Source organism: Polymorphospora sp. NPDC050346 (assembly GCF_040655695.1).
GTDB lineage: Bacteria > Actinomycetota > Actinomycetes > Mycobacteriales > Micromonosporaceae > Polymorphospora > Polymorphospora lycopeni.
In genome coordinates, this window is the sequence record NZ_JBFAKM010000007.1 from 1 (window position 1) to 115,343 (window position 115,343).

Below are 115,343 nucleotides of genomic sequence, written 5' to 3' on the forward strand. Positions count from 1 at the left end.
GCCGTCGCCGGCTTCACCGAGTCGCTGCGCTGCGAACTGCTGCACGACCGCAGCAACGTCAAGGTGACGATGGCCGACGAACTGCCCACCTGGCACGTGCACGTGCACGTCAACGACATCGGCGCGGCGATCGAGGCCGGGATCGCCGCCGGCCGGCCCTACCAGATCGCGGTCACCCGCTTCGACGACCAGGTCGACGCCGCCCCGGCGGTGGAACCGACCGGACCGCCGGCCGGCCCGCAGGGCCGGGGCGCCGTCGTGGTCGCGGCCGGTGACGGCCTCGCCGCCCTGTTCGTCGCCGAGGGGGCGGTGGTGGCCGCCGGCCGGCCGTCGACCGGCGAACTGCTCGACGCGATCCGGGCGACCGGCGCGATCCACGTGGTGGTGCTGCCCAACGACCCCAACGCCCAGGCGGTCGCCCGCGCCGCCGCCGAGGAGGCCCAGCACCTCGGGCTGCGGGTCAGTGTGGTGCCGACCCGGTCGCCGGTGCAGGCACTCGCCGCGCTGGCCGTACGCGATCCCGGTCGCCGGTTCGACGACGACGTGATCGAGATGGCCGAGGCGGCCGGCGCGTGCCGGTCGGCGGAGGTCTGCTTCGCCAGCCGGGAGGCGTTGACGATGGCCGGCCGGTGCCAGCCGGGCGACGTGCTGGCGCTGGTCGAGGGTGAGGTGCACGTGATCGGCACCGACCTGCTGGCGACCTGTGAGGCGTTGCTGGACCGGATGCTCGGCGGCGGCGGCGAGCTGGTGACCATGCTGCTCGGCGCCGACGCCCCGACCGGCCTGGACGAGGCGTTGCGCGGCTACGCGGCACGCCGGTGGCCGTTCGTCGAGGTGCAGACCTACGACGGCGGCCAGCCGTTCTATCCGTTGCTGGTGGGGGTGGAATGACCGAGCCGTCGACGGCGGACACGCCGCTGAAGAAGCTGGTGGGCGACAAGACCGCGCGGGCGCTGGCCGACAAGCTCGACCTGCACACCGCCGGTGACCTCGTCTACCACTTCCCGCGCCGCTACGACGAGCGCGGCGAGCACACCGACATCCGGTCGCTGGAGGTCGGTGAGGACGTCACCGTCCTCGGCCAGGTCCGGCAGGCGACCGTACGCCCGATGCGGCAGCGGCGCGGCAACCTGCTGGAGGTGACCGTCGGCGACGGTTCCGGCGGGGTGCTGACGCTGACGTTCTTCGGCAACCAGGCGTGGCGCAGCCGGGAACTGACGCCGGGCCGGTGGGGGCTGTTCGCCGGCAAGGTGACCGAGTTCCGTGGCAAGCGCCAGCTCAACGGGCCGGAATACGTGCTGCTCGGCGACGGGCCGGCGGACGGCGAGGTGGCGGCCGCGGGCGAGATCGAGGAGTTCGCGGGTGCGCTGATCCCGGTCTACCCGGCCGCGGCGGCGGTGCCGACCTGGACCATCGCCCGGTGCGTACGGGTCGTCCTGGACACCTTCACCCCGCCGGACGACCCGCTGCCGGCGACCGTACGCGCCACCCGGAACCTCGTCGGGCTGGGCACCGCACTGCGCGAGATCCACCGGCCGTCCACGAAGGAGGAACTCTTCCGGGCCCGGCGGCGGCTGAAGTGGGACGAGGCGTTCGCCGTGCAGTTGACCCTGGTGCAGCGCAAGCACCGGGCTGCCGACCGGCCGGCCCGGGCCCGGCCCGGGACCGACGGGGGCGTGCTCGCGACCTTCGACGGCCGGCTGCCCTACGAGCTGACCGCCGGGCAGCGCGCCGTCGGCGACGAGATCGCCGCCGACCTGGCGACGGCCCACCCGATGCACCGGCTGCTCCAGGGCGAGGTCGGCTCCGGCAAGACCGTCTGCGCGCTGCGCGCGATGCTCCAGGTGGTCGACGCGGGCGGCCAGGCGGCGCTGCTGGCCCCGACCGAGGTGCTCGCGGCCCAGCACCACCGGGGCATCCTCGGCCTGCTCGGCCCGCTCGGCCGGCCGGGTGAACTGGACGGCGACCCGGCCGGCACCGGCGTCGCGCTGGTCACCGGCTCGCTGGGCGCCGCCGCCCGCCGGCAGGCCCTCAACGAGGTCGCCAGCGGCCGGGCCGGGATCGTGGTCGGCACCCACGCCCTGCTCTACGAGGGCGTCGAGTTCGCCGACCTCGGCCTGGTGGTCGTCGACGAGCAGCACCGGTTCGGGGTGGAGCAGCGTGACGCCCTGCGGGCCAAGGCCGAGCAGCCGCCGCACGTGCTGGTGATGACGGCCACCCCGATCCCGCGCACGGTGGCGATGACCGTCTACGGCGACCTGGAGGTCTCGACACTCTCCCAGCTGCCGCGCGGCCGGTCGCCGATCGCCTCGCACGTCGTACCGGCCAGCGAGAAGCCGGCCTACCTGGAGCGGGCCTGGCGGCGGCTGCGCGAGGAGGTGGCCGCCGGCCACCAGGCGTACGTCGTCTGCCCGCGGATCGGCGAGGACTCGTCGTCGCCGGAGGAGGCGGCCGCCGAGGTCGACGAGTCGGGGCGCCGGCCGCCGCTGGCCGTGCTCGACGTCGCGCCGCTGCTCGCCGACGGGCCGCTGCACGGCCTGCGGATCGGGGTGCTGCACGGCCGGCTGCCGGCCGACGAGAAGGACGCGGTGATGCGGACGTTCGCCGCCGGTGATCTCGACGTGCTGGTCGCGACGACGGTGATCGAGGTCGGGGTCGACGTACCCAACGCGACCGTGATGATCGTGCTGGACGCCGACCGGTTCGGGGTGTCGCAGTTGCACCAGTTGCGCGGCCGGGTCGGCCGGGGCTCGGCCGCCGGGCTCTGCCTGCTGGTCACCGAGATGGCCGAGGGATCGTCGGCCCGGGAGCGGCTCGACGCGGTGGCGTCGACGACCGACGGATTCAAGCTGGCCGAACTCGACCTGGAACAGCGCCGGGAGGGCGACGTGCTGGGGGCGACGCAGTCGGGGCGGCGTTCGCACCTGCGGCTGCTGTCGTTGCTGCGCGACGCGGACCTGATCCGCGACGCGCGGGCGGAGGCGATCGCGCTGGTCGAGGAGGATCCGGAACTGCTGCGGCATCCGGCGCTGGCCGCATCGGTGGCCGCCCTGGTCGACGAGGAACGCGCCGAATACCTGGAGAAGGGCTGACGGACGGCAGGGCCGGTCCGACCTCACGACAAACGGGGCGCGCCGGTCCGGTCGGACCGACGCGCCCCGTGGCACGTCATGCTCAGGCGGTGAAGGTCACCCGACGGCGACGGGCCAGGTAGAACAGGACGCCACCGACGGCGAGCAGCAGCGCGGCACCGGCCGCGATGCCACCGGCCGCGGCACCGGTCAGCGGCAGGTCGCCGCCGCCACCGCCGCCCGGCGCGGGGCAGTCCTCGGGCTTCTCCTCGTCCCAGGCGAAGGTGACCACGTCGTCCTCGTAGCCCTCGATCACGGCGTCGATGGTGAGGCCGGCGGAGCCGGCGAACTTGACGCTCTTGGACTCGCCCGGGGCGACAGTGAGCTTCTGGACGTCACCGGTGCTCGGCGTGAAGACGGCGGTGAACGGCTGGCTGCCGTCCTCGGGGTTGGTCAGGCTGAAGGTCATGTCCTCGCAGCTGACCTCAAGGCCGGCGGTGGGGCAGCCTTCCGCCTCGGGCGCCGAGCCGGTGAACAGCGGCTTCTCCTGGCCGGCCTCGGTGACCGTGATCTCGCCGGCCTGCTCGGCCGGGATCTCCACCGTGTTCTCCTCGCCCGGGGCGACCTCGACGGACTTCTCGAAGCCCTCGGCGGTGACGACCTTGAACTTGGCCGGAGCGGTGGCGTCCTTGCCGTTGGTCAGGGTGACCTCGACCAGGCCGTCACAGTCGGTGACGATCGTGTACGTCGGCGCGGCCGTCGCCGGCGGCGGCTCCTCCTTCTCGCACACCCCGCCGAGGGTGATCGTCTTCTTCTTCCACTTGGTGTCCTCGTGGCCGCTGTCCCAGGCGCCCTTGACCTGCAGCGAGGCCGTCTGGGTGGTGCCCGGCAGGCGCTGGGTGCCGGTCAACGGGGTGTGCGGGTCGAGCGGGTAGCCGTCGCCCTCGGTGACGGCGATGCCGGTCACCGGGGTGGGCTTGGCGAGGACCTCGTAGAGCCGGTAGCCGGTCGACTCGGCGGGAGCGACGCTGGTGACGGTCCAGTCGACGACCCATTCACCGGTGGCGGTGTCGCAGGCGGCCTTGCCGTCGACCACGCTGTGGTGGGCGCTGGCGGGCGAGGCGACCGCGACCGCGGCGGCGAGGCCGAGGAACGCGGCGCCGACGACGGCGAGCGGTCGCCGCAGCGACAGCTTGGAAGAGATCACGCGTACTCCTGGGGTGAAAGCTCTCAGGCACGACGCCGGGGGGTGGTGGTGCGCTCACCGAACGGGCACGACCAGCGGCGGCGACGTGCGCCGGCGGCGAACATGCGCCGGCACAGCGCCAGACCATATCGGCTCGCGGCGCGCACCGGTGGCCCTCATGGACCGCTAAGGATGCTGATGCGTATCCGAGATCTTTGATCTACGGAAAGCTGTCCGCCGCGCACCGAGGGTGGCATGGTCATCGTCCGACCGGCGGCCGGACGACGCTGCTCGTCGCGTAGCGTCGAGGCGGTCCTCGCCCGTGTGGACGGCGACGGGACGGACGGCTGGAGGTGTCATGACGCGGATCGTCGCCGGGACGTTCGGCGGACGGCGGATCGCCGCACCGCCGGGTGGGCAGACCCGGCCGACCTCCGACCGGGTCCGTGAGGCCCTGTTCAGCGCGCTGGACACCCGGGTCGACCTCGACGGGGCGCGGGTCGCCGATCTCTACGCCGGGTCCGGCGCGCTCGGCCTGGAGGCGCTGTCGCGGGGCGCGTCCCACGTGCTGCTCGTCGAGTCCGACCAGCGGGCCGTGCGGACCATCCGGGAGAACGTGGCCGCCCTGCGGGCCGGCCCGGCGGTCCGGGTCGTGACCGGCAAGGTCGGCACCGTGCTGGCCGCCGGGTCGCCGGACGGGGAGCCGTACGACGTGGTCCTGGCCGACCCGCCGTACGCCGTGCCGGACGACGAGGTCACCGCGATGCTGGTCGCCCTCGTCGATGGCGGTTGGCTGGCGGCCGACGCCGTCGTGGTGGTCGAACGGGCCACCCGGGGCGGCGCGGTCACCTGGGTGGAAGGCGTCACCGGCGAGAACGTCCGGCGTTACGGCGAGACCACGCTTTGGTACGGTCGCCGATCATGAGACGTGCGGTGTGCCCAGGCTCGTTCGATCCGGTGACCAACGGACACCTAGACATCGTCGGCCGGAGCAGCCGGCTCTTCGACGAGGTGATCGTCGGAGTGTTGATCAACCAGTCCAAGCAGGGCCTGTTCCCCGTCGACGAGCGGATCGAACTGCTGCGCGAGGTCACCGCCTGCTACGGCAACGTACGGGTCGAGTCGTTCCGCGGCCTGCTGGTCGACTTCTGCCGCGCGCAGGAGGCGAGCGTGGTGGTCAAGGGGCTGCGCGCGGTCAGCGACTTCGACTACGAGTTGCAGATGGCCCAGATGAACATCGGGCTGGCCGGCGTCGAGACCCTTTTCATGCCCACCAACCCGCTCTACTCCTTCGTCTCGTCGAGTCTGGTGAAGGAGGTCGCGAAGTGGGGCGGGGACGTGTCGGCGCATCTGCCGGAACCGGTTCTCGCCCGCCTGGCCGACCGCCTGCGCTCCGCGGGGGCGTGACAGGTCCGACGGGTGGTTTTCCGGCGGAAGGTCCCCGTACGGTCCGGGGTGCTCGCTTCGTCCGGCGACGCGCCGTGTCGGCCCGGGTCGGTCCTCCTGTCGCTCCCGCACCGCATGATTGGTTGAGCAGGGATCTGGGTCGACCCCGCATCATGTAGGTCGGCCGACGAACTACAGGGGTGAGGTGCCGGGTGGACCCGCTCGACCGCATCGACGAGATCATCGCCATCCTGGAGACGGCGCGGTCCGTCCCGATGTCGCGCAACAACTGCATGGTCGATCGTGGGGAGATGATCGGCATCCTCGACGAGTTGCGCGCCGAACTTCCCGGTGACCTGCGCAGGGCGGCGGCCCTGCTGGAGGAGCGCGACAAGATCATGGACGCCGGCAAGCGCGAGGCGGACCGGATCATCAGCGAGGGCGAGGCCGAACACGCCCGCCTCGTCTCGGTCAACGAGATCACCGTCTCGGCCGAACACGAGGGCGCCCGGATCGTCGCCGAGGCCCGCGCCGAGGCGCAGCGGCTGCGTGAGGAGGTCGACGACTACGTCGACACCGCGCTGGCCAACTTCGAGCAGTTCCTCACCCGGGCGCTCGCCTCGATCGAGCGGGGGCGGGACAAGATGCACGCCCTGCGCGAGATCGGTAACTTCGGTGGCGAGGACACCGAACGCCCACTGACGTTCTGACCACCCGTTCGGGGCCGCTGCTACGGTGCCCCGGTTCGACGCTGAGGTCCCTGCTCAGGTAACCTTCAACGTCGGCCTCACACAGGCCGGAGTCTGACTATGCCCAAACATTCGCCGATCCACCTCGACCCCAGGTCGCCGCTGGTCCTCGACACGAGGGAGCTGCCGCGCCGGCCTGGCGCGTTGCGTACGGTCAAGCGGGTGGTGCCGGCGCCGGCAGACCTCGGACTGGAGCTGATCGGTGTGCCGGAAGGCGCCGACCTCGACCTCGACCTGAGACTCGAATCGGTGTCCGAGGGTGTGCTCGTCTCCGGAACCGTCAGCGGTTCCGTCCAGGGCGAGTGCGGGCGGTGCCTGCGCGCGATCGGCGACTCGCTGACCGTCACGGTCCAGGAGCTGTACGCCTACGAGCACAGCACCACGGACGAGACGACCGACGAGGACGAGGTGGGCCGGCTGCAGGGCGACCTGATCGACCTGGAGCCGGCGCTGCGGGATGCGGTGGTGCTCGCACTGCCGACCAACCCGCTGTGCCGAGACGACTGCCCAGGGCTGTGCCCCGAGTGTGGGGTGCAGTGGGACGAGCTGCCGGCTGACCACAGCCACCAGCAGATCGACCCGCGCTGGGCGAGCCTGTCGCAACTGACCCGTAAAGAGGAGTAGGAACCGTGGCCGTCCCCAAGCGCAAGATGTCGCGCAGCAACACCCGGTCCCGCCGGGCGCAGTGGAAGGTCGCGGCGGTCGCGACTGTGGCCTGCCCGCAGTGCCGGTCGCCGAAGCTGCCCCACACCGCCTGCACCGTGTGCGGCACCTACAACGGCCGCCAGGTCATCGAGGTCTGACGCCGGCCAGCGTGACGCCTCCGACTTCCGGTCAGGCGGCGCGCAGGCCCTGGCCATCGCCCGGTGCCCCGGCTCCCGCCGGCCGCGACTCGACGGCCGGGTCCGTGGAGCCGGGGACCGTGCGGATCGCCGTCGACCTCCTCGGCGGGGACAACGCTCCCGCCGTCGTGGTTGACGGCGCTCTGCGGGCATGCGACGCCGATCCTGGACTGCATCTGCTACTCGTCGGGCCGCCCGAAACGGCCGACGAGGTCTTCGCCGTGCTCCCGCCGGCCCAGCGTGACCGGGTCGCCGTACGCCCGGTCAACCACGTGGTCGGCATGGCCGACGCACCCACCCGGGCCAGCCGGACCGACACCACCGTCCGGGCCGCCGTGGCCGCGGTCGCCGAGGGTGCCGCCGACGCCGTCGTGTCGGCCGGTGCCAGCGGGGCGACCGTCACCGCCGCCGTACTCGGCCTGCGCCGGTGGCCCGACGTCCGGCACCCCGCGCTGGTCGCGAGCCTGCCGGCCGTACACGGCCCGGTGGTGCTGCTCGACGTCGGCGGCTCCCTGGAGGCCCGGCCGACGACCCTGGCCAGGCACGCCATCCTGGGTGCCGCCTATGCCGCCGTCGTCCACGACATAGCCCGGCCCCGGGTGGGCCTGCTCTCCGTCGGCGCCGAGCCGGGCAAGGGCGACCGGGTACGCCGGGCCGCCGACCCGCTTCTCGCCGCCGTCGGCCTGCCGGGCGACGCCACCTATGTGGGACTCGTCGAGGGCTACGACCTCGGCATCGGTGACCGTGCCGACGTCGTGGTGACCGACGGGTTCACCGGAAACGTGCTGCTCAAGGGCATCGAGGGGGCGTACGCCATGGCGGGCGGGCCACCCGCGGCCGGCGGCGTGCCCCGCGCCGCCGCCCTGCTCGGCGTGCCCGGCACGGTGGTGGTCTGCCACGGTGCCGCCGACGGCGCCGACGTCGCCTCCGGCATCGCGCTCGCCGCCCACCTGCACCGCCGCGCCGCGACCCGAACCGTCGCCACCCTGCTCGCGGCCTCGGCCGAGGTGACAGCATGACCGAGCGAAGCGAGGGCATCGGTTGGCTCAGTGTCGATGCGTCCACCGAACGAAGCGAGGGGGGCGAGGGGACCGCATGACCTCGACTTTGACGGCACCGGCCACGGTGCACCCGATCCACGGCGACCACAGCGGCGAGGTGAGCACATGAGCAACGACAGGCGCAGACGGCCGTCGATCGGCGACCTGGAGGCGGCCTTCGGGATCTCCCTCGACCCCGAACTCCTGGAGCGGGCCCTGACCCACCGCTCGTTCGCGTACGAGAACGGCGGCCTGCCGACCAACGAGCGGCTGGAGTTCCTCGGCGACTCGGTGCTCGGCGTGGTGATCACGGCGGCGCTGTTCCACAACCACCCGGACCTGCCGGAGGGGCAGCTCGCCAAGCTGCGGGCCAGTGTGGTCAACATGCGGGCCCTGGCCGACGTCGCCCGTGGCCTCGGGCCGCAGGGCCTCGGGCCGTACCTGCTGCTCGGCAAGGGCGAGGAGACCACCGGTGGCCGGGACAAGGCGAGCATCCTCGCCGACACCCTGGAGGCGCTGCTCGGCGCGATCTACCTCCAGTACGGGCTGGACACCGCCTCGATCGTGATCCACCGCCTGTTCGACCCGTTGATGGCGGACTCCGCCGGGCGCGGCGCGGCGCTGGACTGGAAGACCAGCCTCCAGGAGCTGACCGCGGCGCTCGGGGTCGGGGTACCGGAGTACCGGATCGACGACGCCGGCCCGGACCACGCGAAGACGTTCACCGCGTGGGTGGTGGTCGCCGGCGAGCGGTACGGCGGCGCCGACGGCCGCAGCAAGAAGGAGGCCGAGCAGCGGGCCGCCGAGGCGGCCTGGCGGACGCTGTCGGAGCAGGTCGCCGAGCCGACGGAGGTGCCGCCGGACCGGCCGACCACGGCCCCGGACGCGACCGGCCTGGACGCGACCGCCCCGGCAGCCGCCGTCCCGGTGGGGGAGCCCGGTGCGGCGGCCGGCCCCGTCCCGGCGGCCGCCGACGGGGTGTCGATCCCGGATCCCGACCCGTCCGGCAGCCGGCGTGCCTGAGCTGCCCGAGGTCGAGACGGTCCGGCTGGGGCTGGCCCGGTGGGTGACCGGTCGCCGGTTCGCCGCCGTCGACGTACGGCACCCGCGGGCGATCCGCCGGCACCTGCCCGGCGCCGCGCACTTCGCGGCGGTCCTCGCCGGCCAGCGGGTGGTCGACGTCCGCCGCCGGGGCAAGTACCTGTGGCTGCCGCTGGACAGCGGCGACGCGGTGATCGGGCATCTCGGCATGTCGGGGCAGCTGCTGATGCAGCCGGCGGGGACGCCCGACGAGACGCACCTGCGGATCCGGTTCACCTTCGACGACGGCGGACCGGAACTGCGCTTCGTGGACCAGCGCACGTTCGGCGGACTGTCGTACTCCGAGGGCGGCGCCGACCTGCCGACGGAGATCGCGCACATCGCCCGTGACCCGATGGACCCGGAGTTCTCCGACGCGGACTTCGTGACCGCGATGCGACGGCGCCGCACCGAGGTCAAGCGGGCCCTGCTCGACCAGACGCTGATCTCCGGTGTCGGCAACATCTACGCCGACGAGGCACTGTGGCGCGCGCGGCTGCACGGGCTGCGGCCGACCGCCGCGCTGACCGGTCCGGCCGTGACCCGGCTGCTCGGGCACGTACGCGACGTGCTTGGTGCGGCGATCAAGGCCGGCGGCACCAGCTTCGACGCCCTGTACGTCGACGTGAACGGCGAGAGCGGCTACTTCGAGCGGTCGCTCGACGTGTACGGCCGGGAGGAGCTGCCGTGCCACCGGTGCGGGGCCCCGATCCGCCGCGAGCCGTTCATGAACCGCTCCTCCTTCAGCTGCCCGCGCTGCCAGCCCCGCCCGCGCCTCCCGCGCCCCTGACCCGGCGCCGGGCCGGGCCGACCCGGCCGGGCGATCAGCAGAGGCGCGGCGATCAGACCCACCCGGGCGATCAGCAGAGGCATGGCGATCAGAAGAGGCACGGCGCGCGCCAGGCACCCAGTTCGCGGCTCTTGTGTATCGACGCGAAACCCAGCGCGCGCGTCGTCGGGCAGAACTCGGTGGTGTCGGCGTCGTACTCGACGTGGAAGACCGGCTTGTCGGCCGCGACGAACGGCAGCAGCCGGTCGCACTCGGCCGCCACATAGCACTCCTCGTTGACGGCGAAGTCGAAGTCGGGTTCCAGCGCCGCGACCTGGTCGATGTCGTTGACCAGGCCCGGCGAGAGCCCGAGCGAGCGGGCCAGGTCGGCCAGCCGCCGGTTGAAGACGATCTGGTCGTCGAAGGTCAGCGGCAGGCCGGGGGCGTGCGCGTAACCGTCCACGTCGTACGGCGCCACCGCGTGGAAACCCTTGCCCCGGCAGAGCCGGAACCGGTCGGTCAGGATCGGTTCGAGGACCCCCCACTGCCGTATGTCGACCCACCACTCGCCGGGCCGGCCGGTGGGTTCGCCGAGCAGTTGGGGCGGGAAGCGGCCGGCGTCCGGTCGCGACGTCCGCAGCACTCCGGCCTCGACGTGGCAGACGGCCCGCTTGCCCCGGGCGCGTAGCCGGTCGACCTCGTCGGCGGTGGCGGTGAACCCGTCGAGGGCGAACACGTCGGCGTCGACGGTGACGTCCGGTTCGCCGGTGAGCTGCCACTGCCAGGTCAGCGCCGTCTGCGTCGGCCAGGGGCGGGGGACCGGCGGGTCGCGGTCGTCGCCGCAGGCCACCCCGGCCACCAGTACGACCAGCACCACGGCCACCGACCCGGCGGTGCGGGTGCGCGGCGCGCACGCCCCGGGCATGTCAGCGCGCCGGGGTGGGAACGTCCAGGCGGCTGGGGAGCCCGCCGTACGGGTGCGGCAGCCCCCGGTCGGTGACCAGCCCGAACCCGGCGCCCCGCCAGTCCATCAGCCGCCGCGCCGCGGCGAGCTGTGCAGGCGGCACCGAGTGCACCAGGTGGCCGTCGCCGAGTTCGCCGCCGGCACCGGTCCACCGCCGGTAGTCGGGCCAGCCGCCCTCGAAGGTGCAGATGGCGACGCCGAGCCGACGGTAGAGCGGGTCGGTGGGTGCCCCGGGGTTGAGGACGACCTCGGTCAGCCCGGCCCGCCGGGCCGCCCGTACCGCCAGCGCGACCGGGCCGACGGCGGCCGGGCCGGTAGGGGCGCGGTCGAGGAAGACGCCGGCGACGGGGTGGCCGGTCCAGCCGTCGACGTCGGCGAGTACGTCGGCGAGCGGCCGGGCGGCCCGTGCCAGGTCGACGTACCCGAGCACCGGCACGCCGGCCCCGGCCAGCCGGGCGGTGACCCGGCGGTAGGCGGGGGCGTCGTGCCCGTCGACCACGACGGTGGTGCCGCGCAGCCGGTCCGGTTCCCAGGCCGCCGGGTCCACCGCCGGATGGACGTAGAGAGGCAGCAGTACGGTCATCGATGAGCTCCCCCGGGCTCTGGAACGGCGCGGGCCGTGCTGGCCAGGCCGGGGCGGGGTGCCGCCGACGACGCCGCCCCGCCGTCCGGCCGCGGCACACCGCTCCACCCGGGGTCAACGAGCCGGAAGCGTCCGGCGGCACGGCCGCGGGCGGCCCGGCCGGGCGCGCGATCCGGACGGCGTGGGCACCGGGCGCGGGCGGCGCGACCGGGGGATCAGGCCGCCCGGGGGATCAGGCGACGGAGCCGAACATCTGGGTCCAGTAGATGGTGCCGTCGCCCGAGCGGGCGATGCCCATGCCGATCGCCTTGGCGTCGCAGTTCAGGATGTTGGCCCGGTGGCCGGGGCTGTTCATCCACCCCTCCATGACCGCGGCCGGGGTCCGGTAGCCGGCGGCCACGTTCTCGCTGATCGCCCGCTGGTAGCCGGCCTGCTCGGCGCGCTGCCACGGCGAGCTGCCGTTGCTGCCCTCGTGTGACATCCGGTTGTGCGCCGCCTGGTCCTCGCTGTGCAGCCGGGCCGCCTTCGCCAGGTCGGCGTTGGTGCGTACGGCGCCGCAGCCGGCCTCGGCCCGCCGCTGGTTGACGATCGCGACGACCTGTTCCTCCTGGCTGCCGCCGCCGGATTCGGTGCGTGTGGTGGGCGTACGGCTCGGCGTGCGCCGGGGCGTGGCGCTGGTCTTCGACGCCTTCGGGGTGGGGCTGGGGCCGGCCGAGGTCGGGGTGGCACTCGGCGACGGGCTGCCGCTCGGGGTGGCCGGGGTCGACGGCTCCCCGGTCGGGGTGGCCGGGTCGGTCTGCAGCGGCAGTTCGTCCGGGCTGACCAGACCGTTGCCGGCGCCGTCCCCGGTGGTGACCCCGGTCGAGGTCGATTCGGGTCCGCCGGCGAGGTACGACGGCAGCAGGGCCGCGCCGACGCCGAGCCCGACCAGCAGCACGCTGACCACGGCGGCGAGCCCGAAGAGGCCGGGCAGCCGGCGCGGGTCGCGGTGCCGACCCCGTCCGCGCAACGCCGGTCGCCGGTCGGTGTCGTGGCTGTCGCCGTACACGCTGTCGCCTCCGTCTGCTCGGGTCGGCCGGGGTCGGGGCCGGTGCGACCGTACGCAGCCGGCCGTCGCCCGGGCAATCCGGCTAAGGAAGACATAAGGCTGGGAAGAGATCATCGTTAGCGGGCCGGAAACGTCCGGTCGGTAGCATCGGCGGCGTCCGGACAGTGATCTCTGTCTGTACCCGGAGGTGGCCGCCACGGCCGGGCGGGGTGCCGTGAGAGTGATCCGTGCCCCGCGCAGCTTGACGTTGCCCCGACATCGGCGGACTATAGAGGTGTCGCCAGTCGCGCCCGATCCTGTCCCCGTGTGCCCGGGGGCTTCGCCGCGACCACGCTGGGCGGGCGTTTGGCCGGCATTTCCGGCAGCGCATTACAAGGAGTTGATATGGCGAAGGCCCTCTACGGCCACGTTGGCGTGGCGCCCGACCGGCGCCTGCTCGACGAGGTCACCCGACTGCGTGCCAGGGTCGAGGCACTTGAGTTCGAGATCACCCGCCTGCGTGCCGACAACGATCGGCTCGCCGCGGCTGCCGCCGAAGCAGACGAACTGCTGCGGCTGGCAGAGCCGGCAATGGCCTGATCCGAGCTGCGGAGGCCGGTGACCCCGGCGCCGTTGCCCGCACATCTGAATCGCACCACACGAAACGCGCGCCGACCATTCCGTGTCGGCGCGCAGCTTTTTGCCCTCTCCCCGGCCGGCCGGCGCGTGCCGTTCCGTCGACCGTGCCCATGCGGGTTACGCTGCGCAATGGCCGGGACCGTCCGCCCCGGTGACGGGCCGACCGGTGGCCCCCGACGAGCTGAGGAGTGGGCACCGCGGCCGCCCGCCCGGCCAGCGCCTGGGCCGGCAGCCCGGCGGCCACGTCGACGAGGATCGGAAGCGTGCATCTCAAGAGCCTGACGGTGAAGGGCTTCAAGTCCTTCGCCTCCGCCACGACATTGAGGCTGGAACCGGGGATCACCTGCGTGGTCGGTCCCAACGGGTCCGGCAAGTCCAATGTCGTCGACGCGATCGCCTGGGTGCTCGGCGAGCAGGGCGCCAAGGCGCTGCGGGGCGGCAAGATGGAAGACGTGATCTTCGCCGGCACCGCGGGCCGGGCGCCGCTGGGCCGGGCCGAGGTCACCCTCACCATCGACAACACCGACGGTGCGCTGCCGATCGAATACACCGAGGTCTCGATCACCCGCCGGATGTTCCGGTCCGGCGAGAGCGAATACGAGATCAACGGCGACTCCTGCCGGCTGCTCGACATCCAGGAGCTGCTCAGCGACTCCGGCATCGGCCGGGAGATGCACGTCATCGTCGGGCAGGGCCGGCTCGACGCCGTACTGCACGCCAAGCCGGAGGACCGGCGCGCCTTCATCGAGGAGGCCGCCGGCGTACTCAAGCACCGCAAGCGCAAGGAACGCGCGCTGCGCAAGCTCGACGCGATGCAGGTCAACCTCAACCGGCTCACCGACCTGACCGCAGAGCTGCGCCGCCAGCTCAAGCCGCTGGGCCGGCAGGCCGAGGTGGCCCGGCGGGCCGCCGGCATCCAGGCCAACCTGCGCGACGCCCGGCTGCGGCTGCTCGCCGACGACCTGGCGACCCTGCGTTCCACGCTGGACAAGGAGATCGCCGACGAGGCGGCGCTGCGCGAGCGCCGTGAGATCGTCGAGGCCGAGCACGCCGTGGTGCAGGAGCGGCTGGCCGAGGTGGAGGCGGCGCTGGCGCAGGACGCCCCGCTGCTCGCCGCCGCCCAGGACACCTGGTACCGGCTGTCCACCCTCCAGGAGCGGTTCCGCTCCACCCAGCAGCTTGCCGGCGAGCGGCACCGGCACCTCAGCGTCGCGCCCGACGACGAGCGCCCGGGCCGTGACCCGGACCAGCTCGCGGCCGAGGCCGAGCGGGTCCGGGCCCAGGAGGAGGACCTGCGGGCCGCGCTCACCGAGGACCAGGTACGCCTCGCCGAGGCGGTCGAGGGCCGCCAGGAACTGGAACGGCAGCTCGCCGAGGCGGAACGGGCGCTGGTCGTCGCCGCGAAGGCGATCGCCGACCGGCGGGAAGGGCTGGCGAAGCTCACCGGCCAGGTCAACTCGGCGCGGGCCCGCAGCGGCTCGGCCGCCGAGGAGATCGCCCGGCTGGCCGCCGCGCACGCCGACGCGCTGGGCCGGGCCGAGAAGGCGCAGGCCGAGGTCGACGCGGTCGCCGCCAGTTCGTCGGAGGCCGACCGCGACAACGCCGACCTCGACGCCCGGCACGACGAGGCGGTCGCCGCCCACGAGGCGGCCGGCGCGACCGTACGGCAGCTCTCCGACGCCGAGCGGGCCGCCGAGAAGGACGCGGCGACCTGGAAGGCGCGCGAGGAGGCGCTCGCGATGGGCCTGCGCCGCAAGGACGGCGCCGGGGCGCTGCTGGCCCGCGCCGACCAGGTGCCGGGCCTGCTGGGCAACCTCTCCGCGATGCTGACCGTCGAGGCGGGGCACGAGGCGGCGCTGGCCGCCGCGCTCGGCGGGCTCGCCGACGCGGTCGCGGTCAGCGGCGTCGACGAGGCGACCGAGGCGATGCGGCTGCTCAAGATCTCCGACGCCGGGCGGGCCGACCTGCTGGTCGGTGGTCCCGACGGTCCCGGGATGACCGGGTCGGCCGACGCGCTGCGCCCGGCCCTGCCCGAGGGCGCCCGCTGGGCGCCGGACCTGGTCAAATGCCCCGAAGAGGTACGACCGGCCGTGCACCGGGCGCTGCGTGACGTCGTACTCGTCAATGATCTTGAGGCGGCGGCCCGGCTGGCGGCCCGCAACCCGGAGCTGCGCGCCGTCACGCCCGACGGCGACGTGGTCGGCGCCTACGCGGCGGCCGGCGGCTCGGCGAAGGCGCCGAGCTTCATCGAGGTCCAGGCCGCCGTCGAGGAGGCCCGGACCAACCGGGTCGCCGCCGAGGCGACCAGCGCCGAACTCAAGGAGCAACTCGTCGCCGCCCGGGCCGAGGTCGCCGACCGCAAGGAGGCCGTCTCGGTCGCCGCGGCCGCCAAGCGCGAGGCCGAGGGGCAGCGCAACGCCGCCGCCCGCCGGCTCGCCGAACTCGGCGCCGCCGCCCGGTCCGCCAAGGCCGAGACCGAACGGCTCGCGGCGTCGCGCGACCGGGCCGAGCAGGCCCGCGACCGTGACCTCGCCGGCATCGCCGAGCTGGAGGAGCGGCTGCGGCTGGCCGAGGCCACCCCGATCGACGAGGACCCGTCGACCGACGAGCGCGACCAGCTCGCCGCCGCGCTGCCCCGGGCCCGGCAGAACGAGATGGAGGTACGCCTCGCGGTCCGCACCGCCGAGGAGCGGGTCGCCTCGATCGCCGGCCGGGCCGACTCGCTGCTGCGCCAGGCGAACGCCGAACGGGCCGCCCGCGAACGCGCCGCCGCCCGCAAGGCCGCCCGGGTCCGCGGCGCCGGCATCGCCCGTGCCGTCGAACTCGGTGCCCGGGACGCGCTCGCCCGGCTGGCCGGCTCGCTGGCCACCGCCGAACGGACCCGCGACGAGATCGCCCGCGGCCGGGCGCACCGGGAGGCGGAACTCCAGCAGACCCGGGCCACCGCCAAGCGGCTCGGCGCCGACCTGGAACGGCTCACCGGCGAGGTGCACCGCGACGAGGTGGCCCGGGCCGAGCAGCGGATGCGGATCGAGCAGCTGGAGGCCAAGGCCGCCGAGGACTTCGCCCTCGACGTGGCGACCCTGATCGCCGAGTACGGCCCCGCCAACCCGGTGCCGCCGACCCCGGCCGACGTGGCCGCCGCCGAGAAGGACGGCAAGCCGGTCCCCGAACCGGTGCCGTACGACCGGCCGGCGCAGGAGAAGCGGGCGGCGAAGGCGGAACGCGAACTCACCCTGCTCGGCAAGGTCAATCCACTGGCCCTGGAGGAGTTCGCCGCGCTGGAGGAACGGTTCAAGTTCCTCTCCGAGCAGTTGGAGGACCTCAAGGCCACCCGCCGCGACCTGCTTACCGTGGTCAAGGACGTCGACGACCGCATCCTGGAGGTCTTCGCCAGCGCGTACGCCGACACCGCCCGCGAGTTCGAGCAGGTCTTCACCGTGCTCTTCCCCGGCGGCGAGGGCCGGCTGGTGCTGACCGAGCCCGACGACCTGCTCACCACCGGGGTCGAGGTGGAGGCCCGGCCACCGGGCAAGAAGATCAAGCGGCTGTCGCTGCTGTCCGGCGGCGAACGGTCGCTGACCGCGGTCGCGATGCTCGTGGCGATCTTCCGGGCCCGGCCCAGCCCGTTCTACATCATGGACGAGGTGGAGGCGGCGCTCGACGACGTCAACCTCGGCCGCCTGATCACCCTGATGGCCCAGCTACGGGAAAAGAGTCAGCTCATCATCATCACCCACCAGAAGCGCACCATGGAGGTCGCCGACGCGCTCTACGGCGTCACCATGCGCGGCGGCGTCACCCAGGTCATCAGCCAGCGGATCAACACCGGGGGCGAGGAATGAGCCAGCGCAAGCGGGTCACCGCCCTGTTGCTGGACCTCGACGGCGTGCTCCGCCGCTGGGATCCGGCGGTCACCGCCGGCGTCGAACGCGAGTACAGCCTCGCCACGGGCAGCCTGCACGGCGCCGCGATGGCACCGGAGCGGCTGAACCCCGCGGTCACCGGGCAGGTCAGCCACGCCGACTGGATGGCCGGGGTGGCCGAGGCGCTCGCCGGGCAGGCCGGTGGCGTGGCGGCGGCCCGCGCCGCGGTCGGCGCCTGGCAGGCGTACCGGGGCGAGGTCGACCCCGACGTGCTCGCCCTGGTCCGCGAGGTCCGGGCCGCCGGCGTACGGGTCGGGCTGGGCACCAACGCCACCGACCTGCTCGACGCCGACCTGGCCGCGCTCGGGCTCGCCGGTGAGGTCGATCTGGTGGTCAACTCGTCGGTCGTCGGGTCGGCCAAGCCGTCGCGGGAGTACTTCCACGCCGCCGCCACCGCGCTCGCGACCGTGCCCGACCAGGTGCTTCTCGTCGACGACGACGACCGCGCCGTGCGCGGCGCCCGCGCCGCCGGCCTGTCGGCCCTGCGCTGGAGCGGTCCGGCCGACCTCCCGTACGTCCGCGCCGCGCTGGCCGCCTGAGACACGTCGGGCGCCGCCGGCGCCCGGCCGTCAGTCGCCGGTGGCGCCGTCGATGCGTTCGCGGATCAGGTCGGCGTGGCCGTTGTGGCGGGCGTACTCCTCGATCATGTGCAGGTAGATCCAGCGCAGGCTCATCTCGGCCCCGCGGCGCTGGTGGAAGAACGTCTCGTCGAGGTCGTGGCCGGCGGCCGCGGCCCGGGCCAGTTCGATCTCCCGCTGGAACGCCGCGAGGTCGGCCGCGGCGTCGGCGGTCGCCACGTCGTCGAAGTCGCCGTCGGGGTTGGCTTCCGAGCAGTGGACCTCACCGATCGTCTCGCCGGCGAACCGCCTGCGGAACCAGGCCCGCTCGACCTCGGTCATGTGCCGGACGAGGCCGAGCAGGGTCAGGTTGGACGGTTCGGCGCTCGCCGTACGCAACTGGTCGGCGGTGAGCCCGGCGCACTTGGTCAGCAGGGTCTGCCGGTGCCAGTCGAGCCAGCCCTCCAGCATCGGGCGTTCGGGTCCCGTGTACGGCTCGGTGGCGCGTTCGGCGGGTGGGGCGGTCCAGGTCATCCCGGCATCCTTCCACCTGCCGCCAGGGCCTGCTGTGCCACGATCCGCAACTCGCCGTCCTTGCGGGTGCCCTCGACGGTCACCCGCGCCGACCGGCCCTCGTGCAGCAGGGTGCTGATCGCGTTGCCGAAGTAGGGGCCGGCGAGCTTGCGCCAGCCGACGACCGGGCGCCGGAGCCCGGCGGAGCGGGCCAGCGCCCCGGCCGCCGACGCCGGCCCGCGCCACCAGCCCAGCCGCATCACCGGCCGCATCAACGCCGGCACCTGGTTGTGGATCGGCGAGCAGGTCAACTGGTGCACCGGGGTGGTCACCTCGACGGCGAAGTGCGCCCGGGCCACGTACGAGTGGTGCACGTCGCCGCCGAGCACGCTGATCGACGCCGGTGGCGGGTAGGCCGGCCCGGCCCCGACCCGTTGCCCGCCGGCCACGCCGACCCCGGCCTCGGCAGCCTCACCGGCCTCACCGGCCTCACCGGCCCCGCCGGCCCCGCCGGTCCCGGCGGCGGCGTTCCCGGCCCCCGCCCCGGCGCCGACCCGGTCCGGGGCCGCCGCGCGCCCGTCGCTGCCCAGCCGGGCGAACAACTCGGCGAGGTCGTCGAACGAGCGGTGGAAGGCCGCCCAGTGTTCGAGGTCGAAGACCTGGCGGATCTTCTCCGACAGGGCCGCGACCCGGGGCCGCGCCGACCCGGCCAGCCGCTCGTTCCACGCCTCCAGGTGGTGGATGCCGGGCGGCAGCAGCCACGGCAGCGACGCCCCGACGACCAGGTGGTCGTAGTCGCCGTGGGTCTGGTCGACGAACCACGACCACTCGTCCGGCGGCAGCATCGCCCGCGACCCGTTGTCCAGCACCCGGCTGCACCGGTTGTCGAGCACGACGACCCGGGTCCGTCCGACGTCGACCCGGTAGCTCCACCGGTAGCCGCGCGCCGGCGGCGACGAGTCGGACTCGGCGTCGACCCGCGCGCCGAACTCCCGCAGCACCCCGGTCGCGTCGTCGGCGCCGACCACCGCGGCGTAGACCGGGTCGGTGGCGATCTCCTCCGGTTCGAGGTTGCCCAGGTGCTGGTAGACCCAGTAGGAGGCGAGCCCGCTGGCGATCCGTTCGGCCCACCACGGCTCCCGCCGTACGTCGTCGCGCCACGACCGGGAGGTGTTCCAGTCGTCGATCACCTCGTGGTCGTCGAAGATCATCACACTCGGTACGGTCGCGAGCAGCCAGCGGATCTCCGGGTCGCGCCACGACTCCAGGTAGAGCTTGGTGTACTCGTCGTAGCTGACCACCTGGTCGGCGGGGGCGCCCGCCGGCCGGTTCCGCCGCCCGCGCAGCAGCTGGCGGACCTTCGGGGAGGTGTTGTCGGCGTAGACCTGGTCGCCGAGCAGCACCATCAGGTCCGGCCGCTCCGGCGAGTCGGGGCCGCGCGTCATCAGCCGCCGGGCGTAGGCGTCGAGGGCGTCCGGCGGCAGCCGCCGGGTCGTCGAGTGCTGGGTCGTCTCCCGGCAGGAGCCGAAGATCAGCCGTACGGCACCCGCGTCGTCGCCGTCGCGCCGCCGGGTCCGGATCACGCTCGCCGGGTACGGCGAGTCCGGCAGCGGCCACACCCGCTCGTCGTCGATGAAGACCTCGTACGGCGTCACCGCGTCCGGGGCCAGCCCGTCGACCACGACCAGCGCGTAGTGGTGATCGAACGCGGTGAACGTGGCCGCGGAGCCGCCCGCCCCGTCCGGCGTACGCACACTGACCGTGCCGGGGCCGCTGGTCTCCACCCAGACCGTGGCGCGGGTGCCGACCACCCGCCGCAGCAGCGGCCCGATCAGCAGTTCGGCGGTGGCGCTGGGCATGGGCTGGACACCCATGGTGGACCTCCGGGGGTGGGGGCTTGGAAGCCCATCCTTGTTACCCCGGCGCCCCGGCCGCTACCCCTGCCCGACCGTGGGCGTGACGTTTACCGCCCGACGGGTGCGGTGCCCGACACACACCGGGCGCCATCTGACAGGATTTCCCGCATGGATTACGTCGTCCTCGCTCTGATCTTGCTGGGCGTCCTGGTGCTCGGTGGTCTCGGACTGATGGTGCCCCGGCTGCGCCGGCGCCCCGGCCCCCCGCCCGACGGGACCACCACCGGCACCAGCGTCGAGGACCGGCCGGTGCCGCCACCGGTGCTGACCCCGGAGGCCGAGCAGGACGTCCTGGTCGCGCCACCGCCGGTCGAGACGCCGACCGCGCCCGCCCCGCCGGCGCCGCCACCGGTCGCGCCACCGACGGTCGAGAAGCCGGAGCCGACCGCCGGCCGGCTGGTCCGGCTGCGGGCCCGGCTCGCCCGTTCGCAGAACGTCTTCGGCAAGAGCCTGCTCGGCCTGCTCTCCCGCGACCACCTCGACGAGGACGCGTGGGAGGAGATCGAGGACAGCCTGATCACCGCCGACGTCGGGGTGGACGCCACCCGCGAGATCGTCGACCGGCTCCGCGAGCGGACCAAGGTGCTCGGCACCCGGTCGGCGACCGAGTTGCGGGCGCTGCTCGCCGCCGAGCTGGTCAACGCCCTCGACCCGGCGATGGACCGCTCGCTCAAGGTCAACCCGACCGCCGCCGGTGACGGCGTCCGTAACCCGGCCGTCGTGCTGGTCGTCGGGGTCAACGGCGCGGGCAAGACGACGACCTGCGGCAAGATCGCGCGGGTCCTGGTCGCCGACGGCCACAGCGTGTTGCTCGGCGCCGCCGACACGTTCCGGGCCGCCGCCGCCGAGCAGCTCACCACCTGGGCCGGCCGGGTCGGCGCCGAGGTGGTCCGTGGCCCGGAGGGCGCCGATCCGGCGAGCGTCGCGTTCGACGCGGTGCGCCGGGGGATCGACACCGGCGTCGACGCCGTGCTGATCGACACCGCCGGCCGGCTGCAGAACAAGGTCGGCCTGATGGACGAGCTGAGCAAGGTCAAGCGGGTGGTGGAGAAGCACGGCCCGGTCGACGAGACGCTGCTGATCCTCGACGCCACCACCGGGCAGAACGGGCTGAGCCAGGCCCGGGTGTTCACCGAGGTCGTGGACGTGACCGGGGTGGCGCTCACCAAGCTCGACGGCACCGCCAAGGGCGGCATCGTGATCGCCGTACAGCGGCAGTTGGGCATCCCGGTCAAGCTGGTCGGGCTCGGTGAGGGCCCCGACGATCTGGCCCCGTTCGACCCGGCGCAGTTCGTCGACGCGCTCCTGGGTACCGAGCCGCTTGGCACGGACGCGTAACCTCGGGTGACTTACCGCGATCAGGCGCTACGCCACGGGAGACCGCACGTGACTTCGCAGGAGATCCCGCTCCACGGCGGCAACGTGAGCACCGTCGTGCGGGTGGGTGACACCGTCCGGCGCAACGTCGGGCCGTGGACCCAGTCGGTCCACGCCCTGCTGCGCCACCTGGAGTACGTCGGTTTCACCGGCTCGCCCCGCGCCCTGGGCATGGACGAGCGCAACCGCGAGGTGCTGTCGTACCTGGAGGGGGAGTGCGGCGAATACCCGCTGGCGCCGCACTGGGTCACCGACGAGGCGCTGGTGACCGTCGCGACGATGCTGCGGATGTTCCACGACGCCCAGTACGGCTTCCAGCCGCCGCCGAGCGCGGTGTGGCGCTCGTTCGGGCCGCCGCCGCCGGACACCGAGGTGATCTGTCACCACGACGCCGCCCCGCACAACGTGATCTGGCGGCCGGACGGCACCCTCGCCCTGATCGACTTCGACCTCGCCTCGCCCGGCGCCCGGATCTACGACGTGGCGTACGCGGCGTGGACCTGGGTGCCGCTCTTCTCCGACCGGGACTCCTACACGCTGGGCTGGAAGCGCCCCGACCGGCCGCGCCGGCTGCGGCTGTTCGCCGACGCGTACGGGCTGATCCCGCGCGACCGGCACCGGCTGGTCCGTACGATCCGCAAGCGGGTCGTCGACCACGTCGAGGGCATCCGCCGGATGGCGGCGGCCGGTGACCCGGCGTTCGTGCGGATCGTGCACAAGGGGCATCTGCGCCGTCCGATGCGCGACCTGCGGCTGCTCGACTACGAGCGGCACACCCTCGAATACGCACTGCGTTAACAAGCGCGGTACACCTGTCACCTCTTCGACAGCTGGCATGGGCTATTCGGTTGATATGCCCCTGTCCGTTCCCACTGTTGTGAGGTTTTCTTCACACGTGCGAAACAACCCGTGACGTGGTCGAAACCGCGTGGTGACGGCGGGTGAAACAGCGGCGCCGGAAGCTTCCCAGCAACCGGCGTCGGGCGATGCTGCCTCATAGGCCGGTGGTTATCTCACCTGAGAGGAGGCAGCGTGCCGGAGCTAGATTCTGGTGCCACCGCCTGGATTTTGACGTCCGCCGCCCTGGTGTTGCTCATGACACCCGGCCTGGCACTGTTCTACGGCGGCATGACGCGTTCCAAGTCCGTACTCAACATGATGATGATGAGCTTCGGCGCGATCGGACTCGTCAGCCTGCTGTGGGTCTTCTACGGCTACAGCATCGCGTTCGGCGAGGACATCGGCGGGATCACCGGTGACCTGTCCGCCGCCGGCCTGCGCGGAATGCTGGAGTCCGGCACCGAGGGCGGCATCCCCGACCTGCTGTTCGCCGGCTTCCAGCTGATGTTCGCCGTGATCACCGTCGCGCTGATCAGCGGCGCCATCGCCGACCGGGCCAAGTTCGGCCCCTGGCTGATCTTCGCCGGCCTGTGGGCCACCCTGGTCTACTTCCCGGTCGCGCACTGGGTGTGGGGCGGCGGCTGGATCTTCGAGATGGGCGTCCTGGACTTCGCCGGCGGCACCGCCGTCCACATCAACGCCGGTGCGGCGGCCCTGGCCCTCGCCCTGGTGCTCGGCAAGCGGGTCGGCTGGCCGAAGGACAAGTTCAAGCCGCACAACCTGCCGATGGTCCTGCTCGGCGCCGGCCTGCTGTGGTTCGGCTGGTTCGGCTTCAACGCCGGCTCCGCCGGTGCCGCCAACGGCACCGCCGCCATCTCGCTGATCAACACCCAGGTGGCCACCGCCGCCGCGGTGCTCGGCTGGATCGTGGTCGAGTGGCTGCGCGACGGCAAGCCGACCACCCTCGGCGCGGCCTCCGGCGCCGTCGCCGGCCTGGTCGGCATCACCCCGGCGTGTGCCTACCTGGAGCCGCTGGGCGCCATCGCCCTCGGCCTCATCGCCGGTGCCGTCTGCGCCGCCGCGGTCGGCCTGAAGTACAAGCTCAAGTACGACGACTCGCTCGACGTCGTCGCGGTCCACATGGTCGGCGGAATCATCGGCTCGCTGCTCATCGGTTTCCTCGCCGTCGAGGTCATCGCCGGTGAGGGCAACGCCGGACTGCTCTACGGCGGTGGGATCGGCCTCCTCGGCAAGCAGGCACTCGGTGTCGTCGCGGTGATGGTCTACAGCTTCGTCGTCGCCTACGTCATCGGCTTCGCCATCGAGAAGACGATCGGCTTCCGGGCCAGCGCCGAGGCCGAGGTCGAGGGCATCGACAACGCCGAGCACGCCGAGTCCGCGTACGAGTTCACGAGCACCGGTGGCGGCTTCGCCTCCATCCTCGGCAAGCCGACCAGCGCCGCGCCGACCGCGTCGACCGAGCCGGTGGAGCCGGCCGCCCCGGCCACCGAAAAGGTCGCCGGTTAAGTTCCAGCGATGGAGGGACTGGACATGAAGCTGGTGACCGCGGTCATCAAGCCGCACCAACTGGACGCCGTCAAGGAAGCACTGCACGCCCTGGGCGTGGCCGGGCTCACCGTCAGCGAGGTCCAGGGTTACGGCCGGCAGAAGGGGCACACCGAGGTCTACCGGGGTGCCGAGTACACGGTGGAGTTCCTGCCGAAGATCCGGGTCGAGGTACTGACCGACGAGATCGACGTCGACAAGGTCGTCGACGCGGTGGTCGCCGCCGCCCGTACGGGCAAGATCGGCGACGGGAAGGTCTGGGTCACGGCCGTCGAGGACGTGGTCCGGGTCCGCACCGGTGAGCGCGGGCTCGACGCGCTCTGAAAACCCCCGCGATGACGAACGCCATCGGCGCCGCCGCACGTGTCGAACGTGCGGCGGCGCTCGACGTCTGGCTCAACTCACTCCTGCCACGCGGCGTCCCCGGCGTCGCGCTCGTGGCCGTCGGCGGGCTCGGCCGGCTGCAGTGCGCCCCGTACAGCGACCTCGACCTGGTCCTCCTGCACGACGGAGTGCCCGGGACCGACCAGCTCGCCGCCGCCATCTGGTATCCGATCTGGGACGCCCGGGTCGGTCTCGACCACTCCGTACGCACCATTCCCGAGGCGCTGTCCGTCGCCCACGACGACGTCAAGGTCGCCCTCGGCCTGCTCGACGCCCGGCACGTCGCCGGCGACCGGGAACTGACCGGCCGGCTGCTGGCCGCCGCCACCGACCAGTGGCGGCGCACCGCCGTCCGCCAACTGCCCGCCCTGCGCGAGGTCACCGCCGCCCGCTGGAAGGCCCACGGCGAACTGGCCTTCCTGCTCGAGGGCGACCTCAAGGAGGCCGCCGGCGGGCTGCGCGACGTCGGCATCCTGCGCGGCATCGCACTGGCCGGCATCAGCGACGCGATGCGGCCCGCCGTACAGGCCGCCCAACTGCGCCTGCTCGACACCCGCGACGCCCTGCACGCCACCGTCGGCCGGCGCGTCGACCGGCTCCTCGCCCAGGAACGCGACGCCGTCGCCAAGCTCCTCGACCTCGACGACGGCGACGCCCTGCTGCGCCGGGTCGCCGGGGACGCCCGTACGGTCCGCCACGCCCTCGACGACGCCTTCCGCGCCGCCGACCGGCTGCGCACCCGCCGCCGGGGCGCCGACAACCGTCCGGTACGCCGTCCCGTCGCCCGCGACGTCGTCGAACACGACGGCGAACTGGTGCTGGCCCGTACCGCCATCGGCGCCCGGCCCGACCCCAGCCTGTCGCTGCGGGTCGCCGCGGCCGCCGCCGTCGCCGGGCTGCCGATCGCCCGCGCCACCTGCGAATGGCTCGCCGCGTACTGCCCGCCGCTGCCCGCCCCGTGGCCGGACGCCGCCCGCGCCGCCCTGGTCACCCTGCTCGGTGCCGGCGACGGCCTGGTGCCCACCTGGGAGACCTGCGACCGGTACGGCCTGATCGACGGCTGGCTGCCGGAATGGACCCGGATGCGCAGCCTGCCCCAGCACAACCCGGTGCACCGCTACACCCTCGACCGGCACCTCGTGCAGGCCGCCCAGGAGGCGACCGCGCACACCCGCGAGGTCGACCGGCCCGACCTGCTCCTGCTCGGCGCCTTCCTGCACGACGTCGGCAAGGGACTGCCCGGCGACCACAGCGTCGCCGGCGCACCCGTCGCCGGGAAGATCGCCACCCGGATCGGGCTGCCGCCCGCCGACGTGGCCATGATCGAGAAACTGGTCCGGCTGCACCTGCTGCTGCCCGAGGTCGCCACCCGCCGCGACCTCGACGACCCGGTCACCGTCGCCGGCGTCGCCGAAGCCGTCGGCGACACCACCACCCTCAACCTGCTGCACGGCCTCGCCCGCGCCGACGCCCGCGCCACCGGCCCCGCCGCCTGGTCGGACTGGAAGGCCCGGCTCGTCGCCGGCCTCGTCCGTCGCGTCCACACCGCCCTCGACACCGGCGCGCTGCCCGAACCGCCCGTACCCGACCCGGCCCTCGTGGCCGGGCCGCTGCCCGCCGTACACCTCGACGGGGAACGGGTCGCGGTGGCCGCCGCCGACCGGCGCGGCCTGCTCGCCGCGGTCGCCGGCTGCCTCGCCCTGCACCGCCTCGACGTCCTCACCGCCGACGCCTCCACCGTCGACGGGACGGCCCTGGTCGAGTTCCGGGTCCAGCCCCGCTACGGCACCCCGCCCGACTCGATCGCGCTCACCGTCGACCTGCGGCGGGCCGTCACCGGCGACGTGTCGGTGACCCAGCGGCTGCGCGGCCGGGCGATGGCCGCCCGGGCCGGCGGCGCCGCACCGAAGATCGTCTGGCACCGGGCGGCGGCGACGGACGCGGTCGTGCTGGAGTTGCGCGCGGCGGACGCGACCGGGCTGCTCTACCGGGTCACCAGCGCACTCGACGAGGCCGGCGTCCAGGTCCGGGCCGCCCGGATCTCGACGCTCGGCGGCGACGTGGTCGACGCGTTCTACCTCGTCGGCACCTTCGACGACGCCGAACTCACCCGCATCGAGACAGCCGTCCTGGCAGCGATCTGACAACGCCCGGCGGGGCCGGTGCGATCGGCCCCGCCCCGCCGCCCCGCCGCCCCTCCGCCCCTCCCCGCCGCCCCGCCCCGCCGCGCCGCGCCGCCGTGCGTCCCGCCCCGCCGCGCCGCCCCGCCGCGCCGCGTGCGCCCCGCCTCCCGCCGCGCCGATCAAGGTGATACTTGCCGCAGAACGGGCACGAATCACCACGATTTCTCCTCGATCAACGCGATCATGCGGTGCGGTCCGGCCGGCGGCGCCCGCATCGGGCACGCGATGCGTTGATCAAGGGGATGTTCACGGCAAAGCGGGCAGGTTTGGGGACGACTTCTCCTTGATCGGCGCGGCGGAGAGGGGCGGCTCCGACGGCGGCTGATCGGCGCGGGGGAGAGGGGGCAGCCCCGATGGCGGCTGATCGGCGCGGCAGGGGGGCGGCTCGGTGGCAGTGGGGGCGGGCCGGCGGCCCAAGTGGCCCGGCAGCGGGGGCGTGGGGTGGGTGGTCGGGGGTGTCGTGGCGGGGGTGCCGGGGTGGGTGGTGGGTCGGTGGGTGGGGACCGGGTGGGGGGTGGGCGGTTACTCTTGCGACGTCGGTCTCCAACGCGACCCGGCGCCCGGTCTCCGTCGGGACCCGGGAGTCCGGTGCCGTTGCGGCCGGGTGCCGGTCTCCGCCGCGGCGCGGCGCCCGGTTCCCGTCGCGGCCGACGAGGTTCTGCCCGCGGAAATCTGACGAACGGGATGTTGCGTCGTGTTTGACACCTTGAGTGACCGCCTCAACGGGATCTTCGGCAAGCTCCGCGGGAAGGGCCGGCTCAGCGACGCCGACATCGACGCGACCGCCCGCGAGATCCGGCTCGCGCTGCTGGAAGCCGACGTGGCGCTGCCGGTCGTCAAGGGGTTCATCGCCAAGGTCAAGGAGCGGGCGCGGGGCGCCGAGGTCTCCCAGGCGCTCAACCCGGCCCAGCAGGTCGTCAAGATCGTGCACGAGGAGCTGGTCGGCGTACTCGGCGGGGAGGCCCGGCGGCTCCAGTTCGCCAAGCAGCCGCCGACCGTGATCATGCTCGCCGGTCTCCAGGGTTCGGGTAAGACGACGCTGGCCGGCAAGCTGGCCCGCTGGCTCAAGGCGCAGGGGCACCAGCCGTTGCTGGTCGCCGCCGACCTCCAGCGTCCCAACGCCGTCGGCCAGTTGCAGGTGCTCGGCGGCCGGGCCGGTGTCGAGGTCTACGCGCCCGAGCCGGGCAACGGCGTCGGTGACCCGGTGCAGGTCGCCAAGGCGTCGATCGAGCACGCCCGGCGGGCCGCCCGAGACATCGTCATCGTCGACACCGCCGGCCGGCTCGGTATCGACGCGGAGATGATGGCGCAGGCCGCCAACATCCGCGACGCCGTCGACCCGGACGAGGTCATCTTCGTCATCGACGCGATGGTCGGCCAGGACGCGGTGACCACCGCCGAGGCGTTCCGCGACGGGGTCGGCATCACCGGCGTCGTGCTGTCCAAGCTCGATGGTGACGCGCGCGGTGGTGCGGCGCTGTCGGTACGGCAGGTGACCGGGCAGCCGATCCTGTTCGCCTCGACCGGCGAGAAGCTGGAGGACTTCGACGTCTTCCACCCCGACCGGATGGCGAGCCGCATCCTCGGCATGGGCGACGTACTCACTCTGATCGAGCAGGCCGAGCAGGCCTTCGACGCCGATCAGAAGGAGAAGATGACCGCCAAGCTGATGGGCGGCGAGCAGTTCACCCTGGAGGACTTCCTCGACCAGCTCATCGCCGTACGGCGGATGGGGCCGATCGCCAACGTGCTGGCGATGATGCCCGGCATGGGGCAGATGAAGGACCAGTTGGCGGAGGTCGACGACAAGCACTTCGACAGGGTCACCGCGATCATCCGGTCGATGACGCCGGGGGAGCGGACCAACCCGAAGATCATCAACGGCTCGCGCCGGGCCCGGATCGCCAGCGGTTCCGGCGTCACCGTCATGGACGTCAACCAGCTGCTCAACCGCTTCGCCGACGCGCAGAAGATGATGAAGCAGATGGGCGGCATGATGGGGCTGCCCGGTTCGCGGCGTAAGGCGACCAAGTCGCCGAAGAACAAGCGCAAGGGCAACAAGGGCGGCGGGCGGCCCCGCGCGGCCGGTCACGCGGCCGGTGGCGGCTTCCCGGGCGGCATGCCGCAGCTCCCGCCCGGCCTCGACCCGGGCGCGCTGCAGGGCGGCCAGGGCCTGCCGCCCGGCTTCAAGCTGCCGAACCTCGACTTCAGCAAGCTCACGAAGCGCCCCGACGGCAAGTAGCCGGCCGGCCGCCCGCCGGGGCGGCGGGCCGGCGGGCTGCCGTTCCGGACAGCGAGCCGGCGGGCGGGCGGGTGACATCGGGCGAGCGGAACGGCGGGTGGCGATGACGGCTTGGCACGTACGCGGCGTGGTGCTGCCCGACGACGAGGTACGCGACCTGTGGCTGGTCGGCGACCGGGTGACGTACGAGCCGGTCGCCGGGGCCACCACGATCGTCGACGGCGGGTTCGTCCTGCCCGGCCTGGTCGACGCGCACTGCCACATCGGCATCGCCCCGGGTGGCGCCCCGATCGACTCGCTCGACCGGGCCCGGGAACTGGCCGCCGTCGACCGTGACTCCGGGGTCCTGGCGATCCGGGACGCCGGTTCGCCGTACCCGTACCCGGAACTCGACGACGAGCCCGGGCTGCCGCGACTGGCCCGCGCCGGCCGACACGTCGCGCCGCCCCGGCGCTATCTGCGCGACATCGGTGTGGAGGTGGCGGCGGCGGACGTGCCGGCCACGGTCACCGCGCAGGCGCACGCGGGCAACGGGTGGGTGAAGCTGGTCGGCGACTGGATCGAGCGCGACGCCGGTGATCTCGCCCCGGCCTGGGACGATGCGACGTTGGCCGCCGCGGTCGACGCGGCGCACGCCGCCGGGGCCCGGATCGCGGTGCACACCTTTTCCGAGTCGGCCGTCGAGATCATGGTGCGGGCCGGCGTCGACTCGGTGGAGCACGGCACCGGGCTGAGTCTCGACCTGATCGACGTGATGGCCCGGCAGGGGACCGCGCTCGTCCCCACCATGATCAATATCGCGACGTTCGGCAACATCGCCGACCGGGCGCGGGACAAGTTCCCCGGGTACGCCAAGCACATGCTCGCCCTGCGCGACGGCTTCCCGGACGTGGTCCGGGCGGCGTACGAGGCGGGCGTGCCGGTCTACGTCGGCACCGACGCCGGTGGCGGGATCGCGCACGGGCTGGCCGCCCGGGAGATGCTGATGCTGCACGAGCGGGCCGGGATGCCGGCCTCCGACGTGCTGCGGGCCGCGTCGTGGGGCGCCCGGGAGTGGCTGGGATTCCCCGGCCTGGTCGAGGGCGGCCTCGCCGACCTGGTCGCCTACCCGAGCGACCCGCGTCGCGACCTGCGGGTGGTCGAGGCGCCGCAGCGGATCGTGCTGCGCGGCCGGATCGTCCGCTGAACCCGGTGCCGGGCGGGGGCTCACCGGGCCCCGGCGCGGAACATCCGCACCGCGGGACGGGGAGCGTCCGCCCGCCGGTCTAGGATGTGCGGTCATGGCACGCGTGCTCACTCCCCGCGCGGAGGACTTCCCCCGCTGGTACCAGGATCTGATCGCCAAGGCTCAGCTCGCCGACAACGGGCCGGTCCGCGGGACCATGGTCATCCGACCGGCGGGCTACGCCATCTGGGAGCGGATGCAGTCCGAGATGGACGCCCGGATCAAGGCGACCGGCGCGGAGAACGCGTACTTCCCGCTTTTCATCCCGGAGAGCTACCTCAAGCGCGAGGCCCAGCACGTCGAGGGCTTCTCGCCGGAGCTGGCGGTGGTCACCCACGGCGGCGGCAAGCAGCTCGCCGAGCCGGTCGTGGTCCGGCCGACCTCGGAGACCGTGATCGGCGAGTTCATGGCCAAGTGGGTCGACTCCTACCGCGACCTGCCGCTGCTGCTCAACCAGTGGGCCAACGTCGTCCGCTGGGAGCTGCGCCCCCGGATCTTCCTGCGGACCAGCGAGTTCCTCTGGCAGGAGGGGCACACCGCGCACGCCGACGAGGCCGACGCCCGGGCCTACGCGCGGCGGATCCTGCACGAGGCGTACGAGGACTTCATGGTCAACGTGTTGGGCATCCCGGTCGTCGTCGGCCGCAAGACCGCCCGCGAGCGTTTCGCCGGCGCGACCAGCACCTACACCCTCGAAGGCATGATGGGTGACGGCAAGGCGCTCCAGATGGGCACCAGCCACGAGCTGGGGCAGAACTTCGCCAGGGCGTTCGACATCACCTACAGTTCGGCCGACCGGACCGTCGAGCACGCCTGGACCACGTCCTGGGGGACGTCCACCCGGATGCTGGGCGGCCTGATCATGGCGCACGGCGACGACGACGGGCTGCGGGTGCCGCCGCGGATCGCCCCGATCCAGGCATACGTCATGATCGTCAAGGCCGGTGACGGCGTCGGCGAGGCGGCGGGCAAGCTGCGCGACGCGCTGCGCGACGCCGGGGTCCGGGTCGCGCTCGACGACCGGGTCGACACCCCGTTCGGCCGCCGGGCCGTGGACGCCGAGCTGAAGGGCTACCCGGTACGCGTCGAGGTCGGCCCCCGCGACCTCGCCGCCGGCAATGCGGTCGTCGTGCGCCGTACCGACGGCTCGAAGACCCCGGTCCCGGTCGGCGACGTGGTGTCGACGGTGCTCGCCGCGCTCGACGCCGACCAGAAGACGCTGCACGACAGCGCGCTGGCGTTCCGCGAGTCCCGCACCGTCGACGTCAAGACTCTCGACGAGGCGCTGGAGGCGTCGGCGACCGGCTGGGCCCGGCTGCCCTGGGCGGCGGTCGGCACCGAGGGTGAGACCCGCGCCAACGGCCAGGGCGTGACCGTGCGCTGCCTGGTCCGTCCCGACGGCTCGGTTCCGGACAGCGAGGACGAGCCGGACCTCGTCGCCATCCTCGCCCGCGCCTACTGACCGGCCGCCGCGCCGCACGCCCGCCCGGGGCCGCACACCGGCCCGGCGCGGCGGGGTGCGGCCCGGCGGTGCCGGGTCGATAGGGTCGGCGCATGCGTTTCGAGCCGGGCCAGTTGATCGTGCACCGCAACGTACGGCGTGGCCGGATCGGCTGGGTGCGTACGGCGCGGGTGGTCAGCGACGACCCGCGCGGCCTGCTGCTCTGGATCGACCGGGGCTCGGCGGTGGCCAACGAGGTCGCCGACAACGGCCGTGGGATGCGGGCCATGCCGTTCGCCGAGTGGACCCGCCGGTCCTACCGGCTGCTCCCCGGCCGGTGGGGCGGCCCGCCGGTGCTGAAGTTCCTGCCCTCCGGCGCGGCCCATTCGGTCTGGTGGTTCCGCGACGACGCCGGTGTCTTCGCCAACTGGTACGTCAACCTCGAGGAGTCCGGGGTCCGCTGGGACGACGGGCGGCTCGCCGGGATCGACATGGTCGACCAGGATCTCGACGTGGTCGTCCGCCCGGACCTGTCCTGGCAGTGGAAGGACGAGGAGGAGTTCGTCGAGCGGCTCGCGTTTCCGGACCACTACTGGGTGCGTGACGCCGAGGAGGTGCGGGCCGAGGGCAAGCGGGTGATCGCGCTCGCCGAGGCCGGGGCGTTCCCGTTCGACGGCACGTGGTGCGACTTCGTACCCGATCCGGGCTGGCACCCGCCGGCCGCCCTGCCGGACGGTTGGGACCGGCCGCCGGTCGAGCGGTGAGCCGCGGCGGCGGATTCCGGTCGCGGTTCGCGGTCCGGTGTGAGCACGCCGGGGTGGATCTGGCAGAATGGTTTGCTGGTATCCGGCACGCGTGCGGCGCCCTCTAACCCGGGCGCGTTGCCAGTCCATCCGAGCAGTCACCGGCCCAACCCCACTGTGCCGGTCGGCTCTCACCCGTGCACACCGCCCGTCCGGGCAGGTGCGACTCGCAACAGGAGCGAAACACGTGGCCGTAAAGATCCGGCTTCTGCGGATGGGCAAGATCCGCAACCCGCAGTACCGCATCGTCGTCGCCGACGCGCGCACCAAGCGTGACGGTCGTGCGATCGAGTACGTCGGGATCTACCACCCGAAGGAGCACCCTTCGGTGATCGAGGTCAAGTCCGACCGCGTCCAGCACTGGCTGTCCGTCGGCGCCCAGCCGAGCGAGGCCGTCCAGCGCCTGCTCGAGAAGACCGGTGACTGGCAGAAGTTCAAGGGCCTGCCCGCGCCGCCGCCGCTGCTGACCAAGGCGGAGAAGGCCGACCGCAAGGCCACCTACGAGGCCGAGGCCCAGGCCGCCGCCGGTGTCGCCCCGACCCCGGCGAAGTCCACCAAGAAGAAGGCCGACGAGCCGGCGAAGGCCGAGGAGCCGGCCGCCGCGGACTCCGGTGAGCAGGCCTGACGTGGCGTTGCGGCCCGCGCTCGAGCACCTGGTCAAGGGCATCGTCGACCACCCCGACGACGTACGGGTGCGGCTCGTCGACTCCCGGCGGGGCAAGCGCCTCGAGGTCCGTGTGCACCCGGAAGACCTGGGCACCGTGATCGGCCGGGGTGGGCGCACCGCGAAGGCCCTGCGTCAGGTGATCGGCTCGATCGGTGGGCGCGGCGTGCGCGTCGACATCGTCGACTCGTACTGATGCGCCTCATCGTCGGCCGGATCGGCCGGCCGCACGGCATCCGCGGTGAGGTCACCGTCGAGGTGCGGACCGATGAGCCCGAGACGCGTTTCGCCGCCGGGTCGGTGTTGGTCACCGATCCGGCGGCGTCGCCGGTCACCCCGGCGCCGTCCGCTCCCGGTCACCTCGTACGGGTTCCCGACCGGTTGACCGTCGAGTCGATCCGGTGGCACCAGGGCCGGCTGCTGGTCTGCTTCGAAGGGGTCGTCGACCGTGACGTCGCCGAGGTGCTGCGCGACACGATCCTGACGGTCGACAGCGCCGACGTGGCCGCGCCGACCGACCCGGACGAGTTCAACGACCACCAGCTCGTCGGGCTGACCGTGGTCGACCCGGCCGGCGAGACGCTGGGCGAGGTGGCCCGGATCGACCACGCGCCCGCCTCCGACCTGCTGGTCGTGCGCCGCCCCGACGGGCGTACGGCGCTGATCCCCTTCGTCAAGGCCATCGTGCCCGAGGTCGACCTGGCCGGTGGCCGGGTCGTGGTCGACCCTCCCGGCGGGCTGCTCGACCTGTGAGCCCCGGTCATTTCCGGAGGCAGTGATGCGTGTCGACATCATCTCGATCTTTCCCGAATACTTCAGCCCGCTCGACCTGTCGCTGATCGGCAAGGCGCGGGCCACCGGTCTGCTCGACCTGGCAGTGCACGACCTGCGCACCTGGACCCACGACGTGCACCGTACGGTCGACGACACGCCGTACGGCGGTGGCCCGGGCATGGTGATGCGGCCGGAGCCGTGGGGGGAGGCGCTCGACGCCGTCCTGCCGTCCGGCCCGCCGGCCCGGCTGGTGGTGCCGACGCCGGCGGGGGAGCCGTTGCGGCAGTCGCTCGCCCACGAGTTGGCCGCCGAGCCGCACCTGGTGTTCGGCTGCGGCCGCTACGAGGGCATCGACCAGCGGGTGCTCGACGACGCCGCCACCCGGGTCCGGGTGACCGAGGTGTCGCTGGGCGACTACGTGCTCTTCGGCGGCGAGGTGGCGGTTCTGGTGATCCTGGAGGCGGTGACCCGGCTGCTGCCCGGTGTGCTCGGCAACGCCGATTCGCTGGCCGAGGAGTCGCACGCGCACGGGCTGCTGGAGGGGCCGGTCTATACCAAGCCGCCGGTGTGGCGGGAGCGGGAGGTGCCGCAGATCCTGCGGTCGGGTGACCACGGGCGGATCGCCCGCTGGCGACGCGACGAGGCGTTGCTGCGTACCGCGCGGCGCCGGCCCGACATGCTGGCCGCGCTGGCCCCCGACGAACTGGACAAACGGGATGTCGCGGCGCTGACCGGGGCCGGGTTCCCGGCGCCGGCCGAGCGTATGGCAGAGTAGTGAGGTTGCCGTGGTCGGCCGCGCCGCGGTCGGCTACGAGGATCTCCGGGCCCGCCTCCTCCCCGCCAGCAATCCGGGGTGGACCGATGCCGGGGATCAGAATCACCCATCCGCGCACCGACGACCGGTGCGCCGTGATCTTCGAGGATGCAGCGATGAACACCCTGGACGCGTTGGACGCCCAGTCGCAGCGGACCGACATTCCGACTTTCCGGGCCGGTGACACCGTCAAGGTGCACGCCCGGGTCATCGAGGGCAACCGGTCCCGGGTCCAGATCTTCCAGGGCGTCGTGATCCGCCGCCAGGGATCGGGCCTGCGCGAGACCTTCACCGTACGCAAGATCAGCTTTGCGGTCGGGGTGGAGCGGACCTACCCGGTGAACAGCCCGGCCATCGACCGCGTCGAGGTGGTGACCCGGGGCGCCGTCCGCCGGGCCAAGCTCTACTACCTCCGCGAGCTGCGGGGCAAGAAGGCCAAGATCAAGGAGAAGCGGGAGAAGGTCACCGCTCCGGTCGCCTGACGGCGGGGCGAGACTTTCAGCCTTCTCACAGTGCCGTGATCGCTCGATACCTCTACGCTATGGAGAGTGACAGGCGAGACTGTGCTGCGCGGCGCTGACGAAACATCGAACGCCGCCAGTCAGTGAGTGGCGACGAACGCTACGTCCGCGGTGCGAGCCGCGGGAGCGGGACAGAATCGCTCTACCGCCCGTGGCGCCCTGACGGGGCCGCCGCGGGCGGTAGAGCTGTATATCGGGACCGGGGAGATTCGTAGCGTGGACGCGGAAGACGACCTGCGGGACGAGGTCGAGCCCTGGCGTCGCCGGGCCGACCGTCGACGCCAGCGCAAGCCCATGCCGCTCTGGCAGGAGTTGCCGCTCCTCCTCGTCGTCGCGTTCTGCCTCGCGGTGCTGATCCGCACCTTCCTGCTCCAGGCGTTCTACATCCCGTCCGGGTCGATGGAAGACACCCTCCTCGTCGGTGACCGGGTCCTGGTCAACAAGGTCGTCTACGACATGCGGGACCCCGTACGCGGCGAGGTGGTGGTGTTCCGGGGCACCGAGGCGTGGGCGCCGCAGCTGGAGGAGGAGCCGGCGGGCGGCTTTTTCGCCCAGCTCGGCCGTACGCTCGGCGACCTCGTCGGGGTGGGCCGCCCCGGCGAGAAGGACTTCATCAAGCGGGTCATCGGAGTGCCCGGCGACCGCGTTCAGTGCTGTGACGAGCAGGGCCGGCTCACCGTCAACGGCCACCCGCTCGACGAATCCAGCTACGTGTTGCGGAACTCGCCGCTCGAACTGCCGCCCAGCGCCGGCGACTGCGGGCCGCGGCGGTTCGAGGAGGTCGTCGTACCGCCGGGGCAGCTCTTCGTCATGGGCGACCACCGGCTCGTGTCGCAGGACGCCCGCTGTCAGGGGCCGGTGCCGATCGACAACGTGATCGGCCGCGCGTTCGCCGTGGTGTGGCCGTACTCGCAGTGGAGCAGCCTGTCGGTGCCGGAGACGTTCGAGACCGTGCCGCAGCCCATTGCCCTGGGGCCCGACGCGACACCCAGCAAGTCCGAGAATCCGGGAGGTATCGCCGTTGTTGTGCCTATTTTGGGTGGTTTCCTGTTCGCCGCGCGTTCCCGACTCCGGCCGCCGTCCCGTCGTCGTAGGCTCGTCCCGTGATTGACGAGCAGACCGACAAGCCCAAGAAGAACTCGTTCTGGCGCGAGCTGCCCATCCTGCTCGGCGTGGCGATCCTCGTCGCCGTCCTGGTACGGGCGTTCGTCATCCAGACCTTCTACATCCCGTCGCAGTCGATGGAACACACCCTCGACATCAACGACCGGGTGCTGGTCAACAAGCTCGTCTACAACTTCCGGTCGCCGGAACGGGGCGAGATCATCGTCTTCCGGGCACCCGGCGCGTGGCACGGGGGCGAGGAGGGCTCGGACTTCATCAAGCGGGTCATCGCCGTCGGCGGCGACCGGGTGGTCTGCTGCGACCCGCAGGACCGCTTGATGATCAACGGGCACTCGCTCGACGAGCCCTACATCTTCTCCGAGGGCGGCGTCTCCGACCCGGCGGCCAGCCAGGAGTTCGACGTCACCATCCCACCCGGACGGCTGTGGATGATGGGCGACCACCGGTCCGCCTCGGGCGACTCGCTGGAGCACTGGAACCGCTCGCAGGACATCGACAACGCGACGATCCCGGAGGACGCCGTCGTCGGGCGGGCGTTCGTGCTCTTCTGGCCCTTCGGCCGCGCCACCTGGCTGTCGATTCCCAGCACGTTCGACTCGGTGCCCGGCCCGCAGAGCTGACCGGCGCCGGCCCGCGCCGCGCCCCGGCCGGCGCGGGCCGTCCACCGGCCGCCCCGGCTCGGCGTCCCGAGCCGTACGGCCGGCACACCGGGGGTCCGGCCGGCCGCCGGAACCACCACCTAGGCTGGTGCGGTGCCTGACTTCATCCTCCGGCGGGCGGCCCGGGTGCTCCTCGTCGACCGGGCCGGACGGGTGCTGCTCTTCAACGGGTTCGATCCGGCCCGGCCCGACCACCGCTACTGGTTCACGCCGGGTGGCGGGCTGGAGCCGGCCGAGTCGCCGGCCGCCGGTGCGGTGCGCGAGCTGGCGGAGGAGACCGGGCTGCTGCTGACCCCGGCCGAACTCGGTGACCCGGTCCGGCACGAGGAGGTCGAGTTTCCGTTCGACGGCCGGTGGTATCGCCAGGAGCAGGACTTCTTCCTGGCCCGGGTCACGTCCTGGCAGGTCGACACGAGAGGGTTCGACGAGGTGGAACGGCACAGCATCGAGTCGCACCGGTGGTGGTCGGCCGACGAACTGGAACGGACCGCCGAGCGCTTCTATCCCGAGGATCTGCCGGGCCTGCTGCGCCAGTTGACCGCCGTACCGTGGGAGCCGGCGTGCTGACCCCGCCGCGCGCCGTGGTCCGCCGGGAGAGCGGCATCTACGCCCTGGAGCGCGTGCTGCAGCGCCGGGGTTTCCCGAACGTGGCCGGGGCGGACGAGGCCGGGCGCGGCGCCTGCGCGGGCCCGCTGGTCGCCGCCGCCGCGGTGCTGCCCGAGGGGCGGCGCGGCGAGATCGACGGGCTGACCGACTCGAAGCTGCTCACCCCGGCCAGCCGCGAGCGGATCTACACCGAGGTGGTCCGGCGGGCCCTGGCGTACGCGGTGGTGGTGATCCCGGCCGAGGAGGTCGACGCGCTGGGCCTGCACGTCTGCAACCTGGCCGCGATGCGCCGCGCCCTCGCCGCGCTGTCGACCCGGCCGGACTACGTGCTCACCGACGGGTTCGGGGTCGACGGGCTCGGCGTACCCGGCCTCGCGGTCTGGAAGGGCGACCAGGTGGCGGCGTGCGTGGCCGCCGCCAGCGTGCTCGCCAAGGTGACCCGGGACCGGATCATGGTCGAACTCGACGCCCGCTACCCCGGCTACGGGTTCGCCGAACACAAGGGCTACGTCACCGCCGACCACAACGAGGCGTTGCGACGGCAGGGGCCCTGTGCCGAACACCGTTTCTCGTACGTCAACGTCGCCACCGCGTCGGGGCGTGCCGGCAGCCCGCCACGGGCCCGTCGGCCGGAAGGGCTCGGTCGACCGGGCGGCGGGGTCGGCGGCACGGGTGGGGCCGACGGCTTGGACGAAGCTGACGCGGCGGGTGGCGCGGCCGGTTCGGGCGCGGGTGGGCCGGCCGGTTCGGGCGCGGGTGGCGCGGCGGGTTCGGGCGCGGCTCCGGCCGCCCGCGATGGAGGCGAGCCGATGGAGCGCACCGGCCTCGCAGGGAGTACCGTCGGCGTGGCGTTCGGGGAGCACCCTCGGCTGCCGGCGCCGGTGGGGGAAGATGTGGCAATGGAAGGCGGAGTGCGATGAGCGCGGAAGATCTCGAGAAGTACGAAACCGAGATGGAGCTGCAGCTCTACCGGGAGTACCGCGACATCGTCCGTCAGTTCTCCTACGTGGTCGAGACCGAGCGACGCTTCTATCTCGCCAACCAGGTGGACCTGCACGTGCGCAACTCGGAGGGCGAGGTGTACTTCGAGGTCGAGATGCACGACGCCTGGGTGTGGGACATGTACCGCCCTGCGCGGTTCGTCAAGAATGTCCGAGTGATGACTTTCAAGGATGTCAATGTGGAAGAGTTGGAGAAGCCTGATATCTCCCTTCCCGCAGACTCCGGATTCGGTAGCTGACTCCTCGTAACACTGCCATCACTGTCCGGATGGCGCAACGCCCGTCCCACGTTCCGGCACCCTCCACAGTGTACGGATCGGGCGCCGGCGATCCACAGTGGACCCGTCGCTGGTTGCCTGTCGCCGTCCCCCTCCGTGCGGCGTTGCCCCCGCCGTAGCAGATCCACCCGCCGGGCGGCGGTTGTCCACAGTCCGCCCGCCGTCCACAGGGCGTAGCCGGCGTCGTTGCGCCCGCCCCGGCCGCCGGCCAGGCTGCTCAACCATGACCCGGTACGTCTCCCGGCCGCCCCTCTTCCCGTCCCCGTCCCGCGTCGGCCGGCCGCCGGCGGGGTGCGTACCGCCAGCCTCGCGGCGGATGCCCGCATGGCGGCTGCTCCTGGTCGCCGGGCTCGCGGTCGTGATGGGTGTCGCGACACCGGTGCGGCCCGGTGCGGCCGGCCCGCCGGACACCCCGCAGCCGGCCGTGCAGCGGCCCGCCGGGGCCTTCCGCTGGCCACTCGACGGCACCCCACGGCCCGTACGACGCTTCGACCCGCCGCCCCGCCCGTGGCTGCCCGGCCACCGGGGCGTCGACCTGGCCGCCACGACCGGTGTCCCCGTGCTCGCCGCCGGCGCCGGCACGGTGTTCTTCGCCGGCCGGATCGCCGGGCGGGGCGTGGTCAGCGTGGTGCACGGCAACGGCCTGCGCACGACGTACGAACCGGTGCTGCCCGCCGTCACGGAAGGCGCGGCGGTCCGGGCCGGCGACCCGATCGGGACCCTGGAGGCCGGACACCCGGGCTGCCCGGTCGAGGCGTGCCTGCACTGGGGCCTGCGCCGCGGTGACGAATACCTCGACCCGCTGGCCCTGCTCGGCCTCGGCCGGGTCCGGCTGCTGCCGCAGCACCTGGCCGGGCCGTCGACGGTCGGCGGGGCCGCCGGCGGCCGTCGGGGGCGTCGACGGTCAGCGGGCCGGTCGGCGGGCCGGCGGGCCGGTGAGGGGTCGCTCGGGCGGGTGGGGGCGGTCAGCGGCCGGCGAGGAAGGCGGGCAGTTGCCGGGCCAGCCGGTCGAACTCCTCGGCGCGGTTGTAGACCTGCGCGCTCAGCCGGAGCAGTCCCTGCCCGCGCCAGGCGTTGATCGCCACCTCGACGGCCAGTTCGTCCGCGATCCGCTGGCGCAGGGTGTGCGCCTCCCGATGGTCGGTGACCAGGCCGGTCGGCAACGGCACGAGCCGCATCGCGACGGAGTCACCGCCGGGCCGGGGCAGCTCGTCGGCCGGGATTCCCAGCGCGGCACCGACCACCCGCTGCCCGTACGCGGCCAGTGCCGCGTTGTGCGCGCGTACCGCCTCGACGCCGAGGGTGCGCAGTGTGAAGAGCCCGGTCGGGGCGGCCAGCCACGGCGAATAGTCGAGGGTCCCCTGAAACTCGACCGACCCCGGGAAGCCGGTGGGCTGTTCCCACGAAACGACCAGCGGCTCGATCTGTTCCCGCCACTTCGCCGCCACCACCAGCACGGCGGTGCCGCGTGGCGCGTACGCCCACTTGTGGAAGTTGCCGACCCAGAAGTCCGCCCCGATCGCGTCGACCGCGACCGGCAGGTGACCCGGCACGTGGGCGCCGTCGACCAGCACCGCGACGTCGTGCGCCCGGGCCACGGCGGTGATCGCCGCGACCGGCAGCAGGCGGGCGGTCGGCGAGGTGATGTGGTCCACGATCAGCAGCCTGGTCCGGCCGGGGCGCAGCGCGGCGCGTACCGCGGCCACGATCTCCTGGTCGTTGGCCCGCAGCGGCACGGGCACGGACCGGGCCACCGCCCCGGTGCGGCGGCATTCCCGTTCGACGGCGAGCGACACCGCGCCGTATCCGTGGTCGGTGTGCAGGATCTCGTCGCCGGGGCGCAGCCGCATCGACCCGAGCACGATCGCGGCGCCGGTGGTGGCGTTGCCGACCAGGGCGGTGCCGTCCGGGTCGGCGCCGAGGAAACCGGCCAGGTGCCGACGGGTGTGCGTGATCCGCTCGACCAGGCCGGACTGGAAGAACCGCATCGGGTTGACGTCGACCTCGTCACGGATGCGCTGCTGGGCGCGTTGCACCCCGATCGGCACCGCGCCGAACGAACCGTGGTTGAGATACGCGACGGCCGGGTCGAGTGCGAACAACAGCCGGGCGCCGGTGATCGGTTCGGGTGGTCGCGGTCCGTCAGCGGTCACGGCGCGATCGTAGCTTCTGGCGATCAACGGCCTCCAGATCTCGCCAGCGGCGTGCTCGGCAACCCGGGGGCGGGCTCGGAGCGGTTGGCGCCCACGGTGCGAAGACGGCGCGTTCGGTGTCCGCCGGTGTGGGCCGTGGTCCGGTGCGTGGGTGGACCTGGAGTGCGGCCGGCGTGATGTGCCGCCGGCTGGGGTTCGGTGTGCCTGCTGGGCCCCGGTGCCCCGGCTGAGCCCCCGGTGTGCCGCCGGCCCGGCTCGGCGATCGAGAACGAGGCTAGGCGCGCGGATGGGCCTGCCGGTAGGCGGCGCGCAGCCGCTCCACTGACACATGGGTGTAGATCTGGGTGCTCGAGAGCGACGAGTGACCGAGCAACTCCTGCACCGCCCGCAGGTCGGCACCGCCCTCCAGCAGGTGGGTCGCCGCGGAATGGCGCAACCCGTGCGGGCTGGTGTGCGGCAGGCCGGCGGCCCAGGCGTAGCCGCCGACCACCCGGCGGGCGATCGTCGGTTGCAGCCGCCCGCCCCGGGCACCGAGCAGCAGGGCGTTCCCGCTGTCCGGGGTCGCCAGGTCGGGCCGGCCGAGCCGGAGCCAGTCGTCGACCGCCTCCTCGGCCGGCAGGCCGTACGGCACCGCGCGCTCCTTGTCACCCTTGCCGATGACCCGTACGACCCGCCGGCCCCGGTCGACGTCGGCGATGTCGAGCCCGCAAAGTTCGCTGACCCGGATTCCGGTCGCGTACAGCAACTCCAGCAGCGCCCGGTCGCGCAGCGGCACCGGCGCGGCCTCGTCGCCGGGGGCCTGCACCAGCGTGGCGGCCTGGTCGGCGCGCAGGACGGTCGGCAGTTCGCGCCGCCCCTTCGGGCTGGCCAGTTGGGCGCCGACGTCGGTGGCGAGCAGCCCGCCGCGGTGGGCCCAGGCGCTGAACGTGCGCCCGGCCGCCGCCCGGCGTGCCAGCGAACTGCGGGCCGCGCCCAGCGTGCGCAGCTTGGCCAGCCAGCTACGCAGCACGGCGATGTCGAGTTCTCCCGGTGCCGTGCAGCCCATCGCGCTGGCGTGGTCGAGCAGTGAGACCACGTCGGCGACGTACGCCCGTACGGTGTGCGCCGACCGGTTGTCGACCCGGGACAGGTGGCGGGCGAAGTCGTCGACCGCGTCCCGCATCGCCGGCGGCAGCTCTTCGTGGGTGACCTGCGTGCTTCGGCTCATCACCGTGACGGTGGCCGGTGCCGGGCACCGCGTCAAGCGGCCACGCCCCGGACCCGGGGCACGCCGACGGGGCACCGGGTCGGGGATCGCCGCTCGCCGCACGGGTCACGCCGGTCGGCCGCCGGGTGCGGGTCATTCCGGTCGATCAGCGGGTGCGGGTCGTGCCGGTCGGTCGCCGGGCGGGCCCGACCCGCGGGACTTCGGGGTCAGCGCGTAGCCGTCGTCGTGACGTACGACGAAACCGAGCTGTTCGAGCAGCGCGACCTTGCGCATCGCGGTCCGTACGTCGACTCCGGCCCGGGCGGCCAGCGGGTCGAGCCCGATCGGACCGCGCCGGGGCATCGCCTCCAGCAGCTGCGCGGCCTGGTCGTCGAGCCGGTCACGGGGCTGCTCGGGGGCGCGAACGGGCGGGGCCAGGTCCGCGCCGATCCGTCCGACCTCCTCGAGCACGTGCGGCACACCGGTGACCAGGCGGGCGTCGGGGTGGTCGCGCAGCAGTTCGTGGCAGCCGACGGACATCGCCGAGGTGACCGGTCCGGGCACGACCATCGCCCGACGACCGATGCCCAGCGCCCGGCGCATCGTCTGGGTGGCACCGCTGCGGGCCGCCGCCTCGACCAGCACCGTGCCGGCGGTGCCGGCCGCGATGACCCGGTTGCGGATCAGGAAGCGGTGCCGCAGCGGCTCCTGGCCGGGCAGCCACTCGCTGACCAGCAGCCCGGTGTCGGCGATGCGGTCGAAGAGCGCGGTGTTGCCCGCCGGATAGGGCCGGTCGAGCCCGCAGGCCAGCACCGCCACCGTCGTACCGTCGGCGTTCAGGGCGGCCCGGTGCGCCGCCGCGTCGATGCCGAACGCACCGCCCGACACCACGGTCCAACCGCGCTCGGCGAGACCGAAGCCGAGTTCCCCGGCGACGTGCAGGCCGTAGGGGCTGGCCGCCCGGGCACCCACGACGGCGACCGCGCGGTCGAGCGCGCCGGCGAGGTCGAGATGGCCGCGTACCCAGAGACACAGGGGCGGCGCGGTCTCCCGGTCGACCCTGCGTTCGGCGTCGAGGGCCAGCCGGGTGAGATCGCCGACCGGCCCCGGCCACTCGTCGTCGCCGGGCACCACGATCCGGGCGCCCAGCCGTCCGGCCCGTTCGGCCGCGGCCTCGGCCACCGCCCATGGATCGCCGCTGGCGAGCCGGGCCCCGACCGCCGTACGCAGCCCGGGGTCGGGCACATCGCCGTCGACCATCCGCTGTAGCGCGCGTACCGGGCCGTCGGTGGCCACCATCCGGTAGGCCGCCCAGTTGCCCGGCTCGGCGAGCCAGTTCACCGCGACCCGGGCCAGCCGGGTCCGGTCGATGCCACCCATCGTGCACTCCCTTCGAAGGCGGCCGGCGGGGCCGGCCATGGTGGGTACCAGGTGCCAATCAGGCCGACCGGCCCGAGCGGAGCTGGCTCGCCTCGGCAACGTCGTCGGCACCGGGGCGGTCCCGCCCGTCGAGGTCGGCGATCGTCCAGGCCATCCGGATCACCCGGTCGTAGCCGCGGGCGGACAGCGCCCCGGTGTCCAGCGACCGGCGCAACTGCTCGGTGTCGCGGGCCGGCAGCCGCCAGCGGGTGCGTCGCAGGTGCGGGCCGGGTACGTCGGCGTTGACCCGCCAGCCCGTGCCGGCCCACCGCTGCGCGGCCGCCGAACGGGCGGCCCGGACCCGCTCGGCGACCACCGCCGACGGCTCGGCCGGGGTCGCGGCGGCGACCAGGTCGGCGGCCCGCAGCGGCACGAGCGGCACCTGTACGTCGATCCGGTCCAGCAGCGGCCCGGACAGCCGCCCGATGTAGCGGCGCCGGGCCAGCGGGGTGCACTCGCACGCCAGGTCGCCGGACGGCTTGGCGCACGGGCACGGATTCGAGGCCAGGACGAGCTGGAAGCTGGCCGGGTATTCGGTCGCGCCACGGCTGCGGGTGATCAGCACCCGGCCGCTCTCCAGCGGCTGCCGAAGCGCCTCCAGGGCCCGGACGTTGAATTCGGCGGCCTCGTCGAGGAAGAGGACGCCCCGGTGGGCCAGCGACACCGCGCCGGGGCGGGCGAGGCCGCTGCCGCCTCCGACCAGCGACGGGACCGTCGCGGTGTGGTGCGGCGCCTGCAACGGCGGCCGGCGCAGCAGCCGGCCGCCCGGCGGGAGCAGGCCGGCGATCGAGTGCAGGGCGCTGACCTCGAGCGCCGCCTCGTCGTCGAGCGGCGGCAGGATCGACGGCAGACGCTCGGCCAGCATGGTCTTGCCGGCGCCGGGCGGCCCGATCAACGCGACGTGGTGCCCGCCGGCCGCCGCGATCTCCAGCCCACGCCGGCCGAGCCCCTGCCCGGCGACCTCGGCGAGGTCGGGCCCGGCCGGCGGGGACACCGGATCCGGCTCGGGCGGCTCGAGCAGCCGGCCGCCGTCGCGGACGAACGCCACCAGCCGGTGCAGCGAGTCGACGCCCTTGACCCGTACGCCGGGCACGACGGCCGCCTCGGCGGCGTTCGCCAGCGGCACGACCACCCGGGTTATTCCGGCCCGTACGGCGGCGACGACCATCGGCAACACCCCGCGCACCGGGCGTACGGCCCCGTCGAGCCCGAGTTCGCCGAGGATCGCCACCCCGTCCAGCGGGGCCAGCGGCAACTCTCCGGAGCCGCCGAGCAGTGCGCAGGCGATGGCGACGTCGAACCCCGAACCGTGTTTGGGCAGGGTGGCCGGCAGCAGGTTGACGGTGATCCGCCGGTTCGGCCAGCTCTGGCCGGAGTTCACGATCGCCGCGCGGACCCGGTCCCGGGCCTCGTTGAGCGCGGTGTCGGGCAGGCCGGACAGTGCGACCGTCGGCAGGCCGGCGGCCAGGTCGGCCTCGACCTCGACCAGATGGCCGGTGACCCCGAGCAGGCCGACCGAGAGCACCCGGGCGTAGCTCATCGCCGCCACCCGCCCGCCGCGCCGCCGACGGGCCACGGACCGCCCGCCGCCCCGCTGCCGGCGGCCGTGTCGTCCGTCGCCACGCCGCCGGCCGGCCTGGTGACCGACGGCCGGCCCGACGGAGGTTCCCGGCGAGGACCCGGCATCAGAACGCCGCCCGCACATGTTCCACCGTGGCCGGACCGCGCCCGGTGGTGTGCACCGCGACGACGTCGAAGCGGACCTCGCGCGGGTGTGTGGCGGCGCCGGCGAGCCAGGTGGCGGCGAGCCGGCGCAGGCGCCGTGCCTTTGCCGGCACCACCGCCGCGGCCGGTGGCCCGTACGTGGTGCTCCGCCTGGTCTTCACCTCGCAGAACACCAGGGTCTCGCCGTCCCAGGCGATGATGTCGACCTCGCCGTGGACGCACCGCCAGTTGCGAGCCACCACCCGCAGCCCCGCCGCGACCAGGTGCTGCACCGCACGGCGTTCGCCGTAGGCGCCGACCGCCCGTCTCACCAACGTCATGCCACGAGGCTGGCCGTCCGGGCCGCTCAGGGGTAGGGCGGCCGGCCCGCCTGTGGACGGCGGGCATCCCTGTGGACAGCCGGACGATCAAGTGGTCGCCGTGCTATGGCGTACCGCTCCGGCCGTGCGGGCCGGTCCGGGGCAGGATCTCGACGGCGCCGCCGGTCGGCTCATCCTGCGACGCGGCGGCCCGGCGCCCGCGACACGTGACAGGCGGCGGGGCCGGTACGGGCGACCGGTTGGCGATGATTGCCAGGGTCGAATACGGTGCGGGACCGTGGACGGTCAACGTAACTACCCCGATGAGCAGGAACCCCGCTGGTACGCCGGTGAACGCGGCTACTCCGAGTCCGGCTGGCGTGGCCGGGCGGACGAGCGCTACCCCGACGACGGCTACCGGGTGCCCGAGCAGCGCTCCGGCGAGGTCGAGGAGAACCGCTACGCCGCGCTGGCCGACCCCGGGCCGCGTCATGCCGGACCGGGCGGCTACTCCGACGGTGACCGCTACACCGACAGCGACCGCTATGCGGGCGGTGACCGATACGCCGACGACGACCGGTTCGGGGCCGACCGGCACCGGGAGCCGGAGTCCCGGCACGCCGAAGAGCTCCGCACGCAGCTCGACATCGAGGTGCGCGACGACCAGGCGCGTGCCGGCTACGGAAGCGGCGAGGCGGCCCGGGGTGCCCTCGGCTCGATCCGGCTGCCGCTGGAGCCTCCGTCGCGCGGCACCGGTGGCGGCGCAGACCTGCTGGACAGCGGGCGCGGCGAGCCGCTCGACACCCGGCGTGGCGGTCCCGAACGGACCGGGCTGGTGGAGATCGGACGCCGGCCGACCGAGCCGGGACGGCCGGTGTCACCGGCGGGGCCGCCGGCCCCGGAGCCGGCCCGCTCCGTGATCGACGTACCGGTCTCGCCGGTCGAGCCGGGGCCGATGGCCGAGCCGCCGCGCGCCGCCGAACCGCAGCACCGGCCGGAGATGCACCACCACACCACCGAGGCGTTGCGGGCCCCCTCCGACGCACACCGCATTCCGGACGCTCCCCGTGTTCCGGACGCCGGCCGGACGATCGACGCGAACCGGGACGGCGATGCGCACCGGCCGCTGGAGCTGCCGACCGGGCCGATGCCGGCCGTCACGATGCACCAGGCCGAGGCGCCGCCCGGTGACGGGCCGCGATACCCGAGCGACCCGTTCGACCGCGCCGCGCCGCGCCGCCCCGGCGGCGGCACCGCGCCGGTCGGCGACGGCGTGTACCGAACCCGCCGCCCCGGCCTGGCGGTCGCGTACGCCCTGCTCGTCCTGATGTTCGAGGTGCCCGCCCTGGTGCTGCTCGCCAGCGCGCTGCTCGCCGACCCGATCTCGTTCGGCGGGGTGGTCGCGGGCGTGATGCTGGTCCTCGGGCTGCCGGTCTTCGGCGCCGGCCTCTACGCCCTGGCGACCGGCGCGGCCGGGCTCGCCGAGCCGGGTCGCGCCTGGCTACGGCCACCGACCGCCTACCTCACGGTCGGCCTGGTGCTCTTCGTCGCGGCGGCGCTCGCGGCCGGCTGACCCCGGCCGGGGCCGGCCGGGCGCGGGCGTCCGGCCGGCCACCAGCCGGGTCGGTCCGGCGCCGGTCACCGGCGGGTACGGGTCGGGGCCGGAGCGGCCACGTCAGGGCGTACACTTATCGACTGGCGACCGCCATGCGGTCGACCTCGCGCGCCCTCCCTGCGGTCATCCGTGGGGCGACGGCCCCCTGGTCCCGACTCCGTTCGGGTCCGCCATGGCCGACGACCAGGTGCCAGGATGCCCGGCCGGCCGGCCGGGCGTGACAACCAGGGACCACAGAAGGAGCACCCCACCATGGCCGTAGTGACCATGCGTCAGCTGCTGGAGAGCGGCGTCCACTTCGGGCACCAGACCCGGCGCTGGAACCCGAAGATGAAGCGCTTCATCTTCACCGAGCGTAACGGCATCTACATCATCGACCTGCGCCAGACTCTCGACTACATCGAGAAGGCGTACGAGTTCGTGCGTGGCACCGTCGCCGAGGGCGGCAGCATCCTTTTCGTCGGCACCAAGAAGCAGGCGCAGGAGGCCATCGCCGAGCAGGCGACCCGGGTGGGCCAGCCCTACGTCAACCACCGCTGGCTGGGCGGCATGCTGACCAACTTCCAGACGGTCTACAAGCGGCTCCAGCGGATGAAGGAGCTGGAGGCGATCGGCGACCTCAGCGGCACCGCGCAGGGCTACACCAAGAAGGAGACGCTCCAGCTCTCCCGCGAGAAGATCAAGCTCACCCGCACCCTGGGTGGTCTGCGTGACATGCAGAAGGTGCCGGCCGCGATCTGGGTCGTCGACACCAAGAAGGAGCACATCGCCGTCGACGAGGCCCGCAAGCTGGGCATCCCGGTGATCGCCGTGCTCGACACGAACTGTGACCCCGACGAGGTCGATTTCCCGATTCCGGGCAACGACGACGCGATCCGCTCCGCCGAACTGCTCACCAAGGTCATCGCCGCGGCGGTCGCCGACGGCCTGATCGCCCGCTCCGGCCGGCAGCGCGGCACCGACGAGAAGCCCGAGCCGGGTGTGGTCGCGGCCGACGAGCCGCTGGCCGAGTGGGAGCGCGAGCTGCTGGAGACGCCGGAGAAGAAGGCCGACGAAGAGCAGAAGGCTGCCGAGCCCGCGGCGGCTGCCGAGCCCGCGGCGGCTGCCGAGCCCGCGGCGGCTGTCGAGCCCGCGACGGCTGCCGCCGAGTGACCTCACCGTCGGGCCGGGCCGGCCGCGAACCCGTGGCCGGCCCGCCCGATCGGGTACGAGGGCACGGTGCGCCCCGGATTGGGTAATCCCCAACTGACCACCCCACCCACAGCCTCAAACATCGAAGAGAGAGTCATGTCCAACTTCACCGCCGCGGACGTCAAGAAGCTCCGCGACCTCACCGGCGCCGGCATGATGGACTGCAAGAAGGCGCTCACGGAGACCGAGGGCGAGTTCGACAAGGCTGTCGAGCTCCTGCGGATCAAGGGCGCCAAGGACGTCGACAAGCGCGCGGGTCGCACCGCCGCGAACGGCCTCGTGGCCCACTCCGGCAAGGCGCTGCTCGAGCTCAACTGCGAGACCGACTTCGTCGCCAAGAACGCCGACTTCATCGCGCTGGCCCAGCAGTTGGTCGAGCACGGCGAGCAGGCCGGCGTCGCCGACGCCGAGGCGCTGCTGGCGTCGACGCTGCCGGACGGCCGTACCGTCGCCGACACCGTGCTCGAGCAGTCGGCCAAGATCGGCGAGAAGCTCGTGCTGAACCGCTTCGCCAAGGTCGACGGCACGGTCGCCGTCTACCTGCACCGCAAGGCGCAGGACCTGCCGCCGCAGGTCGGCGTGCTGGTCGAATACGCCGGCAAGGCCGACGAGGCGGGCGACGCCGACGCCCGTGCCGTGGCGATGCAGATCGCCGCGATGCGGCCGAAGTTCCTCACCCGTGACGAGGTGCCGGCCGAGACGGTCGAGTCCGAGCGGCGCATCGCCGAGCAGAGCGCCCGCGAGGAGGGCAAGCCCGAGGCTGCCATCTCCAAGATCATCGAGGGTCGCGTCAACGCCTTCTTCAAGGACTTCGTCCTGCTGGAGCAGGCGTCGGTCACCGACAACAAGAAGTCGGTCAAGCAGGTCATCGGCGAGGCCGGCATCGACGTGACGCGGTTCGTCCGGTTCGAGGTCGGCCAGGCCTGACCGAGCCCGACCGTGCGGTTCTCCCGCCCCTGACGGGCGGGACGGCCGCGTGGGTATAGACAATCCGAGGAGGCCGCTGGTGTACGTGATAGGCACCGCGGCCTCCTCGTCCCATAAGGTGGGCGGCGGCACCCTCCGGTGCCACCGCGCGGCGGGCTTGCCCCGCGCATGAGAGGCGGGTCGGATGACGCAGACCGTGAATGAGCAGACCGCTGTGCAGGACGATCCCACCGCACCACCCCCCGGCCGGTCCCGACGGGTCGTCCTGAAGTTGTCCGGCGAGGTCTTCGGCGGCGGGGAGGTCGGCGTCGCCCCCGACGTCGTACAGGCCGTCGCCCGGCAGATCGCCACCGTCGTCCGGCGCGGGGTGCAGGTCTCCGTGGTGATCGGCGGCGGCAACTTCTTCCGCGGCGCGGAGTTGCAGAAGCGCGGCATGGACCGCGCCCGGGCCGACTACATGGGCATGCTCGGCACCGTCATGAACTGCCTCGCGCTGCAGGACTTTCTCGAGAAGGAGGGCATCGAGACGCGGGTACAGACCGCGATCACGATGGCCCAGGTCGCCGAGCCCTACATCCCGCTGCGGGCGATCCGTCACCTGGAGAAGGGCCGTGTGGTCATCTTCGGTGCCGGCGCCGGAATGCCCTACTTCTCTACCGACACGGTCGCCGCCCAACGGGCGCTGGAGATCCGTGCCGACGTGGTGCTGATGAGCAAGAACGGTGTGGACGCCGTCTACACCGCCGACCCGCGCACCGATCCCGATGCCCGCCGGCTCGACACCGTCACGTTCGCCGAGGCGCTGAGCCGCGGCCTGCGGGTCGCCGACGCCGCGGCGTTCAGCCTCTGCATGGACAACGGCCTGCCGATGCTGGTGTTCGGCGCGGAGGGCGAGGACACCATCATCCGGGCGGTCGGTGGCGAGCGGATCGGGACCCTGATCACGGCCTAGGCCGTCCGACGACCTACGAGCAAGAGAAGGAGGCGACGGAGCAGGTGATCGACGACACGCTCCTCGAGGCCGAAGAGAAGATGGACCGCGCGGTCGAACACGCCAAAGAGGAGTTCGGCGCGATCCGGACGGGGCGGGCCAGCCCGGCGATGTTCTCCAAGGTCATCATCGACTACTACGGCACCCCCACGCCGCTGACCCAGATGGCGTCGGTGGGTGTGCCCGAGCCCCGGATGGCCATCATCAAGCCGTACGACGCCTCGCAACTCCAGGCGATGGAGAAGGCGATCCGCGACTCCGACCTGGGGGTCAACCCCAACAACGAGGGCAACCAGCTCCGGATCCTGCTGCCGCAGATGACCGAAGAGCGGCGCCGCGACATGATCAAGGTGGCCCGCAACAAGGGCGAGGAAGCCAAGGTCGCGATCCGCAACGTGCGGCGCAAGGCGAAGGAAGAGCTGGACCGCATCGTCAAGGACGGCGAGGCCGGCGAGGACGATGGACGCCGTGCCGAGAAGGAACTCGACGACCTCACCCACCGCTACGTGACACACATCGACGAGCTGGTCAAGCACAAGGAAACCGAGCTGCTCGAGGTCTGATGTCCTACCTCGACCCTCATCCCGGATCGGGCACCGACGCACATCGGGCGCGGCACACCGGTGCCGCGCCCGATCCCTACGCCCGGCACTCGCACCCCGACGCCAACCCGTCGCCCAGCCCCGACGACTGGCCGCCGCGTAACGGCAACGGGTACGCCGTACCGGGTCGGCCGCCCGGTGGGCATGGCGGGTACACGAACGGTGCCGTCCCCGCGTACCCGCCGGGTGCCGGTGACGATCCCGAGCCGGTGGTGGACGAGCAGACGGCCGCCTACCCGGTGGTGGACGCGGGCGCGCAGACGGCCGCCTACCCGATGGTGCAGCCGCCGGAACCGTCGGAACCGCCGCGTCGGCGGCAGCCGGGGAAGCGCCGGGCCGGCCGCCCGGGTACGGCCGCCGGGCCGAAACCGCCGAGCCGGGCCGGCCGCAACCTGCCCGCCGCGATCGGGGTCGGCGTCACCCTCGGCGCGGTGCTCGTCGGCACCCTGTTCGCCTACCGGCCGGCGTTCCTGGTCGTGATCGCGCTGGCGTTCAGCGTCGGAATCTGGGAGATGACCCGCGCGGTACGCGCCGTCGACGCCCGTCCACCGATGGTTCCGCTGCTCGCCGGCGGCGTACTCATGACCGGTCTGGCCTGGCAGGTCGGTCCGGACGGGCTTCTTCTCGGGCTCGTGGTCACGGTGCTCGCCGCCCTCGTGTGGCGGATCGGCGACGGGTGGGCCGGCTACCGGCGTGACCTGACCGCCTCCGTGCTCATCGCGGTCTACGTGCCGTTCCTCGGCGGGTTCGCCGCGCTGATGGCCGCGATGCCGGACGGTGACTGGCGGATCTTCGTCATTCTCGCGGCCGTGGTCCTGTCCGACACCGGCGGTTACGCCGTCGGTGTCCTCCTCGGCCGGCATCCGATGGCCCCGTCGATCAGCCCGAAGAAGTCCTGGGAGGGGTTCGGCGGCTCGGTGACCGCCGCGGCCGTCGGCAGCGCTCTGCTGCTCTACTTCCTGCTCGATGTAGCGCCCTGGTGGGGAGCGGTCTTCGGGGTGGCGGTCTCGGTGGCCGCGGTCCTCGGCGACCTGGCCGAGTCGATGATCAAACGCGATCTCAACATAAAGGACATGAGTAACCTACTGCCCGGGCACGGCGGCCTGATGGACCGGCTCGACTCGGTCCTCTTCGCGGTGCCGACCGCCTACTTCCTCCTGACGCTGTTCGCCCCACCCGGCTGAGGGATGGTGCACGTTTGGGGGTCCTCGGGGCCGGGCGGTCCGGCCGGCGCGTGGGACACTGGACAGGCCATGAATAGCCTGCCAGTGATCCCGATCAGCCCCACCGGCACTGCCGGCACGACCAGCCCCGCCGGTTCCGCCGGCGTGGCCGACCCGGCCGGCCCCGGCGGCACGCCCGGCCCGGCTCCCGGAGCCGCCCGGCGGGCCTCGATGCCGCCCCGGCACCTCGCCGACCTCGACCTCGCCGGCCGGCGGGCCCTCGTCACCGAACTCGGCGAGCCCGCCTTCCGGGCCCGGCAGATGTCGACGCACTACTTCGGCCGGCTGGTCCGCGACCCGGCCCTGATGACCGACCTGCCGGCCGCCGCCCGGGACCGGCTGGCGGCGGAGCTGCTGCCCACCCTGCTCACCCCCGTACGCGAGATGGCCTGCGACGACGGGGCCACCCGCAAGGCCCTGTGGCGGCTGCACGACGGAGCGCTCGTGGAGAGCGTGCTCATGGGTTATTCCGACCGGGTCACGGTCTGCATCTCCAGCCAGGCGGGCTGCGGGATGGCGTGCCCGTTCTGCGCCACCGGGCAGGCCGGACTGACCCGTAACCTCTCGACGGCCGAGATCGTCGACCAGGCCGTCTACCTCGCCGGTGTCGCCGCCTCCGGTGTGGTCGCCGGCGCCCCACCCCGGTTGTCGCACGTGGTGTTCATGGGCATGGGGGAGCCGCTGGCCAACTACGCCCGGGTCGTGGCGGCCGTACGCCGGCTCTGTGCACCGGCACCGGAGGGCCTCGGGCTGTCCCAGCGGCACATCACCGTCTCCACCGTCGGGCTGGTCCCGGCGATGCGCCGGCTCGCCGACGAAGACCTCTCGGTCACCCTTGCGCTGTCGCTGCACGCGCCCGATGATGAGCTGCGCGACGAACTCGTGCCGGTCAACCAGCGCTGGAAGGTCGCCGAGGTGCTCGACGCGGCGTGGGCCTACGCCGACCGGACGGGGCGCCGGGTATCGATCGAATACGCGATGATCAAAGAGGTGAACGACCAGCCGTGGCGAGCCGACCTCCTTGGCCGGCTGCTGGCTGGGCGGCTGGCCCACGTGAACCTCATCCCACTCAACCCGACCCCCGGCAGCCGCTGGGACGCCAGCCCCAAGCCGGTGGAGCGGGAGTTCGTCCGCCGCTTGCGCCAGGCGGGCGTCTCGACGACCGTACGCGACACCCGTGGCCAGGAGATCGACGGCGCCTGCGGGCAGCTCGCCGCCGCCGAGGTGGACCGGTGAGCGGGCGGAACGGGCGGACCCACGACCGCTGCCGGCGCGGCGGGTGGGCGTCAGAATGGCACAGTTGGGCGTGCGGGCCAGCCCGGGCCCGCCGGCCGGTTGCCGGGTGACCAGGCGTGACGAGCGAGCGAACCAGGAGACATAGTGGCGAGTCAGGGTCAGCGTTTCCGGCGTAAGGCGCTCCGTCGGGGTTACAAGGTCGACGAGGTGGACACCTTCCTCGACCGGGTCGAGGCGACGCTCGCCGGTGAGCCGGTGGGCTCGCCGGTCGCCTCGCAGGAGGTCCACGACGTGGTCTTCCGGGTCCGGTTCGGCGGCTACGACGAGTGGCAGGTGGACCTGCACCTCGACCGGGTGGAGCGGCAGCTCGCCGAGTTCGAGGAGCGCGGCGGCCCGGCCCACGCGCCGGAGCCCCGCGCCGTCGAGCGATTCGACCGCGGTGGCCCGCCCGACCGTAAGGCCCCCGACCGGATGGGGCCGCCGGACCGGATGGGTCCGCCGGACCGTCTCGGCCCGCCCGACCGTCTCGGCCCGCCCGACCGGATGGGGCCGCCGGACCGGATGGGTCCGCCCGGACGCGACGACCGGATGCCTCCGGTCGGTTCCGCCCCGCCACCCCGTGCGATGCCGGCACCGGCCGGCCCGCCGCCCGGCGACCCCTACGGCCGCTACGACGAGCCCACCGGGTCGTTCGGCGGTGGCTATGACGGCCCCCGCGGCTACGACGGCCCGCCCGGCCCGGCCGGTCCTCCGCCGGGTGCCGGCCCGCGCCGGTTCGACGAGCCCGACGACCGGTTCGACGGTTTCGAGCCCGGCCGGCACGGCCGCATGGACATGACCGCCGAGATCCGGATGCCCGACCGCGACCCGCGCGCCGCCGGCCCGCGTACCGGACCGGCCGGCCCGCCGCCGGACCGGCCTCCCTACGATCGCCCACCGGTGGCCCGCGCGCCGTTCGACGGCCCGCCGGTCGACCGCCCGCCGCTGGACCGGCCGCCCTACGACCGGCCCCAGTTCGACGGTCCGCCGCCGCTGGACCGGCCCCAGTTCGACGGACCGCCACCGCTGGACCGGCCACCGTTCGGCGGGCCGCCACCCGCCGGCGGCGACGCGCAGCGGGTCGACGAGATCCGGCGTACCTTCCAGGTTCGCCGCTTCGGCAGCGGATACGACCCGGTGCAGGTCGACCGGCTCTTCGACGGGATCCTCATGGCGATGTCGGGCCGTGGCCCGATGCCGGTCGACCCGGCCGCCCTGGACAACACCCGGTTCGAGTTGGTGCCGGGCGGCTACTTCGAGGCCGAGGTCGAGGCGGCGCTCAAGGAGGTCCAGGACATCCTGCGCCGGCACTGAGCCGCACGCACGAAGGGCCCGTTCCGGTACGTACCGGAACGGGCCCTGTGTGTTTCCGGGGCCGGTCTGGTGCCGCGACCCGGCACGGGCCGACGGCTGGTGCCGCGAGGGTGGTCGCGGCGCGGAGCGGCCGGTGTCAGTTACGCAGGCCGTTGCGGCGCAGCACGATGTCGCCGACGACGATGAGCAGCAGCAGCGCGGCGAGGCCGACCAGCCAGATGTCCTCGACGCGGCCCTCGTGGTTACCGATGACCATCGACAGCAGCAGCAGTGCGGACACCACCGCACCGATCTGGCCCGCCTTGCGGTGGCCCGGCTTGCGCTGGTCGGGTGAGGTTACCGGCTCGCTTCCCGCCACGGTGAGGTCCTTTCCCAGGTGATGCGATCTGGGTAAGAGTCTGGCACGGGCCACCCGGCCCGCCGCCAGTGGGCCGTACGACCCGTTCGGTGGCGTCGGCGAACCGCGGCACCGCCGGCTCCGGTAGCGTTTTGCCGTACACCTTGATGGTCTTGATCTAGGAGGTCTGTGCGGTGCGAGTGACCGGTACGGGGCACGCCAGCATGCGGATCGACACGGCCGCGGGCAGCATCCTGTGCGACCCGTGGGTCAACCCGGCCTACTTCGCCTCCTGGTTTCCCTTCCCGGACAACTCCCAACTCGACTGGGAGACGCTCGGCGACGTCGACTACCTCTACGTGTCGCACCTGCACCGTGACCACTTCGACGAGGCGCACCTGCGCCGCTTCATCTCGAAGAAGGCGACGGTGCTGCTGCCGGAGTATCCGACCTCGGAACTCGAAGACGAGTTGCGCGAGGTGGGTTTCACCCGGTTCATCCGGACCAAGACCAACGAGGTGACCGAACTCGACGGCGGCCTCAAGGTGCTTATCCAGGCGCTGACGTCGCCCACCGACGGTCCCATCGGAGACTCGTCGCTGTGGGTCGAGTACGACGGCGTCCGGCTGCTCAACCAGAACGACGCCCGACCGACCGACCTGACCATGTTCGCCGAACTCGGACATGTGCACGCGCACCTGCTCCAGTTCTCCGGCGCTATCTGGTACCCGATGGTCTACGAGCTGCCCAACGCGGCCAAGACCGCGTTCGGCAAGCAGAAGCGGGAGCGGCAGTACGACCGCACCTGGCGCTACATCGACGACCTGAAGGCGTCGCACGTCTTCCCGATCGCCGGTCCGCCGTGCTTCCTCGACGACGAGTTGTGGCAGTTCAACGACATCCACGGCGACGAGGGCAACATCTTCCCCGACCAGTCCGACTTCCTGCGCGAATACGCCAAGGTCGGCGGCAGCAACGCGATCGTGCTGCTGCCCGGCACGGTCACCGAGCTGACCGCCGACGGTGGGGCGCGCACCGAGCACCCGGTGGCGGACCTCGACGAGTTCTTCGCCAACAAGGAACAGCACCTGCGCGAATACCAGGAGCGGCAGCGGCCGGTGATCGAGGCGGCGAAGCAGTCCTGGCGGCACCCCGAGGTCGACGTGCTCAAGGAGATGAAGCGGCGGATCGAGCCGCTGCTCGAGGAGTCGGTCTACCTCGCCAAGGGCGTCGGTGGCCCGGTCCGGTTCGACCTGGTCGGCTACGACGGCGAGTCGATCGAGTCGGTCGTCGTGGACTTCCCGGGCAAGCAGGTTCGCCCGTACGCCGACGAGAAGGTCCGCTACCGCTTCCGCACCGAGCGCGCCCTGATCGAGCAACTGCTGCACTCCGGTGAGGTCGACTGGGTCAACTCGCTGTTCCTGTCCTGCCGGTTCTCCGCCGCCCGGATCGGGCAGTACAACGAGTTCGTCTACGCGTTCTTCAAGTGCCTGTCGGAGGAGCGCCTCCAGTACGCCGAGGGCTGGTATGCCGAGCAGAAGCCGGACGCCGAGGACATCAAGCTGGGCGACTGGATCGTGCAGCGTCGCTGCCCGCACCTGAAGGCGGACCTGACCCGGTTCGGGATCGTGGAGGGCAACCAGTTGACCTGCCAGCTCCACGGCTGGCGGTTCGACCTGCCCAGCGGGCGCTGTCTGACCAGCGTCGGCCACGAGGTCCGGGCCCGCCGTGCCGGGACGCCGGCACCCGCCGAGGCCGAACCGGCTCCCGCCGACCCGGCGGCCGGCTGAGTCGTCACCGCGTCCGTCTTTTGACGGCGGGTGCCGTGCGCGGCAGCCGGCGCGACCGCGTGGAGCGGAACCGCGCGCCGGCCGGCATGTGACCAGGTGGAGAGAACGAAACGGAGAGAGTGGCCGTCCGGTGCGGGGAGGCCACTCTCTCCGGCTTCGCGCGAGTTCGGGGTCGGCCTGAACTCGGCGCTTTTGCCCATTCAACGCAGTGTGTCCGGAGTTGCGGGCACTAACAGGGGTTTGTCAACCGGTTGGCCGCCAGGTCGGGCCGATTTCCGGTCCGACCTGGGGTGATCAGGGATCTTCGGTAGCGACACGCCCGAGACTCGCCCGCTGCCGTGCGCTCAGGTGGCCAGCGTGCGCTCAGGTGGCCAGGTCGGCGAGGATCCGCTTCGCCGCGTTGTGGCCGGCCGCTCCGATGACGCTGCCGGCCGGATGGCAGCCGGCGCTGCCGGCGTAGAGGCCGTCCAACCCGGTCGCGTAAGGCATCCGGTCGGTGAACGACACCGTGTTGTCGACGTGGTGGATGTGCCCGCCGGTGATGCCGAAGTGCTCCTCGATGCCGGGCGGCGTCAGCGGCATCATGTCGGCGACCAGTTCACCGGTGCCGGGGGCGTAGCGTTCACAGACCGCGAGCAGCTTGTCCACGTAGGACGGCAAGGCGTCGGCCCAGGTCCCGTCGGCAAGCTCGTACGGCACCGACTGCACGAACAGCGCCGACGAGTGGTGGCCGGCGGGGTCCTGCAACGAGGGGTCGACCGTGGTGTGCAGGTACCACTCCATCGTCGGCTCCTCGGGCAGGCGGCCGGCCTGCACGTCGGCCCACATGGCGCGCAGCGCCGCCATCGGCGACTCGCCCGCCCCGTCACCGACCAGCGACGCCGAACCGGGCAGCAGGTGGATCGTCGAGCCGAACGGGCTGGGCGCGTCGTCCGGCAGGCAGGCGAAGCGCGGCAGCCCGGAGAGCGCCAGATTGATCTTCAGCGTGCTGCCCGGTCGCCGGGCCGCCGCCATCCGGGCGGTCAGCTCGGCCGGCAGCGCGTTGTCGGGCACCAGGTCGATCAGCCGGTAGGGATCGCAGGCGCCGAGCACCACCCGCGCACTGACCGTACGGCCGTCGGCCAGCACCACACCGCTGGCCGCGCCGCCATCGACGGTGACCGACCTGACCGGCGTGCCGGTGAAGATCTGTGCCCCGGCGGCACGGGCCGCGTCGGCGAAGGTGCGCGACACCGTGCCCATCCCGCCCCGGGCGATCATCCACGTGCCGTCGGCCCCCGGCAGCCGGCACATGTTGTGCACCAGGAAGTTGTGCCCGGTGCCGGGATCGTCGGGACCGGCGTTGAGGCCGGAGAGGCCATCCGTCACCGCGTACATGGCGACCAGCAGTTCGGACCGGAACTCGAACCGGGCCAGGTAGTCGGCGACCGAGCCGCGTACGAGGTCGACGAAGACCTGCCGCAGCGCCGGCCGGACGTATCGCTGCGCGGTCTCCTCGACGGCGGACGGCTCGGCCAGCCAGGCCGGCGCGAGGTCCTCGCGCAGGGCCGCCAACTCGGCCTGCATCGCGTCGTCGGCGGCGATGTCGGCGGGCGAGAAGAAGGCCGCCATCTGCTCGCGGGTCGCCGCCCGGTCGGATCCGAACAGCAGGTAGGGCGAGCCGGCGCCGCCCGGCGTCGGCAGGAAATAGTGCGGATCGCGGCGCAGGACCGGGATCTCGACACCGAGTTCGGTGATCAGCTCCGGCGGCATGAGGCCGAGCAGGTAGGAACCGGTGGAGTGGCCGAGGCCGGGGACCTTGGCGAACGGCCGCTCGGTGCGGGCGGCTCCACCGACGACCTGCGCGGCCTCCAGCACCACCACGTCGAGGCCGGCGCGGGCCAGCAGGACGGCGGAGACCAGACCGTTGTGGCCGGCGCCGACGACGACCACGTCGGCACGGGAGGGCAGTTGGGCGCTCGACCGCTCATTCATGCCCGGCAGCGTAACGGCGCGGGCCGTCTCACTGCGATGCCCGGCTATGCGATCAAGGGATCTTCGTGGGGGAGCGGAGCTGATCGGCCAGGCTGGCCAGTTCGGCCTCGAAGAGGGGTTCGGGATCGGTGACGGCCCACCCCAGGTGACCGAGCACCTCCATCGCGACCAGGCCGTAGAGGCGGGTCCAGGCGGCGAGGAACAGGTATGCGACCTCCGCCGGCACCTCGCCGTGCCGGCTGCGCAGCGGCGCGAGCGACCGCTCCAGCGCCTCTCCGGCCGGCGCGCCGAACGGGGCGCGTTCCCACAGCACCGTCAGCTGCCGCAGGAACGTGGCGCCGAGCCGGGCGCCCGGGTGCCCGGCGTCGGCGCAGGCCGCCTCGGACGCTCCGGTCCCACCGGCGGGTTGGCCCATGATCAGCGTGAACTCGTCCGGGTGGGTCACCGCCCAGCGCCGGAACGCCCGGGCCATGTCCAGCAGTTGCGCGAGCGGGTCCGCCCCGGCGGCGTCCCGGGCGGCCTCGACGGTCGTACGCACCTCGTCGTACAGGTCGCCGGCGAGGGCGGCGGTGAGCGCGTCGAGGCTGGGGAAGTAGCGGTAGATCGCCGGGGCGGTCATGCCCATGTCGCGGGCGATGGCCCGCAGCGAGATCGCCGGTGGCCCGCCGGCCCTCAGCAGTCGGCGCGCTCCTTCCTTGATCTCGGTGACGGTCGCCGTACGAAGGCGTTCGCGTCGCGTCGGTGTCGTCGCCAACCGTCACCTCCTCGTCGCCACGGGTCGCGTCGCCGGATGAACGCTGTTCACTGCGCTAACCGGCTCTAACAGACTATCCGTTCCCGGTCCCGGCTCCGGCCGGCCGGAACCGCCGGCGCGGTGGGGCGGTCGGCGCCACCGGTGGCCCGCCGGGCCCGCCAGGCGCTGCCCGCCAGCGTCGCCGAGTAGCCGGTGAGCACGATCACGTGGAAGAGGTACAGCCACAGCAGCACCGCGACGACCGCGCCGATCCCGTCGCTGCCGCCGAACGGTATGCCGAGGTCCAGCGGCAGCGAGCAGAAGAGGACGAACCCGTGCAGGAAGCCGGACAGGTTGGCCGCGGTGAACGAGCCGACGACGGCGGTCGACGCCCAGTCCGGCCGGGCCGGCCCGACCACCCGGAACACCCAGACCAGCACCGGCGTCAGCCCCAGCCAGACGGCGAGGAAGGACAGCACCACCCCGAGTACGCCGGCCCAGCCGCCCTCGCCGACCAGCCCGGTCGTCAGCGGCAGCGTCAGCAGCACCGACAACAGCAGTGCCGGCGCGGCGGCCAGGACCGGCAACAGCAGCAACCGGCCACGCCAGCCGATCAGCCGCCCGACCGGTGGCGCCGGGCGGGCGACGGACCCGAACGCCCGGCGCAGCCCTTCGCCGTACAGCGACGCCGGCAGGAGGGCGGCCAGCGCGAACAGGGGAGTCAGCCCCAGCCCGGCGTCGATCAGCGCGGCGGCGGCCCGGTCGGCGCCGATCTGGTCGGGCAGGGTCTCGATCGCGTGACCGGCCAGCCGTCGTACCCGGTCGGCGCCGGCGACCAGGCCGGTCGCCCAGACCGCCAGCAGGGCCACCGGCACCACCGCCACCGCGCCGTAGAACGTGATCGCCGCCGCGTGCAGCGCCAGGTCCCGGCCCCGGACCGGCCGCAACGCCGCGCGGGCCAACCGGCGCGGCCACCTCCAGCCGGATTCCATCACTCCTTCATTCCCCGACCCGGCCGTCCGCACGCCCGTACGCTGGCCGGCCCTTGATCGAGGGCGGCTCCCCACCGGCTCCCAATCCCGCTCGGCCACAATGGGCGGCGTGAGTTCACCCCGCGACATCGTCCTGCTCGGCTCGACCGGCTCGGTCGGCACGCAGGCCATCGACATCGTCCGCCACGCACCCGACCGGTTCCGGGTCGTCGGGCTCGGCGCGGGCGGCGGCAACGTCACCCTGCTCGCCGCCCAGGCGCTGGAACTCGGCGTCGAGGTGGTGGGCGTTGCCAAGGCGTCCGCCGCCCAGGACCTGCAGTTGGCGTTCTACGCCGAGGCGGCCCGGCGCGACTACCCCGCCGGCGGCTTCAAGATCCCGAAGATCGTGGCCGGCCCGTCGGCGATGACCGATTTGGCCGAGCTGCCGGCCGACATCGTCCTCAACGCGGTCGTCGGCTCGCTCGGGCTCGCGCCGACCCTGGCGGCCCTGCGCGCCGGGCGGACCCTCGCCCTGGCCAACAAGGAGTCGCTGGTCGCCGGCGGCCCGCTCGTGAAGGCCGCGCTGGCCCGCCCCGGGCAGATCGTGCCGGTCGACTCCGAGCACTCGGCCCTGGCGCAGTGCCTGCGCGGCGGCTCCCGCGAAGAGGTACGCCGGCTGGTGCTGACCGCGAGCGGCGGCCCGTTCCGCGGGCGGCACCGCGAGGAGCTGACCGGGGTCACCGTCGAGCAGGCGATGGCCCACCCGACCTGGAACATGGGGCAGGTCGTCACGATCAACTCGGCGACCATGGTCAACAAGGCGTTGGAGGTCGTCGAGGCACACGAGCTCTACGACGTGCCGTACGCCGACATCGAGGTGATGATCCACCCACAGTCGGTGATCCACTCCATGGTCGAGTTCGTCGACGGCTCCACCCTGGCCCAGGCCAGTCCGCCGGACATGAAACTGCCGATCGCGCTGGCCCTGGGCTGGCCGGACCGGGTGCCGGGAGCGGCCGCCGCCGTCGACTGGACCGCCGCGCACACCTGGGAATTCGCCCCGCTCGACGACGAGGCGTTCCCGGCCGTACGGCTGGCGAAGGCGGCGGGTGAGGCCGGCCGCTGCCGCCCGGCGATCTACAACGCCGCCAACGAGGAGTGCGTGGCCGCGTTCGTCGCCGGTCGGCTACCGTTCCTCGGCATCGTCGACACACTCGAGCGGGTGCTCGGGGCGGCCCCCGATTTCGCCGAACCGGGTACCGTCGAGGACGTGCTCGCCGCGGAGACCTGGGCACGGGCGCAGGCGCGGCAAATCATCGGGGCGTCTGCGGAGGGAGCTTGATGGCGTACCTGCTCGGGGTTGTGCTGTTTGCCCTGGCCATCCTTGTCTCGGTGAGTTTGCACGAGGCCGGGCACATGCTCACCGCCAAGAAGTTCGGCATGAAGGTCAGCCGCTACTTCGTGGGCTTCGGCCCCACCATCTTCTCGTTCCGGCGCGGTGAGACCGAGTACGGACTCAAGGCCATCCCGCTCGGCGGATTCTGCAAGATCGTTGGAATGACCCCGCAGGACGACGACGTCGAGCCGGGCGACGAGCACCGCGTGATGTGGCGCTACCCGGTCTGGAAGCGCACCATCGTGATGGGCGCCGGCTCGGCGACGCACTTCATGCTGGCGATCGTCGCGCTGTGGCTGGCCGCCATGTTCATGGGGCTGCCCAACAAGGCCCTCGCCGGTCCGCTTCCCGCCCACGTGAAGATCACTGACTGTGTCGTCGTGGCCAACGAGTCGCGCGAGTGCCTGCCGAGCGATCCGGCGGGCCCGGCCCGCCAGGCCGGCCTCCAGGACGACGACAAGATCACCTCGATCAACGGCACCCCGGTCGCCACCTACACCGACCTGGTCAACGTCGTCCGCGGACTGCCGCCGGGGCAGGCCACCATCGGCTACGAGCGCGCCGGCGTGCCGGGCGAGGTGACCGCCGACCTCGCGGCCGTGCAGCGCACCCCGCTGGACAACCCCGAGGGTGCCGCCGTCACCGTCTCCGCGCTGGGTGTCGCCGGCCCGGTGCCGCCCCCCGGGGTTCCGCTGATGGTCACGTACGGTCCGATCGAGGCGATCGGGGCCACCGCCGAATACACCGGCGACATGGCGGTCGGCACCGTCCGGGCGATGCAGCGCATCCCGGAGAAGGTCCCGGCGCTGTGGGCGGCGATCACCGGCGACCAGCGTGACCAGGACACCCCGATCAGCGTCGTCGGCGCCAGCCGGCTCGGCGGCGAGGCGGTCGAGAACGACGCGTGGGAGATCTTCGTCCTGCTCTTCATCTCGCTGAACTTCTTCGTCGGTGTCTTCAACCTGCTGCCCCTGCTGCCGCTCGACGGCGGGCACATCGCGATCGCCTGGTTCGAGCGGGCCCGCTCGTGGCTCTTCGCGCGGCTCGGCAAGCCGGATCCGGGGCGGGTCGACTACTTCAAACTCATGCCAGTCACATACGTGGTGATCCTCGTCGGTGGTGCCTTCACGCTGCTGACCGTCACCGCCGACGTGATAAATCCGATCACGCTCTTCTCAAGGTGAGTACCCAGTGACCGCAGTCAGCCTCGGCATGCCCGCCGTACCGCCCCCGCCGCTCGCCCCGCGCCGACACAGCCGCCAGATCATGGTCGGCCAGGTGCCGGTCGGAGGCGGCGCCCCGGTGTCGGTCCAGTCGATGACCACCACGCTCACCGCCGACGTCAACTCCACCCTCCAGCAGATCGCCGAGCTGACGGCGTCCGGCTGTCAGATCGTCCGGGTCGCCGTGCCGTCGCAGGACGATGTCGAGGCGCTGCCGGCCATCGCGAAGAAGTCGCAGATCCCGGTGATCGCCGACATCCACTTCCAGCCGAAGTACGTCTTCGCCGCGATCGACGCCGGCTGCGCGGCGGTACGCGTCAATCCCGGCAACATCCGGCAGTTCGACGACAAGGTCAAGGAGATCGCCGCGGCGGCCTCGGCGGCCGGCATCCCGATCCGGATCGGGGTCAACGCCGGCTCGCTGGACAAGCGTCTGCTCGCCAAGCACGGCAAGGCCACCGCCGAGGCGTTGGTCGAGTCGGCGCTGTGGGAGTGTTCGCTCTTCGAGGAGCACGGCTTCCGTGACATCAAGATCTCCGTCAAGCACAACGACCCAGTGGTGATGGTGCGGGCCTACCGGCAGCTCGCCGAGCAGTGCGACTACCCGCTGCACCTGGGCGTCACCGAGGCCGGGCCGGCGTTCCAGGGCACGATCAAGTCGGCGGTGGCGTTCGGCGCACTGCTGGCCGAGGGGATCGGGGACACGATCCGGGTGTCGCTGTCCGCCCCGCCGGTCGAGGAGATCAAGGTCGGCAACGCCATCCTGGAGTCGCTCGGGCTGCGCGAGCGGGGTCTGGAGATCGTCTCCTGCCCGTCCTGCGGCCGGGCCCAGGTCGACGTCTACACCCTGGCCGAGCAGGTCACCGCCGCCCTCGAGGGGCTGCCGGTGCCGCTGCGGGTGGCGGTCATGGGCTGTGTCGTCAACGGCCCGGGGGAGGCCCGGGAGGCCGACCTCGGGGTGGCCTCCGGCAACGGCAAGGGCCAGATCTTCGTCAAGGGCCAGGTCATCAAGACCGTGCCGGAGTCGCAGATCGTGGAGACCCTGGTCGAGGAGGCGATCCGGCTCGCCGACGAGATGGGCGCCGAGCTTCCCGAAGAACTGCGTGACCTGGTCAGCGCCCCGTCCGTGACGGTCCACTGACCCACGCCGGATCCGCCGACGGCCCGCCACCATTGGTGGCGGGCCGTTCCGCTGTCCGGGCCGGTCACCGTGCCGGCAGCCGCCGCCACCGCCACCCATGGCCGATGGCCGGCAGCCGCCGCCACGCCATGGCCGATGGTCGGCAGCCGACACCGCCGCGGGCGATGGTCGGCCGCCGCGGCTGCGAGATCCCGGTGATCAGGGGCTGGTGACCGCGGCACGCCGACGACACACCCGACCTAGTCCCTGATCACCGCGATCAGGGCGGCGAGGAACCCGGAAGCCGTGCTCACTTCTCCTCGGCGAGGATCGCGTAGAGCTTGCGCCGGGTCTCGTCGAGCACCTGGGCCGCGCGGGCCCGCTGGTCGTCGGTGCCGGTCGTCATCACCTGCCGCAGCGCCTGCATCGCCTGCATGCTGGCGTCGCGGATGTCCTGCCAGCTACCGACGCTCTCCTCGAACTCCGCCCACGGCGGAGCCTCGGCCGCCGTGGCCGCTTCCTCCCGTCCGGCCTCGGTGAGCGCGAACCGCTTGCGCCCGCCGCCGGACTCCTCGGTGCTGGCGACGATCAGGCCCTCGTCCTCCAGCAGTTGCAGCGTCGGATAGATCGACCCGGGGCTCGGGCGCCATGCCCCGCCGGTGCGCTGGTCGAGTTCCTGGATCATCTCGTAACCGTGCATGGGCCGCTCGGTGAGCAGGGCGAGCACGGCGCTGCGGACGTTGGGCCGCCGGCCCCGCCCACGCCCCCGGCCGTGACCGTGTCCTGGACCGAAGCCCGGTCCCGCGCCGAAGCCGGCGCCGAACCCGGGGCCGAAGCCGCCGGGCGGGAACGGCCGGAAGCCCCGCATCCGGCCCTCGTGGGTCGCGTGGAAATCGCGTCGGAATCCCATTTCAGTCTCCCCTCAGACTGTCGTTGATGACTCGACGATATATCGGGAAGCTATCGCCGACAAGACGACAGAGACGCCCGTCACGCGAGGTCGAGCTTCTTGATCCCGGTGATCAGGGGATTCGAACCACGACACGCCGGCAACACGCCCGACCTGGTCCCTGATCACCGGGATCGCCGAGGGGGAGTGGGGAGTTGGCGGCTGACCGCACCTGGGCGCCGCGGATCTGGCACGCTGGTAAGCGTGCTCATGGTGCCCGTACGGCAGCTCGGGGAGACCGAGCGCGGTGCGGTCGAGAGGCTCCTCGACCTAGACCCGTTCGCCGCCGCCCAGGTCGCCGAGCGGGTGGCCGCGCACGGCCTTTCCTGGTGGCGGGCCGACGGGCGGATCTTCGGCTACGGCTCGCGCCGCCAGGTGGAGTCGCTGTGCTGGCTCGGCGGTCACCTGACCCCGGTTCTCGCCTCGAAACCGGCGGTCGCCGCCTTCGCCGAGCGGATCGGCTCCGAGGAACGGCTCTGCTCCTCCATCGTCGGCCGGGCCGACGCGGTGCTCGGCCTGTGGGAGCGGCTGGAGAGCCGGTGGGGACCGGCGCGGGACGTACGCCCGAACCAGCCGTTGCTGGCCGCGGAGGGCCCGGCACCGGTGCGCCCCGACCCCGACGTGCGCCTGGCCCGCTCCGACGAGATGGACCTGCTCTTCCCGGCGGCGGTCGCGATGTACACCGAGGAGGTCGGCGCGTCGCCGCTGGCCGACGACGGCGGGCGCGGCTACCGGCGCCGGGTGCTCGACCTGGTACGCGCCAGGCGGGCGTACGTGAAGGTCGTCGACGGTGAGGTGGTCTTCAAGGCGGAGCTGGCGGTCGTGACCCGGCGTACCGCGCAGATCCAGGGGGTCTGGGTCGCTCCGGAGTGGCGGGGGCGGGGGATCGCGACGGCGGCGATGTCGGCGGTGATGCGCGACGCGACGGGCCGGGTCGCCCCGACCGTGAGCCTCTACGTCAACGACTACAACGTGCCGGCCCGCCGGGTGTACGAGCGGTGCGGTTTTCGTTCGGTGGGCACGTTCGCAACCGTCCTCTTCTGACCGGTTTCCCGTCATTTGGGAGAATGGTAGCTATTTTCAGTATGCTGCCAGTCGGGTGATCTCGCTGATGCCTACGCTTCGTAACGATCGTTGCGGGAAACGGGTTACGGTCGGCGAGGTGAGGGGCCGAAATGGGGCGGATCGTCAAGCAGGTCTCCGAGGGCACCACCAAGTACTACTGGTATCCGGGCGACAAGCGGGAGTGGATCCGCGCCGCCGTCGCCCTCGGGCTCGGAGCGCTGGCGTTCGGGCTGCTCCTGCTGCTGGCCCGGGACCTGCTGGCCGCGACCGTCGTCGGTACGTCGGTGGCCGGCGGGGTGGCCGGGGTCAACTTCGGCCGCCGGGACGCCCGTGCCCTGGCCGGCTTCCCCGACCTCGGCGACCGGGCCGCCCGGCGGGCCGCCGTCGGCCACACCGGCCGCGCCGTGTGGCGCGCCCTGGCGCACGGGTTCGGCGGCGCCGCCGCCGCGGTGCTGATCCTCAACCTGCCGCACCGCGGCATCCTCGCCGACTGGATCCTGCCGATCGTGCCCACCGTCGTCGGTGCCCTCGCCCACCAGGGCGGGATGCTCTACGAGCGGCTGGGTACGTCGGCGGCCACCCCCGGCCCGGCCGCCCAGCCGGCACCGAGCCTGGAGGCGGCCAAGTAGGGGACAGCGGCGATCAGGTCAGGACCGCCACCGCGAGGATCAGCCCGCCGCTCACGACCGCGCCGATCGCCGCGCCGGTCCAGCGCACCCACGGCGTGCCCCGGCCGATCAGCGGCAGGCCCGGCCATCGGAACACCGCCAGCACCACGCCGGCGACCGCGAACCCGACCGCCACCGGCCACAGCACCGCCGGGACGTCGAGCCACGCCCCCGCCCGGTGGGCCAGCACCAGCGACGCCGCCGCCGACAGCACGCCGCCGGCCAGCCCGAGCCGGTCCGGTGCGGGCCGCCAGGTGCTGCCGGTGCCGGTCGCCGTCGCGGCCAGGCCGAGCCCGCCGCCGGCCAGCAGTACGACGGTGACGGCGATCAGCAGCCAGTTGGCGTCCGGGCCGTCGGTCGGCCGGTCGACGCCGAGCAGCCGCAGCCCGACCGCCTCGACACCACGGTCGGTGTTGCCGAGCAGCACCACGCCCCGGCCGGTCGCCCGCTCGAACCCGACGTACGCGCTGAAGCCGCCGGTCGCGCCGTTGTGCCAGACGATCTCGCGGTCGTCGTACCGGGTGGTGAACCAGCCGAACCCGATCCGCTCGTCGTCCGGGCCGTACCTGGGTGTGGTCGCGTCGGCGCCCGGTGCGGTTCCGGCCATCGTCGCGGCCAGCAACCGGGCCAGGTCGTCTGCGGTCGTCCACATGCCGATGCCGGCGGCGGCCAGCCCGCCGGCGCGCCACGGTCGCATGGGGCGACCCGCACCGGTGCCGCCGGTCGCGGCACCCGCCGGCAGCGGATCGCCTTCGCCGACGAAACCGGTCGCGGTCATGCCGAGCGGGTCGAGCAGGCGCTGGCGCAGCAGTTCCGGGTAGGCGGTACCGGCCCGTTCGGCGAGCGCCAGGCCGAGCACCGCCATGCCGAAGTTGGAGTACGTCACCTCACCCCGGTGGTCGCGGACCCGGGTGCCGGTCAACGCGCCGAGTACGTGGGCGGCGTCCTGCCCGGCGTACGGGTCGGTGCCGCGGACCGCCGCGACGACGGTGCTCAGTGGCCCGCCGGGCGCGGGGGCCAGCCGGGGCAGCCCGGAGGTGTGACCGGCCAGCTCGGCCAGGGTGACGTCGCCGACGGCCGGGTCCTCGAAGGCGCGGCCGGGGAACAGTTGTCGCAGCGTGTCGTCGGGTGTCACGACGCCGTCGGCGACCAGGTCGGCGAGGAGCATGCCGGTCATGACCTTGGTGAGCGAGCCGGACTCGAACGGGGTGCCGGCGTCGACGTCGCCGCCGGCGGTGCCGCGTTCGCCGATCCCGGCGACCCGTACCTGGCCGCCGTCGACGGTGGCGACGGCGAGGCCGCGGTAGCCGGCGGGGTCGTCGACAGCGTCCCGGACCCGGGTGGCGGGTCCGGTGTCGCCGGTGCGGTCGCCGGTCAGCCCGGCGGGGGAGGGGGCGGCGAAGGTCGCCAGCCCGGCCGCGACCAGCCCGGCCAGGGCGGCGGCGACCAGTGGTCGGGTGATCTTCATCGGGTCGCCGCCGTCAGGATCGTGAGCAGCGGCACCACCCGCTCGGGCGGCACCGTGTAGTGGCCCCGCGACGACGGGCGCAGCCAGCCGGCGCCGACGAGCTGGCGCAGGTGGTGGTAGAGCTGACCGGTGGTGCCGAGCCCTTCCTGTTCGGCCAGTTCGGCGGTCGTACGGCAGCCGAGCAGCACCTGGCGCAGCAGGAGCAGGCGTACCGGGTGGCCGAGCGCGGCGAGGGTGCCGGCGTGTTCGGACCAGTCGGTGCCGAGCAGGTCGTCGACCGGCCGGCCCAGTTGCCACTCGTAGTGCTCGCCGGTCGGCAGGTCGACGGTGCCGGTGAAGAGTACGGCGCCGGCCTCGGCTTGCGGCGGCAGCCGGTCGCGCAGTCCCTCCAGCGCCCAGAAGGTGTCCGGGCCGGTGGGGCCGGTACGCGGCTCCGGCGTGGCCTGCCGGGTCAGCCGGGCCACCGCCTCCTCCAGGGCGGCCACCCGGGCGGCGAGATCGTCCTTCGACATACCTCCAGTATTACGTACCTACGTAATTTCGCATCTCGGCGGGGCGGGAGCGGAGCCGCCCGACCCCGACCAGCACGCCGCCGGCCAGCACCCAGGCGGCCGCCTCGACCAGCAGCACCCGCTCCACCAGGGCGACCACGGCACTGCGGCCCAGCACGAGCATGGCGATCCCGACCGTGGCCGACAGCGGCAGCGCCACGGCCGCCGCGACCGCCGACAGCCGGCGCAACGTCCGCGGGGTGGCCGGCGACCAGGCCAGCGCGACCATCGCGAAGACGCACGACGCGACCGCGGCGATGCTGGCCGCGCCGTGCACCAGGTCGGCGGTCGTCGCCGGCTCGAACGGCGGCAGCGGGCAGCCGTCACTGCACGTCACCGCGCCGGACAGCACGGTGCAGGCGGCGCTGGCGGCCAGCAGCGCGGCGGCGGTGCGGACCAGGTCGGGCAACACGACGCCACCGACCCGCACGGCCGGCCCGCCGCGCACCGCCGGGCCGCGCCGCACCGCCGGGCCGCGCCGCATCGCCGGACCGCCCCGGCTCGCTGGACCGCCCCGCACCGCCGGGCCGCCGGCGGGCGCCCACGGCAGGGCCAGTGCGAACAGCAGCAGGCCGGCCGCGAGCACGAAGATCCCCAGCCGGTACGTCGACGCGTACCCGCTGGATTCGACACCGGCCTCGCTGACGTACCCGGTCAGGCCCGGACCGGGCCCGGCGACCACCGCGACGGTGACCGCGACCGTGCCGGCGACGGCGCAGGCCGCCGCCCCGAACCCCGCCGCCGCCCGGAGCGGTTCAGCCACGCCCGTGCGGCGTGGTCCAACCGGACAGGTCGGGACCCAGCGGCACGATCCCGGTCGGGTTGATCGCCGGGTGCGTGCCGTAGTAGTGGCGCTTGATGTGGTCGAAGTCGACGGTGTCGCCGAACCCCGGCGTCTGGAAGAGATCGCGGGCGTACGCCCACAGCACCGGCATCTCGGTCAGCTTGCGCAGGTTGCACTTGAAGTGCCCGTGGTACGCCGCGTCGAAGCGCACCAGCGTCGTGAACAGCCGTACGTCCGCCTCGGTGATCGTGTCACCCATCAGGTAGCGCTGCCCGGTGAGCCGCTGCGACAGCAGGTCGAGCCGGGCGAACAGGTTGGTGAACGCCTCGTCGTACGCCTGCTGCGTCACCGCGAACCCGCACCGGTAGACGCCGTTGTTGACGTCGCGGAAGATCTCCGCCATCAGCGCGTCCAGTTCCGGCCGCAGCGCCTCGGGATAGAGGTCCGGGGCGCCCGGTCGCCGGTATGCCCGCCACTGCGTGCCGAAGTCCAGCGTGATCTGTGGATAGTCGTTGGTCACCACCCGTCCGGTGACCGTGTCGACCAGCGCCGGCACGGTCACCCGGCCGGCGTAGTCGGGATCGGTCGCCCGGTAGACCTCGGCCAGGAATTCCACGCCCAGCACCGGGTCGCGTCCGCCCTCGTCGAGGGTGAACCGCCAGCCGGCCTCGTCGCGGATCGGGTCGACGGTGCCGACCGAGATCACCTCGTCGAGTCCGAGCAGGCCCAGCACGATCCGGGCGCGGTGCGCCCACGGGCAGGCCCGGCACCAGACCAGCCGGTAGCGGCCGGGTTCGACCGGCCACCGCCCCCGCGAGTCCGGCCCGCCACCGGACGGTGACTGGGAGTCGGCCGTGATCCGGTCGGTGAATCGGTTGGGCTGGCGGACGAACTCGCCGCCGCTGCCGGTCTCCCGGGTGAACTGCGCCTGCGCCATACCGCCAACCTATCCGTGCCCGGCGCCCGCGCGCCGCCGATGATCGAATGACGGGTATGGGGCAGCGCAGGACGGTGGTCGTCACCGGCGGCAGTTCGGGGATCGGGCTCGCGGCGGCCGTCGCGCTCGCCCGTGCCGGCGACGACGTGGTGCTGCTCGGGCGGCAACCGGCGAGGCTGGCCCACGCCGCGGACCGGGTCGCCGCCGTCGCCGGCCGCCCGCCCCGCACCTACCGGGCCGACTTCGCCCGGCTCGCCGAGGTACGCGAGGTCGCCGACCGGTTGCGGGCCGACCTTCCCCGGATCGACGTACTGGTCAACAACGCCGGCCAGCTGGCAGCCCGGACCCGTGCCACCGTCGACGGCCACGACGTCACGATGCAGGTCAACCACCTCGGCGGCTTCCTGCTCACCCATCTGCTGCTCGACCGGCTGCGGGCGGCGGCCGGGCCGGCCCGCGTCGTCACCACCGGATCGCTGGCCGAGGCGTGGGGCTGGCTCGACGTCGACCGGCCGGCCGCGCCCGCCCCGCGGTACCGCGCCCGGTGGCTGGCGTACGGCGCCAGCAAGCAGGCGAACCTGCTCTTCACCGTCGAGGCGGCCCGCCGCTTCGCCCCCCTCGGGGTGGTGCCCACCTGCTTCTTCCCCGGCCTGGTGCGGACCCGGTTCGGGCGGGGCAGCCCGCTGTTCACCCTGGCCCGCCCGGTCCCGCTGCTGTTCCGTACGGCGGAGCAGGGCGCCGACACACTGGTCTGGCTGGCCACCGCCGACGACGCGCTGGTACCCGGCGGTTACTTCGCGTTCCGGGCTCCGTTCGCCGCCTCGCCCCGCTCGACCGACCCGGACCGGGCCCGCCGGCTCTGGACGGCGAGCCTGCGCGCGGTCGGGCTGCCGGTGACGGCCGGGACGGCGTGACCACGGTCACCGCACCTCGGCGCGGGGCGGTTATGCTCGGGCCGGCCAGGGACCCCCTCAGATTCCCCGGACTACCCGAAGGCGACAGATGGACCAGTCGAGTGGACCGCCGACCGAGATCGACATGAACCGGCCCAGCGCGGCCCGGGTCTACGACTACTTTCTCGGCGGAGCGCACAACTTCGAGATCGACCGCCAGCTCGCCGCGCAGATCGCCGGCATGACGCCGAATCTCGCCGACACGATGCGGGCCGGTCGGGCCCTGCTGCGCCGGGCCGTACGGGTCCTGGTCGCCGAGGGGATCGACCAGTTCCTCGACATCGGCTCCGGCATCCCGACCGTCGGCAACGTCCACGAGGTCGCCCAGGCCGCCAACCCCGAGGCCCGGGTCGTGTACGTCGACATCGACCCGGTCGCCGTCGCGCACAGCCGTTCCATCCTCGACGGCAACGACCGGTGTGCCGTGCTGCACGCCGACCTGCGTGAGCCGGAGCGGATCCTGGCCGAGGCGACCGCCACCGGGCTGATCGACCTGGGGCGCCCGGTCGCGATCCTGCTCGCCGGCGTCGTCCACTTCGTCCCGGACGCCGACGACCCGGGCGCGGTCCTGGCCACGCTGCGCGGGGCGACGGTGCCCGGCAGCTACCTGCTGATCTCGCATTCGACGTTCGAGGACCAGCCGCAGGAGATGCTCGACGCGCAGCGGCTCTCCGCCCGCACCTCCACCGAGATCACCCTGCGGTCCAAGGCCGAGGTCACCGCGTTCTTCGGCGACTTCACCATTCTTCCGCCCGGCGTCGTCCACATGCCGCTGTGGCGGCCCGACGTACCGTCCGACGTGGACGCTCATCCGGAGCGGTTCGGCGCGTTCGGCGCGCTCGGCCGCAACGACCGCGCCGACGGGTAGCCGTGACAGGGCCCGCGGACGATCCGGCCGGCGCGACACCGGTTCGGTCCGATGTGGACGGCTTCAGTCGCGCCGGGGCGGAGCTGTTCGCCCGGGACTGGGCCGCCGCCGTCGGGCGGCTCGGCTTCGTACCGGTCAGCTCGGTCGAGATCGAGCAGATGCTCCTGGCGCACACGGTCCGGCTCGCCCGGGCGACGCTCGCACCGCAGTTCACCGACCGGCCGGGGCACGACGTCGGGACGGCCCTGGTGGAGGCGCACCTGACCGAGCCGGCGGTGCTCGGCTGGACCGTACGCGCGCTCGGCGAACGGTTCGTCACCCACCTACTGCCCGACCTGGCCGACGCCCCGGCGGTCCGGCAACGGGCCATCGCCCTGCAGGGCGCGCTCGCCGCCGGCTTCTCCGCCGCGCTGCGGGACCGGACCTTCGTCCAGCAGGAGCGGCTCAGCCGCTCGGTGTGGGCCGCCCGCAACGAGGCGGAGCAGGCCCTGCGCGACAGCGAGGCACGCTTCCGGGCGATCTTCACCGGGGCCGCGATCGGTATCGGCATCGCCGACACCGACGGGCGCATCGTCGAGGTCAACCAGGCGCTCGCCGACATGTTCGGCTACACCCCGGCGCAAATGCGGCAGGTCAACGTCGCGCAGCTCTTCCACGCCGACGACCCCGACGGGATGTGGCAGCACTACACCGACCTGATCCAGGGCCGCCACGACGCGGCCCGGATGGAGAAGCTCTACCACCGCAGCGACGGCACCGCCTTCTGGACCAACCTGGCCGTGTCCCTGGTCCGCCACGACGACGGCCGGCCGCGCTTCACGGTCGCGATGATGGAGGACATCACCGACCGCTACGAACTCCAGGAGCGGATGCGGTTCCAGGCCCAGCACGACCCGCTGACCGGGCTGCCCAACCGCACCCTGTTCTTCGACCGGCTGACGGCGGTGCTCGGCCGGGCCGCGCCCGGCGACCGGGTCGGGGTCTGCTTCATCGACCTCGACGGCTTCAAGGCGATCAACGACAGTCTCGGGCACGACCTCGGCGACCGGCTGCTCAGCGTGGTCGCCAACCGGCTGGCCGACTGCGTGGCCGACGGCGGGCACCTGGTGGCCCGGATGGGCGGCGACGAGTTCGTCATCCTGGTCGAGGGCAGCACCGGCCGACAGGACGTGGTCGGGGTCGCCGAGGCGGCGCTGGCCGCCGTCGCCGAGCCGGTCCGCATCGGCGAACACCAGCTCGCCGTCTCGGCCAGCATCGGTATCGTCGAGCGTCCGGTCGCCGACACCGACCCGGCCGACCTGATGAAGGCCGCCGACACCACGCTCTACTGGGCCAAGGCCGACGGTCGCGGCCGCTGGGCGGTCTTCGACCCGGTACGCAGCGCCCGCGACCGGGCCAAGTCGGCGCTCGCCACCGCGCTGCCGGCCGCGCTGGAGCGGGACGAGCTGGTCCTCGAATACCAGCCGATCGTCGCGACCGGCGACCGGCGGCTGATCGCCGTCGAGGCGCTGGTGCGTTGGCAGCACCCGCAGCTCGGCCGGCTGGGGCCGGACCGGTTCATCGCACTGGCCGAGGAGACCGGGCTGATCGTCGACCTCGGTGAACGGGTGCTGGCGACCGCCTGCGCCGACGCGAGCCGCTGGCTGGCCGAGTTTCCCGACGCCCGGCTGCGGGTCAGCGTCAACCTGGCGGCGCGGCAGGCCAGCGAACCGGCGCTGGTCGGCAAGGTCGCGGCGGTGCTGAAGCGCACCGGCCTGCCCGCGGAGCTGTTGCAGCTGGAGCTGACCGAGAGCGCGGTGATGGCCACGACGGGGGAGCCGTTGCGGTCGTTGCGCCGGCTCGCCGCACTGGGCGTACGGCTGGCGATCGACGACTTCGGCACCGGCTACTCCAACCTGGCCTATCTGCGCCGGCTGCCGATCCACTCGCTCAAGCTGGCCGGTGCGTTCGTGGAGGGCATCCGGGGCGACGATCCGGTGAGCCGGGTCGACGAGCGGATCGTTGACGCGTTGGTGCGGTTGGCGCACGCGCTCAACCTTTCGGTGACGGCGGAGGCGGTGGAGACCCGGCACCAGGCCGACCGGCTGTCGGCGCTGGGCTGCGACACCGGTCAGGGCCGCTTCTACGGGCCGCCGCAGGAGGCGGGCGGCATCACCGCCCTGCTGCGTGGCGCGGCCGGCGTCGCCTCCCGCCACTGAGCCGTAACTCAGGCCAATGTCGGCGAATGCCGCACATGGGGCAAGTCCGATATGTAAAAGTTTCTCTCATCTCAGGGTGTCCGGTCGGATGCCCGTACGGAGGGAGGCGTCATGGCGGTGACAGCGGATCTTGCCAAGTTGCTCGACAAGTCGTACGAGGACAAGGAACTCGCCGAACTGGTCAACGCGCCGGTGGCCGCACTGGCCGGCGTGACCGACAACGACGCGAAGCTGCTCAGGGAAGCGCTCAACATCAAGACGATCGGCGATCTCGGCCGCAACAAGTACTTCCGCGCGGCCACCGCCCTGGTCACCCTCGCCGACGGCGCCCGGTAGCCAGGGTCCGGTGCCGGCCCGTCGTGGCCGGCACCGGCAGCCGGTGACCATGTTCTCTGGGGCAGATGGTCTCCGCCCAAGAACGTCGTGAATCGTGATCTTCTGGCTGGACAGCAGGGCTTGTTAGGGTCGTCGGTATGGACAACACCCCGCCCGTCTCCGCCCTCGGTGCCCCGGCGGGCGCGTCGCTCGCCCACGACCTCGGGTTCAACCTCGGGGTGCTGTTCCGCGCGTACGTGAAGGCGTCGAACGAGGTGGTCAGCGACATTCCGGGCGGGCCGCGCGGATACCAGGTGCTCGCGGCGGCGGTCCACGGCGACGCCGGCAGCCAGTCCGCCCTCGCCAAGCGGCTCGGCATCGACCGCACGGTGATGACCTACCTGGTCGACGATCTCGAAATCGCCGAGCTGGTGGCCCGCCGGCCCGACCCGGCCGACCGGCGCAACCGGCAGATCGTCGCCACCGACAAGGGGCACGTCGCCTGGAAACTGGCCGAGCGTCACCTGCGGGCGATCGACACGCACCTGCTCGGCGAGGTCTCCGAGGACGAAGCGCGGGTGTTCCGCGACGTGCTGCGGCGCCTCGCGGTGCGCGCCAACGAGGTCGACCGGCTCGACAACGCCTGTGAGCTGGTCCAGGACCTCGGTTCCGACCCGGCGCCGGCCCCGAAGCGACGTGCTCGGCGCGGCCCGGCCGAGCGTCGGGCCGACGCGGCCTCCTGACGCTTCCTGTGACGAGCGTGACGGCACGCGCTGGTCGCAAAATGAGTGGTTCGACATACGATTGGCATCCCAGACAGTCGTCATCACCACTCGATCGGAGGGCGTCATGGACTACGGGCACCCACTGCGGTTCGGCACCTTCATCACCCCGACCGTCACCCCGCCGGACGCCGCCGTCGCGCGTGCCCAGCTCAGCGAGGAACTCGGTTACGACCTGGTCACCTTCCAGGACCACCCCTACCAGCCGGGCTTCCTCGACACCTGGACCCTGATGACCTGGGTCGCCGCGAAGACCCGGTCGGTGCACATCTCGGCGAACGTGCTCAACCTGCCGCTGCGCCCACCGGCCGTCACCGCCCGCGCCGCCGCCAGCCTCGACCTGCTCTCCGGCGGCCGGTTCGACCTCGGCCTCGGCGCCGGCGGATTCTGGGACGCGATCGAGGCGATGGGCGGCCGCCGGCTGACCCCCGGGCAGTCGGTCGACGCCCTCGACGAGGCGATCGACATCATCCGCGGGATCTGGGCCGCCGACGAACCCGGCATCCTGAAGCACGACGGCGACCACTACCGGGTACACGGCGCCAAACGCGGCCCGCTGCCCGCCCACGACATCCCGATCTGGCTGGGCGCGTACAAGCCCCGCATGCTGCGCCTGGTCGGTCGCAAGGCGGACGGCTGGCTGCCGTCGCTGCCGTACCTGAAACCGGGTGACCTGGCCGCCGGCCAGGCGGTGATCGACGAGGCGGCGCGGGAGGCCGGCCGCGACCCGCGCGAGATCCGCCGGCTGCTCAACATCAGCGGCACCTTCGCCGCGTCCCGGCGCGGCTTCCTCGACGGCCCGGCCGACCAGTGGGTCGAGGAACTGCTGCCGCTGGCGCTACGCGACGGCATCGGCACGTTCATCCTGATGGCCGACGACCCCGACGTCGCACGCAGGTTCGCCGAAGAGGTCGCGCCCGCGCTGCGCGAGGCCGTCGCCCGGGAACGCGGCCCGCGGGCCGAGCCCGAGCAGCGCGGCGCCGCCGCGCTGGCCCGCCGCCGCACGGGCATCGACTACGACGCCGTACCCCCGTCGCTCGCGGCGGTGACCGTCGAGCCGGGCGACTTCGGGTACGCCCGCGTCCGCTCGTCGGCGATGCGGGCCGGTTCGCCGGGGCTCGTCATCCAGCCCCGGAACCCTGCCGAGGTGGTCGACGCGCTCGCCTTCGCCCGCGAGCAACCGGTGCCGCTGTCGGTCCGCAGCGGCGGGCACGGCATCGGCGGACGCTCCACCAACGACGGCGGCATCGTGATCGACCTGACCCACCTCGACACGATCGAGGTCGTCGACCGGGAAACCCGCCGGGTACGTATCGGACCCGGGGCCCGCTGGGGCGACGTCGCCACCGCGCTCACCCCGTACGGCTGGGCGCTCACCTCCGGCGACTACGGCGGGGTCGGGGTCGGCGGGCTGGCCACCTCGGGCGGGATCGGCTGGCTCGTCCGCCGGTACGGGCTCACCATCGACCACCTGCTCGCCGTCGACCTCGTCCTCGCCGACGGCACGACGGTGCGGGCCAGTGCCGACGAGAACCCCGACCTGTTCTGGGGCGTCCGCGGTGCCGGCGCCAACCTCGGCATCGTGACGTCGTTCGAGTTCGTCGTCGACGAGGTCGGCGACGTCGGCTTCGGACAGTTCGCCCTGGACGCGAGCGACACCGCCGGCCTGCTGGAACGCTTCGGCGCGGTGCTGGAGGCGGCACCGCGCGACACCACCGCCAACCTGATCATGGGCGGCGCGCGGCGCGGTCGACCGCCGGTCGCGCAGATCCTCACCGTCGTCGACGCCGCCGACCCGGACACCGTGGTCGAGCGGCTCCAGCCGATCGCCGGGATCGCACCGGTGCTCGACCAGGCCGCGCAGATCGTGCCGTACGCCGCGCTCATGCACCACGTCGAGGGCTCGCACCAGGGGCAGGGGGAACCGGTAGCCCGGTCCGGTCTGCTCGAGCACCTCACCCCGGAGTTCGCCACCGCGGCGGCCCACCTGGTCGCCAGCGGGGCGGTGTACTTCTTCCAGATCCGCGCGATGGGCGGCGCCGTCGCCGACGTCGACCCCGACGCGACCGCCTTCGCGCACCGGTCGGCCAACTTCCAGGTGGTCGCGTTCGGGGCCGACCGCCGGCGCATCGACCGGCTGTGGGACGACCTTGCCGGGCACTTCTCCGGGCTCTACACCAACTTCGAGACCGACCTGCGCCCGGAACGGATCACCGACGCCTTCCCGCCCGCGACGCTGCGGCGACTGCGCGAACTGAAACGGCGCCACGACCCCGGCAACCTGTTCCGCGACAACTTCAACGTGGCCTGACCCCGCCGGCCGGACGGCTGGCCGGCGGGCTCGGTCGGTCCGGTGCGGGCCGGGCCGGCGGGTGCGGGGCGGTGCAGGCGTACAAGAGGTTCGGTCCCGCCGATTGATACATATCGCCCCGACGCTTTTCCATTCACGTTTTCCCGCATTCGGTAAATAGCTACTCCCCGGCAAAAGCGGGCACGTCCCCCAATCGCTTTTATTCAGTTATTCCATTGCCGTCCATCGCTGAACTACAGTATTCCCGCCGGCTCTAGAGAGTGCTCCCCGCTGCTCGACACCCCAGTTCTCGACGGGAAGGAAATCCCATGAACGCATCAGTTCCGCGCGGCCGCAAAGCGGTGGCGCGGCTGTTGTTCGGCGCGGCATTGGCGGCGCTGATGGCCGTTTCCACCGGTGGTGCCGCCACGGCCGGCACCACCGTCGACGCCGGCCCGGGCTCCGGCTCGACGGTGTCGTCGCGCACCGACGCCTACCTGAAGGACACCTCCTCGGACGTCGGCTTCGAGCCGCACGGCGCGATCCTCTCGTCCTTCTTCAACAGCCCGGACGTCAAGGTCTGCCCGAATACGTCGCCGGGCTGCGTCCACTCGAACCCGGTCGTCGGGTCGACGAGCTACATCCACGCCAACCTCCGGGCCAACGGGCCGTACGGGACGGGTGTGAGCTTCGGGACGCTGAAGGCCTACTACACCACGTCCGGTGGCGGCGCGAACTGGCCGGGCGACTGGACCCCGATCGGCTCCCGCACCATCGCGGTCGCCCCCGGAGGGGTCACCTCGACGTTCATCACGTGGCCCAACGTGCCCTCCCTCGGCCACTTCTGCATCCTGCTCCGCTGGGAGTCGGAGACCGACCCGATGCTCTTCGAAGGGCCGGCCACGTCCATCAACACCCAGTACAACAACAACATCGTCTGGAAGAACGCGAACACCGTCTCGGTCGGTGGTGGCGGGATCATCAGCGACCGGCCGTTCGCGCTGGCGAACGCGCTCAACGTCGCGGCCCCCTTCGACCTCGCGGTCCGGCCGCTGGCCGAACCCGTCCCGGGGCTGCGGCTCGTCGCCGACCTCGGTCCGGAGCTGTTCGCGCGCTGGCAGCGGGGCGGTCAGCAGGGTGAGGGCATCCGGGTGGTCGGCCGCAGCCAGATCGAGTTCGCCGATCCGCAGCGGGCCACGATCAAGGGCATCCTGATCAACCCGGGTGAGCGTCCCGTGCTGAAACTGAGCTTCTCGGCGGCCCAGCCGTTGCAGAAGTCGTACGGGCTCCAGATCACCCAGGTCGGGCCGCTGCGTGAGCCCGGCGAGAGCTTCGTCGTCGGTGGCGTGGACTACACCATCGAGCCGGGCAGGCCGCAGGCCTAGCCAGCACGTGAAGGTGGGCCGGGAGTCGTGGATCGCATCCGCGGCACCCGGCCCACCGGCATGCGAGCCGGGGGCGAAAGTGTGGCGGCGCGGGGCGGGCGCTGGCACGGCGAACGCCGTACGGGTGAGAGAGGTGAGCACGCCCCGCGCCGCCGCGGTGCCGGGTCGGCCGAAGACCCGGCGGGGAAGTCGTCAGGCGACTCCCGGGGAGGGACCGGGCCCTGCCGGGCCCGGTGCGCTAACGACGCCTGAGGACCCTTCGCAGGACCACGCTGTGTGCGCGCCGGTGCCGGCGCGCTCCGTGGTGCCTTGTCATGCCAACGAGCATGCGCCGGCCCGCCCCGACCGGCAACGCAATTACGCCGCGGCGGGGTGCTGAACAGGGCGACAAGTCGGCCGTAAGAGACCCGCAAGTGTGGCCGGGCGCAATTGGCGGCACCACACGAAGGAGAAGATGGTGGACTTTCGTCGCCGTCGCGGCCACCGGCACCGGTGGTACGCGATGACACTCTGTGCGGCTCTGGTGCTGGGGCTCGCCGCCCCGGCCCGGGCCGCGGACCCGGTCGCCTACGACGAGCCGGGCACCCACGACGCGCTGTTCGCGGCCGCGGTCGGCGTACGCGGTACCGGCACCGCCGCACTGGTCGACACGGTGGTCGCCGCCGAGCTGCTGGACTGGCGGGCCAGGAACCCGACCGCCGCCCGGCCGGAGATCCAGCAGCACCTCACCGTCACCACCACGGCGGTGACGCAGGCCGTCCGCGCCGACGACGAGTCGCCGGCGAAGCTGCTGCTGCTGGCGGCGTCGATGGCGAAACTGGCCGAGACCGACGGGGCGTACCTGGGTGGGCCGACCGTCGGCGCGCTGCTGCGCACCACCACCGGCGAGGAGTTGGGCGGCATCGTGCCGCCGATCGAGCAGATCCGCACCGGCACCCAGGAACACGTCTGGGAGATCCTGTTCCGGGGTGCGCAGACGCAGGTGTGGCGCACCTTCCACCGGCAGGGTGCCACCGACGCCGACCTCGCCGCCGTCTGGAACGGCGCGTACGGCGACCGGCTCGGCGTCGCGCTGGGCGCCAGCCCCACCGAACTGGCGGCCCTGCCGGAGCTGGCCGGGCACCTCGACCTGGCGGCGATCACCGCCAAGCGTGGTGACAAGGAAGCGTACGAGGCGGTCGTCCGGGCCCAGCTCGACGCGGCCCTCGCGGCCCTGAAGGCGCGGGCCGAGGCGACGGTCACGAGCGTGGTCGCCGCGTCGGACAGGTTCCCGGTCGACGGCCCGAACAAGCCGACCAGCACCGACGAGGCGGCCGCGAAGGCCGCCGCCGAGGCGAACAAGAAGGCCCTGGAGGGCCTGGGGCAGGCGGTCTCCGTGCTGTCCTTCCTGGCCGGCCTGGTCGACAAGCCGTTCGGCAAGCAGATCGAGATCATCGGCAAGGCCGTCGTCGGCGCGGTCAGCGCGATCAGCACGTACGTGACGACGATCTCCGCCGCGACGATGACCGCGGCCAGCCTGGCGCTGGCCTCGATCACCCTGGTCGGCGGGCTGGTCGGCGCCGCGATGCTGCTGCTGCCGCTGTTCACCGGCGGCGGCACCGACTCGGCGGTCAGCCAGCAGATCGCGCAGCTGCGGGACCAGGTGACCCGGCTCGCCGCCGGGCTCGACAAGCGGTTCGACCGGATCGAGAAGATGCTCGGCGCCATGTACGACGCGCTGTCCGCCCAGCTCACCGCCCTGTCCCGGAGCGCCGCCGAGGTACGGGCCCAGCTGACCGTCATCGCCGGCCAGCTGCTCGTCCTCGACCAGCGGGTCGACGCACTCGCCCTGGCCAGCCAGGCCGCGTTCGAGGAGGTGGCGCAGAAGCCGCTGAAGACCACCATCGACCGGTACGTGCACCGGCAGGCGCGTGGCGTGCCGGCGATCGGCTCGTACGACGTCTACTTCGACGAGGCCGACTCGCCGACCCGTACGTTCGCCGTCGACGACGCCCGGCGGGCGCCGTACGTGGTGCCGGTCGGCGCGTCGTTCGCCGACCCGGTCGCGACCGTCGACCTGCACCTGCCCAGTGGTTCGATCGACTACCTGGCCCGGTGGGCCGGCCAGCGCGGGATCGCGCTGACCCCGGCGCCCGGCGACCAGCCGGCGGCGGAGGTGGCCAACCCGGCCGCGTGGCTGCTCGGCGCCCGGGCGAACCTGGTCATCGCCCTGCAGAACCCGGTCTACGCCGGGCAGCTCCCGGCGACCGAGACCGGCACCACGATCTCGGCCGGCGAGGCGATCAACCGGCGGGTCCGGCAGTTCAGCGCCCCGGCCGCCGGTGGCGACACCAACGCGCTGTTCAAGACCCTGCTCGCCGACTACAACTCGGCCATGACCGGCTGGTCGGTGGCGCTGGCCGAGGTGGGCCGGGCGGTCCGCTGGGTCGAGACCGACCGCGAGTACGACATGTGGGGCAGCCCCGACCAGGCCGTCCCGGCCGGCGGTCGGGTGGCGGACGTGGCGACGATGCCGTACTGCGAGAACAACGGCCGGGCCGTGTCGACGCCGACCAACGTGAACCGCTCGGTCCTGCCGAACGTCTACCACCTCGGCAACTACGGCATGCCGCCCGGACACCGGCCCGAGCTGCGCAGCTGCCTCGAGGCCAGCTACGAGAACCTCCGGACCACCACCGGACCCCGGTCCGAGATCACGTCCGGGACGCTGAAGCTCGTCGCCCGGCAGCAGGCTAAGTGGGTCGGCGGGCAGTGGCGGGACGTCCGCGCCGTCACCTGGCGGACCGGGCTGAGCGACATCTGCACGTGGACCGTCCGGGACCCGATCCCGACCGGCTACTGCAACGAACCGGACCACTACGTGACCAAGAACTGGGCGTCGACGTACCGGTCGAAGATGGAGACGGTGGGGACCGTCGTCGACGACCCGGCCGTCCTGGAGGAGGCCCGGGTCAAGGTCCGGGCGATGCTCACCGGCAAGCAGAAGTACTTCTACCGGGTCGCCGCCCTCGGCACCGGCACCGAACGGCCGCCGGCCGGCAGCTGGTCGCCGTCGCAGCAGCTCTGGGACGCCGGACACAAGGTCAGCGACGCGGTACGGATGCTGCAGATCTTCACCGACCTCGGCTGGGCCTCGGCCCTGGAGCGGGACGACGTCATGAACGCCCAGCTCTTCGGTGACCGGCCGCTGCCGGCGGACTTCGGCCTGCCGCGCAGCCAGAACAGCCACGACCCGGGTTCGCAGTACCTGCGCAACGCGTTCCACCGGGCGGTGGCCAACTACGCCCCATGCCAGCAGTATCTGGACTGGGATCCGTGCCAGGGCGATCTGACCGGGCACGACCCCCGGTACAACCAGGAGCGGTTCGGTCCGGCCTGCGCGCTCTCGACCGCGGCCGACCGGCCGATCGACCCGCTCGGCTCCTGTGTCTTCCAGGCCGCGCGGACCGGGGCGGACACCCTGGCGGCGCAGTACCGGTACTGGTCGGGCCGGGTCGGCGCCGGCACGCACCGGGAGGGGTTGCCGGCGGTGACGACCGTCGTCGACCTGCTGCGGGCGACGAACGAACACGTGCACGCCGCCACGAACTGACCGTGGCCGCCCGATCGGGGACCCGGTGTCCCGGGTCCCCGATCCGCGTCGTGTGCCTGGTCGCGGCCGGTCAGGGGAGGGCGGGCCGGCCGGGGCCGTGACAGGATCGGGTCAGGGGGCGGCCGTGGCGGGGCCACGACCGCCGCGACCGGGGAGTGGATGCCGTGAAGTTGCACGAGGAGATCAGCGGCCGGCTGCGGGACTTCATCGAGGCGCAGGTGATGTTCTTCGTGGCCACCGCGCCCAGCGGTGCCGACGGCCACGTCAACGTGTCACCGAAGGGCATGACCGGCACCTTCGTGGTGCTCGACACGCATCGGGTCGCCTACCTCGACTACCACGGCAGCGGCGCCGAGACGATCGCCCACCTGCGCGACAACGGCCGCATCACGATCATGTTCTGTGCCTTCCAGGGCCCGCCGAACATCGTCCGGCTCTACGGCCGGGGCACCTTCGTCGCGGTCGACGATCCGGCCTGCGCCGACCTGCTCGCGCTCTTCCCGGACCCACCCGACCTGCACGGGCTGCGGGCGGTGATCACCGTCGACGTACACCGGATCAGCGACTCCTGCGGCTACGCGGTGCCGCTGATGGCGTACGAGGGCGACCGCGACCTGCTGGTCCGGGCGCACTCCCGGCGCACCGGGGCCGACCTGGTCGAATACCGGGCCACCCGCAACGCGGCGAGCATCGACGGGCTGCCCACCTTCTCCTGACCCCCGCGCGGTCGGGGCGGTTCCCGCGCCCGCGTGCCGTGTTACTTTCCCGGGCGGCCAGGGTACAAGCCGCAGCCGACGGGCCTGAGGGTCCGTCGGTTCGTGCTGTCGTCGGTTGGAGGTGCCATGGGACCGGAGCCGCTTCCCGCCGATCTGGCTGCCGCGCTCGACGCGGGCGGTGAGATGGGCGCCCGGATCCGTGACCTGGACTGGGCGGCCACGCCGATCGGGTGTGACCTCGCCGACTGGCCGGCCCCGCTGCGCCACGCGACCATACGCATGCTGGCCTCCCGTGCCCAGATCATCATCTTCTGGGGGCCGGAGCACGTCGCGCTCTACAACGACGCCTACGTGCCGACGATGGGCGACAAGCACCCGGACTGGCTCGGCTGCCCGGGGTGGGAGATGTGGAGCGAGGCGTGGGAGGTGCTCGGCCAACTCTTCGCCGAGGTGGCCGCCACCGGCCGGTCGTTCTGGGCCACCGACCACCCGTTCATGCTGCACCGGCACGGGTTCCTCGAAGAGACGTACTTCGACATCTCCTACGACCCGATCCGCGACGACGACGGTTCGGTGGTCGGGATCTTCTGCATCGTCAGCGACACCACCGGCCGGGTCCTCGGCGAGCGCCGGGTCGGCGCGCTGAGCGCGCTCGGCGTCCGGCTGGCGGACGCCTCCGGGCAGGCCGACCTGGGGGACCGCGTCGCGGCCGTGCTGGGTGAGCACCCGAACGACGTGCCGTTCGCCCTGCTCTACCTCGACGACGCCGGGACGGCTTCGCCCACCGGTCCCGCACCGCAGCCCGCCGCCGACGCCCCGGAGCCGGCCGCCAACGAGCCGGCGGTGGCGCTGGTGTCGGCGGCCGGCGTGCCCGCCCCGACGGTCCGCGCCACCACGGTCGGCCCACACACGCCGGGGGCCGGAGCGGCCCTGCTGCGCCAGGTGGTGGCGCGGGGGCGGCCGGCCGAGGCCCCGGTGTCGGCGTTCCTGTCGTCGGTGCCCGACCACACCGCCGACGAGGTGCTCGTGCTGCCGGTCACCGGCGGCGGGCGTACCGTCGGCGCGCTGGTGCTCGGCGCCAGCCGCCGGCTCGCCGTCGACCAGCGTTACCGCGACTTCTTCCGGCTGCTGGCCGCCCAGGTGTCGGCGGCCGTGACCAACCAGCGGGCGTACGAGCAGGAGCGGGCCCGGACCGCGCAGCTCGCCGCCCTCGACCAGGCGAAGACCAACTTCTTCTCCAACGTCAGCCACGAGTTCCGCACCCCGCTGACCCTGATCCTGGGGCCGCTGGAGGAGGCGCTGGCCGCCCCCGACCTGTCCGTCGCCGACCGCGAGGCACTGGAGCTGATGCACCGCAACGCCCTGCGGCTGCTCAAGCTCGTCAACACCGTCCTCGACTTCTCCCGCATCGGCTCGGGCCGGATCGACGCCAGCTACCGGCCGACCGACCTGTCGGACTACACCGCCCGGCTGGCCGGCAACTTCCGGTCCGCGGCCGAGCGGGCCGGGCTGCGGCTCGACGTCGACTGCCCGCCGCTGCCCGGTCCGGTGCACGTCGACCGGGAGATGTGGGAGAAGATCGTCCTCAACCTGCTGTCCAACGCGCTCAAGTTCACCTTCGCCGGCCGGATCACCGTACGGACCCTCGCGTCCGGCGGGTCGGCGGTGCTCGAGGTCTCGGACACCGGCGTCGGTATCCCCGAGGCCGACCTGCCGCTGGTCTTCGAGCGGTTCCAGCGGGTCGTCGGCCGCCGGGCCCGCAGTCACGAGGGCACCGGCATCGGCCTGGCCCTGGTCCGCGAACTCACCGAACTGCACGGCGGCCGGGTCGCGGTGCGCAGCCGGCCCGACGTCGGCAGCACGTTCACGGTCACGCTGCCGTTCGGTGCCGGGCACCTGCCCGCCGACCAGGTGGGCACCGGCGACACCCCGGTGGACGAGAGCGACACCGCCCGGCTCTACCTCGCCGAAGCGGTGCGGTGGGCGGGCGGGGAAGTCGTCCCGGCCCCCGCGGTGGCCCCGGCCGGGGGTTCCCGCCCGGTGGGCGGCGACGACCGTACGGCCGGGCGTGGCGGCCGGATCCTCGTCGCCGACGACAACGCCGACCTGCGTGACCACCTGACCCGGCTGCTGTCGCCGGGCTTCGAGGTGGTGGCGGTCGCCGACGGCGTGGCCGCCGCCCAGGCCGCCGCCGACAGCGCGTTCGACCTGGTCATCACCGACGTGATGATGCCACGAATGGACGGGTTCGAGCTGTTGGCGGCGCTGCGCGCGGATCCGCGCACCCGGCACCTGCCGATCGTGATGCTCTCCGCCCGTGCCGGTGAGGTGGCGGCTGTCGAGGGCCTGTCCGCGGGCGCCGACGACTACCTGGTCAAGCCGTTCTCCGGGCAGGAGCTGATCGCCCGGGTCCGGTCCAACGTGGAGCTGGGACAGCTCCGGGGCCAGATCATCCGGCAGTTGCGGGCCCTCACCGACGCGGCGGTGGCGGTCAACACCGCCCAGTCGACGGCCGAGGTGACGAAGGCCGCGGCCGAGCACGCGCAACTGGCCGTCCGCGCCGCCCGGGTCGTGGTCAGCGTCCCCGGCGCCCGCTTCGAGGCGGACGGCGGCGGCGAACTGCCCACCGACCCGCCACTGGTGGTGCCGCTGTCCGGCACGACCGGTGAACCGTTCGGCGAACTGCGGGCCTGGCCGTACCGCGGTCCGGTCACCGACGCCGAGGAGGAGGTGCTCGCCCAACTCGCCCGGCTGGTCGGCGTACGGCTCGACAACGCCCGCCTCTTCGAGGCCGAGCACCGGATCGCGATGACCCTCCAGCACAGCCTGCTGCCGCAGTCGCTGCCGCAACTACCCGGTGCGATCGTCGCCAGCCGCTACCTGGCCGGCAACAGCGAGGTCGAGGTCGGCGGCGACTGGTACGACGCGATCCCGGTCGACGACGGCCGGCTCGTGCTGGTCATCGGCGACGTCGTCGGCAAGGGGGTGAGGGCGGCCGCCGCCATGGGGCAGCTCCGTAACGCGCTGCGTGCGTACATGTTGGAGGGGTTCGACCCGGGCGCGGCGCTGACCCGGCTGAACCGGCTGGTCGGCACGGTCGGCCGGCGCTCCTTCGCCACCGTGGTGTGCGTACGCTTCGACCCCGTCACCGGCCGGCTCTGGTATGCCAGCGCCGGGCATCCGCCGCCGGCGCTGATCGAGCCGGACGGCACGGCCCGATTCCTCTACACCAGGGCGCTCGGTCCGCCGGTCGGCGCGCTGCCCGACGCCGAGTACGCCACCATCGACGGGCAGCTCGATCCGGGCGCCCGGATCCTGCTCTACACCGACGGCCTGGTCGAGGACCGGCGGCAGGGCATCGACGACAGTCTCGCGCAGCTCCTCACCGACGCGGCCCGCCCGACCGACCACGTCGACGACCTGGTGAGCGCGATGGTCGGGCGGGTGGCCGGCCGGCCCCGACGCGACGACGTCGCGGTGCTGGCCCTGGAGGCCGCCGAGCCCGACCGGCTGCTGCTGCGCCTGGCGGTCGATCCGGCCCAGCTCAGCGTGCTGCGCCGGCGGCTGGAGAGCTTCCTGACCGGGCACGGGGTGCCGGAGAACGACGTGTTCGACCTGATCGTGGCGGTCTCCGAGGCGGCCGCCAACGCGATGGAGCACCCGGTCGGGCCGGCCGAGGAAACGATCAGCATCGAGGTGACCATCGGCCGTGACGAGGTCGCCGCCGTCGTCCGGGACAGCGGCCGGTGGCGGGAATCCGACGGCGCCGGGTTCCGGGGCCGGGGGCTGGCGCTCATCGGCGCGCTCGCCGAGCTGACGGTGCACCGGTCCGACAGCGGCACGACGGTGACCGTACGCCGCCGGCTGGGCGGGTGAGCGCCGCCGGCAGGTCGGCGGGTGCCCGTCAGTCGGCGAGCCAGGGCTGGTCGCCGAGGCCGGAGATGTCGAGCACCCGGCGCACCTGCGGGGACGGCAGCACCGTCAGCGCGTCGGCATACCGGGCGCCGAGCCGGACCAGGGCATGGATGGCGGCCGAGTCGAAGAACGTGACCGCCCGCAGGTCGAGGGTCAGCCGGGCGGCGCCGGACGGTGTCGCCGCCGCGTACATCGTGTCGGCGGTGGCCATGTCGACCTCGCCGGTGACATTCACCGTCACGTGGTCACCATCTGCCTGGGCGGCGGCGGAGAAGTTGGAATCCGCACCCTGTTGATCCACGGCAAGTACCTTGGCACAGTGGTTGCCGTACGGCAACAAGCGCCCCCCGGCTCCGTGGTCCCCGGCACCCGGCGGGCGATCCGTCGGCCCCCGCCGACGGCGGCGATAGGCTTACCGCATGACCGTCCGTGCGCCGTTGACCCCTGGCACGCGCTCCCCGTGGCGACAGGTGCCCGCCCACATCCCCCGTCCGGAATACGTCGGCAAGAAGCGGCCGAAGCCGTGGACCGGGTCGCACGTCCAGACGCCCGAGACGATCGAGAAGATGCGGGTCGCCGGGCGGATCGCGGCGCAGGCCACCCAGCTCGCCGGTGAGCACTGCAAGCCCGGGGTCACCACCGACGAGATCGACCGGGTGGTGCACGAGTTCCTGATCGACCACGACGCCTATCCGTCGACGCTGGGCTACAAGGGCTTCCCCAAGTCGTGCTGCACCAGCCTCAACGAGGTGATCTGCCACGGCATCCCGGACTCGACGGTGCTCGAGGACGGCGACATCATCAACGTCGACGTGACCGCGTACATCGACGGCGTACACGGCGACACCGACGCGACCTTCTGCGTCGGCGAGGTCTCCGAGGAGGCCCGCCTGCTGGTCGAACGCACCCACGAGGCGATGATGCGCGGCATCCGCGCGGTCGCGCCGGGCCGCCAGATCAACGTCGTCGGCCGGGTCATCGAGTCGTACGCGAAGCGGTTCGGCTACGGCGTGGTGCGCGACTTCACCGGCCACGGCATCGGTGAGGCGTTCCACAGCGGGCTCTACATCCCGCACTACGACAGCCCCCGGCCGACCGACGTGATGGAACCCGGCATGACCTTCACGATCGAGCCCATGATCACACTCGGCACGTACGAGTACGACCTCTGGTCCGACGGCTGGACGGTCGTGACGAAGGACCGGCGGTGGACCGCCCAGTTCGAGCACACCGTCGTGGTGACCGAGGACGGCGTCGAGATCCTCACCCTGCCCTGACCGGGCCGGACCGCCCGCTCAGGCGTCGAAGAGGTCGGCGACCGTGCCGTCGACCGGCCGGCCCCGGGCGGCCAGTTCACCGGCCTGGGCACGCAGCACCTCGCCGAGTTCGGTCAGGTCGGCGCCGGCGAGCCCGGCCCGCCGTACCGCGTCGGCGCCGTCCCGGAAGTAGGTGCGGGTGAGCAGCCCCACCACGTTGGCCGCGGCCAGCCGGGCCGCACCGAGGCCGACCAGGGCGCCGTCGGTGTCGTACCAGGCGGCGAGCCGGCCCGCCAGCGCGTGCGCCGACGCCGCCTCGCACCACGCCTCCCGGGCCAGCGTGCTGAACTCGGGGGCCCGGGCCTGCGCGAGCCGGCCGAGGTGCGCGTCGCGGAGCTGGTCCAGCCAGCCGGTCGGGTCGTAGAGCGGTTTGGTCGTCACGTACCGGTCGGCGGCCAGCGGCCAGGACGTGTCGAGGGTGCGGGCGCGTCGCAGGCAACGGTCGGCGTCGACGACGTCGAGTGCGACGAGCACCCCGTCGATCCGTCGCCGGGTCGGGCGCGGCCCGCCGGACTCCCGGTAGGTCACCACCACCAGTTCGATCCCGGTGGTCTCGTCGTCGTCGCCGTGGGCCAGCCGGCCGTACGCCCCGATGGCCAGGACGTCGGCGGGGAAACGCCGCCGGGCCGTCTCGGCGACCCGTTCGGCGACGGCCCACCGCGGATTCGCGAGGTACGGATTGTCCTGCGGCACGGCCGTAATTGTGCGCCATGAGCGGGCTCGCGGCGAGTTCGGCGGTGTCGGCCGGCCTGCGTGGCCGGTGCTGGTGGGGGAATCCGTCAGGTTGGCCCGGCCCAGAATCGCGTGTTCATCTCGCCCTCCCCGTCGGCGGCCCCGGAGGTGGGGTGCGCCGATACCAGGATGGGCGCGGCCGGCGGCCCGGAGCGGTCCGCGCGGCGCGTCTGGCACCAAGGGGGGAGAGGCCGGCCGGCGAGCCGGACGCGGCCCGGTCAGCCGGCCGGCGTGAGCCGGAACACGTGTACCGGCCGGCCGCCGGCCCGGTCCACATAGGTGTCGTACGCCGGCCACTCCCGGACCAGCAGGCCCCACAACCGGTCCCGCTCGGCACCGGTGGCGAGGTGGGCGCGGACCGGGACCCGCCGACCGGCGACGGTGACCGTGGCGGTCGGATCGGCGAGCAGGTTCAGCGCCCAGGCCGGCGGGCGGGCCTGCCCCCAGTTGGAGCCGGCGACCACGAAGGCGTCGCCGTCGCGGACGTACAGCAGGGGGTTGCCGCGCGGCTGCCCGGACCGCCGTCCGGTCGTGGTGATCAGCAGCGACGGCACCAGGCCGAGCGCCACCACCCGACCGCTGGTCAGCCGGCTGACCAGCCGGTCGGCGGGCACCAGGACGCGGGCGGCGGCGGCGAACCACCGGCGGTGTCCGAGGCGACGGGTCACGTTTCGCAGGGCCGGCACCGGCACAGTCTGCCGCCCCGCGCCGCCGGAGGACAGCCCCGGCGGACGGGTCAGACGATCCGTCGCTCGACCGGCAGGCGGGACCGGGTCAGCAGGCCCGCGCCGAGCATCGCCACGACCGGTACGGCGAGCACGACCGCCAGCATCGACCACGGCACCGTCACCGGGTAGGTGCCCCCGCCGGGCCAGTTCGCCCGGCCGGCCTCGTTGAGGGCGAACATGACGACGACGGCACCGGTCAGCCCGGCGACCACCCCGAGGAGCGAACCGAGCCCGGCGATCATGCCCGACTGGCAGAGCGACAGCAGCCGGCGTACCCGCGGACTGGCCCCGACCGCGGCGAGGGTCGACAGGTCGGCCCGGCCGTCGGCGGCCGCGAGCCCGGTGGCGATGCCGGCGGCACCGAGGGTGACCACACCGGCGGCGATCGCCAGCAGGATCACGTCCAGGTCGCCGTAGCCACCCGGGCCGCGCTCGACGGCCGGCACCGGACTGCCGGGCAGTGCGCGCAGGCCGTCCCGTAGCCGGTCCTCCTGCCCGGTCGTCGGCTCGGCGGCGGTCGCCAGGACGAAGCCGGTGTGGGCGGCGGCCAGGCCGAGCCGGTCGACCGCCGCCGGCGAGTAGACGACCCGCTCGGCGGAGAGGCCGGACGTGAGGGCGTAGCCGGGCAGTCGGACCGTGTCGACGACGGCGAGCCCGCCATCGGGATCCGGTGGCAGCGCCGGGTCGTGGCGGCGGACCTCCACGGCCACCTGCCCGTCGACGACCAGACCGGGGTCGGTGACCACCACCCCGCCGGCCCGTAGCACCTCGGTGGCGCGGCGCAGGTCGTCCGGGTCCGCGCCGGTCAGCACCGGCAGCGCCGACCCGTCGTCGACGACGGAGTCGGCGAGCACCCCCGAGATCGTGTGGTATCCGACGGCGCAACGCGGATCCTCGGCCGCCCGGCGGCGGTCCGGCGCCTCCAGGGCACCGGACGGGTCGTACGGGCACGCCTGCCCGGCGGGGACCGCGACGGTCAGGCCGCAGGCGATCCGTTCGGCGGTGCCGGGCGGGCAGGTCGGCTGGTGCAACCGGGCCACCGCGCCGACCTCGACACCGGCGTCGCGGGCGGCGGCGGCGACCCGCTCGACCGGTGCCGGATCCGAAGGGGGCGCGAAGCCGTCGTACCAGGCGGTGACGTACCCGTGCGGAAGGGCCGGCTGATACCCCTCGACGCTACGGGCCCGATCGCTGGCCGTGTACACGCCGATCATCATGCTGCCGGCCACCGCGGCCATCACGGCGGCGATCGCCGGCGCGGCCGCCGCCCGGTTGCGGGCGGTGTCGCGCAGCGCGATCCGGGGCGCCAGCGGCAGCAGCCGGCCGAACCTGGCGAGCAGCCCGATCAGGCTCGGTGTGCACAACACCAGGCCGAGTTCGGCGAGCGCCAACCCGGCCAGCATGACCGTTTCACTCACCCACATCGCGCCGGCGGCCGCCAGGGCCGTGCCGGTGGCGGCCGCGACCAGGCCGACGACCAGCCACCGCCGGCGGGACCGGACCGCGCCGCGCCGGCCGCTGAGCGCGGTGACGACGTCCTGCCGGGCCGCGGTGAACGCCGGCACCATCGCGGCGAGCACCCCGGTGGCGACGGCCAGCCCGGCGACGGCGAGCAGCGCCAGCGGCAGGACCCGGTATCCGCCGGCCCGGGCCTGGGCCACGTACTCCTCGACGAGCGGGCGGCCGGCGAACGCGGCGGCGATGCCGAGGACGATGCCGACGGCCGCCCCGACGACCCCGAGCACCACACCGTCGGCCAGCACGATGCGGCGCAGGTGGGCGGGGGTGCCGCCGTTCGCGGCGACCAGGGCGAGATCGCGCCGCCGGCGGCGGGCACCGACCGCGAACGCCGGCCCGGCGAGCAGGACCACCTCCAGCACGCCCAACCCGGCGACCAGCACGCCCGTCCCGACGACGGTCGCGTCCGCGTCGGCGACGGACGGGTCGTAGCGGGGATCGGCCGCCGGATCGAGCAGTACCGTCCGCAACTCGACCAGGAATCCGCGCTGGTTGAGTTGCTCGACCTGCTCCCAGGTCACCGGTTCCGGGGCGTCGACCAGCCACCGCTGCGCCACCGGGCCCGCGTCCGGCGGCAGCGCCACCATCTCGCCCAGGTCCGCCGGGAACTCCACCACCCCGGTCACCCGGTAGACGCGTACGCCGTCGGCGCTCGTCACGTCGTCGCCGAGCCCGACGCCGAGCCGGCGCAGCGCCTCGGCGCTGACCGCCATCTCGCGGTCGCCGGCCGGCGCGCGGCCCTCGACCACCGACGCGATTCCCTGGACCATCGGGTCGGCGAGGTCGACCACGGTGGCCGGCAGTTCGCCGACGCCGGTGGTGGTACGCAGCGACAGCCTGGTCTCGCCGAGCGGGACGACCCGGCTGCCCGGCGGCAGCACGGCCCGTACCTCGTCGAGCGTCGGCGCCGTGGTGGGCGGATCACCGGGGATCACCCATCCGCCGCCCCGCAGGTCCTGGGTCAGCGGCCCGTCCACCAGCCAGGTCAGCGACGCGTCGGCCGTGCCGAGCCGGCGTTCGGCCCGCTCGGCGGGAGTCAGCCGGAACATGTCGTAGTTGACCGCCACGTACGACAGCGCCAGCACCGGCAGCGCGATCATCGCCACCACCAGCGCCGTACGCGCCCGCGCCCGGCGGGCCTCCCGGGCGGCGATCCGCAGCGCGGCCCGCCAGGACCTCACCCGATGTCCTGGAGCAGGTGCTCCGGCCCGTCCAGCGGCCCGGACGTGTCGACGGCGAGCCCGTCCCGCAGGAACACCACCCGGTCGGCCCACGCGGCGTGCCGGGCCTCGTGGGTCACCAGCACGGCGGCCGCGCCGGCGTCGACCCGCCCGCGCAGCAGCCGCAGGACCGCTTCGCCGGTCTGGGAGTCGAGCGCGCCGGTGGGTTCGTCGGCGAGCACCAGCCGCCGTTCGCCGACCAGCGCGCGGGCGATCGCCACCCGCTGCTGCTGGCCGCCGGACATGTCGTCGGGGAACCGGTCGCCGAGGTCGGTGAGGCCGACCTCGGCCAGCGCCGCGACCGCGAGCCGCCGGGAGTGCCGTACGCCCCGGCCGTCGAGTTCGAGCGGCAGCGCGACGTTCTCCACCGCGGTGAGGCTGGGCAGCAGGTTGAGGTCCTGGAAGACGTAGCCGACCGACCGGCGGCGCAGTCGGGCCAGCCCGCGCCGGTCGAGGGTGCCGAGATCGGCGCCGGCCACCGACACCCGGCCCCGGGTCGGCCGGTCGAGCCCGCCGGCCAGGTTGAGCAGCGTCGACTTGCCCGAGCCGGACGGCCCCATCACCGCGACCAGCTCACCCGGCCGGACGGTCAGGTCGACCCCGCGCAACGCGTGTACCGCGCCCGCGCCGCAACCGTGCGTCCGGTGCACGTCGCGAAGTTCGAGCAGGTTCACCGTTCCGCCCGCGCGGGGGCGTCCGGTGTGTCCGCGCCGACGGCGGGACCGGCGGGGTACGGGCGCCCGGGAGACCGGTCGGTCGACGCGACGCCGCCGGGTGTGGCGGGCCGGTGCCGGACCAGGCTGACCTCGCAATGGTCCAGCCAGCGGATCTCGGCCTCGGCCTGGAAGAGCATCGAGTCCAGCACCAACCGCCAGGACAGGTCGCCCGGCCGGTCGTCGCGCACCTTCAGCCGGGTGAGTTCCTGGAGGGTACGCATCGTCGCGGTGCGTTGGGTCTGCACGACGGCCCGCACGTCGACGCCCGGGGTGGTCAGTGCCAGCGCCAGTTTGATCGCCAGTTCGTCGCGGGGGCGGTCGTTCCGGCTGATCGGAGTGCCGAACCAGTCGGCGAGTTCGGCCCGGCCGGTGTCGGTGATCTCGTACGGCCGCTGCCCCCCGTCGTTCTCCGGCAGGGGCCGCACGAGACCGTCCCGTTCCAGCCGGGCCAGCGTGGTGTAGACCTGCCCGATGTTGAGCGGCCAGGTCGCGCCGGTGGACTCCTCGAAGGCGGCCCGGAGCTGGTAGCCGTACATCGGCTGGCGCTCGAGCAGGGCGAGAAGACCATGGCGGATCGTCATACTTAACCAGTATACGTACTGGGTATGCAAGGCTTCCCGGTGTCGCCGGTGCCCCGTCCGGGCCCCCGGCGAACGGGACGGCGCGGACCCGGAACCGCCGGGTCAGCTCACCTTGCCCGGAAACGCGACCGTGAGCGGGACACCGCCGGCCGTACGACGCCACCGGGTCGCCCGGACCGCGCAGTCGGTCAGCGCCGCGAGCGCCTGACCACGCTGGTCGCCGGTGGTGACCGGCAGCGCCGCCCGCCACACCGCCGCCGTACGCTCCTCGATCTCGACCGCCAGCCGGAGGGCCGACGCGGTGTCGGTGACCGGGTACGGCAACGCATACGACGGTTCCGCCGGCGGCGGCGTGACCGACGTCTCGTTCAGCAGGACCGTCAGCGCGTCCCGGCGGGTCCGGTGGGCCGCCTCGGCGGCCCGCGCGTCGGCCGCGGCGGCGTCCGCCAGCCGCACCCCGATCACCCCGTACGCGTGGATCGCCGCGTATTCGGCGGTCAGCGCCGCCGCCAGCCCCGTACTCACGGCGTCACCTCGCTTCGCTCGGCGCCGCCGTGTTCATCGTGTTGCCTGATGGTTCGCTCGCTCCGCTCGCTCACGCCGCCACACTCCGCTCGCTCACAGCACCTCCAGGTGGGTCGCCCGGGCGGCCGTGATCGAGCCGAGCAGCGCCGCCCGCTCCGCCGGGGCGGCCAGGCAGGCGTCCTGGGCCAGCTTGTGGCCCGCCTCCTCGGCCGTACGCAGCTCCGCCAGGGTGGCGTCGGCTTCCGTCGGGACCTGCGGCGCCACCGCGGTGGCCCCGGACGGCGACGGGGACGGTGACTCCCGGGTCACCCGGACCAGCTCCGCCTCGTGCGCGCGGTGCGCCTGCGCGATCGGCGTCAGCCGGTCGGCCAGGGCGGGATGGGCCGCGGCCGCGGCCTCGTGCCGGGCCGCGAGGTCGCGCGCGTCGGCCAGCAGCGGGGCGAGCGGGTCCGGGGCCGGTGGTGGGTCGTCGCCGTCGAAGAGGCCGCAGGCCGACAGCACGCCGGTGGCCGCAAGACCGGCCGTGGCGCCCGCCATCCGCAGCAGCCATCGCCGGGAGCGTCCCGGTCCGATGTCGTGGATGTAGGTGTTCCCGCTCCGCACCGGCCAAGTCAACACCATCCGCGCCGCCCGTGGGGCGCCCCCGCCGTCTCCGGCCCGCCGGGTCGGTGCGCCGGCCGATCGGAAGAGCCGTTCGCGCGTTACGCTCTGCGCAGCCGCCGGGCGCGAACGCCCGGTGGCGTACTGGCATGGTTACCCAGCGGCATTGCCCGCCGGGGCCGACGATGGTGAAGGGGTCCGCCAGATGACGCAGCGTGGCCGCGCCTCCGGCAGGCCGGCGCCCGGATCGCGCGGCGAGGCCCGGCCGCGCAGCGGCGAGCGCCCCCGTCCCGCCGACCGGCCCCGCGCCGACCTCTCGGCCCGCCGCGCCCGGCTGCGCGCGGTGATCGAACCGGTCGTCACCGCCGCCGGCTACTTCCTGGAGGACGTCTCGGTCTCCCGGGCCGGCCGCCGGCACGTCGTACGGGTGATCGTCGACGGTGAGGCGGGCATCGGCCTGGACGCCGTCGCCGACGTCTCGCGGGCCGTCTCGGCGGCGCTCGACGCCGCCGAGGAGGACGGCACCGAGTTGCTCGTCGGCGAATACCAGCTCGAGGTCAGCTCGCCCGGCGTCGACCGCCCGCTGACCCTGCCCCGGCACTGGCGGCGCAGCGTCGGCCGGCTGGTCAAGGTCACCGCGGGCGAGCGGCAGGTGACCGGACGGGTGGTCGCCGCCGACGACGCCGGGGTGGCCCTCGACGTCGACGGTGTCACCCACGAATGGAAGCACGTCGACCTCGGCCCCGGCCGCGTCCAGGTGGAGTTCACCCGGCTCGACGAGGTGGCCGACGACGATCTCGACGAGATCGACGACGCCGACGAACCCGACGACGACGAAGTGGAGGGCGAGCAGAGGTGAACATCGACCTCGCGGCGTTGCGCGCACTGGAACGCGAGCGGGAGATCCCGTTCGACACGATTCTCGCGGCGATCGAGACCGCGCTGCTCACGGCCTACCGGCACACCGAGGGCGCCGAGCCCCACGCCCGGGTGGAGATCGACCGCAAGAACGGGGCGGCGCTGGTCTACGCCCAGGAGACGGACCCCGACGGCACCGTCGTACGGGAGTGGGACGACACCCCGCACGACTTCGGCCGGATCGCGGCGATGACCGCCAAGCAGGTGATCCTCCAGCGGCTGCGGGAGGCCACCGACGAGGTGCACTTCGGCGAGTACGTCGGCCGCGACGGTGACCTGGTGACCGGGGTCGTGCAGGCGCACGAGGCGCGGGCCGAGAAGGGCATCGTCACCGTCGACCTGGGCAAGCTCGAGGCGGTGCTGCCGCAGTCGGAGCAGGTGCCCGGTGAGGTCTACGAGCACGGCCAGCGGATCCGGTGCGTGGTGGTCCACGTGGCCAAGGGCTTCCGCGGCCCGCAGATCACGCTCTCCCGGTCGCACCCCAACCTGGTCAAGAAACTTTTCGCGCTGGAGGTGCCGGAGATCGCCGACGGCACCGTCGAGATCGCCGCCATCGCACGTGAGGCAGGTCACCGTACGAAGATCGCGGTGCGCTCGACGGCGCCCGGGGTCAACCCGAAGGGCGCCTGCATCGGCCCGATGGGGCAGCGGGTCCGGGCGGTGATGAGCGAGCTGCACGGTGAGAAAATCGACATCATCGACTGGTCCGACGACCCGGCGGCGTTCGTCGGGTTCGCGTTGTCGCCGGCCAAGGCGCTGCGGGTCGAGGTCGTCGACGCCGCGACGCGTACCGCCCGGGTCACGGTGCCCGATTTCCAGCTCTCGCTCGCGATCGGCCGCGAGGGGCAGAACGCCCGACTTGCGGCCCGGTTGACCGGTTGGCGGATCGACATCCGGCCCGATACCGAACAGTCGGCTCCCGGCGACCGGGGCGTACGTGATCACGCTGCCGAGCCGGGCGGAGCGGTTGCCGGCGCGTAGGGGTAGACTTTCTCGTGGTTCGTCGTGCGTTGCCGGTCCGCACATGTGTGGGTTGCCGGCGTCGTGCGCCGGCCGCCGAACTGTTGCGGATCGTCGCGATCGAGATCGGTGCTGGTCACAGCCTCTGTCCCGATCCGCGCCGCAGCCGGCCGGGTCGGGGCGCGCACCTGCATCCTGATCCGGCTTGCTTCACGCTGGCGCAGCGACGCCGCGCCTTCGGGCGGGCGTTGCGCATCACCGGGGCACCTGACACCGGTGAGCTGGCCGAGTACCTCCGCGCGTCAACCACTACGTCCGGTCATCCGACCGGGCGAGGGTCGCAAGCAAGGTAGGACGACCGACATGAGCACACGATGAAGTCCCTGAAATGACCAGGCTTCAAGTGCACGAGTGAGGTCGCTGCGGGATCTGCCCGCACGACCTCGGAGTGAGGAGTGCAGTGGCAGGCAAGGCCCGCGTACACGAGCTGGCAAAAGAGCTCGGGGTCGAAAGCAAGACCGTTCTCGCCAAGTTGAAGGAAATGGGCGAGTTCGTCAAGTCCGCGTCGAGCACCGTGGAGGCACCCGTCGCCCGGCGGCTGCGCGGCGCGTTCGTCGCATCGTCGGAGCAGCCCTCGGCCCCCGCCGCCCCGACACCCGCAGCACCGAGTCCCGGCAGCCCCGCCAGGATCTCGGCCAAGCCCATGCCGCCCCGCCGACCGGCTCCGCCGGTCCGGCCGAAGGGGCCGGTTCCCGGGCCGCCGCAGCCGCCGGCAGCACCGGTGGCCAAGCCGGCGAGTGCCCACGACATCGAGGTGGCGGCCGCCGAGGCGCGCGCCGCGGCCCTCAAGGCCGAGCAGGAGGCCACCGTCAAGGCGGCGCAGGCTGCCCGGCAGCAGCAGCGCGAGGCGCCGGCCCGGCGGGAGCCGCCGGCCGACGGCGGCGCGCCGCGACCGAAGCCGGGTCCGACCGCGGTTCCCCCGCGTCCGGGTTCGCCGGCCGCGAACCGGCCGAGCGCGCCCGGCGCGCCGGCTCCGGCGCCGGGTCGTCCCGGTGGCCGGCCGCCCGCGCGTAGCGGCGGCAACAACCCGTTCGGCATCACCCCGGGTGGTCAGCGTCCGGCACCGCAGACCGGTGGCGGCCCGCGGCCCAACCCGGCCTCCATGCCGCCGCGGCCGAGCCCGGCTTCGATGCCGCCGCGGCCGAGCCCCGCGTCGATGCCCTCGCAGCGTCCGGGTCGCCCGGGTGGCGGCCCCGGCGGTGGCGCCGGTCGTCCCGGCGGCGGTGCCGGTCGTCCCGGCGGTGGCGGCGGCGGCTTCCGTCCCGGTGGTGGCGGCGGTGGCGGTGGCTTCCGCGGCGGTCCCGGTGGTGGCGGCGGCGGTGGCGGTGGCTTCCGCGGCGGTCCCGGTGGTGGCGGTGGCGGCGGTGCCGGTGGCGGCTTCCGTCCCGGTGGCGGCGCTCCGGCCGGTGGCGCGGGTCGCCCCGGTGGTGGCGGTCGTGGCCGTGGCGGCGGTGCCGCGGGCGCCTTCGGGCGTCCGGGTGGCAAGCCGACCCGTGGCCGGAAGTCGAAGAAGCAGCGCAGACAAGAGTTCGACAACCTGTCCGCACCGACCATGAGCTCGGGTGCCCCCCGGGGTCAGGGTCAGGTCGTCAGGTTGTCGCGCGGCGCCTCGCTGTCCGACTTCGCCGACAAGATCAACGCCAACCCGGGTTCGCTGGTCCAGGAGATGTTCAACCTGGGCGAGATGGTCACCGCGACCCAGTCGTGCTCCGACGACACCCTCCTGCTGCTCGGTGAGCACCTCGGCTTCGACGTGCAGATCGTCAGCCCGGAGGACGAGGACCGCGAGCTGCTGGCCCAGTTCAACATCGACCTCGACGCCGAGGTCGCCGAGGACCGCCTGGTCAGCCGGCCGCCGGTGGTGACCGTCATGGGTCACGTCGACCACGGTAAGACCAAGCTGCTCGACGCGATCCGCAAGGCCAACGTCGTCGCGGGCGAGGCCGGTGGCATCACCCAGCACATCGGTGCCTACCAGGTGCACGTACCGCACGACGGCGTCGACCGCGCGCTGACCTTCATCGACACCCCGGGTCACGAGGCGTTCACCGCCATGCGTGCCCGTGGTGCCCAGGTCACCGACATCGTGGTCCTGGTCGTCGCGGCCGACGACGGCGTCATGCCGCAGACGATCGAGGCGCTCAACCACGCCAAGGCGGCCGACGTGCCGATCGTGGTCGCGGTCAACAAGGTCGACAAGCCGGAGGCGAACCCCGACAAGGTCCGCCAGCAGCTCACCGAATACGGACTGGTCGCCGAGGAGTACGGCGGCGACACCATGTTCGTCAACGTGGCCGCCAAGCCGGGCATCGGCATCGACGAACTGCTCGAGGCGGTGCTGCTGACCGCCGACGCGTCGCTGGAGCTGACCGCTCCGATCGACGGGCCGGCCCAGGGTGTCGCGATCGAGGCCCACCTCGACAAGGGTCGTGGTGCGGTGGCGACCGTCCTGGTCCAGAAGGGCACCCTGCGGGCGGGCGACTCGATCGTCGCCGGTGGGGCGCACGGCCGGGTCCGGGCGATGCTCGACGAGAACGGCAAGCCGGTCAGCGAGGCCGGTCCGGCACGTCCGGTCCTGGTCCTCGGTCTGACCGCGGTCCCGGGCGCCGGCGACACGTTCCTCGCGGCCGAGGACGACCGCACGGTGCGTCAGATCGCCGAGCAGCGGCAGGCCCGGCGGCGGGCGGCGAGCTTCGCCAACAGCCGCGGGCGGGCCACCCTCGAGACGCTCATGGAGCAGCTCAAGGAGGGCGAGAAGACCTCGCTCAACCTGGTGCTCAAGGGCGACGTCTCCGGTTCCGTGGAGGCGCTCGAGGACGCGCTGTTCAAGCTGGACATCCCGGAAGAGGTCCAACTGCGGATCATCCACCGGGGCGTCGGTGCGATCACCGAGAGCGACGTCATGCTGGCGAGCGCCTCCTCCGAGGCGGTCACGATCATCGGCTTCAACGTCCGGGCCTCCAACAAGGTCCGGGAGATCGCCGACCGCGAGGGCGTGGAGATCCGGTACTACACCGTCATCTACCAGGCCATCGAGGAGATCGACGCCGCGCTCAAGGGCCTTCTCAAGCCCGAATACGAAGAGGTCGAGCTGGGCAGCGCGGAGATCCGCGACGTCTTCCGCTCGTCCAAGGTCGGCAACATCTCCGGCTGCATCGTGCGGTCGGGTGTCATCCGGCGTAACGCCAAGGCACGTCTCCTGCGTGACGGCGCGGTCGTGGCGGACAACATCACGATCAGCTCGCTCAAGCGCTTCAAGGACGACGCGACCGAGGTGCGCGAGGGCTTCGAGTGCGGTCTGACCCTGAGCGGTTACAACAACGTCCAGGTCGGCGACCTCATCGAGACCTTCGAGATGCGGGAGAAGCCGCGCTCCTGACCGATCCGCGTTGATCCGGGGAGGGACACCCGTACGGGGTCCCTCCCCGGATCGCGTCCTGCCCCGGCCCTCGCACCAGCGAAACGGAAGAACCCCACGATGACCGAGTACGCCCTGCTGCTGGCCCCGTCGGCCAACCGCGTCTACGCCGACGCGGCCGGCCGGATGACCCGGGCCGAGCTGGCCGTGCTGGCCGCGGCCGGGGTCCTCGACGGGCCGGTCGGCGACATCGCCGAGCGGGAGATCGCCGGCGTCGGCTACGTCACCTTCGAGGCGACCCCGAGCCGGCGCGACGTCGACCGGCTGGCGAACCTGTCGGCGGCGTACGCGCTGTTCGAGCGGGTCGGCGACGACCTGCTGCGCCCCGTACCGCTGCACCCGCTGGCGCGCTTCGACGACGACCTGATCACCATCCCGAAGTACGCCGGCAAGACCAACGAACAGTTCACCCGGCTGCTGCTCAACGTCACCCTGCTGGCGTCGGCGTCCGCGCCCGACATGCTCGACCGGCAGCTCGTCGTGCTCGACCCGCTGTGCGGCCGGGGCACCACCCTCAACCAGGCCCTCATGTACGGCTACGACGCGATCGGGGTCGAACTGGACGGCAAGGACGTCGACGCGTACTCGGCGTTCCTGCGTACCTGGCTCAAGCGCAAGCGGCTCAAGCACACCGCGGAGACCACCCCGGTGCGCCGGGACCGGCGACTCGTCGCGCGGCGGTTCGAGGCGGTCCTCGCCGGCTCGAAGGACGACTACCGGTCCGGAGCCACCCAGCGGGTCACCGTGCTGCACGGCGACACCATCCGGGCCCGGGAGTTCCTGCGGGCCGGCTGCGCCGACGTGGTGGTCGCCGACGCCCCGTACGGGGTCGCCCACGGCAGCCGTACCGAACAGGGGCTGTCCCGCCGGCCGTTGGACCTGCTGGCGGCGGCGGTGCCGGTCTGGGCCGAACTGCTCCGTCCCGGCGGCGCGGTAGGCATCTCGTGGAACACCCACGTCGCCCGGCGCGACGAGGCCGCCGCCGTGCTCGCCGACGCCGGCCTGGTGCCCGTGGACGGGCCGGGCTACCTCGACTTCTCGCACCGGGTCGACCAGGCCATCGAACGTGACGTCCTGGTGGCCCGCAAACCCGGGTGAGCGGGAAACCCGGGTGAACCCCGGGGACCGGTTCGCTACGCTGACCGGCGATGTTCACCGGAACCGCGGTCTTCGACCTGCTCCTGCCCGGCGACTCCCGGTCGCTGAAGGCGAAACGCTCCTACGTACGCCCCATCGTCGCCGCCCTGCGCCGGTTCGAGGTGTCGGCGGCCGAGGTGGGCGCCCTCGACCTGCACGGCCGCGCCGAGATAGCGGTGGCCGTGGTGGCCGCCGAGGCGGCCCACGTCCGCACCGTCCTCGACTCCTGTGAGCGGCTGGTGGCCGGCCGCCCCGAGACCGAACTGCTGTCGGTCCGGCGCCGGCTGCACGGCCCCGACGACTGACCGCCCGGGCCGGTGTGACCGGGGTTGCGCCGGCAGGTGTGGCCGGCCGCGGCGAAGGTAATGTTCCAGTCGTGGGCACCGGCCCGGTCACCGGCGGCACGACGACCCGGTCGGCCGCCGGCCCGCAGGTACGGAATGTCCGTTGACGGTTGAGCACTGTCCTGGAACGCAGGATGCCGTGGAGGTGGCGAGATGTCGGACCCGGCCAAGGTACGTCGGCACGCGGAGCGGGTACGTGAACTGGTGGCTTCGGTGGTGCGTACCCAGATCAAGGACCCCCGGCTCGGCATGATCACGATCACCGACGCCCGGATAACCGCCGACCTGCGGGACGCGACGGTCTACTACACGGTGCTCGGCGACGCGGCGGCCCAGGCCGGCACCGCGGCCGCGCTGGAGAGCGCCAAGGGCATGCTGCGCAGCACCGTCGGCAAGGCCCTCGGGCTGCGCCACTCGCCGACCCTGACGTTCGTCCTGGACAACGTGCAGGACCAGGTGAAGCACATCGACGAGCTGCTCGCCGCGGCCCGCAACGCCGACGCCGAGGTGCAGCGGCTCGCCGCCCGGGCCCAGTACGCCGGTGAGGCGCAGCCCTACCGGGTGGAAGACACCGACGACAGCGACGGCGAGGGCGACGAGGACCGGGTCGCCGGCGCGGGACCGGCCGACGCCGCGGAGCACCGGCGGTGACCGACGCCTCGGGCGGCGGCAACGGGGCGGCTCTGGCCGAGCCGCCCGCACCCGGCGGGCCGACGGAGGAGGACTGGGTGGCGGCGGTGGCCGCCGTCCGGTCGTTGCCGGCCGGTGGGCGGGTGCTGCTGATCTGCCACGTCAACCCCGACGGGGACGCGCTGGGCAGCATGCTGGGGTTCGGGCTGGGGCTGCGCCGGCTCGGCGTACGTCAGCTCCAGGCCACGTTCCCCGGCCCGCCCGAGGTGCCGGAACCGTTCCGGGCGCTGCCCGGCCTCGACCTGCTGGTGCCCGCCGCGCAGGCGATCGCCGATCCCGACCTGGTGCTGTGCTTCGACGCGGCCAGTGAGTCGCGGCTCGGTGACCTGGTCGACCGGCTCGACCGGGCGCCGGCGATCGTGCTCGACCACCACGCGTCCAACACCCGCTTCGGCGGGATCCACCTGGTCGACCCGGCCGCCGCCGCGACCTCGGTGGTCGCCGAGCGGCTGCTCACCCGGCTCGGGGTGCCGCTCGACCGGGAGATCGCCGAGTGTCTCTACGTGGCGTTGGCCACCGACACCGGCTCGTTCCGGTTCGACATGACCACCCCGGCGGTGCACGAGATGGCGGCCCGCCTGCTCGCCACCGGCATCCGGCCGGGCGAGATCTCCCGGCGGATCTTCGACACCCGCCCGTTCGGTGCGATCCGGTTGTACGGCGAGGTGCTGAGCCGGACGACGCTCGATCCGGCCGCGGCCGGTGGTCACGGCATGGTGTGGACGTACGCGACCCAGGATGACCTGGCCCGGCACGGACAGCGGCCGTACGTTCTCGAGCCGTTGATCGACTCGGTCCGGTGCGCCGCCGAGGCGGACGTGAGCTGCGTGGTCAAGCAGACCGGCACCCGGGAGTGGGCGGTGTCGATGCGAAGCAAGGGCGCGGTCGACGTCAGCCGTGTCGCGGTGGCGCTCGGCGGCGGCGGGCACCGGCTCGCCGCGGGGTTCACCGGGCGTGGCACCGCCCACGAGGTGGCGGCGGCGATCCGGGACGAGTTGGACACGGCACTGATCGATCCGGAGGTTCCGGGACAAGCCGGAGTCTGATCCGGGTTTCCGTCGCACCGGACAGCAGGTGACAATCGGTTGATGGAACAGCCGCAGGAACTCACCGCGTCGGTGCCCCGGGCCTGGGACAGACCACTGGTCACGGTTCCGGTGCTGGCGTTGCTGTCGGTGATCGGGGGTCAGTTCCCGTCGTTCTCCACCCAGGCGAACCTCTACGCGATCGGCACCGGCGGCACGCTGGTCTGGTTGGGGCTGTCCAACCGGTTGCCGCGCCGGCCGGCGCCCCGCTCGTTCGGTCGGCCCGCCGTCTGGTGGGTGCTGCCGGCGGTGATCTTCGCCGTCTTCGAGGGGGCGACGTTCTTCCTCGGGTCGTCCGAGGAGTTCCCCACCTTCTCCAAGCTCGCCGACCCGCTGCTCGAGGAGCCGCTGATCCGTTCGGCGGCCTACTTCGCCTGGCTCGCGGCGTTCTGGGGGCTGGTCCGGCGATGAGCGGCACCCGTCTGCTGGCGATCGGCGGCTTCGCCGTGGCCATCGTGCTGTTCCTGGTGACGGAGTGGGCGGCGCGCCGGGAGGGTTCGAGGATCCCGACGCTGGGCGACGTCTGCGCCTACGTGATGCAGTACGAGGTCGGCCGGGTGCCGGTCGGCCGGATCGGGGTGTTCGGCTTCTGGTGGTGGCTGGGGTGGCATTTCTTCGCCCGCTGACCTGGTGATCATTCTCGCATCACGGGAATGGTGCGCAGGATGTGGACCTGAACGATAGCTTGGGTGACGGTGCGCGCCGTGCCCGTCACCGCGCTGCCCCCGTGGGTGGCGATCCGGGCGAGGCCCACCACGTCCCGACCTCCAGGGTCGACCAGACCCGGGCCGGCACGCTGCCCCGGCAGTCCGCTTCCGGTGATCCCGGACGGCCGCCGCCGGCGACCAGCACCACCGCCCATCGCCGATCCGACCCGCGCCCGACACCCTCACGTGTCCGCCGCCGGCCGGACCTCCCGGCGCACCCTGGAAGGAACCTCCCATGGCGAGCAAGCCGAAGCCCGAGACCAGCGACGAGGCCCGCGAGCAGGCCCGCCGCGCCCTGCAGACCTCGATGGACACCCGCCAGTAGCACCGGCGTCCATCGCCGGCCGGGCCGTCCCGGACACCCGGGGCGCCGCCGACCGACCGTCGCCGTACGGCCGCCGGGCGCACGCCCCGGCGATACGATCGGGCCGTGCGCCGGATCCTCGTCGTCGGCAGCGGCGGCGCGGGCAAGTCCACCCTCGCGCGGCAACTCGGCGAGCGGCTCGAGTTGCCCGTCGTGCACCTCGACCGGCACTACTGGCAGCCGGGCTGGGTGGCGACCGAACCGGACCGCTGGCGGGCCACCGTCGGCCGGCTGGCCGCCGCCGACGCCTGGGTGATGGACGGCAACTACGGCTCCACCCTCGACCTGCGGCTGCCCCGCGCCGACCTGCTCGTCCTGTGTGACCTGCCCCGGCTGGTCTGTCTGTGGGCGGTGCTGCGGCGTCGCTGGCGGTCCCGCGCCACCGGCCGCCCGGACCTGCACCCCGGCTGCCCCGAACGGCTCACCCCGGCGTTCCTGCGCTGGATCTGGAGCTATCCCGGTCGGCCCCGGACACACCTTCTCGCGGCGGTCGCCGCCCACACGCCACGACTCGCCGTCGTACGGCTGCGCAGCCGGCGCGAGGTGCGCCGCTGGCTCGCCGGCGGCATGGCGTACGGGCGACCGCCTGAGTAAGTGGTCAGGAGGTTGTCACTCATTACCGGCCCGTGTGAGGATGCGGGACGATGAGTCACCCCACGGCCCCACCCGCGACATCCCGTGCCACGCTGCGCCGGATCGCCGGCCTCGCCCTGCCCGCCCTCGTCGTGCTCGCCGCCGAGCCCGTCTACGTGCTCGTCGACACCGCCGTCGTCGGCCACCTCGGCCGGGTGCCGCTCGCCGCGCTGGCCGTCGGCGGAACCGTACTGACCCTGATCGCCTGGCTCGGCACCGTCATGGCGTACGGGACCACCGGGCGGGCCGCCCGCCGCTACGGCGCCGGCGACCGGGCCGCCGCCGTCGCCGAGGGCGTCCAGGCGTCCTGGCTCGCGTTCACCGTCGGTGTCGCCGTCGCGCTCGGCATGCAGGTCGTGGCCGGGCCGCTGGCGCGTACCCTCGCCGGCGGTGGCACCGAGGTGGCCGACGCCGCCGCGCAGTGGATGCGGATCGCCGCGCTGGGCGCCCCCGGCCTGCTCCTGGCCGCCGCCGGCAACGGCTGGATGCGGGGCGTGCAGGAGACCCGGCGGCCGGTGGTCTACGTACTGGCGGCAAACGTCCTGTCCGCGATGCTCTGCCCGGTGCTGGTCTATCCCGTCGGCCTCGGGTTGCCCGGCTCCGCCATCGCCAACGTCGTCGCCCAGAGCCTCGGTGGGCTGCTCTTCGCCCGCGCCCTGCTCGTCGAGCGGGCGGCCCTGCGCCCCGACCCCTCGGTCATCCGTCGCCAGCTCGCGGTCAGCCGGGACCTGCTGATGCGGGGCGCCGCGTTCCAGATCTGCTTCCTGTCCGCCACCGGCGTCGCGGCCCGCTTCGGCGCCGCCTCGGTCGCCGCCCACCAGATCGCCGTACAACTGTTCTTCTTCACCGCGCTGGCCCTCGACGCCGTCGCGATCGCCGCCCAGTCGCTGGTCGGCGCCGCCCTCGGCGGCGGCGACGCCGACGGCGCCCGCTGGCTGGCCCGCCGGATCGCCCTGCTCGGCGTCGCCTGCGGGCTGGTGTTCGCGGTGCTCATCGCCGTCGGCTCCGGCGTCGTGCCGGGATGGTTCAGCCCGGACCCGGCGGTACGCGACCAGGCGATGCTGGCCTGGCCGTGGTTCGTGGCGATGCAGCCGCTGGCCGGGGTCGTGTTCGCCCTCGACGGGGTGCTGATCGGGGCCGGCGACGTCCGCTACCTGCGCAACCTGACCCTGGTGGCGACACTGGGCGGGTTCCTGCCCGCCATCTGGGCGGCGTACGCCCTCGACCTCGGGCTGGGCGGGATCTGGGCCGGACTGGTGCTGATGGTCGTCATCCGGCTGGTCGGCCTGCTGCTGCGGACTCGCTCCGGCCGCTGGGCGGTCGTCGGCGCGGTCCGCTGACGCCGCCCCGCGCACCCACCCCTTCCGGCGCCCGCCGGCCGCGGCCCGGCGCCCCGGTCCAGCGCCTTGATCCCGGTGATCAGGGAGCGGGAGGGCGACACGCCCGACCTGCTCCCTGATCACGAGGATCACGGGTGGGCCGCGGGGACGGGGAGACGGGGGTCTGGCAGGGTGGACGACCGTGCATAGTGACGGGCTCATCGTGGTTGACAAGGCCGGCGGGATGACGTCCCACGACGTCGTCGCCCGCATCCGGCGACTGGCCAGGACACGGCGGGTGGGACACGGCGGCACCCTCGATCCGATGGCCACCGGCGTACTGGTCGTCGGCGTCGGCCGGGCCACCCGGCTGCTGACGTACGTGATCGGGTCCGACAAGGGCTACACCGCCACGATCCGGCTCGGACAGTCGACGGTGACCGACGACGCCGAGGGCGAGGTGATCGCCACCACGGCCGCCGACACGGTCACCGACGACGCGATCCGGGCCGGGCTCGCCGCGCTCACCGGCGAGATCGACCAGGTGCCCAGCGCGGTCAGCGCGATCAAGATCGACGGGCAGCGGGCCTACAAGCGGGTACGCGACGGCGAGCAGGTCGAACTCGCCGCCCGCCGGGTCACCGTGTCCCGCCTCGACGTGCTCGCGATCCGCCGCGACCAGCCCGGCGTCGTCGACGTGGACGTCGACCTCGCGGTGTCGTCCGGCACCTACGTGCGCGCCATCGCCCGGGATCTCGGCACGTCGCTGCGGGTCGGTGGACACCTGACGGCACTGCGCCGTACGTCCGTCGGCGGGTTCACCCTGGCCGAGGCGGCCACCCTCGAGGAACTGGAGCGGCGGGCGCCGGACGTGGTGAACCTGCCGCTCACGCAGGCCGCCCGCCGCTACTTCCCGCAGCGCGAGGCCGACGCCGCCGAGGCGAAGGTGCTGTCGCACGGCGGCCCGCTGAAGCCGGCCGGCATCGTCGGCCCGTACGCGGTCTTCGGTCCGGACGGCGGCCTGCTCGCTATCGTCAGCGAACGGGAAGGGCGGGCCCGGGCCGAGATCGTGCTCGCCCCGGCATGACGCGGCAGGCGGGCGCGGGGCACGACGGGGGGAAGGAAGGCTGATGCAGCGCTGGCGGGGGTACGACGCGGCACCGGGCGGCTGGGGTCGCGCGGTGGTGACGATCGGGGTGTTCGACGGCGTCCACAAGGGCCATCAGGCGACCATCACGCACGCCGTGAAGCGGGCCGGTGATCTCGGCGTGAAGTCGGTGGTGGTGACGTTCGACCCGCACCCGGCGGAGGTGGTCCGGCCCGGCTCGCATCCCGCGGTGCTGACCGAGCCGGCCCGCAAGGCCGAACTGATCGAGGCACTCGGCGTCGACGTGCTGTGCGTCCTGCCGTTCACGGCCGCCTTCTCCCGGCTGCCGCCGGAGGGGTTCGTGCACGACGTGCTGGTCGAGCACCTGCACGCCGCGCTGGTCGTGGTGGGGGACAACTTCCGGTTCGGGCACCGGGCGGCCGGTGACGTCGAACTGCTCGGCCGGCTCGGGCGTACGTTCGGCTTCGCGGTCGAGGGGGCACCGCTGGTGTCGCAGGACGGCACGGTGTTCTCGTCGACGTACATCCGGGCCGGGGTCGACGCCGGCGACGTCGAGGCGGCGGCCCGCGCCCTGGGGCGCCCGCACCGGCTGGAGGGGGTCGTCGTACGCGGTGACCAGCGCGGCCGGGAGATCGGCTTCCCGACCGCCAACCTGCTGTGCCACCGCTACGCGGCGGTGCCCGCCGACGGGATCTACGCGGCGTGGCTCGTGTGCCGGGGGCAGCGGCACCGGGCGGCGGTGTCGATCGGCACCAACCCGACGTTCAGCGGCCGGGAACGGCGGGTCGAGGCGTACGTGCTGGACTTCGACGGCGACCTCTACGGTGAGCGGCTGGCGCTGGACTTCGTGGCGCACCTGCGGGAGATGCGCCGGTACGACGGCGTGGAACCGCTGGTCCGGCAGATGGCCCTGGACGTCGAGCGGACCCGTGCGGTGCTCACCGACGGGTGACGGCGACCGGCGGCCCACCGGCCGGGCCGGACGTGCCCGGTGGGCGGTAGCGCGAAGGCGCGGTTGCGGGCTGGTAACCTGGGCGGGACGTCGGGTTACCGACGGTGGGCCTCGCGTGCCTGCACGACGCCGCGGGTGCGAGGTTTGCGATCCAAACCCACGGAAACAGGGAGAAAATGGCGCTCGACCAAGAGTCCAAGGCTAAGATCCGCCAGGAGTACGCGACCGTCGAGGGTGACACCGGTTCGCCCGAGGTGCAGGTCGCGGTGCTGACCAAGCGGATCGCGGAGCTGACCGAGCACCTGAAGGTGCACAAGCACGACCACCACAGCCGTCGTGGTCTGCTGCTGCTGGTCGGTCGCCGCCGCCGGCTGCTCAACTACCTCCAGAAGAAGGAAATCAACCGCTACCGGGCGCTCATCGAGCGGCTCGGCCTGCGTAGGTGACTTGTCGGGGGGAGCGGCCGGTGCCGCTCCCCCCGAGTCCGTCACCACGGAACCCGTCGCCGACCCGGCGACGATCGAGACCACCCGTCGCCGCCGAGGCGACATTCGAGACCACCCGTCGCCGCCGAGGCGACACTCGAGACCACCGTCGCCACCGGCGACGGCACGACAGGGCACCAGCGCCCTTGCCATCGTGAGCCGGTCAGCGCACCGGTCCTCGGTAGTGGCCCCCGGGCCAGCCGGCCGTTCCGAGCCGGCTCCCCCGGGCGCTTCGATCGAAGACCGGCTGTCTGAACAGCTCCGGCGGGGTCGTGGGCCCACGACCGAAGGAGCACGAAACACCTATGACCGAGCAGACCAATCTCGGCAACCAGCACAGCAGGGCCGTCATCGACAACGGGGCGTTCGGCACCCGTGAGATCGTCTTCTCGACCGGCCGGCTCGCCCGGCAGGCCGCCGGATCGGTGCTCGCCCAGCTCGGCGAGACCGTCGTCCTCTCCGCGACCAGCGCCAGCAAGCAGCCGAAGGAGCACTTCGACTTCTTCCCGCTGACCGTCGACGTCGAGGAGCGGATGTACGCCGCGGGCCGCATCCCCGGCTCGTTCTTCCGTCGCGAGGGCCGGCCGAGCGAGGACGCGATCCTCACCTGCCGGCTGATCGACCGCCCGCTGCGCCCCTCGTTCGTCAAGGGCCTGCGCAACGAGGTCCAGGTCGTGGCGACGGTGCTCGCCCTCGACCCGGCGCACCCCTACGACGTGGTCGCGATCAACGCGGCGTCGATGTCGACCAAGCTGTCCGGCCTGCCGTTCTCCGGCCCGATCGGCGCGACCCGGGTCGCGCACGTCGACGGCCAGTGGGTGGCTTTCCCGACCCACGAGGAACTGGCCCGGGCCACCTTCGACATGGTGGTCGCCGGCCGGGCGCTGCCCGACGGCGACGTGGCGATCATGATGGTCGAGGCCGAGGCGACCGAGCACACCGTGGCCCTGGTCGCCGGTGGCGCGCCCGCCCCGACCGAGGAGGTCGTCGCCGCCGGCCTGGAGGCTTCCAAGCCGGCCATCCGCGAGCTGTGCCGGGCGCAGAGCGAGCTGGCCGAGGTGGCCGCCAAGCCGGTCGCGGAGTTCCCGGTCTTCCTCGACTACTCCGACGACGTCTACGAGGCCGTCGCCGCGGCGGTCCGCGGCGAGGTCGCCGAGGCCCTCAAGATCGCCCCGAAGGCCGAGCGCGAGGACGCCCTCGACCGGATCAAGGACAAGGCTTACGAGCAGCTCGCCGCCACCTTCGAGGGGCGCGAGAAGGAGGTCGGCGCGGCCTTCCGCTCGCTGACCAAGTCCGAGGTGCGGGCCCGCGTACTGCGCGACGAGATCCGCATCGACGGCCGGGGCCTGCGCGACATCCGCCCGCTGACCGCCGAGGTCGGCGTGCTGCCCCGGGTGCACGGCAGCGCCCTGTTCGAGCGCGGCGAGACCCAGATCATGGGCGTCACCACGCTCAACATGCTCCGCCTGGAGCAGACGCTGGACACCCTGTCGCCGGAGAAGTCCAAGCGCTACATGCACAACTACAACTTCCCGCCGTACTCGGTCGGCGAGACCGGCCGGGTCGGCGCGCCGAAGCGGCGCGAGATCGGGCACGGCGCGCTCGCCGAGCGGGCCCTCATCCCGGTGCTGCCCAGCCGCGAGGAGTTCCCGTACGCCATCCGGCAGGTCTCCGAGGCGCTCGGCTCCAACGGCTCGACCAGCATGGGCTCGGTCTGCGCCTCGACCCTCGGCCTGCTCTCGGCCGGTGTGCCGCTGAAGGCGCCGGTCGCCGGCATCGCGATGGGCCTGATCTCCGACGAGGTCGACGGCAAGACCCGCTACGTGACGCTGACCGACATCCTCGGTGCCGAGGACGCGTTCGGCGACATGGACTTCAAGGTCGCCGGCACTCCCGAGTTCGTCACCGCGCTCCAGCTCGACACCAAGCTCGACGGCATCCCGTCCGACGTGCTGGCCGCCGCGCTGCAGCAGGCGTACGAGGCCCGGCAGACCATCCTCGACGTGATGCGCCAGGCGATCGAGGGCCCGGCCACGATGTCCGACTACGCGCCGCGGGTGACCACGGTGAAGATCCCGGTCGACAAGATCGGCATGGTGATCGGCCCGAAGGGGCAGACCATCAACGCGATCCAGGACGAGACCGGCGCCGACATCTCGATCGAGGACGACGGCACGATCTACGTCGGCGCGACCAACGGTCCGGCCGCCGAGGCGGCGGTCGAGCGGATCAACGCGATCGCCAACCCGACCCTGCCCAAGGTCGGCGACAAGTTCCTCGGCACGGTGGTCAAGACCGCCGCGTTCGGCGCGTTCGTGTCGCTGCTGCCCGGCCGGGACGGCCTGCTGCACATCTCCAAGGTCGGCGACGGCAAGCGGGTCGAGCGGGTCGAGGACTTCCTCAACGTCGGCGACAAGGTCGAGGTGCAGATCGCCGACATCGACGCCCGCGGCAAGATCTACCTGGACAAGGTCCGTCCCGAGGGCGAGGAGGCCCCGGAGGCGGCCGAGGCCGAGGCCGGTGGCGAGCGTCCGCCGGCCCGGGACCGGTCCGACCGCGGCCCGCGCGACCGTGGTGACCGGGACCGCGGCGACCGCGGCCCGAGCCGCGGCGACCGGGGCGAGGGCGGCGGCGAGGGCGGCGGCGAGCCGCGTCGGCGCCGCAACCGGCACAGCTGACCCCCGTCGGGCCGTACCGTCGAGCTAGGAGTCATGGTCTTTTGAACCGGGCGATGCGACCCACATTGCTCCCAGCTCAGCGCCTCGGCGGCCGGCCTGACGACCGCGCCGCCACCCGATCCCGTTCGGGTGGCGGCGGCCGGGCGGTCACCCGCGCCCTGGGCGGCACGGTACGACGTACCGTGCTGCCCAGCGGGCTGCGGATCCTCACCGAGGCGATCCCGACCACCCGCAGCGTCTCCTTCGGAGTGTGGGTCGCCGTCGGTTCCCGGGACGAGACCAGACCGCAGTGCGGCGTCTCGCACTTCCTCGAACACCTGCTCTTCAAGGGCACCCACAAGCGCGACGCGTTGCAGATCTCCGCGGAGATCGAGGCGGTGGGCGGCGAGACGAACGCCTACACCACCAAGGAATACACCTGCTACTACGCGCGGGTGCTCGACGAGGACCTGCCGCTGGCGATCGACGTCGTGGTCGACGCGGTCGCCGACTCGATCCTCACCCCGGCCGACGTCGAGACCGAGCGGGGCGTGATCCTCGAAGAGATCGCCATGCACGACGACGAGCCCGGCGACGAGGTGCACGACCTGCTCGCCCGGGCGGTCTTCGGCGACCACCCGCTCGGCCGGCTCATCTCCGGCACCGAGGAGACCATCTCGCCGATGACCCGAGCCCAGATCCAGGGCTTCTACCGGCGCCGCTACACCGCACCGTCCATCGTGGTCGCCGCCGCCGGCAACCTCGAACACACCGAGGTGGTCCGGCTGGTGCGCGCCGCGCTGCGCGGCGGGCCGCTGGACACCGGACCGGCCGCGCCGGCACCGCGCCGGTCGGCGGTCCGCCCGGTACGCACCCGGCGGGCCGACACCGTCGTCGAGCACAAGGACACCGAGCAGGCCCACCTGGTGCTCGGCTGCGCCGGCTTCGGGCGGCTCGACGAGCGGCGGTTCGCGCTCGACGTCCTCAACAACATCCTCGGCGGCGGCATGTCCAGCCGCCTGTTCCAGCAGATACGCGAGAAGCGCGGGCTGGCCTACTCGGTCTACTCCTACTTCAGTCAGTACGCCGACGCCGGCATCTTCGGCGTCTACGCCGGCTGCGCCCCGGGCAAGGTCGACGAGGTGCTGGAGCTGATCCGGGCCGAGCTGGCCGAGATGGCCGCCCACGGCGTCACCGAGGCGGAACTGGCCCGCGGCAAGGGCATGACGCGCGGCGGCTACGTGCTCGGCCTGGAGGACACCGGGTCGCGGATGAGCCGGATCGCCAAGGGCGAGCTGCTTTTCGGCGACCTGATGACCGTCGAGGAGTTGCTGGCCCGGGTCGAGGCGGTCACCACCGCCGACGTCAACGCGGTCGCCGCCGACCTGCTGTCCCGCCCGATGTCGCTGGCCGTCGTCGGCCCGTTCGACGACGGCGATTTCACCACCGCCTGAACCGGTCCGCGCGTCCGCCCGGCCGCTCCGGTTGGGATAGGTTGTGCCCCGTGACTGACGAGCGTGAACCCAAGGACCGGACGGGTGGACCGATCCGGGTCGGCGTGCTGGGCGCCCGGGGGCGGATGGGCCTCGAGGTGTGCCGGGCGGTCGACGCGGCCGCCGACGTCGAACTCGCGGCGGCCATCGACCAGGACGACCCGCTGACCGCCGCCGCCGACGCCGGCGCGCAGGTGATCGTCGACTTCACCACGCCCGACGTGGTCATGGACCACCTGAGCTGGGCCGTCGAGCAGGGCATCCACGTGGTGGTCGGCACCAGCGGGTTCACCAACGAGCGGCTGGACCGGGTACGCGGCTGGCTCGCGGACCGGCCGGACGTCGGCGTCGTCATCGCGCCCAACTTCGGCATCGGCGCGGTGCTGATGATGCAGTTCGCCGCCCGCGCCGCCCGCTTCTTCGACTCCGTCGAGATCATCGAGCAGCACCACCCGAAGAAGGTCGACGCGCCGAGCGGCACCGCCCTCCACACCGCCCGCGTGATCGCGCAGGCCAGGGCGGCCGCCGGATCGGCGCCGATGCCCGACGCCACCGCCGACGAGATGGCGGGCGCGCGGGGGACCCTGGTCGAGGGCGTACGCGTGCACTCGGTGCGCGCCGCCGGCCTGGTCGCGCACCAGGAGGTGCTGCTCGGTACGGCCGGCGAGACGCTGACGATCCGGCACGACTCCCTCGACCGGGCCTCGTTCATGCCCGGCGTGCTGCTGGCCGTCCGCGAGGTGCCGCGCCGGCCCGGTCTCACCCTCGGCCTCGACGCGCTCCTGGACTGATCCCCGTCGGTCCGCCGTCCGGCCTCGATCGTCTGCTGTCCAGGCACTCGACACGCCGGCCCGCGAGCGCCTGAACAGCAGACGATCACCACGAACCGTGAGCCCGGCCGTGCCCGGCGGGGGCCTCACCCCGCACCCCGGTCGCGCCGGTCAGGGCTCGACGTCGACGGTCAGGCCGGCGGGCAGGCCGCTGATCCGGGCCGCCCCGTCCCGGTCCACGGCGACGTCGACCGGGCTGCCGCCCACCCGCAGCCCGCTGACGCTCAGCGCACCGAACGGGCCGGGACGCAGCGGACGCAGGCGTACCCGGCCGGCCGGCACGTCGGGGTCGAGGCCGGTCGCGGCCTGTAGCAGCACGACGGCGACCGCCGCGGACCATGCCTGCGGCCGGCAGGCCGCGGGGTACGGCACCGGGCGGCCGACCGTCCGGTCGTCGCCGCCGAAGAGTTCCGGCAGCCGGTAGTCGAACGCCTCGCCGGCGGCGAGCAGGCCGTCGGCGAGCCGGGCCGCCGGCACGGTGAATCCGCCGCGGGCGAGGCCGGCGAGCACGATCGCGGTGTCGTGGGCCCAGACCGAACCGCAGTGGTACGACAGCGGGCTGAACGCCGCGTCCAGGTCGGACATCGTACGCAGGC

The 115,343-nt window shown here is 73.3% G+C and carries 102 protein-coding genes and 4 pseudogenes (1 of these 106 running past the window's edge); 76 read left to right on the plus strand and 30 right to left on the minus strand.

Features of this window, described 5'->3' with window-relative positions; translation table 11 throughout:
* Nucleotides 1-891 (plus strand): annotated as a pseudogene (locus AB0I42_RS09325) (Dak phosphatase); the annotation flags it as partial.
* Complete coding sequence (gene recG / locus AB0I42_RS09330; protein ID WP_357535703.1) at nt 888-3,092, plus strand: ATP-dependent DNA helicase RecG; 2,205 nt, start codon at nt 888-890, stop codon at nt 3,090-3,092. The pseudogene AB0I42_RS09325 and the gene recG, both read left to right, overlap by 4 nt.
* Nucleotides 3,093-3,174: 82 nt before the next feature.
* On the opposite strand, the gene AB0I42_RS09335 is transcribed toward recG, so the two are convergent.
* A complete protein-coding gene (locus AB0I42_RS09335) occupies nt 3,175-4,278 on the minus strand; it encodes a cell wall anchor protein (protein WP_357535705.1) in 1,104 nt (367 codons plus the stop codon).
* Between the two features lie 337 nt (nt 4,279-4,615).
* On the opposite strand from AB0I42_RS09335, the gene rsmD reads away from it, so the two are divergent.
* From rsmD to mutM, 8 genes are all read left to right on the plus strand, one after another.
* A complete protein-coding gene (gene rsmD, locus AB0I42_RS09340; RefSeq protein WP_357535707.1) occupies nt 4,616-5,182 on the plus strand; it encodes a 16S rRNA (guanine(966)-N(2))-methyltransferase RsmD in 567 nt (188 codons plus the stop codon).
* Nucleotides 5,179-5,664 carry a pantetheine-phosphate adenylyltransferase gene (coaD, locus tag AB0I42_RS09345; RefSeq protein ID WP_357535709.1) on the plus strand — a complete coding sequence of 162 codons (486 nt, stop codon included), beginning with the start codon at nt 5,179-5,181 and terminating at the stop codon, nt 5,662-5,664. Before rsmD ends, coaD begins: the two co-directional genes overlap by 4 nt.
* 191 nt (nt 5,665-5,855) lie before the next feature.
* The gene (locus AB0I42_RS09350; RefSeq protein WP_357535711.1) at nt 5,856-6,353 is read left to right on the plus strand and encodes a hypothetical protein; all 498 of its coding nucleotides are present in this window, start codon (nt 5,856-5,858) and stop codon (nt 6,351-6,353) included.
* Between the two features lie 99 nt (nt 6,354-6,452).
* On the plus strand, nt 6,453-7,016 hold the full coding sequence (locus AB0I42_RS09355; protein WP_357535713.1) for a YceD family protein: 564 nt from the start codon (nt 6,453-6,455) through the stop codon (nt 7,014-7,016).
* A 5-nt stretch (nt 7,017-7,021) separates the two neighbouring features.
* Complete coding sequence (gene rpmF, locus AB0I42_RS09360) at nt 7,022-7,195, plus strand: 50S ribosomal protein L32 (RefSeq protein WP_357535714.1); 174 nt, start codon at nt 7,022-7,024, stop codon at nt 7,193-7,195.
* A gap of 104 nt (nt 7,196-7,299) precedes the next feature.
* The gene (locus AB0I42_RS09365) at nt 7,300-8,253 is read left to right on the plus strand and encodes a phosphate acyltransferase PlsX (RefSeq protein WP_357535716.1); all 954 of its coding nucleotides are present in this window, start codon (nt 7,300-7,302) and stop codon (nt 8,251-8,253) included.
* Between the two features lie 147 nt (nt 8,254-8,400).
* Nucleotides 8,401-9,297, plus strand: a complete 897-nt coding sequence (gene rnc / locus AB0I42_RS09370; RefSeq protein ID WP_357535718.1) for a ribonuclease III — start codon at nt 8,401-8,403, stop codon at nt 9,295-9,297.
* The gene (mutM, locus tag AB0I42_RS09375) at nt 9,290-10,144 is read left to right on the plus strand and encodes a bifunctional DNA-formamidopyrimidine glycosylase/DNA-(apurinic or apyrimidinic site) lyase (protein WP_357535719.1); all 855 of its coding nucleotides are present in this window, start codon (nt 9,290-9,292) and stop codon (nt 10,142-10,144) included. The genes rnc and mutM overlap by 8 nt, the downstream gene beginning before the upstream one ends.
* A gap of 88 nt (nt 10,145-10,232) precedes the next feature.
* Here the strand turns inward: mutM and AB0I42_RS09380 are convergent, their stop codons facing one another.
* The 3 genes from AB0I42_RS09380 to AB0I42_RS09390 all read right to left on the minus strand — a co-directional run bounded on the left by AB0I42_RS09380 (nt 10,233) and on the right by AB0I42_RS09390 (nt 12,718).
* Nucleotides 10,233-11,048: an endo alpha-1,4 polygalactosaminidase gene (locus tag AB0I42_RS09380; RefSeq protein ID WP_357535721.1), complete on the minus strand. Its 816-nt coding sequence runs from the start codon at nt 11,046-11,048 to the stop codon at nt 10,233-10,235.
* 1 nt (nt 11,049) lies between these two features.
* Entirely contained in the window at nt 11,050-11,670 is a 621-nt protein-coding gene (locus AB0I42_RS09385) for a spherulation-specific family 4 protein (protein WP_357535722.1), read from the minus strand.
* Nucleotides 11,671-11,902: 232 nt separating this feature from the next.
* A complete protein-coding gene (locus tag AB0I42_RS09390) occupies nt 11,903-12,718 on the minus strand; it encodes a CAP domain-containing protein (protein ID WP_357535724.1) in 816 nt (271 codons plus the stop codon).
* A 384-nt stretch (nt 12,719-13,102) separates the two neighbouring features.
* Between AB0I42_RS09390 and AB0I42_RS09395 the strand changes: the two genes are divergently transcribed.
* The 3 genes from AB0I42_RS09395 (at nt 13,103) to AB0I42_RS09405 (ending at nt 17,801) form a co-directional block, all read left to right on the plus strand.
* Nucleotides 13,103-13,297, plus strand: coding sequence for a hypothetical protein (locus tag AB0I42_RS09395; protein WP_357535726.1), 195 nt, complete (start codon nt 13,103-13,105; stop codon nt 13,295-13,297).
* A gap of 302 nt (nt 13,298-13,599) precedes the next feature.
* Nucleotides 13,600-17,181 (plus strand): chromosome segregation protein SMC, encoded by a 3,582-nt coding sequence (gene smc / locus AB0I42_RS09400; protein ID WP_357535728.1) that lies wholly within the window; start codon nt 13,600-13,602, stop codon nt 17,179-17,181.
* Nucleotides 17,178-17,801 (plus strand): HAD-IA family hydrolase, encoded by a 624-nt coding sequence (locus AB0I42_RS09405; protein ID WP_357535730.1) that lies wholly within the window; start codon nt 17,178-17,180, stop codon nt 17,799-17,801. The genes smc and AB0I42_RS09405 overlap by 4 nt, the downstream gene beginning before the upstream one ends.
* 30 nt (nt 17,802-17,831) lie before the next feature.
* Here the strand turns inward: AB0I42_RS09405 and AB0I42_RS09410 are convergent, their stop codons facing one another.
* Together AB0I42_RS09410 and AB0I42_RS09415 are read right to left on the minus strand one after the other, a co-directional pair.
* Nucleotides 17,832-18,353 (minus strand): DinB family protein, encoded by a 522-nt coding sequence (locus AB0I42_RS09410; protein WP_357535732.1) that lies wholly within the window; start codon nt 18,351-18,353, stop codon nt 17,832-17,834.
* The gene (locus AB0I42_RS09415; RefSeq protein WP_357536044.1) at nt 18,350-20,191 is read right to left on the minus strand and encodes an alkaline phosphatase D family protein; all 1,842 of its coding nucleotides are present in this window, start codon (nt 20,189-20,191) and stop codon (nt 18,350-18,352) included. The genes AB0I42_RS09410 and AB0I42_RS09415 overlap by 4 nt, the downstream gene beginning before the upstream one ends.
* Before the next feature lie 165 nt (nt 20,192-20,356).
* Here AB0I42_RS09415 and ftsY point away from each other — a divergent pair, with 165 nt between their 5' ends.
* From ftsY to AB0I42_RS09515, 20 genes and pseudogenes are all read left to right on the plus strand, one after another.
* Nucleotides 20,357-21,586, plus strand: coding sequence for a signal recognition particle-docking protein FtsY (gene ftsY / locus AB0I42_RS09420; RefSeq protein ID WP_357535733.1), 1,230 nt, complete (start codon nt 20,357-20,359; stop codon nt 21,584-21,586).
* Between the two features lie 6 nt (nt 21,587-21,592).
* Nucleotides 21,593-22,423: an aminoglycoside phosphotransferase family protein gene (locus tag AB0I42_RS09425; RefSeq protein WP_357535734.1), complete on the plus strand. Its 831-nt coding sequence runs from the start codon at nt 21,593-21,595 to the stop codon at nt 22,421-22,423.
* A gap of 234 nt (nt 22,424-22,657) precedes the next feature.
* Nucleotides 22,658-23,992 carry an ammonium transporter gene (locus tag AB0I42_RS09430; RefSeq protein WP_357535736.1) on the plus strand — a complete coding sequence of 445 codons (1,335 nt, stop codon included), beginning with the start codon at nt 22,658-22,660 and terminating at the stop codon, nt 23,990-23,992.
* Between the two features lie 24 nt (nt 23,993-24,016).
* Complete coding sequence (locus tag AB0I42_RS09435; RefSeq protein ID WP_212828248.1) at nt 24,017-24,355, plus strand: P-II family nitrogen regulator; 339 nt, start codon at nt 24,017-24,019, stop codon at nt 24,353-24,355.
* Between the two features lie 23 nt (nt 24,356-24,378).
* Nucleotides 24,379-26,559, plus strand: a pseudogene (locus AB0I42_RS09440) ([protein-PII] uridylyltransferase); the annotation flags it as partial.
* Between the two features lie 733 nt (nt 26,560-27,292).
* Nucleotides 27,293-28,840: a signal recognition particle protein gene (gene ffh / locus AB0I42_RS09445; RefSeq protein WP_357535737.1), complete on the plus strand. Its 1,548-nt coding sequence runs from the start codon at nt 27,293-27,295 to the stop codon at nt 28,838-28,840.
* 103 nt (nt 28,841-28,943) lie between these two features.
* Nucleotides 28,944-30,026 carry an amidohydrolase family protein gene (locus tag AB0I42_RS09450; protein ID WP_357536046.1) on the plus strand — a complete coding sequence of 361 codons (1,083 nt, stop codon included), beginning with the start codon at nt 28,944-28,946 and terminating at the stop codon, nt 30,024-30,026.
* Between the two features lie 94 nt (nt 30,027-30,120).
* A complete protein-coding gene (gene proS / locus AB0I42_RS09455) occupies nt 30,121-31,527 on the plus strand; it encodes a proline--tRNA ligase (protein WP_357535739.1) in 1,407 nt (468 codons plus the stop codon).
* A 92-nt stretch (nt 31,528-31,619) separates the two neighbouring features.
* On the plus strand, nt 31,620-32,270 hold the full coding sequence (locus AB0I42_RS09460) for a DUF402 domain-containing protein (RefSeq protein WP_357535741.1): 651 nt from the start codon (nt 31,620-31,622) through the stop codon (nt 32,268-32,270).
* A gap of 226 nt (nt 32,271-32,496) precedes the next feature.
* Nucleotides 32,497-32,934: a 30S ribosomal protein S16 gene (rpsP, locus tag AB0I42_RS09465; protein ID WP_357535743.1), complete on the plus strand. Its 438-nt coding sequence runs from the start codon at nt 32,497-32,499 to the stop codon at nt 32,932-32,934.
* A 1-nt stretch (nt 32,935) separates the two neighbouring features.
* On the plus strand, nt 32,936-33,169 hold the full coding sequence (locus AB0I42_RS09470) for an RNA-binding protein (protein WP_212828255.1): 234 nt from the start codon (nt 32,936-32,938) through the stop codon (nt 33,167-33,169).
* Entirely contained in the window at nt 33,169-33,726 is a 558-nt protein-coding gene (rimM, locus tag AB0I42_RS09475) for a ribosome maturation factor RimM (RefSeq protein ID WP_357535745.1), read from the plus strand. Before AB0I42_RS09470 ends, rimM begins: the two co-directional genes overlap by 1 nt.
* Nucleotides 33,727-33,751: 25 nt before the next feature.
* Nucleotides 33,752-34,522: a tRNA (guanosine(37)-N1)-methyltransferase TrmD gene (trmD, locus tag AB0I42_RS09480; protein ID WP_357535747.1), complete on the plus strand. Its 771-nt coding sequence runs from the start codon at nt 33,752-33,754 to the stop codon at nt 34,520-34,522.
* A gap of 155 nt (nt 34,523-34,677) precedes the next feature.
* On the plus strand, nt 34,678-35,043 hold the full coding sequence (rplS, locus tag AB0I42_RS09485) for a 50S ribosomal protein L19 (protein WP_357536048.1): 366 nt from the start codon (nt 34,678-34,680) through the stop codon (nt 35,041-35,043).
* A gap of 255 nt (nt 35,044-35,298) precedes the next feature.
* Nucleotides 35,299-36,189 carry a signal peptidase I gene (gene lepB, locus AB0I42_RS09490; RefSeq protein WP_357535749.1) on the plus strand — a complete coding sequence of 297 codons (891 nt, stop codon included), beginning with the start codon at nt 35,299-35,301 and terminating at the stop codon, nt 36,187-36,189.
* Entirely contained in the window at nt 36,186-36,827 is a 642-nt protein-coding gene (lepB, locus tag AB0I42_RS09495; protein WP_357535751.1) for a signal peptidase I, read from the plus strand. The genes lepB (AB0I42_RS09490) and lepB (AB0I42_RS09495) overlap by 4 nt, the downstream gene beginning before the upstream one ends.
* A gap of 132 nt (nt 36,828-36,959) precedes the next feature.
* The gene (locus tag AB0I42_RS09500) at nt 36,960-37,433 is read left to right on the plus strand and encodes an NUDIX domain-containing protein (RefSeq protein WP_357535752.1); all 474 of its coding nucleotides are present in this window, start codon (nt 36,960-36,962) and stop codon (nt 37,431-37,433) included.
* Nucleotides 37,427-38,392, plus strand: coding sequence for a ribonuclease HII (locus AB0I42_RS09505; protein WP_357535754.1), 966 nt, complete (start codon nt 37,427-37,429; stop codon nt 38,390-38,392). Before AB0I42_RS09500 ends, AB0I42_RS09505 begins: the two co-directional genes overlap by 7 nt.
* Nucleotides 38,389-38,712, plus strand: coding sequence for a DUF2469 domain-containing protein (locus tag AB0I42_RS09510; RefSeq protein ID WP_212816376.1), 324 nt, complete (start codon nt 38,389-38,391; stop codon nt 38,710-38,712). Before AB0I42_RS09505 ends, AB0I42_RS09510 begins: the two co-directional genes overlap by 4 nt.
* 484 nt (nt 38,713-39,196) lie before the next feature.
* Nucleotides 39,197-39,592 (plus strand): annotated as a pseudogene (locus AB0I42_RS09515) (M23 family metallopeptidase); the annotation flags it as partial.
* Nucleotides 39,593-39,716: 124 nt separating this feature from the next.
* On the opposite strand, the gene AB0I42_RS09520 reads toward AB0I42_RS09515, so the two are convergent.
* The 5 genes from AB0I42_RS09520 to AB0I42_RS09540 all read right to left on the minus strand — a co-directional run bounded on the left by AB0I42_RS09520 (nt 39,717) and on the right by AB0I42_RS09540 (nt 45,554).
* Nucleotides 39,717-40,904: an aminotransferase class V-fold PLP-dependent enzyme gene (locus AB0I42_RS09520; RefSeq protein ID WP_357535756.1), complete on the minus strand. Its 1,188-nt coding sequence runs from the start codon at nt 40,902-40,904 to the stop codon at nt 39,717-39,719.
* 274 nt (nt 40,905-41,178) lie between these two features.
* On the minus strand, nt 41,179-42,111 hold the full coding sequence (locus AB0I42_RS09525) for a tyrosine recombinase XerC (protein ID WP_357535758.1): 933 nt from the start codon (nt 42,109-42,111) through the stop codon (nt 41,179-41,181).
* Between the two features lie 132 nt (nt 42,112-42,243).
* The gene (locus tag AB0I42_RS09530; protein ID WP_357535760.1) at nt 42,244-43,470 is read right to left on the minus strand and encodes a DNA-processing protein DprA; all 1,227 of its coding nucleotides are present in this window, start codon (nt 43,468-43,470) and stop codon (nt 42,244-42,246) included.
* A gap of 58 nt (nt 43,471-43,528) precedes the next feature.
* Entirely contained in the window at nt 43,529-45,049 is a 1,521-nt protein-coding gene (locus tag AB0I42_RS09535) for a YifB family Mg chelatase-like AAA ATPase (RefSeq protein ID WP_357535762.1), read from the minus strand.
* Between the two features lie 145 nt (nt 45,050-45,194).
* Nucleotides 45,195-45,554, minus strand: a complete 360-nt coding sequence (locus AB0I42_RS09540) for a YraN family protein (RefSeq protein WP_357535763.1) — start codon at nt 45,552-45,554, stop codon at nt 45,195-45,197.
* 277 nt (nt 45,555-45,831) lie between these two features.
* Here AB0I42_RS09540 and AB0I42_RS09545 point away from each other — a divergent pair, with 277 nt between their 5' ends.
* The 8 genes from AB0I42_RS09545 to AB0I42_RS09580 all read left to right on the plus strand — a co-directional run bounded on the left by AB0I42_RS09545 (nt 45,832) and on the right by AB0I42_RS09580 (nt 54,671).
* A complete protein-coding gene (locus AB0I42_RS09545) occupies nt 45,832-47,106 on the plus strand; it encodes a hypothetical protein (protein ID WP_357535765.1) in 1,275 nt (424 codons plus the stop codon).
* A 294-nt stretch (nt 47,107-47,400) separates the two neighbouring features.
* Nucleotides 47,401-48,300: a 30S ribosomal protein S2 gene (gene rpsB, locus AB0I42_RS09550; RefSeq protein WP_357535767.1), complete on the plus strand. Its 900-nt coding sequence runs from the start codon at nt 47,401-47,403 to the stop codon at nt 48,298-48,300.
* A 135-nt stretch (nt 48,301-48,435) separates the two neighbouring features.
* Entirely contained in the window at nt 48,436-49,266 is an 831-nt protein-coding gene (gene tsf, locus AB0I42_RS09555; RefSeq protein WP_357535769.1) for a translation elongation factor Ts, read from the plus strand.
* 184 nt (nt 49,267-49,450) lie between these two features.
* Nucleotides 49,451-50,218, plus strand: a complete 768-nt coding sequence (gene pyrH, locus AB0I42_RS09560; protein ID WP_357535770.1) for a UMP kinase — start codon at nt 49,451-49,453, stop codon at nt 50,216-50,218.
* 44 nt (nt 50,219-50,262) lie between these two features.
* Entirely contained in the window at nt 50,263-50,820 is a 558-nt protein-coding gene (gene frr, locus AB0I42_RS09565) for a ribosome recycling factor (protein ID WP_357535772.1), read from the plus strand.
* The gene (locus AB0I42_RS09570; protein ID WP_357535773.1) at nt 50,820-52,043 is read left to right on the plus strand and encodes a phosphatidate cytidylyltransferase; all 1,224 of its coding nucleotides are present in this window, start codon (nt 50,820-50,822) and stop codon (nt 52,041-52,043) included. The genes frr and AB0I42_RS09570 overlap by 1 nt, the downstream gene beginning before the upstream one ends.
* A 210-nt stretch (nt 52,044-52,253) precedes the next feature.
* Entirely contained in the window at nt 52,254-53,318 is a 1,065-nt protein-coding gene (gene rlmN, locus AB0I42_RS09575; RefSeq protein ID WP_357536050.1) for a 23S rRNA (adenine(2503)-C(2))-methyltransferase RlmN, read from the plus strand.
* Between the two features lie 144 nt (nt 53,319-53,462).
* Entirely contained in the window at nt 53,463-54,671 is a 1,209-nt protein-coding gene (locus AB0I42_RS09580; RefSeq protein ID WP_357535774.1) for a DivIVA domain-containing protein, read from the plus strand.
* A gap of 136 nt (nt 54,672-54,807) precedes the next feature.
* On the opposite strand, the gene AB0I42_RS09585 is transcribed toward AB0I42_RS09580, so the two are convergent.
* Nucleotides 54,808-55,029: a DUF2631 domain-containing protein gene (locus AB0I42_RS09585; protein WP_357535775.1), complete on the minus strand. Its 222-nt coding sequence runs from the start codon at nt 55,027-55,029 to the stop codon at nt 54,808-54,810.
* Between the two features lie 173 nt (nt 55,030-55,202).
* Between AB0I42_RS09585 and AB0I42_RS09590 the strand changes: the two genes are divergently transcribed.
* Nucleotides 55,203-56,798 carry a Rieske 2Fe-2S domain-containing protein gene (locus AB0I42_RS09590; RefSeq protein ID WP_357535776.1) on the plus strand — a complete coding sequence of 532 codons (1,596 nt, stop codon included), beginning with the start codon at nt 55,203-55,205 and terminating at the stop codon, nt 56,796-56,798.
* Nucleotides 56,799-57,161: 363 nt separating this feature from the next.
* Here the strand turns inward: AB0I42_RS09590 and AB0I42_RS09595 are convergent, their stop codons facing one another.
* The 3 genes from AB0I42_RS09595 to AB0I42_RS09605 all read right to left on the minus strand — a co-directional run bounded on the left by AB0I42_RS09595 (nt 57,162) and on the right by AB0I42_RS09605 (nt 60,497).
* Nucleotides 57,162-58,772, minus strand: coding sequence for an NAD(P)/FAD-dependent oxidoreductase (locus AB0I42_RS09595; RefSeq protein WP_357535778.1), 1,611 nt, complete (start codon nt 58,770-58,772; stop codon nt 57,162-57,164).
* 52 nt (nt 58,773-58,824) lie between these two features.
* Nucleotides 58,825-59,526, minus strand: coding sequence for a TetR/AcrR family transcriptional regulator (locus tag AB0I42_RS09600; protein WP_357535780.1), 702 nt, complete (start codon nt 59,524-59,526; stop codon nt 58,825-58,827).
* Nucleotides 59,527-59,591: 65 nt separating this feature from the next.
* Nucleotides 59,592-60,497, minus strand: a complete 906-nt coding sequence (locus tag AB0I42_RS09605; RefSeq protein ID WP_357535782.1) for a YhjD/YihY/BrkB family envelope integrity protein — start codon at nt 60,495-60,497, stop codon at nt 59,592-59,594.
* A gap of 109 nt (nt 60,498-60,606) precedes the next feature.
* Here AB0I42_RS09605 and dxr point away from each other — a divergent pair, with 109 nt between their 5' ends.
* From dxr to ispG, 3 genes are read left to right on the plus strand one after another with little or no spacing between them, the layout of a single operon-like run.
* Nucleotides 60,607-61,818 carry a 1-deoxy-D-xylulose-5-phosphate reductoisomerase gene (gene dxr, locus AB0I42_RS09610; RefSeq protein WP_357535784.1) on the plus strand — a complete coding sequence of 404 codons (1,212 nt, stop codon included), beginning with the start codon at nt 60,607-60,609 and terminating at the stop codon, nt 61,816-61,818.
* On the plus strand, nt 61,818-63,056 hold the full coding sequence (locus AB0I42_RS09615) for a site-2 protease family protein (RefSeq protein ID WP_357535786.1): 1,239 nt from the start codon (nt 61,818-61,820) through the stop codon (nt 63,054-63,056). The genes dxr and AB0I42_RS09615 overlap by 1 nt, the downstream gene beginning before the upstream one ends.
* Nucleotides 63,057-63,063: 7 nt before the next feature.
* Complete coding sequence (gene ispG / locus AB0I42_RS09620; RefSeq protein WP_357535787.1) at nt 63,064-64,236, plus strand: flavodoxin-dependent (E)-4-hydroxy-3-methylbut-2-enyl-diphosphate synthase; 1,173 nt, start codon at nt 63,064-63,066, stop codon at nt 64,234-64,236.
* A 289-nt stretch (nt 64,237-64,525) separates the two neighbouring features.
* Here ispG and AB0I42_RS09625 read toward each other — a convergent pair whose 3' ends face one another.
* Nucleotides 64,526-65,125 carry a PadR family transcriptional regulator gene (locus AB0I42_RS09625; RefSeq protein ID WP_357535789.1) on the minus strand — a complete coding sequence of 200 codons (600 nt, stop codon included), beginning with the start codon at nt 65,123-65,125 and terminating at the stop codon, nt 64,526-64,528.
* A 243-nt stretch (nt 65,126-65,368) separates the two neighbouring features.
* On the opposite strand from AB0I42_RS09625, the gene AB0I42_RS09630 reads away from it, so the two are divergent.
* Entirely contained in the window at nt 65,369-66,208 is an 840-nt protein-coding gene (locus AB0I42_RS09630) for a GNAT family N-acetyltransferase (RefSeq protein ID WP_357535790.1), read from the plus strand.
* Between the two features lie 131 nt (nt 66,209-66,339).
* Nucleotides 66,340-66,858 carry a hypothetical protein gene (locus AB0I42_RS09635; protein ID WP_357535792.1) on the plus strand — a complete coding sequence of 173 codons (519 nt, stop codon included), beginning with the start codon at nt 66,340-66,342 and terminating at the stop codon, nt 66,856-66,858.
* Nucleotides 66,859-66,871: 13 nt separating this feature from the next.
* Here AB0I42_RS09635 and AB0I42_RS09640 read toward each other — a convergent pair whose 3' ends face one another.
* The 4 genes from AB0I42_RS09640 to AB0I42_RS09655 are packed head-to-tail and all read right to left on the minus strand — an operon-like array spanning nt 66,872 to nt 70,637.
* Nucleotides 66,872-68,365 (minus strand): serine hydrolase domain-containing protein, encoded by a 1,494-nt coding sequence (locus AB0I42_RS09640; protein ID WP_357535794.1) that lies wholly within the window; start codon nt 68,363-68,365, stop codon nt 66,872-66,874.
* A complete protein-coding gene (locus tag AB0I42_RS09645) occupies nt 68,362-68,877 on the minus strand; it encodes an ArsR family transcriptional regulator (protein WP_357535796.1) in 516 nt (171 codons plus the stop codon). The genes AB0I42_RS09640 and AB0I42_RS09645 overlap by 4 nt, the downstream gene beginning before the upstream one ends.
* 10 nt (nt 68,878-68,887) lie before the next feature.
* Nucleotides 68,888-69,679 (minus strand): DUF998 domain-containing protein, encoded by a 792-nt coding sequence (locus AB0I42_RS09650; RefSeq protein WP_357535797.1) that lies wholly within the window; start codon nt 69,677-69,679, stop codon nt 68,888-68,890.
* Complete coding sequence (locus tag AB0I42_RS09655; RefSeq protein WP_357535799.1) at nt 69,672-70,637, minus strand: glutathione S-transferase C-terminal domain-containing protein; 966 nt, start codon at nt 70,635-70,637, stop codon at nt 69,672-69,674. Before AB0I42_RS09655 ends, AB0I42_RS09650 begins: the two co-directional genes overlap by 8 nt.
* Nucleotides 70,638-70,684: 47 nt before the next feature.
* Between AB0I42_RS09655 and AB0I42_RS09660 the strand changes: the two genes are divergently transcribed.
* The 10 genes from AB0I42_RS09660 to AB0I42_RS09705 all read left to right on the plus strand — a co-directional run bounded on the left by AB0I42_RS09660 (nt 70,685) and on the right by AB0I42_RS09705 (nt 87,612).
* Entirely contained in the window at nt 70,685-71,551 is an 867-nt protein-coding gene (locus AB0I42_RS09660; protein ID WP_357535801.1) for an SDR family NAD(P)-dependent oxidoreductase, read from the plus strand.
* 88 nt (nt 71,552-71,639) lie between these two features.
* A complete protein-coding gene (locus AB0I42_RS09665) occupies nt 71,640-72,458 on the plus strand; it encodes an SAM-dependent methyltransferase (RefSeq protein WP_357535803.1) in 819 nt (272 codons plus the stop codon).
* Nucleotides 72,459-72,511: 53 nt separating this feature from the next.
* Complete coding sequence (locus tag AB0I42_RS09670) at nt 72,512-74,656, plus strand: EAL domain-containing protein (protein ID WP_357536052.1); 2,145 nt, start codon at nt 72,512-72,514, stop codon at nt 74,654-74,656.
* Nucleotides 74,657-74,767: 111 nt separating this feature from the next.
* Nucleotides 74,768-74,992 (plus strand): hypothetical protein, encoded by a 225-nt coding sequence (locus AB0I42_RS09675; RefSeq protein ID WP_212816404.1) that lies wholly within the window; start codon nt 74,768-74,770, stop codon nt 74,990-74,992.
* A 137-nt stretch (nt 74,993-75,129) separates the two neighbouring features.
* The gene (locus AB0I42_RS09680; RefSeq protein ID WP_357535805.1) at nt 75,130-75,714 is read left to right on the plus strand and encodes a MarR family winged helix-turn-helix transcriptional regulator; all 585 of its coding nucleotides are present in this window, start codon (nt 75,130-75,132) and stop codon (nt 75,712-75,714) included.
* 106 nt (nt 75,715-75,820) lie between these two features.
* Nucleotides 75,821-78,064: an LLM class flavin-dependent oxidoreductase gene (locus AB0I42_RS09685; RefSeq protein WP_357535807.1), complete on the plus strand. Its 2,244-nt coding sequence runs from the start codon at nt 75,821-75,823 to the stop codon at nt 78,062-78,064.
* A 308-nt stretch (nt 78,065-78,372) separates the two neighbouring features.
* Nucleotides 78,373-79,428: a hypothetical protein gene (locus AB0I42_RS09690; protein WP_357535809.1), complete on the plus strand. Its 1,056-nt coding sequence runs from the start codon at nt 78,373-78,375 to the stop codon at nt 79,426-79,428.
* A gap of 502 nt (nt 79,429-79,930) precedes the next feature.
* Nucleotides 79,931-83,020: a hypothetical protein gene (locus AB0I42_RS09695; RefSeq protein WP_357535811.1), complete on the plus strand. Its 3,090-nt coding sequence runs from the start codon at nt 79,931-79,933 to the stop codon at nt 83,018-83,020.
* Nucleotides 83,021-83,184: 164 nt separating this feature from the next.
* Complete coding sequence (locus AB0I42_RS09700; protein WP_357535812.1) at nt 83,185-83,736, plus strand: pyridoxamine 5'-phosphate oxidase family protein; 552 nt, start codon at nt 83,185-83,187, stop codon at nt 83,734-83,736.
* A 126-nt stretch (nt 83,737-83,862) separates the two neighbouring features.
* Complete coding sequence (locus tag AB0I42_RS09705) at nt 83,863-87,612, plus strand: SpoIIE family protein phosphatase (protein ID WP_357535813.1); 3,750 nt, start codon at nt 83,863-83,865, stop codon at nt 87,610-87,612.
* A 28-nt stretch (nt 87,613-87,640) separates the two neighbouring features.
* On the opposite strand, the gene AB0I42_RS09710 is transcribed toward AB0I42_RS09705, so the two are convergent.
* Entirely contained in the window at nt 87,641-87,952 is a 312-nt protein-coding gene (locus tag AB0I42_RS09710) for an STAS domain-containing protein (protein WP_357535815.1), read from the minus strand.
* Nucleotides 87,953-88,070: 118 nt separating this feature from the next.
* Between AB0I42_RS09710 and map the strand changes: the two genes are divergently transcribed.
* On the plus strand, nt 88,071-88,928 hold the full coding sequence (gene map, locus AB0I42_RS09715; RefSeq protein WP_357535816.1) for a type I methionyl aminopeptidase: 858 nt from the start codon (nt 88,071-88,073) through the stop codon (nt 88,926-88,928).
* Between the two features lie 18 nt (nt 88,929-88,946).
* Here map and AB0I42_RS09720 read toward each other — a convergent pair whose 3' ends face one another.
* From AB0I42_RS09720 to AB0I42_RS09750, 7 genes are all read right to left on the minus strand, one after another.
* Nucleotides 88,947-89,660, minus strand: coding sequence for a nucleotidyltransferase domain-containing protein (locus AB0I42_RS09720; protein ID WP_357535818.1), 714 nt, complete (start codon nt 89,658-89,660; stop codon nt 88,947-88,949).
* A gap of 257 nt (nt 89,661-89,917) precedes the next feature.
* Nucleotides 89,918-90,385: a nitroreductase/quinone reductase family protein gene (locus tag AB0I42_RS09725; RefSeq protein ID WP_357535819.1), complete on the minus strand. Its 468-nt coding sequence runs from the start codon at nt 90,383-90,385 to the stop codon at nt 89,918-89,920.
* Nucleotides 90,386-90,435: 50 nt separating this feature from the next.
* Nucleotides 90,436-93,126, minus strand: coding sequence for an ABC transporter permease (locus tag AB0I42_RS09730; protein ID WP_357535821.1), 2,691 nt, complete (start codon nt 93,124-93,126; stop codon nt 90,436-90,438).
* Nucleotides 93,123-93,839: an ABC transporter ATP-binding protein gene (locus AB0I42_RS09735; RefSeq protein WP_357535823.1), complete on the minus strand. Its 717-nt coding sequence runs from the start codon at nt 93,837-93,839 to the stop codon at nt 93,123-93,125. Before AB0I42_RS09735 ends, AB0I42_RS09730 begins: the two co-directional genes overlap by 4 nt.
* Nucleotides 93,836-94,462: a PadR family transcriptional regulator gene (locus tag AB0I42_RS09740; RefSeq protein WP_357535825.1), complete on the minus strand. Its 627-nt coding sequence runs from the start codon at nt 94,460-94,462 to the stop codon at nt 93,836-93,838. The genes AB0I42_RS09735 and AB0I42_RS09740 overlap by 4 nt, the downstream gene beginning before the upstream one ends.
* 102 nt (nt 94,463-94,564) lie before the next feature.
* Nucleotides 94,565-94,987, minus strand: a complete 423-nt coding sequence (locus tag AB0I42_RS09745; protein WP_357535826.1) for a ferritin-like domain-containing protein — start codon at nt 94,985-94,987, stop codon at nt 94,565-94,567.
* A 93-nt stretch (nt 94,988-95,080) separates the two neighbouring features.
* Entirely contained in the window at nt 95,081-95,524 is a 444-nt protein-coding gene (locus AB0I42_RS09750; RefSeq protein ID WP_357536054.1) for a hypothetical protein, read from the minus strand.
* Nucleotides 95,525-95,792: 268 nt separating this feature from the next.
* Here AB0I42_RS09750 and rimP point away from each other — a divergent pair, with 268 nt between their 5' ends.
* From rimP to AB0I42_RS09800, 10 genes and pseudogenes are all read left to right on the plus strand, one after another.
* Complete coding sequence (gene rimP, locus AB0I42_RS09755; RefSeq protein WP_357535828.1) at nt 95,793-96,446, plus strand: ribosome maturation factor RimP; 654 nt, start codon at nt 95,793-95,795, stop codon at nt 96,444-96,446.
* Nucleotides 96,443-97,486 (plus strand): transcription termination factor NusA, encoded by a 1,044-nt coding sequence (gene nusA / locus AB0I42_RS09760; RefSeq protein ID WP_357535830.1) that lies wholly within the window; start codon nt 96,443-96,445, stop codon nt 97,484-97,486. The genes rimP and nusA overlap by 4 nt, the downstream gene beginning before the upstream one ends.
* A gap of 14 nt (nt 97,487-97,500) precedes the next feature.
* Nucleotides 97,501-97,832, plus strand: a pseudogene (locus AB0I42_RS09765) (YlxR family protein).
* Nucleotides 97,833-97,925: 93 nt separating this feature from the next.
* Entirely contained in the window at nt 97,926-100,904 is a 2,979-nt protein-coding gene (gene infB / locus AB0I42_RS09770) for a translation initiation factor IF-2 (protein WP_357535831.1), read from the plus strand.
* Nucleotides 100,905-101,003: 99 nt separating this feature from the next.
* A complete protein-coding gene (locus tag AB0I42_RS09775; RefSeq protein WP_357535833.1) occupies nt 101,004-102,041 on the plus strand; it encodes an SAM-dependent methyltransferase in 1,038 nt (345 codons plus the stop codon).
* A 50-nt stretch (nt 102,042-102,091) separates the two neighbouring features.
* Entirely contained in the window at nt 102,092-102,385 is a 294-nt protein-coding gene (locus AB0I42_RS09780) for a DUF503 domain-containing protein (protein ID WP_357535835.1), read from the plus strand.
* A 192-nt stretch (nt 102,386-102,577) separates the two neighbouring features.
* Complete coding sequence (gene rbfA, locus AB0I42_RS09785) at nt 102,578-103,075, plus strand: 30S ribosome-binding factor RbfA (RefSeq protein WP_357535836.1); 498 nt, start codon at nt 102,578-102,580, stop codon at nt 103,073-103,075.
* Nucleotides 103,076-103,107: 32 nt separating this feature from the next.
* Complete coding sequence (locus tag AB0I42_RS09790) at nt 103,108-104,160, plus strand: bifunctional oligoribonuclease/PAP phosphatase NrnA (RefSeq protein WP_357536056.1); 1,053 nt, start codon at nt 103,108-103,110, stop codon at nt 104,158-104,160.
* A gap of 42 nt (nt 104,161-104,202) precedes the next feature.
* Nucleotides 104,203-104,610: a hypothetical protein gene (locus AB0I42_RS09795; RefSeq protein WP_357535837.1), complete on the plus strand. Its 408-nt coding sequence runs from the start codon at nt 104,203-104,205 to the stop codon at nt 104,608-104,610.
* Nucleotides 104,607-104,825, plus strand: coding sequence for a DUF6186 family protein (locus AB0I42_RS09800; protein WP_357535839.1), 219 nt, complete (start codon nt 104,607-104,609; stop codon nt 104,823-104,825). Before AB0I42_RS09795 ends, AB0I42_RS09800 begins: the two co-directional genes overlap by 4 nt.
* An 8-nt stretch (nt 104,826-104,833) precedes the next feature.
* Here the strand turns inward: AB0I42_RS09800 and AB0I42_RS09805 are convergent, their stop codons facing one another.
* Nucleotides 104,834-104,956, minus strand: coding sequence for a hypothetical protein (locus AB0I42_RS09805; RefSeq protein WP_357535841.1), 123 nt, complete (start codon nt 104,954-104,956; stop codon nt 104,834-104,836).
* A gap of 380 nt (nt 104,957-105,336) precedes the next feature.
* Between AB0I42_RS09805 and AB0I42_RS09810 the strand changes: the two genes are divergently transcribed.
* The 8 genes from AB0I42_RS09810 to dapB all read left to right on the plus strand — a co-directional run bounded on the left by AB0I42_RS09810 (nt 105,337) and on the right by dapB (nt 114,708).
* The gene (locus AB0I42_RS09810) at nt 105,337-105,864 is read left to right on the plus strand and encodes an adenylate kinase (protein WP_357535843.1); all 528 of its coding nucleotides are present in this window, start codon (nt 105,337-105,339) and stop codon (nt 105,862-105,864) included.
* A 50-nt stretch (nt 105,865-105,914) separates the two neighbouring features.
* The gene (locus tag AB0I42_RS09815; RefSeq protein ID WP_357535844.1) at nt 105,915-107,243 is read left to right on the plus strand and encodes an MATE family efflux transporter; all 1,329 of its coding nucleotides are present in this window, start codon (nt 105,915-105,917) and stop codon (nt 107,241-107,243) included.
* 181 nt (nt 107,244-107,424) lie between these two features.
* Complete coding sequence (gene truB / locus AB0I42_RS09820) at nt 107,425-108,309, plus strand: tRNA pseudouridine(55) synthase TruB (protein WP_357535846.1); 885 nt, start codon at nt 107,425-107,427, stop codon at nt 108,307-108,309.
* A gap of 43 nt (nt 108,310-108,352) precedes the next feature.
* Entirely contained in the window at nt 108,353-109,282 is a 930-nt protein-coding gene (locus tag AB0I42_RS09825) for a bifunctional riboflavin kinase/FAD synthetase (RefSeq protein WP_357535847.1), read from the plus strand.
* A gap of 176 nt (nt 109,283-109,458) precedes the next feature.
* Nucleotides 109,459-109,728, plus strand: a complete 270-nt coding sequence (gene rpsO / locus AB0I42_RS09830; protein WP_212816431.1) for a 30S ribosomal protein S15 — start codon at nt 109,459-109,461, stop codon at nt 109,726-109,728.
* 344 nt (nt 109,729-110,072) lie between these two features.
* Nucleotides 110,073-112,445, plus strand: a complete 2,373-nt coding sequence (locus AB0I42_RS09835; RefSeq protein ID WP_357535849.1) for a polyribonucleotide nucleotidyltransferase — start codon at nt 110,073-110,075, stop codon at nt 112,443-112,445.
* Nucleotides 112,446-112,498: 53 nt separating this feature from the next.
* Nucleotides 112,499-113,878, plus strand: a complete 1,380-nt coding sequence (locus AB0I42_RS09840; protein ID WP_357535851.1) for a pitrilysin family protein — start codon at nt 112,499-112,501, stop codon at nt 113,876-113,878.
* Between the two features lie 50 nt (nt 113,879-113,928).
* Nucleotides 113,929-114,708, plus strand: a complete 780-nt coding sequence (gene dapB, locus AB0I42_RS09845; RefSeq protein ID WP_357535853.1) for a 4-hydroxy-tetrahydrodipicolinate reductase — start codon at nt 113,929-113,931, stop codon at nt 114,706-114,708.
* Nucleotides 114,709-114,858: 150 nt separating this feature from the next.
* Here dapB and AB0I42_RS09850 read toward each other — a convergent pair whose 3' ends face one another.
* A protein-coding gene (locus tag AB0I42_RS09850) for a glycogen debranching N-terminal domain-containing protein (RefSeq protein ID WP_357535855.1) crosses the window boundary here: on the minus strand, nt 114,859-115,343 show its 3' end. 1,618 nt of this gene lie beyond the right edge of the window; the window shows 485 of its 2,103 coding nt (coding positions 1,619-2,103); its start codon lies beyond the right edge, outside the window — the gene reads right to left on this strand; the stop codon is at nt 114,859-114,861.

Coding starts and splice junctions, on each gene's coding strand:
- AB0I42_RS09800 (WP_357535839.1), top strand. CDS start 104,607: ATGAGCGGCACCCGTCTGCTGGCGATCGGCGGCTTCGCCGTGGCCATC.
- AB0I42_RS09415 (WP_357536044.1), bottom strand. CDS start 20,191: ATGCCCAGCGCCACCGCCGAACTGCTGATCGGGCCGCTGCTGCGGCGG.
- AB0I42_RS09680 (WP_357535805.1), top strand. CDS start 75,130: ATGGACAACACCCCGCCCGTCTCCGCCCTCGGTGCCCCGGCGGGCGCG.
- AB0I42_RS09530 (WP_357535760.1), bottom strand. CDS start 43,470: ATGGGTGGCATCGACCGGACCCGGCTGGCCCGGGTCGCGGTGAACTGG.
- rpsO (WP_212816431.1), top strand. CDS start 109,459: ATGGCGCTCGACCAAGAGTCCAAGGCTAAGATCCGCCAGGAGTACGCG.
- AB0I42_RS09660 (WP_357535801.1), top strand. CDS start 70,685: ATGACGGGTATGGGGCAGCGCAGGACGGTGGTCGTCACCGGCGGCAGT.
- recG (WP_357535703.1), top strand. CDS start 888: ATGACCGAGCCGTCGACGGCGGACACGCCGCTGAAGAAGCTGGTGGGC.
- AB0I42_RS09605 (WP_357535782.1), bottom strand. CDS start 60,497: ATGGAATCCGGCTGGAGGTGGCCGCGCCGGTTGGCCCGCGCGGCGTTG.
- AB0I42_RS09825 (WP_357535847.1), top strand. CDS start 108,353: ATGCAGCGCTGGCGGGGGTACGACGCGGCACCGGGCGGCTGGGGTCGC.
- rimP (WP_357535828.1), top strand. CDS start 95,793: ATGACGCAGCGTGGCCGCGCCTCCGGCAGGCCGGCGCCCGGATCGCGC.
- trmD (WP_357535747.1), top strand. CDS start 33,752: ATGCGTGTCGACATCATCTCGATCTTTCCCGAATACTTCAGCCCGCTC.
- AB0I42_RS09525 (WP_357535758.1), bottom strand. CDS start 42,111: ATGAGCCGAAGCACGCAGGTCACCCACGAAGAGCTGCCGCCGGCGATG.
- AB0I42_RS09450 (WP_357536046.1), top strand. CDS start 28,944: ATGACGGCTTGGCACGTACGCGGCGTGGTGCTGCCCGACGACGAGGTA.
- AB0I42_RS09405 (WP_357535730.1), top strand. CDS start 17,178: ATGAGCCAGCGCAAGCGGGTCACCGCCCTGTTGCTGGACCTCGACGGC.
- AB0I42_RS09655 (WP_357535799.1), bottom strand. CDS start 70,637: ATGGCGCAGGCGCAGTTCACCCGGGAGACCGGCAGCGGCGGCGAGTTC.
- AB0I42_RS09675 (WP_212816404.1), top strand. CDS start 74,768: ATGGCGGTGACAGCGGATCTTGCCAAGTTGCTCGACAAGTCGTACGAG.
- AB0I42_RS09645 (WP_357535796.1), bottom strand. CDS start 68,877: ATGTCGAAGGACGATCTCGCCGCCCGGGTGGCCGCCCTGGAGGAGGCG.
- AB0I42_RS09695 (WP_357535811.1), top strand. CDS start 79,931: ATGACACTCTGTGCGGCTCTGGTGCTGGGGCTCGCCGCCCCGGCCCGG.
- AB0I42_RS09840 (WP_357535851.1), top strand. CDS start 112,499: ATGCGACCCACATTGCTCCCAGCTCAGCGCCTCGGCGGCCGGCCTGAC.
- AB0I42_RS09380 (WP_357535721.1), bottom strand. CDS start 11,048: ATGCCCGGGGCGTGCGCGCCGCGCACCCGCACCGCCGGGTCGGTGGCC.
- AB0I42_RS09460 (WP_357535741.1), top strand. CDS start 31,620: ATGCGTTTCGAGCCGGGCCAGTTGATCGTGCACCGCAACGTACGGCGT.
- AB0I42_RS09595 (WP_357535778.1), bottom strand. CDS start 58,772: ATGAATGAGCGGTCGAGCGCCCAACTGCCCTCCCGTGCCGACGTGGTC.
- AB0I42_RS09815 (WP_357535844.1), top strand. CDS start 105,915: ATGAGTCACCCCACGGCCCCACCCGCGACATCCCGTGCCACGCTGCGC.
- AB0I42_RS09355 (WP_357535713.1), top strand. CDS start 6,453: ATGCCCAAACATTCGCCGATCCACCTCGACCCCAGGTCGCCGCTGGTC.
- rnc (WP_357535718.1), top strand. CDS start 8,401: ATGAGCAACGACAGGCGCAGACGGCCGTCGATCGGCGACCTGGAGGCG.
- AB0I42_RS09640 (WP_357535794.1), bottom strand. CDS start 68,365: ATGAAGATCACCCGACCACTGGTCGCCGCCGCCCTGGCCGGGCTGGTC.
- rplS (WP_357536048.1), top strand. CDS start 34,678: ATGAACACCCTGGACGCGTTGGACGCCCAGTCGCAGCGGACCGACATT.
- AB0I42_RS09395 (WP_357535726.1), top strand. CDS start 13,103: ATGGCGAAGGCCCTCTACGGCCACGTTGGCGTGGCGCCCGACCGGCGC.
- rimM (WP_357535745.1), top strand. CDS start 33,169: ATGCGCCTCATCGTCGGCCGGATCGGCCGGCCGCACGGCATCCGCGGT.
- rbfA (WP_357535836.1), top strand. CDS start 102,578: ATGTCGGACCCGGCCAAGGTACGTCGGCACGCGGAGCGGGTACGTGAA.
- AB0I42_RS09535 (WP_357535762.1), bottom strand. CDS start 45,049: ATGAGCTACGCCCGGGTGCTCTCGGTCGGCCTGCTCGGGGTCACCGGC.
- tsf (WP_357535769.1), top strand. CDS start 48,436: ATGTCCAACTTCACCGCCGCGGACGTCAAGAAGCTCCGCGACCTCACC.
- AB0I42_RS09775 (WP_357535833.1), top strand. CDS start 101,004: ATGACCGAGTACGCCCTGCTGCTGGCCCCGTCGGCCAACCGCGTCTAC.
- AB0I42_RS09540 (WP_357535763.1), bottom strand. CDS start 45,554: ATGACGTTGGTGAGACGGGCGGTCGGCGCCTACGGCGAACGCCGTGCG.
- AB0I42_RS09750 (WP_357536054.1), bottom strand. CDS start 95,524: ATGGCGGGCGCCACGGCCGGTCTTGCGGCCACCGGCGTGCTGTCGGCC.
- AB0I42_RS09615 (WP_357535786.1), top strand. CDS start 61,818: ATGGCGTACCTGCTCGGGGTTGTGCTGTTTGCCCTGGCCATCCTTGTC.
- AB0I42_RS09705 (WP_357535813.1), top strand. CDS start 83,863: ATGGGACCGGAGCCGCTTCCCGCCGATCTGGCTGCCGCGCTCGACGCG.
- AB0I42_RS09685 (WP_357535807.1), top strand. CDS start 75,821: ATGGACTACGGGCACCCACTGCGGTTCGGCACCTTCATCACCCCGACC.
- rlmN (WP_357536050.1), top strand. CDS start 52,254: ATGCCGCCCCGGCACCTCGCCGACCTCGACCTCGCCGGCCGGCGGGCC.
- ftsY (WP_357535733.1), top strand. CDS start 20,357: ATGGATTACGTCGTCCTCGCTCTGATCTTGCTGGGCGTCCTGGTGCTC.
- coaD (WP_357535709.1), top strand. CDS start 5,179: ATGAGACGTGCGGTGTGCCCAGGCTCGTTCGATCCGGTGACCAACGGA.
- proS (WP_357535739.1), top strand. CDS start 30,121: ATGGCACGCGTGCTCACTCCCCGCGCGGAGGACTTCCCCCGCTGGTAC.
- rpsB (WP_357535767.1), top strand. CDS start 47,401: ATGGCCGTAGTGACCATGCGTCAGCTGCTGGAGAGCGGCGTCCACTTC.
- map (WP_357535816.1), top strand. CDS start 88,071: ATGACCGTCCGTGCGCCGTTGACCCCTGGCACGCGCTCCCCGTGGCGA.
- AB0I42_RS09410 (WP_357535732.1), bottom strand. CDS start 18,353: ATGACCTGGACCGCCCCACCCGCCGAACGCGCCACCGAGCCGTACACG.
- AB0I42_RS09665 (WP_357535803.1), top strand. CDS start 71,640: ATGGACCAGTCGAGTGGACCGCCGACCGAGATCGACATGAACCGGCCC.
- pyrH (WP_357535770.1), top strand. CDS start 49,451: ATGACGCAGACCGTGAATGAGCAGACCGCTGTGCAGGACGATCCCACC.
- AB0I42_RS09635 (WP_357535792.1), top strand. CDS start 66,340: ATGGGGCGGATCGTCAAGCAGGTCTCCGAGGGCACCACCAAGTACTAC.
- rsmD (WP_357535707.1), top strand. CDS start 4,616: ATGACGCGGATCGTCGCCGGGACGTTCGGCGGACGGCGGATCGCCGCA.
- AB0I42_RS09570 (WP_357535773.1), top strand. CDS start 50,820: ATGTCCTACCTCGACCCTCATCCCGGATCGGGCACCGACGCACATCGG.
- AB0I42_RS09385 (WP_357535722.1), bottom strand. CDS start 11,670: ATGACCGTACTGCTGCCTCTCTACGTCCATCCGGCGGTGGACCCGGCG.
- AB0I42_RS09510 (WP_212816376.1), top strand. CDS start 38,389: ATGAGCGCGGAAGATCTCGAGAAGTACGAAACCGAGATGGAGCTGCAG.
- AB0I42_RS09435 (WP_212828248.1), top strand. CDS start 24,017: ATGAAGCTGGTGACCGCGGTCATCAAGCCGCACCAACTGGACGCCGTC.
- AB0I42_RS09625 (WP_357535789.1), bottom strand. CDS start 65,125: ATGGGATTCCGACGCGATTTCCACGCGACCCACGAGGGCCGGATGCGG.
- AB0I42_RS09740 (WP_357535825.1), bottom strand. CDS start 94,462: ATGACGATCCGCCATGGTCTTCTCGCCCTGCTCGAGCGCCAGCCGATG.
- AB0I42_RS09780 (WP_357535835.1), top strand. CDS start 102,092: ATGTTCACCGGAACCGCGGTCTTCGACCTGCTCCTGCCCGGCGACTCC.
- AB0I42_RS09690 (WP_357535809.1), top strand. CDS start 78,373: ATGAACGCATCAGTTCCGCGCGGCCGCAAAGCGGTGGCGCGGCTGTTG.
- AB0I42_RS09835 (WP_357535849.1), top strand. CDS start 110,073: ATGACCGAGCAGACCAATCTCGGCAACCAGCACAGCAGGGCCGTCATC.
- AB0I42_RS09795 (WP_357535837.1), top strand. CDS start 104,203: ATGGAACAGCCGCAGGAACTCACCGCGTCGGTGCCCCGGGCCTGGGAC.